General features: G+C 63.8%; 112 protein-coding genes and 1 tRNA gene (2 of these 113 running past the window's edge). 52 read left to right on the top strand and 61 right to left on the bottom strand.

Annotated features, from left to right (window positions below):
• Together AC1D05_RS18105 and AC1D05_RS18100 are read left to right on the top strand one after the other, a co-directional pair.
• Positions 1-250 carry the end of a pyridoxamine 5'-phosphate oxidase family protein gene (locus AC1D05_RS18105; RefSeq protein ID WP_477442600.1) on the top strand. Its footprint begins 371 nt before the window's first position, so 250 of the gene's 621 nt are visible here — the last part of the coding sequence; its start codon lies off the left edge, out of view; it ends in the stop codon at positions 248-250.
• A 39-nt stretch (positions 251-289) separates the two neighbouring features.
• Positions 290-823 carry an NADPH-dependent FMN reductase gene (locus AC1D05_RS18100; RefSeq protein WP_477442598.1) on the top strand — a complete coding sequence of 178 codons (534 nt, stop codon included), beginning with the start codon at positions 290-292 and terminating at the stop codon, positions 821-823.
• 163 nt (positions 824-986) lie between these two features.
• Here the strand turns inward: AC1D05_RS18100 and AC1D05_RS18095 are convergent, their stop codons facing one another.
• The gene (locus AC1D05_RS18095) at positions 987-1,193 is read right to left on the bottom strand and encodes a tautomerase family protein (RefSeq protein WP_010912352.1); all 207 of its coding nucleotides are present in this window, start codon (positions 1,191-1,193) and stop codon (positions 987-989) included.
• Between the two features lie 153 nt (positions 1,194-1,346).
• Positions 1,347-2,267, bottom strand: coding sequence for an SMP-30/gluconolactonase/LRE family protein (locus tag AC1D05_RS18090; RefSeq protein WP_477442596.1), 921 nt, complete (start codon positions 2,265-2,267; stop codon positions 1,347-1,349).
• Positions 2,268-2,541: 274 nt separating this feature from the next.
• Here AC1D05_RS18090 and AC1D05_RS18085 point away from each other — a divergent pair, with 274 nt between their 5' ends.
• Entirely contained in the window at positions 2,542-2,706 is a 165-nt protein-coding gene (locus tag AC1D05_RS18085) for a hypothetical protein (RefSeq protein ID WP_477224396.1), read from the top strand.
• A gap of 183 nt (positions 2,707-2,889) precedes the next feature.
• Here AC1D05_RS18085 and AC1D05_RS18080 read toward each other — a convergent pair whose 3' ends face one another.
• The 4 genes from AC1D05_RS18080 to ccmA all read right to left on the bottom strand — a co-directional run bounded on the left by AC1D05_RS18080 (position 2,890) and on the right by ccmA (position 5,115).
• Positions 2,890-3,468 (bottom strand): DsbE family thiol:disulfide interchange protein, encoded by a 579-nt coding sequence (locus AC1D05_RS18080; protein ID WP_477442594.1) that lies wholly within the window; start codon positions 3,466-3,468, stop codon positions 2,890-2,892.
• Positions 3,465-3,638 carry a heme exporter protein CcmD gene (gene ccmD, locus AC1D05_RS18075; RefSeq protein WP_477442593.1) on the bottom strand — a complete coding sequence of 58 codons (174 nt, stop codon included), beginning with the start codon at positions 3,636-3,638 and terminating at the stop codon, positions 3,465-3,467. The genes AC1D05_RS18080 and ccmD overlap by 4 nt, the downstream gene beginning before the upstream one ends.
• 161 nt (positions 3,639-3,799) lie before the next feature.
• Positions 3,800-4,465 carry a heme exporter protein CcmB gene (gene ccmB / locus AC1D05_RS18070; RefSeq protein WP_477442591.1) on the bottom strand — a complete coding sequence of 222 codons (666 nt, stop codon included), beginning with the start codon at positions 4,463-4,465 and terminating at the stop codon, positions 3,800-3,802.
• Positions 4,465-5,115 carry a heme ABC exporter ATP-binding protein CcmA gene (ccmA, locus tag AC1D05_RS18065; protein WP_477442589.1) on the bottom strand — a complete coding sequence of 217 codons (651 nt, stop codon included), beginning with the start codon at positions 5,113-5,115 and terminating at the stop codon, positions 4,465-4,467. Before ccmA ends, ccmB begins: the two co-directional genes overlap by 1 nt.
• Positions 5,116-5,401: 286 nt before the next feature.
• Here ccmA and acnA point away from each other — a divergent pair, with 286 nt between their 5' ends.
• Positions 5,402-8,092, top strand: coding sequence for an aconitate hydratase AcnA (gene acnA, locus AC1D05_RS18060; protein WP_477442587.1), 2,691 nt, complete (start codon positions 5,402-5,404; stop codon positions 8,090-8,092).
• Between the two features lie 93 nt (positions 8,093-8,185).
• Here acnA and AC1D05_RS18055 read toward each other — a convergent pair whose 3' ends face one another.
• Positions 8,186-8,857, bottom strand: a complete 672-nt coding sequence (locus AC1D05_RS18055) for a ceramidase domain-containing protein (protein ID WP_477442585.1) — start codon at positions 8,855-8,857, stop codon at positions 8,186-8,188.
• Between the two features lie 178 nt (positions 8,858-9,035).
• Here AC1D05_RS18055 and AC1D05_RS18050 point away from each other — a divergent pair, with 178 nt between their 5' ends.
• The 3 genes from AC1D05_RS18050 to AC1D05_RS18040 all read left to right on the top strand — a co-directional run bounded on the left by AC1D05_RS18050 (position 9,036) and on the right by AC1D05_RS18040 (position 11,187).
• Positions 9,036-9,821 carry a DUF1223 domain-containing protein gene (locus tag AC1D05_RS18050; RefSeq protein ID WP_477442583.1) on the top strand — a complete coding sequence of 262 codons (786 nt, stop codon included), beginning with the start codon at positions 9,036-9,038 and terminating at the stop codon, positions 9,819-9,821.
• 139 nt (positions 9,822-9,960) lie between these two features.
• On the top strand, positions 9,961-10,332 hold the full coding sequence (locus AC1D05_RS18045) for an endonuclease domain-containing protein (protein ID WP_477442582.1): 372 nt from the start codon (positions 9,961-9,963) through the stop codon (positions 10,330-10,332).
• Between the two features lie 468 nt (positions 10,333-10,800).
• Entirely contained in the window at positions 10,801-11,187 is a 387-nt protein-coding gene (locus tag AC1D05_RS18040) for a DUF2794 domain-containing protein (protein ID WP_477442580.1), read from the top strand.
• A 113-nt stretch (positions 11,188-11,300) separates the two neighbouring features.
• Here the strand turns inward: AC1D05_RS18040 and AC1D05_RS18035 are convergent, their stop codons facing one another.
• The 4 genes from AC1D05_RS18035 to AC1D05_RS18020 form a co-directional block, all read right to left on the bottom strand.
• The gene (locus AC1D05_RS18035) at positions 11,301-11,903 is read right to left on the bottom strand and encodes an N-acetyltransferase family protein (protein WP_477442578.1); all 603 of its coding nucleotides are present in this window, start codon (positions 11,901-11,903) and stop codon (positions 11,301-11,303) included.
• Between the two features lie 119 nt (positions 11,904-12,022).
• Positions 12,023-12,796 (bottom strand): Bax inhibitor-1/YccA family protein, encoded by a 774-nt coding sequence (locus AC1D05_RS18030; RefSeq protein ID WP_477442576.1) that lies wholly within the window; start codon positions 12,794-12,796, stop codon positions 12,023-12,025.
• A gap of 228 nt (positions 12,797-13,024) precedes the next feature.
• Entirely contained in the window at positions 13,025-15,574 is a 2,550-nt protein-coding gene (locus AC1D05_RS18025) for an ABC transporter permease (RefSeq protein WP_477442575.1), read from the bottom strand.
• Positions 15,574-16,269: an ABC transporter ATP-binding protein gene (locus tag AC1D05_RS18020; RefSeq protein WP_477442573.1), complete on the bottom strand. Its 696-nt coding sequence runs from the start codon at positions 16,267-16,269 to the stop codon at positions 15,574-15,576. Before AC1D05_RS18020 ends, AC1D05_RS18025 begins: the two co-directional genes overlap by 1 nt.
• Before the next feature lie 88 nt (positions 16,270-16,357).
• Here AC1D05_RS18020 and AC1D05_RS18015 point away from each other — a divergent pair, with 88 nt between their 5' ends.
• A complete protein-coding gene (locus tag AC1D05_RS18015) occupies positions 16,358-17,002 on the top strand; it encodes an arylesterase (protein ID WP_477442571.1) in 645 nt (214 codons plus the stop codon).
• Positions 17,003-17,130: 128 nt separating this feature from the next.
• A complete protein-coding gene (thpR, locus tag AC1D05_RS18010; RefSeq protein WP_477442570.1) occupies positions 17,131-17,727 on the top strand; it encodes an RNA 2',3'-cyclic phosphodiesterase in 597 nt (198 codons plus the stop codon).
• On the opposite strand, the gene AC1D05_RS18005 is transcribed toward thpR, so the two are convergent.
• Entirely contained in the window at positions 17,631-18,149 is a 519-nt protein-coding gene (locus AC1D05_RS18005) for a low molecular weight protein-tyrosine-phosphatase (RefSeq protein ID WP_477442568.1), read from the bottom strand. The two genes, thpR and AC1D05_RS18005, sit on opposite strands and share 97 nt — an antisense overlap.
• Before the next feature lie 104 nt (positions 18,150-18,253).
• Here AC1D05_RS18005 and AC1D05_RS18000 point away from each other — a divergent pair, with 104 nt between their 5' ends.
• The 3 genes from AC1D05_RS18000 to AC1D05_RS17990 all read left to right on the top strand — a co-directional run bounded on the left by AC1D05_RS18000 (position 18,254) and on the right by AC1D05_RS17990 (position 19,845).
• Positions 18,254-18,547, top strand: coding sequence for a 4a-hydroxytetrahydrobiopterin dehydratase (locus AC1D05_RS18000; protein WP_477442566.1), 294 nt, complete (start codon positions 18,254-18,256; stop codon positions 18,545-18,547).
• 157 nt (positions 18,548-18,704) lie between these two features.
• Positions 18,705-19,067: a YkvA family protein gene (locus AC1D05_RS17995; protein WP_095202663.1), complete on the top strand. Its 363-nt coding sequence runs from the start codon at positions 18,705-18,707 to the stop codon at positions 19,065-19,067.
• 274 nt (positions 19,068-19,341) lie between these two features.
• A complete protein-coding gene (locus tag AC1D05_RS17990) occupies positions 19,342-19,845 on the top strand; it encodes an invasion associated locus B family protein (RefSeq protein ID WP_475455703.1) in 504 nt (167 codons plus the stop codon).
• A 307-nt stretch (positions 19,846-20,152) separates the two neighbouring features.
• On the opposite strand, the gene AC1D05_RS17985 is transcribed toward AC1D05_RS17990, so the two are convergent.
• Positions 20,153-20,452, bottom strand: a complete 300-nt coding sequence (locus AC1D05_RS17985) for a hypothetical protein (RefSeq protein WP_477442564.1) — start codon at positions 20,450-20,452, stop codon at positions 20,153-20,155.
• Positions 20,453-20,812: 360 nt separating this feature from the next.
• Here AC1D05_RS17985 and rlmN point away from each other — a divergent pair, with 360 nt between their 5' ends.
• From rlmN to AC1D05_RS17970, 3 genes are read left to right on the top strand one after another with little or no spacing between them, the layout of a single operon-like run.
• A complete protein-coding gene (gene rlmN, locus AC1D05_RS17980; protein ID WP_477442562.1) occupies positions 20,813-22,045 on the top strand; it encodes a dual-specificity RNA methyltransferase RlmN in 1,233 nt (410 codons plus the stop codon).
• Complete coding sequence (locus tag AC1D05_RS17975; protein WP_477442560.1) at positions 22,042-22,488, top strand: hypothetical protein; 447 nt, start codon at positions 22,042-22,044, stop codon at positions 22,486-22,488. The genes rlmN and AC1D05_RS17975 overlap by 4 nt, the downstream gene beginning before the upstream one ends.
• Entirely contained in the window at positions 22,488-22,970 is a 483-nt protein-coding gene (locus AC1D05_RS17970; protein WP_477442559.1) for a hypothetical protein, read from the top strand. Before AC1D05_RS17975 ends, AC1D05_RS17970 begins: the two co-directional genes overlap by 1 nt.
• Here AC1D05_RS17970 and AC1D05_RS17965 read toward each other — a convergent pair.
• Positions 22,942-23,583 carry a LysE family translocator gene (locus AC1D05_RS17965; protein ID WP_477442557.1) on the bottom strand — a complete coding sequence of 214 codons (642 nt, stop codon included), beginning with the start codon at positions 23,581-23,583 and terminating at the stop codon, positions 22,942-22,944. The two genes, AC1D05_RS17970 and AC1D05_RS17965, sit on opposite strands and share 29 nt — an antisense overlap.
• Positions 23,584-23,772: 189 nt before the next feature.
• Positions 23,773-25,827 carry a putative bifunctional diguanylate cyclase/phosphodiesterase gene (locus AC1D05_RS17960; RefSeq protein WP_477442555.1) on the bottom strand — a complete coding sequence of 685 codons (2,055 nt, stop codon included), beginning with the start codon at positions 25,825-25,827 and terminating at the stop codon, positions 23,773-23,775.
• Positions 25,828-26,131: 304 nt separating this feature from the next.
• Between AC1D05_RS17960 and AC1D05_RS17955 the strand changes: the two genes are divergently transcribed.
• Positions 26,132-27,355, top strand: a complete 1,224-nt coding sequence (locus tag AC1D05_RS17955) for an argininosuccinate synthase (RefSeq protein ID WP_477442553.1) — start codon at positions 26,132-26,134, stop codon at positions 27,353-27,355.
• A gap of 5 nt (positions 27,356-27,360) precedes the next feature.
• Positions 27,361-27,885: a hypothetical protein gene (locus tag AC1D05_RS17950; protein WP_477442551.1), complete on the top strand. Its 525-nt coding sequence runs from the start codon at positions 27,361-27,363 to the stop codon at positions 27,883-27,885.
• A gap of 306 nt (positions 27,886-28,191) precedes the next feature.
• Here the strand turns inward: AC1D05_RS17950 and AC1D05_RS17945 are convergent, their stop codons facing one another.
• Positions 28,192-28,989: a lytic murein transglycosylase gene (locus AC1D05_RS17945; RefSeq protein WP_475455681.1), complete on the bottom strand. Its 798-nt coding sequence runs from the start codon at positions 28,987-28,989 to the stop codon at positions 28,192-28,194.
• 145 nt (positions 28,990-29,134) lie between these two features.
• On the opposite strand from AC1D05_RS17945, the gene AC1D05_RS17940 reads away from it, so the two are divergent.
• From AC1D05_RS17940 to AC1D05_RS17905, 8 genes are all read left to right on the top strand, one after another.
• Entirely contained in the window at positions 29,135-29,275 is a 141-nt protein-coding gene (locus AC1D05_RS17940) for a hypothetical protein (RefSeq protein WP_477442549.1), read from the top strand.
• A gap of 90 nt (positions 29,276-29,365) precedes the next feature.
• Positions 29,366-30,463, top strand: a complete 1,098-nt coding sequence (locus AC1D05_RS17935; RefSeq protein WP_477442548.1) for a zinc-binding metallopeptidase family protein — start codon at positions 29,366-29,368, stop codon at positions 30,461-30,463.
• A gap of 64 nt (positions 30,464-30,527) precedes the next feature.
• Positions 30,528-31,133 (top strand): DUF1236 domain-containing protein, encoded by a 606-nt coding sequence (locus AC1D05_RS17930; protein WP_477442546.1) that lies wholly within the window; start codon positions 30,528-30,530, stop codon positions 31,131-31,133.
• A 174-nt stretch (positions 31,134-31,307) separates the two neighbouring features.
• Positions 31,308-32,261, top strand: coding sequence for a lysostaphin resistance A-like protein (locus tag AC1D05_RS17925; protein WP_477442544.1), 954 nt, complete (start codon positions 31,308-31,310; stop codon positions 32,259-32,261).
• Positions 32,262-32,541: 280 nt separating this feature from the next.
• Positions 32,542-34,152 carry a signal recognition particle protein gene (gene ffh / locus AC1D05_RS17920; RefSeq protein WP_477442542.1) on the top strand — a complete coding sequence of 537 codons (1,611 nt, stop codon included), beginning with the start codon at positions 32,542-32,544 and terminating at the stop codon, positions 34,150-34,152.
• 25 nt (positions 34,153-34,177) lie between these two features.
• Positions 34,178-34,504, top strand: a complete 327-nt coding sequence (locus AC1D05_RS17915) for a chorismate mutase (protein ID WP_019862096.1) — start codon at positions 34,178-34,180, stop codon at positions 34,502-34,504.
• A gap of 52 nt (positions 34,505-34,556) precedes the next feature.
• On the top strand, positions 34,557-34,958 hold the full coding sequence (gene rpsP, locus AC1D05_RS17910) for a 30S ribosomal protein S16 (protein WP_091575968.1): 402 nt from the start codon (positions 34,557-34,559) through the stop codon (positions 34,956-34,958).
• A gap of 143 nt (positions 34,959-35,101) precedes the next feature.
• Positions 35,102-35,500 carry a hypothetical protein gene (locus AC1D05_RS17905; protein ID WP_477442540.1) on the top strand — a complete coding sequence of 133 codons (399 nt, stop codon included), beginning with the start codon at positions 35,102-35,104 and terminating at the stop codon, positions 35,498-35,500.
• Positions 35,501-35,663: 163 nt separating this feature from the next.
• Here the strand turns inward: AC1D05_RS17905 and AC1D05_RS17900 are convergent, their stop codons facing one another.
• From AC1D05_RS17900 to AC1D05_RS17885, 4 genes are all read right to left on the bottom strand, one after another.
• Positions 35,664-35,927 (bottom strand): glycine zipper domain-containing protein, encoded by a 264-nt coding sequence (locus AC1D05_RS17900; protein ID WP_027042802.1) that lies wholly within the window; start codon positions 35,925-35,927, stop codon positions 35,664-35,666.
• A 127-nt stretch (positions 35,928-36,054) separates the two neighbouring features.
• Positions 36,055-36,582 (bottom strand): SRPBCC family protein, encoded by a 528-nt coding sequence (locus AC1D05_RS17895; protein WP_477442538.1) that lies wholly within the window; start codon positions 36,580-36,582, stop codon positions 36,055-36,057.
• Positions 36,583-36,600: 18 nt separating this feature from the next.
• Entirely contained in the window at positions 36,601-37,011 is a 411-nt protein-coding gene (locus tag AC1D05_RS17890; protein ID WP_477442536.1) for a DoxX family protein, read from the bottom strand.
• 133 nt (positions 37,012-37,144) lie between these two features.
• On the bottom strand, positions 37,145-38,050 hold the full coding sequence (locus AC1D05_RS17885) for a bestrophin family protein (RefSeq protein ID WP_477442534.1): 906 nt from the start codon (positions 38,048-38,050) through the stop codon (positions 37,145-37,147).
• A 194-nt stretch (positions 38,051-38,244) separates the two neighbouring features.
• Between AC1D05_RS17885 and AC1D05_RS17880 the strand changes: the two genes are divergently transcribed.
• Positions 38,245-38,658: an ACT domain-containing protein gene (locus AC1D05_RS17880; RefSeq protein ID WP_477442532.1), complete on the top strand. Its 414-nt coding sequence runs from the start codon at positions 38,245-38,247 to the stop codon at positions 38,656-38,658.
• A gap of 4 nt (positions 38,659-38,662) precedes the next feature.
• Here AC1D05_RS17880 and AC1D05_RS17875 read toward each other — a convergent pair whose 3' ends face one another.
• Positions 38,663-39,115 (bottom strand): N-acetyltransferase family protein, encoded by a 453-nt coding sequence (locus tag AC1D05_RS17875; RefSeq protein ID WP_477442530.1) that lies wholly within the window; start codon positions 39,113-39,115, stop codon positions 38,663-38,665.
• A gap of 182 nt (positions 39,116-39,297) precedes the next feature.
• Entirely contained in the window at positions 39,298-40,332 is a 1,035-nt protein-coding gene (locus AC1D05_RS17870) for an aspartate-semialdehyde dehydrogenase (protein WP_027059343.1), read from the bottom strand.
• 444 nt (positions 40,333-40,776) lie between these two features.
• On the opposite strand from AC1D05_RS17870, the gene AC1D05_RS17865 reads away from it, so the two are divergent.
• Positions 40,777-42,645 carry a DEAD/DEAH box helicase gene (locus AC1D05_RS17865; RefSeq protein ID WP_477442528.1) on the top strand — a complete coding sequence of 623 codons (1,869 nt, stop codon included), beginning with the start codon at positions 40,777-40,779 and terminating at the stop codon, positions 42,643-42,645.
• A 3-nt stretch (positions 42,646-42,648) separates the two neighbouring features.
• Here AC1D05_RS17865 and AC1D05_RS17860 read toward each other — a convergent pair whose 3' ends face one another.
• Entirely contained in the window at positions 42,649-44,010 is a 1,362-nt protein-coding gene (locus AC1D05_RS17860) for a glycosyltransferase (RefSeq protein WP_477442526.1), read from the bottom strand.
• 226 nt (positions 44,011-44,236) lie between these two features.
• On the opposite strand from AC1D05_RS17860, the gene AC1D05_RS17855 reads away from it, so the two are divergent.
• Positions 44,237-44,935 (top strand): DUF805 domain-containing protein, encoded by a 699-nt coding sequence (locus AC1D05_RS17855; protein ID WP_477442524.1) that lies wholly within the window; start codon positions 44,237-44,239, stop codon positions 44,933-44,935.
• Between the two features lie 245 nt (positions 44,936-45,180).
• Here AC1D05_RS17855 and leuB read toward each other — a convergent pair whose 3' ends face one another.
• From leuB to leuD, 5 genes are all read right to left on the bottom strand, one after another.
• The gene (gene leuB / locus AC1D05_RS17850) at positions 45,181-46,284 is read right to left on the bottom strand and encodes a 3-isopropylmalate dehydrogenase (RefSeq protein ID WP_477442522.1); all 1,104 of its coding nucleotides are present in this window, start codon (positions 46,282-46,284) and stop codon (positions 45,181-45,183) included.
• A gap of 136 nt (positions 46,285-46,420) precedes the next feature.
• The gene (locus AC1D05_RS17845) at positions 46,421-46,771 is read right to left on the bottom strand and encodes a VOC family protein (protein ID WP_477442521.1); all 351 of its coding nucleotides are present in this window, start codon (positions 46,769-46,771) and stop codon (positions 46,421-46,423) included.
• A gap of 13 nt (positions 46,772-46,784) precedes the next feature.
• Entirely contained in the window at positions 46,785-47,168 is a 384-nt protein-coding gene (locus AC1D05_RS17840; protein ID WP_477442519.1) for a RidA family protein, read from the bottom strand.
• 296 nt (positions 47,169-47,464) lie between these two features.
• A complete protein-coding gene (locus tag AC1D05_RS17835) occupies positions 47,465-48,400 on the bottom strand; it encodes a hypothetical protein (RefSeq protein WP_477442517.1) in 936 nt (311 codons plus the stop codon).
• Positions 48,401-48,470: 70 nt separating this feature from the next.
• Positions 48,471-49,076 carry a 3-isopropylmalate dehydratase small subunit gene (leuD, locus tag AC1D05_RS17830; RefSeq protein WP_183464345.1) on the bottom strand — a complete coding sequence of 202 codons (606 nt, stop codon included), beginning with the start codon at positions 49,074-49,076 and terminating at the stop codon, positions 48,471-48,473.
• Positions 49,077-49,286: 210 nt separating this feature from the next.
• Between leuD and AC1D05_RS17825 the strand changes: the two genes are divergently transcribed.
• The 4 genes from AC1D05_RS17825 (at position 49,287) to AC1D05_RS17810 (ending at position 51,085) form a co-directional block, all read left to right on the top strand.
• Entirely contained in the window at positions 49,287-49,712 is a 426-nt protein-coding gene (locus AC1D05_RS17825) for a GNAT family N-acetyltransferase (RefSeq protein ID WP_477442515.1), read from the top strand.
• A 74-nt stretch (positions 49,713-49,786) separates the two neighbouring features.
• Positions 49,787-50,104, top strand: coding sequence for an ArsR/SmtB family transcription factor (locus AC1D05_RS17820; RefSeq protein WP_477442514.1), 318 nt, complete (start codon positions 49,787-49,789; stop codon positions 50,102-50,104).
• Positions 50,104-50,550: an SRPBCC family protein gene (locus tag AC1D05_RS17815; protein ID WP_477442512.1), complete on the top strand. Its 447-nt coding sequence runs from the start codon at positions 50,104-50,106 to the stop codon at positions 50,548-50,550. Before AC1D05_RS17820 ends, AC1D05_RS17815 begins: the two co-directional genes overlap by 1 nt.
• Before the next feature lie 43 nt (positions 50,551-50,593).
• Complete coding sequence (locus tag AC1D05_RS17810; protein ID WP_477442510.1) at positions 50,594-51,085, top strand: SRPBCC family protein; 492 nt, start codon at positions 50,594-50,596, stop codon at positions 51,083-51,085.
• A gap of 165 nt (positions 51,086-51,250) precedes the next feature.
• Here the strand turns inward: AC1D05_RS17810 and AC1D05_RS17805 are convergent, their stop codons facing one another.
• From AC1D05_RS17805 to AC1D05_RS17790, 4 genes are read right to left on the bottom strand one after another with little or no spacing between them, the layout of a single operon-like run.
• A complete protein-coding gene (locus AC1D05_RS17805) occupies positions 51,251-52,417 on the bottom strand; it encodes an NAD(P)/FAD-dependent oxidoreductase (RefSeq protein WP_477442508.1) in 1,167 nt (388 codons plus the stop codon).
• A 28-nt stretch (positions 52,418-52,445) separates the two neighbouring features.
• On the bottom strand, positions 52,446-54,041 hold the full coding sequence (locus AC1D05_RS17800) for an ATP-binding protein (protein ID WP_477442507.1): 1,596 nt from the start codon (positions 54,039-54,041) through the stop codon (positions 52,446-52,448).
• Positions 54,032-54,724 (bottom strand): response regulator, encoded by a 693-nt coding sequence (locus AC1D05_RS17795; protein WP_477442505.1) that lies wholly within the window; start codon positions 54,722-54,724, stop codon positions 54,032-54,034. Before AC1D05_RS17795 ends, AC1D05_RS17800 begins: the two co-directional genes overlap by 10 nt.
• 3 nt (positions 54,725-54,727) lie before the next feature.
• Entirely contained in the window at positions 54,728-56,269 is a 1,542-nt protein-coding gene (locus AC1D05_RS17790; protein ID WP_477442503.1) for a DUF4153 domain-containing protein, read from the bottom strand.
• A 307-nt stretch (positions 56,270-56,576) separates the two neighbouring features.
• Between AC1D05_RS17790 and AC1D05_RS17785 the strand changes: the two genes are divergently transcribed.
• Positions 56,577-57,452: an HpcH/HpaI aldolase/citrate lyase family protein gene (locus AC1D05_RS17785; protein ID WP_477442502.1), complete on the top strand. Its 876-nt coding sequence runs from the start codon at positions 56,577-56,579 to the stop codon at positions 57,450-57,452.
• Positions 57,453-57,536: 84 nt separating this feature from the next.
• Positions 57,537-57,743 (top strand): DUF1737 domain-containing protein, encoded by a 207-nt coding sequence (locus AC1D05_RS17780; protein ID WP_027145959.1) that lies wholly within the window; start codon positions 57,537-57,539, stop codon positions 57,741-57,743.
• 94 nt (positions 57,744-57,837) lie between these two features.
• Here the strand turns inward: AC1D05_RS17780 and AC1D05_RS17775 are convergent, their stop codons facing one another.
• A complete protein-coding gene (locus AC1D05_RS17775; protein WP_172221986.1) occupies positions 57,838-58,260 on the bottom strand; it encodes a metallopeptidase family protein in 423 nt (140 codons plus the stop codon).
• A gap of 135 nt (positions 58,261-58,395) precedes the next feature.
• Here AC1D05_RS17775 and AC1D05_RS17770 point away from each other — a divergent pair, with 135 nt between their 5' ends.
• The 4 genes from AC1D05_RS17770 to AC1D05_RS17755 all read left to right on the top strand — a co-directional run bounded on the left by AC1D05_RS17770 (position 58,396) and on the right by AC1D05_RS17755 (position 64,933).
• A complete protein-coding gene (locus AC1D05_RS17770; protein ID WP_477442499.1) occupies positions 58,396-59,028 on the top strand; it encodes a LysE family translocator in 633 nt (210 codons plus the stop codon).
• A gap of 112 nt (positions 59,029-59,140) precedes the next feature.
• Positions 59,141-60,172, top strand: a complete 1,032-nt coding sequence (locus tag AC1D05_RS17765; RefSeq protein ID WP_477442498.1) for an ImuA family protein — start codon at positions 59,141-59,143, stop codon at positions 60,170-60,172.
• Entirely contained in the window at positions 60,114-61,589 is a 1,476-nt protein-coding gene (locus tag AC1D05_RS17760) for a DUF6504 family protein (protein ID WP_477442496.1), read from the top strand. The genes AC1D05_RS17765 and AC1D05_RS17760 overlap by 59 nt, the downstream gene beginning before the upstream one ends.
• Positions 61,586-64,933 (top strand): error-prone DNA polymerase, encoded by a 3,348-nt coding sequence (locus tag AC1D05_RS17755; protein WP_477442494.1) that lies wholly within the window; start codon positions 61,586-61,588, stop codon positions 64,931-64,933. The genes AC1D05_RS17760 and AC1D05_RS17755 overlap by 4 nt, the downstream gene beginning before the upstream one ends.
• Positions 64,934-65,195: 262 nt before the next feature.
• On the opposite strand, the gene AC1D05_RS17750 is transcribed toward AC1D05_RS17755, so the two are convergent.
• From AC1D05_RS17750 to AC1D05_RS17735, 4 genes are all read right to left on the bottom strand, one after another.
• Positions 65,196-65,441: a Trm112 family protein gene (locus AC1D05_RS17750; RefSeq protein WP_202352161.1), complete on the bottom strand. Its 246-nt coding sequence runs from the start codon at positions 65,439-65,441 to the stop codon at positions 65,196-65,198.
• A 9-nt stretch (positions 65,442-65,450) separates the two neighbouring features.
• Entirely contained in the window at positions 65,451-66,122 is a 672-nt protein-coding gene (locus tag AC1D05_RS17745; RefSeq protein ID WP_477442492.1) for an LON peptidase substrate-binding domain-containing protein, read from the bottom strand.
• A gap of 123 nt (positions 66,123-66,245) precedes the next feature.
• Entirely contained in the window at positions 66,246-67,250 is a 1,005-nt protein-coding gene (trxA, locus tag AC1D05_RS17740; protein WP_477442491.1) for a thioredoxin, read from the bottom strand.
• An 81-nt stretch (positions 67,251-67,331) separates the two neighbouring features.
• Positions 67,332-67,829, bottom strand: a complete 498-nt coding sequence (locus AC1D05_RS17735; protein WP_477442490.1) for a prolyl-tRNA synthetase associated domain-containing protein — start codon at positions 67,827-67,829, stop codon at positions 67,332-67,334.
• A 212-nt stretch (positions 67,830-68,041) separates the two neighbouring features.
• Here AC1D05_RS17735 and AC1D05_RS17730 point away from each other — a divergent pair.
• A tRNA-Gly gene (locus AC1D05_RS17730) sits at positions 68,042-68,116 on the top strand.
• A 780-nt stretch (positions 68,117-68,896) separates the two neighbouring features.
• Here AC1D05_RS17730 and AC1D05_RS17725 read toward each other — a convergent pair.
• Positions 68,897-69,628: a class I SAM-dependent methyltransferase gene (locus AC1D05_RS17725; RefSeq protein ID WP_477442488.1), complete on the bottom strand. Its 732-nt coding sequence runs from the start codon at positions 69,626-69,628 to the stop codon at positions 68,897-68,899.
• A 124-nt stretch (positions 69,629-69,752) separates the two neighbouring features.
• Positions 69,753-70,541 (bottom strand): SapC family protein, encoded by a 789-nt coding sequence (locus AC1D05_RS17720; RefSeq protein ID WP_477442486.1) that lies wholly within the window; start codon positions 70,539-70,541, stop codon positions 69,753-69,755.
• 343 nt (positions 70,542-70,884) lie between these two features.
• Between AC1D05_RS17720 and AC1D05_RS17715 the strand changes: the two genes are divergently transcribed.
• Positions 70,885-71,016, top strand: coding sequence for a hypothetical protein (locus AC1D05_RS17715; protein ID WP_477442484.1), 132 nt, complete (start codon positions 70,885-70,887; stop codon positions 71,014-71,016).
• Positions 71,017-71,121: 105 nt separating this feature from the next.
• Positions 71,122-72,363, top strand: coding sequence for a M24 family metallopeptidase (locus tag AC1D05_RS17710; RefSeq protein WP_477442482.1), 1,242 nt, complete (start codon positions 71,122-71,124; stop codon positions 72,361-72,363).
• 43 nt (positions 72,364-72,406) lie between these two features.
• Here AC1D05_RS17710 and AC1D05_RS17705 read toward each other — a convergent pair whose 3' ends face one another.
• From AC1D05_RS17705 to AC1D05_RS17685, 5 genes are all read right to left on the bottom strand, one after another.
• The gene (locus tag AC1D05_RS17705; protein ID WP_477442480.1) at positions 72,407-73,849 is read right to left on the bottom strand and encodes an amidase; all 1,443 of its coding nucleotides are present in this window, start codon (positions 73,847-73,849) and stop codon (positions 72,407-72,409) included.
• Positions 73,850-74,169: 320 nt separating this feature from the next.
• Complete coding sequence (locus AC1D05_RS17700; protein ID WP_477442478.1) at positions 74,170-75,258, bottom strand: Gfo/Idh/MocA family protein; 1,089 nt, start codon at positions 75,256-75,258, stop codon at positions 74,170-74,172.
• Positions 75,259-75,385: 127 nt separating this feature from the next.
• Positions 75,386-76,549, bottom strand: coding sequence for an ABC transporter substrate-binding protein (locus AC1D05_RS17695; RefSeq protein ID WP_477442476.1), 1,164 nt, complete (start codon positions 76,547-76,549; stop codon positions 75,386-75,388).
• 64 nt (positions 76,550-76,613) lie between these two features.
• On the bottom strand, positions 76,614-77,468 hold the full coding sequence (locus AC1D05_RS17690) for an ABC transporter permease (RefSeq protein WP_475455550.1): 855 nt from the start codon (positions 77,466-77,468) through the stop codon (positions 76,614-76,616).
• Positions 77,465-78,292 (bottom strand): ABC transporter ATP-binding protein, encoded by an 828-nt coding sequence (locus AC1D05_RS17685; RefSeq protein ID WP_477442474.1) that lies wholly within the window; start codon positions 78,290-78,292, stop codon positions 77,465-77,467. The genes AC1D05_RS17690 and AC1D05_RS17685 overlap by 4 nt, the downstream gene beginning before the upstream one ends.
• Positions 78,293-78,602: 310 nt before the next feature.
• Between AC1D05_RS17685 and AC1D05_RS17680 the strand changes: the two genes are divergently transcribed.
• From AC1D05_RS17680 to AC1D05_RS17670, 3 genes are all read left to right on the top strand, one after another.
• Positions 78,603-79,544: a MurR/RpiR family transcriptional regulator gene (locus AC1D05_RS17680; RefSeq protein ID WP_477442472.1), complete on the top strand. Its 942-nt coding sequence runs from the start codon at positions 78,603-78,605 to the stop codon at positions 79,542-79,544.
• 197 nt (positions 79,545-79,741) lie between these two features.
• Entirely contained in the window at positions 79,742-81,526 is a 1,785-nt protein-coding gene (locus AC1D05_RS17675; RefSeq protein ID WP_477442470.1) for a flavin-containing monooxygenase, read from the top strand.
• Between the two features lie 107 nt (positions 81,527-81,633).
• The gene (locus tag AC1D05_RS17670; RefSeq protein WP_477442468.1) at positions 81,634-82,215 is read left to right on the top strand and encodes a CatB-related O-acetyltransferase; all 582 of its coding nucleotides are present in this window, start codon (positions 81,634-81,636) and stop codon (positions 82,213-82,215) included.
• 35 nt (positions 82,216-82,250) lie between these two features.
• Here the strand turns inward: AC1D05_RS17670 and AC1D05_RS17665 are convergent, their stop codons facing one another.
• Positions 82,251-83,486, bottom strand: a complete 1,236-nt coding sequence (locus tag AC1D05_RS17665) for an amidohydrolase/deacetylase family metallohydrolase (protein ID WP_477442467.1) — start codon at positions 83,484-83,486, stop codon at positions 82,251-82,253.
• 17 nt (positions 83,487-83,503) lie between these two features.
• Positions 83,504-83,869, bottom strand: coding sequence for a RidA family protein (locus tag AC1D05_RS17660; protein WP_477442465.1), 366 nt, complete (start codon positions 83,867-83,869; stop codon positions 83,504-83,506).
• 207 nt (positions 83,870-84,076) lie between these two features.
• On the opposite strand from AC1D05_RS17660, the gene AC1D05_RS17655 reads away from it, so the two are divergent.
• Positions 84,077-84,562 (top strand): hypothetical protein, encoded by a 486-nt coding sequence (locus AC1D05_RS17655; protein ID WP_477442463.1) that lies wholly within the window; start codon positions 84,077-84,079, stop codon positions 84,560-84,562.
• Between the two features lie 152 nt (positions 84,563-84,714).
• Here AC1D05_RS17655 and AC1D05_RS17650 read toward each other — a convergent pair whose 3' ends face one another.
• Both AC1D05_RS17650 and AC1D05_RS17645 read right to left on the bottom strand, forming a co-directional pair.
• Complete coding sequence (locus tag AC1D05_RS17650) at positions 84,715-85,764, bottom strand: peptidase C39 family protein (protein WP_477442461.1); 1,050 nt, start codon at positions 85,762-85,764, stop codon at positions 84,715-84,717.
• Positions 85,765-85,902: 138 nt separating this feature from the next.
• On the bottom strand, positions 85,903-86,538 hold the full coding sequence (locus AC1D05_RS17645) for a methyltransferase family protein (protein ID WP_477442459.1): 636 nt from the start codon (positions 86,536-86,538) through the stop codon (positions 85,903-85,905).
• Positions 86,539-86,798: 260 nt separating this feature from the next.
• On the opposite strand from AC1D05_RS17645, the gene AC1D05_RS17640 reads away from it, so the two are divergent.
• The 4 genes from AC1D05_RS17640 (at position 86,799) to AC1D05_RS17625 (ending at position 90,015) form a co-directional block, all read left to right on the top strand.
• The gene (locus AC1D05_RS17640) at positions 86,799-87,056 is read left to right on the top strand and encodes a hypothetical protein (protein WP_477442458.1); all 258 of its coding nucleotides are present in this window, start codon (positions 86,799-86,801) and stop codon (positions 87,054-87,056) included.
• A gap of 26 nt (positions 87,057-87,082) precedes the next feature.
• Positions 87,083-87,874 (top strand): COG4705 family protein, encoded by a 792-nt coding sequence (locus AC1D05_RS17635; protein ID WP_477442456.1) that lies wholly within the window; start codon positions 87,083-87,085, stop codon positions 87,872-87,874.
• A gap of 90 nt (positions 87,875-87,964) precedes the next feature.
• Positions 87,965-88,648: a winged helix-turn-helix domain-containing protein gene (locus AC1D05_RS17630; protein ID WP_477442454.1), complete on the top strand. Its 684-nt coding sequence runs from the start codon at positions 87,965-87,967 to the stop codon at positions 88,646-88,648.
• Positions 88,645-90,015, top strand: coding sequence for a sensor histidine kinase (locus AC1D05_RS17625; protein ID WP_477442452.1), 1,371 nt, complete (start codon positions 88,645-88,647; stop codon positions 90,013-90,015). The genes AC1D05_RS17630 and AC1D05_RS17625 overlap by 4 nt, the downstream gene beginning before the upstream one ends.
• A 21-nt stretch (positions 90,016-90,036) precedes the next feature.
• On the opposite strand, the gene AC1D05_RS17620 is transcribed toward AC1D05_RS17625, so the two are convergent.
• Positions 90,037-90,465, bottom strand: coding sequence for an Lrp/AsnC family transcriptional regulator (locus AC1D05_RS17620; protein ID WP_183464419.1), 429 nt, complete (start codon positions 90,463-90,465; stop codon positions 90,037-90,039).
• 123 nt (positions 90,466-90,588) lie between these two features.
• Between AC1D05_RS17620 and AC1D05_RS17615 the strand changes: the two genes are divergently transcribed.
• Positions 90,589-91,692, top strand: a complete 1,104-nt coding sequence (locus AC1D05_RS17615; protein WP_477442450.1) for a saccharopine dehydrogenase family protein — start codon at positions 90,589-90,591, stop codon at positions 91,690-91,692.
• 164 nt (positions 91,693-91,856) lie between these two features.
• Here the strand turns inward: AC1D05_RS17615 and lpdA are convergent, their stop codons facing one another.
• From lpdA to AC1D05_RS17595, 4 genes are all read right to left on the bottom strand, one after another.
• Entirely contained in the window at positions 91,857-93,254 is a 1,398-nt protein-coding gene (gene lpdA / locus AC1D05_RS17610) for a dihydrolipoyl dehydrogenase (protein WP_477442448.1), read from the bottom strand.
• A 244-nt stretch (positions 93,255-93,498) separates the two neighbouring features.
• The gene (locus AC1D05_RS17605; RefSeq protein ID WP_477442446.1) at positions 93,499-94,818 is read right to left on the bottom strand and encodes a dihydrolipoamide acetyltransferase family protein; all 1,320 of its coding nucleotides are present in this window, start codon (positions 94,816-94,818) and stop codon (positions 93,499-93,501) included.
• Between the two features lies 1 nt (position 94,819).
• A complete protein-coding gene (locus AC1D05_RS17600; RefSeq protein ID WP_477442444.1) occupies positions 94,820-95,833 on the bottom strand; it encodes an alpha-ketoacid dehydrogenase subunit beta in 1,014 nt (337 codons plus the stop codon).
• A gap of 3 nt (positions 95,834-95,836) precedes the next feature.
• Positions 95,837-97,069, bottom strand: a complete 1,233-nt coding sequence (locus tag AC1D05_RS17595) for a thiamine pyrophosphate-dependent enzyme (protein WP_477442443.1) — start codon at positions 97,067-97,069, stop codon at positions 95,837-95,839.
• 453 nt (positions 97,070-97,522) lie between these two features.
• On the opposite strand from AC1D05_RS17595, the gene holA reads away from it, so the two are divergent.
• The gene (gene holA, locus AC1D05_RS17590) at positions 97,523-98,569 is read left to right on the top strand and encodes a DNA polymerase III subunit delta (RefSeq protein ID WP_477442441.1); all 1,047 of its coding nucleotides are present in this window, start codon (positions 97,523-97,525) and stop codon (positions 98,567-98,569) included.
• 311 nt (positions 98,570-98,880) lie between these two features.
• Here holA and AC1D05_RS17585 read toward each other — a convergent pair whose 3' ends face one another.
• The 5 genes from AC1D05_RS17585 to mnmE all read right to left on the bottom strand — a co-directional run bounded on the left by AC1D05_RS17585 (position 98,881) and on the right by mnmE (position 104,978).
• Complete coding sequence (locus AC1D05_RS17585) at positions 98,881-99,768, bottom strand: ParB/RepB/Spo0J family partition protein (protein WP_477442439.1); 888 nt, start codon at positions 99,766-99,768, stop codon at positions 98,881-98,883.
• Positions 99,769-99,832: 64 nt separating this feature from the next.
• Entirely contained in the window at positions 99,833-100,633 is an 801-nt protein-coding gene (locus AC1D05_RS17580; protein WP_080680871.1) for a ParA family protein, read from the bottom strand.
• Between the two features lie 55 nt (positions 100,634-100,688).
• Positions 100,689-101,321, bottom strand: a complete 633-nt coding sequence (gene rsmG / locus AC1D05_RS17575) for a 16S rRNA (guanine(527)-N(7))-methyltransferase RsmG (RefSeq protein ID WP_477442437.1) — start codon at positions 101,319-101,321, stop codon at positions 100,689-100,691.
• Entirely contained in the window at positions 101,318-103,189 is a 1,872-nt protein-coding gene (mnmG, locus tag AC1D05_RS17570; RefSeq protein WP_477442436.1) for a tRNA uridine-5-carboxymethylaminomethyl(34) synthesis enzyme MnmG, read from the bottom strand. The genes rsmG and mnmG overlap by 4 nt, the downstream gene beginning before the upstream one ends.
• A gap of 457 nt (positions 103,190-103,646) precedes the next feature.
• Complete coding sequence (gene mnmE, locus AC1D05_RS17565) at positions 103,647-104,978, bottom strand: tRNA uridine-5-carboxymethylaminomethyl(34) synthesis GTPase MnmE (protein WP_477442434.1); 1,332 nt, start codon at positions 104,976-104,978, stop codon at positions 103,647-103,649.
• A gap of 61 nt (positions 104,979-105,039) precedes the next feature.
• Between mnmE and AC1D05_RS17560 the strand changes: the two genes are divergently transcribed.
• Positions 105,040-107,058: a thioredoxin domain-containing protein gene (locus tag AC1D05_RS17560; protein ID WP_477442432.1), complete on the top strand. Its 2,019-nt coding sequence runs from the start codon at positions 105,040-105,042 to the stop codon at positions 107,056-107,058.
• A gap of 170 nt (positions 107,059-107,228) precedes the next feature.
• Here the strand turns inward: AC1D05_RS17560 and rho are convergent, their stop codons facing one another.
• From rho to hemE, 3 genes are all read right to left on the bottom strand, one after another.
• Positions 107,229-108,494 carry a transcription termination factor Rho gene (rho, locus tag AC1D05_RS17555; protein ID WP_027041130.1) on the bottom strand — a complete coding sequence of 422 codons (1,266 nt, stop codon included), beginning with the start codon at positions 108,492-108,494 and terminating at the stop codon, positions 107,229-107,231.
• Between the two features lie 231 nt (positions 108,495-108,725).
• Positions 108,726-109,223, bottom strand: coding sequence for a protoporphyrinogen oxidase HemJ (hemJ, locus tag AC1D05_RS17550; protein ID WP_477442430.1), 498 nt, complete (start codon positions 109,221-109,223; stop codon positions 108,726-108,728).
• 56 nt (positions 109,224-109,279) lie between these two features.
• Positions 109,280-109,732, bottom strand: the 3' portion of a protein-coding gene (hemE, locus tag AC1D05_RS17545; protein ID WP_477442429.1) for a uroporphyrinogen decarboxylase. The gene runs 579 nt beyond the window's last position; only the last 453 of its 1,032 coding nucleotides appear in the window; its start codon lies beyond the right edge, outside the window; it ends in the stop codon at positions 109,280-109,282.

Raw genomic sequence — 109,732 nt, 5'->3', positions numbered from 1 at the left:
CAGTTTGCGCGAGCGCCTCGCCGTCGACGGCAAGGAGCCGCAAAGCGTCATCGTCGTCGCCGTCAAGTCCACCTACATGCATTGCGCCAAGGCCTTCATGCGCTCCGATTTGTGGAAGCCGGACAGCTGGTACGACCGCGCGACGTTGCCGACACTCGGCCAGATCCTGCGCGACCAGCTGGCGCTGGCCGATTCCGTCGAGGCGACCGACCGCTGGCTGGACGACGATTACAAGCAGACCATGTGGTAGGCTTTTGCGGACGCGATTCGTCCGAACTGGCTCCATACCTTGCTGAACATCCTCGCCATCTCCGGCAGCCTGCGGGCGGCCTCCACCAATTCGGCCCTGGTCGCGGCACTGGCGCGCAACGCGCCGACCGGCTGCTGCGTCACCATCTATGACGGGCTCGGCCGGCTGCCGATCTTCAATCCCGACGACGAGGGCGAGCGCACAGCGCGCGAAGCGGCCGACCTGATCGACGCCGTCACCGGCGCCGACGGCATCATCGTCTCCTGTCCCGAATATGCCCATGGCGTGCCGGGCGGGCTGAAGAACGCACTCGACTGGCTGGTCTCACGCGACGCCGCCGTCGCCAAGCCGGCCATGCTGGCCCACGCCTCGCCGCGCTCGCTGTTCGCCCGCGCCGCCCTGGCCGAGATTATGCGCACCATGTCGTTCGCGCTGTGTGAGGACGCGGTGCTGGAGATTGCCCTGCTGGGGAAGAAGCCGCCGGAGGTGGAGGCTATTTTGGCTGAGCCGGTGAATGTGCTGGCGATGCGCGATGCGCTCGCGGCCTTCGCGGATTTTATCCGCACGCGCTGACGTTGGCCCTTCCTTCTCCCCTTGTGGGAGAAGATGGCCTCGCGAAGCGAGGTCGGATGAGGGGTGCTCCAGCTTGGCAAGGACGGTGATCCGTCACCCACCCCTCATCCGTCTCGGCGCTGCGCGCCGATCCACCTTCTCCCACAAGGGGAGAAGGGAAGACCTACCCCTTCCGCAACGTCTCGACATCGGTTTTGCCGACATACCAGTCGCGGGCGTTGACCTCTTCGAAAACCACCCAGACATCGTCATTGCCGAGCCCGGTGGCCTCCATGATGGCCGCCGTGACTTTCTTGGCGATGTCAGCCTTCTTGCCTGCCGGATCGGCGGCGATCACTTCCTTGACGATGCGGATGTTGACGAATGGCATGACGTCCTCCCCTTGGATTATGCCTGATACCGGCAAGAGACTGCTTCGAGATCCTCTCAGGCGAACTGAATGGTGGCGGTGCCGGCAACCGTGGCACCACTGGCATGCGCAGAAACGCCATCAAGGTCCGCCAGAGAAAAGTTCGAAGCAGCCTCAAAAAGTCTTGGCCCCGTTCACCATCAGTCGCACTGAATAGAGCGAGGTGGTGCCGGCGATGTAGAGGCAGTTCAGCTTGGCGCCGCCGAACACGCAATTGGCGGTCACCTCCGGCACCTTGACCTTGCCGATCAGCGTCCCGTCCGGATCGTAGCAATGGATGCCATCGGCTGCACTCGTCCAGATGCGCCCGTCCGCGTCGAGCCTAAACCCGTCGAACAGGCCGGCGGTGCAGTCGGCGAACACCTTCTCGCCGGAGACCTTCTTGCCGTGCTTGCCGACGTTGAACACCCGCATATGCGCCGGATTCTGCGCACCGTGCGTGCGGCCGGTGTCGACGACATAGAGCAAGCTCTCGTCGAGCGAGAAGGCAAGCCCGTTGGGTCTCACCATGTCGGTGACGACGGCCTCGACCTCGCCGCTATCGGGATCGACGCGGTAGACATGGCAGGCGCCGATCTCGCTCTCGGCCTTGTCGCCCTCATAGTCGGTGTCGATGCCGTAGGTCGGATCGGTGAACCAGATAGAGCCGTCGGACTTCACCACCGCGTCGTTGGGCGAGTTCAGCCGCTTGCCCTTCCATTTGGCGGCAATCGTGGTGACGGAGCCATCATGCTCGGTGCGGCTGACGCGACGGCCCGAATGCTCGCAGGTGACCAGCCGGCCCTGCCGGTCGACGGTGTTGCCGTTGGAATTGCCCGAGGGCTGCCGGAAGACGCTGACGCTACCGTCGGTCTCGTCGAAGCGCAGCATGCGGTTGTTCGGAATGTCGGACCAGACGACGTAGCGGCCGGCGGCGAACCAAGCAGGCCCTTCCGCCCAGCGGCATCCGGTGAACAGCTTCTCCACCTGCGCGTTGCCGTTGAACAGGCGCGCGAAGCGCGGATCGAGAATTTCGTAATAGTCTTCGGCCGCCATGCATTTCCTCCCGGCATCACGTGACGCCGGATCAAGCCAGCCCGCGATCGATCTGGCAAGACGGGGCCTTCGCAATTTGTATGACAAAACGGGAGGAAACAGCCGCGCGACCAAGGCTGTCTCGCCTTAGGACTCGATTAACCGGCTATGCGCTGCGTGCAATGGTGCATTGCAACATCTTCTTTTTGCAATGCACCATTACTATGTCATGTTCCGTATTGACCAAGGGAGGAAGAACCGGCCGCGAGAATGCGGCACAGAAGGAACCCTTGCTATGATCTTCGATCTCATGACCCGCGCTCGCAGCAGCATTGCCAAGCGCAAGCACTACAACCGCCTCGTCGCCGAAATCGACAGCTTCTCCAGCCGCGATCTGGCCGACATGCGCGCCGACCGCTCGGAAATGCTCTACCAGATCCACAAGCAGATCTACGGCTAATCTCAAGTCTCGTGACACGCGCCGCCCAGGCGCGTTGAGATTCAGGTCAGGCCGAGTCGAAAACGGTGGATTCCGAGAACCGGAGCGGAGCGTACTTTTCGTACGTGAGCTCAGTTCTACTGCGACGCAGTAGAACAGGGAAGCGGAGGAAGCCGCCGTTCGCAGGCCGGCATCACCTGAATATCAATGCGCCGCCAATGCCTTGTCGATCTGCGGCAACAGCAGCGTCTGCGCCGATTCCGCCGTCAGCGGGCCGACATGCTTGTAGGCTATCTTGCCGTCCTTGCCGATGACGAAGGTCTCCGGCACGCCATAGACGCCCCAGTCGATCGCCGTGCGGCCGGCTTCGTCGACGCCGATCGCCTGGAACGGATTGCCGAGGTCGCCGAGGAATCGGCGGGCGTTTTCCGGCTGGTCCTTGTAGTTCAGCGCCGTCATCACGAAGCGCTTGTCCTGCGACAGCGCCAACAGCACCGGGTGCTCTTCCCGGCACGGCGCGCACCACGACGCAAACACGTTGACCAGCGTGACCTTGCCGGCAAACGCCCTGGAATCGAGACCCGGCAGGTTTGACCCCTCCAGCGCCGGCAGATTGGTCTGCGGCGCCGGCAGCCCAATTAGTGCCGAAGGCACTTCCGAGACATCGCGTCCCGACAAAAGCTGCGACAGGAACAGGCCGGCAAGGCCGAGAAAGACCAGCAGCGGCAACAGCACGAACAGGCGGCGGCTGGGTGGCGTCGGCGTTTCGGTTTCGCTGCTCACGGCCTCTCAGCCTCCACCTTGTCGGAACGCCGCCGCACGCCGGCTGCTTCCAGTCCGGCAAGATCCCGCTTGCGCCCCCTTTGGTCGAGCAGAATCCAGCCGATTAGCCCGGCCAGAACGACCGCCGTGATGCCATAGGCGGCAGTGACATAGAGTGCATGCGCACTCATGCCTGCCGCTCCATCGGCACGCCTCGTTCCAACCTTCCGCCTCGTTCGATCATTCTTTCCCTTAACGGCCTGCCTACTGCTGCGCAACGCACCGTGGTCTCAAACATACGTGGCCCCCGTGCCGCAGCCCTTGATGTCGCGCAAACCATGGCCAACCTCGCTCAGTCGGTTCCATGGCGAAGCGCCAGCGCGGCCGACACCGGCCCCAGTACCGCAAGAAACAACGTCAGCGCGGCAAGAATGAGGAAGGGCTGCAGGAAGGGATCGGGATTGGCCGTCGCGCCATAGCTCGCCGAAACACCGAAGATCAGCACCGGAATGGTCAGCGGCAGCACCAGCACCGAGATCAAGAGCCCGCCTCGCGGCAGCGCCACCGCCACGGCAGCACCCGCCGCGCCGATGAAGGTGATCGCCGGCGTGCCGACCAGCAGCGTCAGCGCGGTGGCGCCGATGGCGGGCGGCTCCATGTTCATGAACAGGCCAAGCAAGGGGGCGGCAACCACCAGCGGCAGCACGCTGCCCGCCCAATGCGCCAGGCATTTCACCAGCACCGTCACCGCCAGCATGTGCCGGTCGTTGCCGAGCACCAGCAGATCGAGCGAGCCGTCCTCGCGGTCGGCCTGGAACAGCCGGTCGAGCCCGAGCAGGCAGGCGAGCAGAGCGCCGATCCACAGAATCGCCGGGCCGATGCGGGAAAGCAGCTTCAGGTCCGGCCCGACGCCGAATGGAATCGTGGCGATGACCGCGAGGAAGAAGATGACGCCGGTCAGCGCCCCGCCGCCGGCGCGGATGTTGAGGCGGATGTCGCGGGCGAAGAGGGACCACATTACGATGTGGTCCCTTGTTGAGGCTGGCGTTCCTTCGCGCCCCCCTCTGCTTCCCCCATTCTCAATTCCGTCGCCCCCTCCAACCCCAGCGGCAGATGCGTCGCCGCGACGATCATCCCGCCGTCGGCGCAATGCCTCGTCATCAGCCGCGCAAATCGCGCCTCCGAAGCCTTGTCCAGTCCCGCCGTCGGTTCATCAAGTAGCCACAGCGGCCGGTCGCTGACCAAAAGCTTGGCGATCGCCGCCCGTCGCCTTTGCCCAGTCGAGAGATAGCCAAACGGCAGATGGCCGATGCCATCAAGCCCAACCGTCTCCAGCGCCTCGTCGACGCTCGAATCGCCACCGCCATTGAAATCGCGCCAGAAGCGCAAATTTTCCGTCACACTGAGCGCCGGCTTCATCGCATTCTGGTGACCAAGGTAATGGCAGGCCGAAGCGATCGACGGAAACGCCTCGCCGCCGCCTTCGAGCAGCACTCGGCCCTCCGCCACCGGCAGCAGCCCGGCCATGATCCTCAGCAAGGTCGATTTGCCTGATCCGTTCGGCCCGGTGACGACCAGCGCCTGGCCTTGATCGAGCTCAAAACCAATGCCGGAAAAAACCGGCTCGCCGCCGCGTTCGCCGCCCAGATTTTCGGCGATAAGCCGCATCCCTCGCCTGCCCTGAAAACAATGTTTCGCGAGCGCTGCCGCATCGCACAAATTTGCTCTCCGACTGTCTAGAACTATTCCAGAAAATTCTCTATATGCGGGTCATCCGTGCCAGCGGTCGGCACGGGAACAAGAATTTGCGCCGAACCAGCGCACGCGCCGCCTTGAACGGCTCGGGTTGCTTGGGAACGGACAGCGGAAATGGCCGTACCCGCACCTTTGCGCGTGATTGCATGCCATCGGCGTCCGTTCCCTTTCAGGCTGAACAGACAAGGACGGACCGCACGTGTCAAAATCCCTCGATAGTTTCAATTGCCGTCGCACGCTGACCGCGGGCGGCACCGAATATGCCTATTTCGACCTCATCGAGGCCGAGAAGAACGGGCTGACCGGCATCGCCCAGTTGCCCTATTCGATGAAGGTGCTGCTGGAGAACCTTTTGCGCAACGAGGACGGCCGCTCCGTCACCAAGGAATCGATCCAGGCGGTCGCCGGCTGGCTGACCGACAAGGGCACCGCCGGCGTCGAGATCGCCTATCGCCCGGCCCGCGTGCTGATGCAGGATTTCACCGGCGTTCCGGCCGTGGTCGACCTTGCCGCCATGCGTGACGCCATGGCCTCGCTCGGCGGTGATCCGCAGAAGATCAACCCGCTGGTTCCCGTCGACCTCGTCATCGACCACTCCGTCATCGTCGACGAGTTCGGCACGCCGATGGCCTTTGCCCGCAATGTCGAGCTCGAATATGAGCGCAACGAGGAACGCTACAAGTTCCTGAAATGGGGCCAGCAGGCGTTCCGCAACTTCCGCGTCGTGCCGCCCGGCACCGGCATCTGCCACCAGGTCAATCTCGAATATCTCGGCCAGGTCGTGTGGACCAACACCGAGGATGGCGAAACCACCGCCTATCCCGACACTTGCGTCGGCACCGATTCACACACCACCATGATCAACGGCCTTGGCGTGCTCGGCTGGGGCGTCGGCGGCATCGAGGCCGAGGCGGCCATGCTCGGCCAACCGGTCTCCATGCTTCTGCCCGAAGTCATCGGCTTCCGCCTCACCGGCAAGCTCAAGGAAGGCGTCACCGCCACCGACCTGGTGCTCACCGTCACTCAGATGCTGCGCAAGAAGGGCGTCGTCGGCAAGTTCGTCGAGTTCTTCGGCCCGGGCCTGTCCAACATGACGCTGGCCGACCGCGCCACCATCGGCAACATGGCGCCCGAATATGGCGCCACCTGCGGCTTCTTCCCGGTCGATTCGGAGACCATCCGCTACCTCACAATGTCCGGCCGCAGCGAGGACCGCATCGCGCTGGTCGAGGCTTATTCGAAGGCGCAAGGCCTGTGGCGCGACACCGGCTCCGCCGACCCGGTCTTCACCGACCTGCTCGAACTGGAACTCGGCAGCGTCGTGCCGTCGATGGCAGGCCCCAAGCGCCCCGAGGGCCGTGTCGCGCTGGAAGGCATTCCGGCGGGCTTCGCCAAGGCGATGGAGACCGAGTACAAGAAGGCCGCCGAGATCCACAAGCGCTACGCTGTCGAAGGCACCGACCATGACCTCGGCCATGGCGACGTCGTCATCGCCGCCATCACCTCCTGCACCAACACCTCCAACCCGAGCGTGCTGATCGGCGCCGGCCTCTTGGCCCGCAACGCCAACCGCCTCGGCCTCAAGCAGAAGCCATGGGTGAAGACCTCGCTGGCGCCCGGCAGCCAGGTGGTCGCCGAATATCTCGAAAAATCCGGCCTGCAGAAGGAGCTCGACCAGATCGGCTTCAACCTCGTCGGCTTCGGCTGCACCACCTGCATCGGCAATTCCGGCCCGCTGCCGGCGCCGATCTCGAAAACCATCAACGACAAGGGCCTGATTGCCGCCGCGGTGCTCTCCGGCAACCGCAACTTCGAAGGCCGCGTCTCGCCCGACGTGCAGGCGAATTACCTCGCGTCGCCGCCGCTGGTCGTGGCCCATGCGCTGGCTGGAACCGTCACCAAGGACCTCACCACCGAGCCGCTCGGCGAGGACAAGAACGGCAATCCGGTCTACCTCAAGGATATCTGGCCAAGCTCGGCCGAGATCCAGGAGTTCATCGAGAAGAACGTCACCCGCGAGCTGTTCGCCCGCAAATATGCCGACGTCTTCAAGGGTGACGAGCACTGGCAGAAGGTGCAGGCGCCGGAAGGCCAGACTTATGCCTGGGACGACAATTCGACCTATGTGCAGAACCCGCCCTATTTCGCCGGCATGACCGCTGGTTTCGGCAAGATCGGCGACATCAAGGGCGCCCGTGTGCTCGGCCTGTTCGGCGACAAGATCACCACCGACCACATCTCGCCGGCGGGTTCGATCAAGGCCGCCTCGCCGGCCGGCAAGTACCTGACTGACCATGGCGTCGGCGTCGCCGACTTCAACCAGTACGGCACGCGGCGTGGCAACCATGAGGTGATGATGCGCGGCACCTTCGCCAACATTCGCATCCGCAACCACATGCTGGGCGAGAATGGCCGCGAGGGCGGCTACACCATCCACTATCCGTCGAAGGAAGAGGAATCGATCTACGACGCGGCGATGGAGTACAAGAAGGAAGGCGTGCCGCTGGTCATCTTCGCCGGTGTCGAATACGGCAACGGCTCGTCGCGCGACTGGGCAGCCAAGGGAACCAATCTCCTTGGCGTCCGCGCCGTCATCGCCCAGTCCTTCGAGCGTATCCATCGCTCGAACCTTGTCGGCATGGGCGTCATCCCCTTCGTCTTCGAGGAAGGCACTTCGTGGGCCTCGCTCAATCTGAAGGGCGATGAGCTGGTCGAGATCGACGGGCTGAGCGCCATCAAGCCGCGCCAGACGATGACCGCCAAGGTCACCTATGGCGATGGCACGGTGAAGAACGTGCCGATCATCTGCCGCATCGATACACTGGACGAGCTCGACTACTTCAAGAACGGCGGCATTCTGCAATACGTGCTGCGCGATCTCGCCGCGTAACAAGGGAATAAGGCAGTAGGGCAGTAAGGCAGTAAGGGAGTAGGGCAAGGAAGTCATCTCCCTACTGCCCTACTGCCCTACTGCCCTACTGCCCTACTGCCCTACCTTCGGCGCTCCAAATCGCGCCGTCGCCGCCAGCAGCACCCCCAGCATCAGCCCGTTGAAGATGTGCCACAGGAAGTGCGTGCCGAGCGGAAAGCTGGCGCAGACCATCGGGTCGATCATGCGGCAGATGACGGACACCACGAAGATCGCCGACCCCGCCAGATTGTACCAGCCGGCGCGGTTGCCGCTGACTGTTACCCAGACACCGAAGAAGGCGAGCGCCAGGAACGGCGGCAGGTAGCTTGTCGTGCCGTTCGACGCCTGGCGCAGCCAGTCCGGCACGGCGAAGGTTATAGTGCCGGCCATCGCGTAGAAGACGACGAAGACCGCAATCGCCTTGCCCCAGTCCATGCCGAGGAAGCGGCGCAGATTGAGCAGCGTGTAGGCGAGCGTGAAGCCGGCGATCGGCAGGATATCGACCCAGATCGTGCCCTTGGTGGCAAAGGTATGGAAGATCGTCGAGCCGATGCCAATCGCCACCACCCACCAGGCCAGCACCTCGGCGAAGGTGCCGGCCTTGCATCGGCGTACTTCCCGCACGCCCCATAATCCCGCAGCAATGAAAGCAAGGTTGGTCAAAGCATTCGTCGGCTCGGACCAAAGTCCAGGCCCGGTCCGCTCGCAATAGAGATCGACAGGGGTCAGGAGAGTTTGCCACATGGTGATGATGCCAGCCCCGAATCGAACCACGTCGTGAAATGCAATGTCCCTCCTATTGCGGCCTTACCTCCAACTGCAATGGCAAAATTTCACCTCAACGTGACTTCCCGTTGACTTCCGCTTCTGCCACATATTTCAGACAATCAGAACAAAGCCGGCGCCACCGGCGGGAATTGGAATGGTCATGGCCTGGCGAAGATCACTTTGGCTGGCAGCCTTTGCGCTGGCCTTCTCGGCTTTTGCCGGTGCTGGCCATGCCGGCGAGGCCGAAAGAATCCAGGCGGACAAGCCCCAGCAGGACAAACCGCTCGGCGTGGTTGAACTGTTCACCAGCCAGGGCTGCAGCTCCTGCCCGCCGGCCGATGCCTTCTTCGCCGAACTTGCCACCAAGGAAGACATCGTCGCGCTTTCCTATCACGTCGACTATTGGGACTATCTCGGCTGGAAGGACACGCTGAGCCGTAAGGAAAACACCGAGCGGCAATATGATTACATGCGCGCCTTCGGCAGCCGCTCCGTCTATACGCCGCAAGCGGTCCTCAATGGCCGCGTGCACGTCAACGGCGCCAATCGCGGCGAGGTCGACGGCGCGCTCGCCCGCATGGCGAAATCCGGCGAAGGCATGCGCGTGCCCGTCAAGGTCAGCCGCACCAGCGACCGCGTTATCATCGATGCCGGCGATGCCGGCGCCGGTCCGAGCGACGCCCATGTCGTCATCGTCTATTTCGAGCAGCCGCAGACGGTCAAGATCGCCCAGGGCGAGAACTCCGGCCGCAAGATGACCTACTGGAACGCGGTCACCGGCATCCAGACCGCCGGCATGTGGCACGGCAAGGCGCAGCGCTATGAATTGCCGATGAGCGAGATCACCAAGAAGGGCGGCTGCGCCGTGCTTCTGCAATCGGTCGGCAAGGACGGCATGCCGGGGCCGATTTTGGGTGCCGCGTTCATTCACAAGCCGTAGCGCCTCTTCCTTCTCCCCTTGTGGGGTCCGAAGGACGGGGCGAGACCCGCGGCTCGCCCCCGGGCTGTGGATCGGCGCGATAGCGCCGAGACGGATGAGGGATGCTGGACGGATCGCGACGTCGAACTAATCTTGCGCAATGCCGCATCAGCCAGTTCCACCAGCCAAACGTCGCTTCGCTCGCTCCCTTCGGCGCGCCATGATGGAAGCGGAAGACAGGCTGTGGCAAGAGCTGCGTGACCGCAGGCTCGACGGGGTAAAATTCCGGCGCCAGATGCCGGTCGGAAAGTGCGTTGCCGATTTTGTCTGTGTCGAGGCGGGGCTGATTGTCGAGATCGACGGGGGCCAACACGCTGAACCATCTTACGACAACACACGTAGTGCGGAACTGAAAGCGAGAGGCTTTCGTGTGTTGCGCTTTTGGAACGACGACGTGCGGAAGGATTTGAACGGCGTTTGCGACACCATCATCGCCTACCTACAGGACTTGAACCTGCAACCGTGGCGGTGATCGAACGCCGGCGTCAAGCTGGAACACCCCTCATCCGTCTCGGCGCTGCGCGCCGATCCACCTTCTCCCACAGGGGGAGAAGGAAAAAGGACAACAAAAAACCGACGTCAGCTTGCTTCTGACGCCGGTCATTTAGGTTTTGGGATCGTCGCACCCGATTCTTCCGAGGAAAAACCGAGGTTGGTTCGATCCGACGCAGACCCGTGGGCGGGGGGCTTGGGGTTTACGAGCCGGTGCCGGACCGAACCGTCTCAGGCAACGCCGGTAAATTCGTCGGACATTGGGGCATGAGCGCGGATAAAAAATGGCGAGAATGTGGCGAAGCATCACCAATTCCAACATGCCGTTCGCAAACGTGACTGGACGTGACGGAAACGGCGCGCCGCCGCAGGCGCTTCGCCGCTCTTGCAATTGCCGCGCGAAGGGGCCAATTTTGGTTGGCAAAGATTCATTTTGAAGGATCGAGGCATGACTGATGACAGCGGCGGGACGGGGGATGGTGACGCATCCGCAATATTGATCCCGCTGCACGAGGCGCGACGAGAGCGCCTCGACCAGCCGGTGCGCTTCGACCGGCGTGAACTGGACCAGATCCTCAGACTCTACGGACGCATGGTCGCCGCCAATGAATGGCGCGACTACGCCATCGATCATCTCACCGACAGGGCCGTGTTTTCCGTCTTTCGCCGTGCCAGCGAAGTGCCGCTGTTCCAGATCGTCAAGGACCCGAAACTGGCCCGCAAGCAAGGCGCCTTCGCCGTCATCGCCGCCGGCGGCCGCATCCTCAAACGCGGCCAGGAGCTCGGCCGCGTGCTTGGTGTGTTCGACGGCAAGCTCAGGGTTGTAGAGGCTTGAGCTGAGAGGGGAATTGAGGAACTGGAGAATTGAGGTATTGAGGAAAAGGGCATTCGGCGCCTGATATGCCGGTCGCGTTCTTTTGTTCTTCAGTTCCTCAATTCTTCAATTCCTCAGTTCATTCTCCGATTTCCCAGTTCATTCCCTCTTAGCCCCTCACGAAATCTCCGTTCCGGCAGAGAAACCGGATCGGGCGGCAGCGTCGCCCCGCCATTCAGCGACAGCTGCATGAACACCGTGTCCAGCCAGCGCCCATGCTTGTAGCCGGAGCCTTCGAGCCGGCCCGAATGGCGAAAACCGAGCTTTTCGTGCAGCCTGACCGAGGCGCTGTCGGCATGGCCGTCGCCGATCACCGCGACGATCTGGCGGAAGCCCGCCGCCTCGGCCGCCGCGATCAAGGCCTGCATCAGCATGAGTCCCACGCCCTGGCCCTTGGCCTCAGGCGCGACATAGACCGAATCCTCGACGACGAAGCGATAGGCGGGGCGCGGCCGGAAAGCGCCGGCATAGGCATAGCCGAGCACGGCGCCGTCCTTTTCCGCCACCAGATAGGGAAAGCCGCCAGCCGTGAGCGTGGCGAATCGCGTGCCCATCTCGGCACGGCCTGGCGGCTCCAGCTCGTAGCTCGCCGTGCCATGTGTCACCGCGTCGGCGTAGATTTCGGTGATGGTGTCGAGGTCGGCCGCGCTGGCCGGCCGAATCACGATATTGCTCATTCTTTATGCAAGCCTTCTGTCTGCCTCGGATAACAGCAAACACCGGTGCAAAAGAAAAGGGCGGCCGTTGGGCCGCCCTTTCCAAACTCTATGGTCCAGTCAGACCATGACGCGAAGCCTCAGCGGCGGTCGCCCATGAACTGCAGCAGGAACATGAACAGGTTGATGAAGTCGAGATAGAGCCTCAGCGCGCCCATGATGGCCTTGCGGCCGGCGACATCCGAAGCGTCACCCTCGAAATACATCTCCTTGATCTTCTGCGTGTCATAGGCGGTGAGGCCGGCGAAGACCAGCACGCCGATCGCCGAAACGGCAAACGACAGCGCCGACGAGTGCAGGAAGATGTTGATCACCGACGCGATGATGATGCCGAACACGCCCATGATCAGGAACGAACCCATCGCCGTCAGGTCGCGCTTGGTCGTGTAACCGAACAGCGACAGCGCGCCGAAGGCGGCGGCGGTGGCAAAGAAGGTCTGCGAGATGCTGGCCGGCGTGTAGACCAGGAAGATCGACGACAGCGACAGGCCGACGAGGCCGGCATAGACCCAGAACGTCGTCTGCGCGGCAGCAACGCTCATTGACTGAACGCGGAACGATAGGAACATCACAGCAGCCAGCGGGGCAAAGATCACCACCCACTTAAGCGGCGAGCCGAAGATCGCAACGCCAAAGGACGTCAGCATCTCGCCGGTCGGCAGCGTTGCGACAGCCGAGGCCGGATCGGTGGTGGTGGCCAGCATGATCGTGCCGACGGCGGCAAGGCCGGTGATGAGGAGGCCAAGCCCCATCAGATTGTAGACCTTGATCATATAGGCGCGCAGACCCTGATCGATGTCGGCGCGGACGCCGGGCACTGCCGACGTCTGATAATTGCGAATGGGATCAGCCATTGGAATCCTCTATTGCTTCTGCCCCGTCCGGTGTCGGGCCTCTTGCGGACCCAGGCGCCGCTGGCGGGGCTCCAGCATGCCTGTGGCGAAATATGATGGTTATTCGCGTCAAGAACAAGACCGTAACCGGATGTAACGGTTCGTGAGAGACCGAAATGCCGATTCCCGGGCTTTCCGGACCTCATCCTTACCAAGATTTAATCCGGGATGGCGGCTCCGGCCCTGAAATTACAGCTCGCGCAGCACAGGTGCTGCCTTTTGACCGAGCACCCGCCAGGTGCCGGCAAGACCGATACCGACGGTGATGACGAGCGAAAACAGGATGGTCGCCACCGCCACCTCTGGCATGAAATGCGACGGCAGCGTCATGATGCGGGCGACAATGTACCAGGCCGCGATCCCACCAGCCGCCAGCGCGAAGATGGCGGTGGCCAGTCCGATCAGCATGTACTCGAGAGAGAAGGCCGTGATCAGCGTTCTCCTGGTGGCGCCGAGCGTCTTCAGCACCACCGCGTCATGGATGCGGGCGCGGTTGCCGGCGGCCAGCGCGCCGGCCAGCACCAGCACCGAGGCGATCAGCGCCACGCCGGCCGCCGCGCGGATCGCCGTGCCGAGCTGGCCGACCAGGCGGTTGACGACATCGAGCGCATCCTTGACCCGCACCGTCGTCACCGCCGGGAAAGCGCGGGTTACGGCATTGAGGATGCGCGTGTCATCGGCCGTCGTGGCGCTCCTTTCGGTCAATGTCGCCATCCAGCCATGCGGGGCCCCGGTGAATGTGTTGGGCGAGAACACCATGACGAAATTGATGCCCATCGTTTCCCATTGGACCTGGCGGAAATTGGCGATCCTGGCCGTCACGTTGCGGCCAAGCACGTTGACGGTGACGGTGTCGCCGAGCTTCAGTCCGATTTCCTTGCCTTCTTGCGCAGAGAACGACACCAGCGGCTCGCCGGCATAATTGTCCGGCCACCATTTACCCTCGGTCAGCGTCGCGTTTCCCGGCTGCCTGGCGTCATAGGTCAGGCCGCGATCGCCTTTCAGCACCCAGGCGCCTTCGGCCGGCACCTTGACCTTGTCGACATCGACGCCGTTGAGCGCCATCACCCGGCCGCGCAGCATCGGCACCTTGGCCAGTGTTCCCTGTGGCGCTTGCCTGTCGATCAACGCGGAGAACGCGTCGACATCGCTGCCCTGGATGTCGACGAAGAAGAAGTTCGGCGCCCGCTCCGGCAGGCTGCCGGAGATTTGCTGCCGCAGATTCCCATCGATCAGCGCCAGCGTCACCAGCAGCGTCAGCCCGAGCCCCAGCGACAGCACCACCGATGGCGTCAAGGCGCCGGGCCGATGGATGTTGCCGACAGCGAGCCTGAGCGCCACGAAGCGCACGCGCGGGCTCTTCCTTGCCGCCCATTGCACCAGCGCGCCGACGAGCCGCAGCACCAGGAAGGCGAAGATGGTGGCGCCGACGAAGATCGAGGCAATGCGCTGGTCGCCCGAGAACAGGATGGCCAAAGCCGCCAGCAGCAGCGCGATGCCGACGGCCGATGCGACATAGATCGGACGCGGCAAACCACGGCCTTCCAGACCCATCTCGCGAAACAGCGCGGTTGCCGGCACATCGCGGGCGCGGCCGAGCGGCAGCAGCGCGAAGGCCAGCGTTACCAGCAGGCCGAACAGCGCCGCCATGGCGAGCGCGCCGGGATAGAAGCCACCCTCCGCTGGCACCGGGATGACGGACTGCAGCGCGGCACTCGCGGCAAAGGGCATCAGCGCGCCGAGCACGAGACCGAGCACGATGCCGAGTGCCGCGATGATCAGGATCTGCACGAGGTAGACGGCAAAGACAAAGCCGCCGGAAGCGCCGAGGCTCTTGAAGGTGGCGATGACGCCGCGCTTGCCGTCGAGATAGGCGCGCACCGCGTTCGCGACGCCGACGCCGCCGACCACCAGCGCCGTCAGCCCGACCAGCGTCAGGAACTGCGAGAACCGTTCGATGTTGGAGGACAGCGCCGGCGCCGCATTGCTGCGCGTGCGGATGGACCAGCCGGCCTCGGGAAAATCTTTCGCCGCCTGATCCTGGATGGCCTTGAGCCGCGCCTCGTCGACGTCGGCCGGCAGCCGGACCTTGTAGGCATTTTCAACCAGGCTGCCCGGCTGCACCAGCCCGCTGGCGGCCAGACCTTGGGTCGAGATCATCAGCCTTGGCGCGAAACCGAAACCGTCGGACACGGCATCCGGCTCGGTGACCAGCCTGGCGCGCAGCTCGAAGGTCGCGGTGCCAAGCTTCAGCCGGTCACCGGGCTTGAGATGCAGCCGTTCGAACAGCAGATCCGGTGCCACCGCACCGAAGACGCCAAACTCTTCGCCGAACAGCTCCTGCTTCGACAGCTTCGGCTCGGTTTCCAGCGCACCATAGAGCGGATAGGCGTCGTCGACCGCCTTGGCCTCGACCAGCGCCTGGTCCGAACCATCGGCCAGGCGCGCCATCGAGCGCATGTTTGCGGTGCGCGAAACAGTGCCCAGCCCGTCGAGGAAGCCGCGCTCAGCCTGGCTGGCATCGCGCTGGTTGATCTGGAAGCGCAGATCGCCGCCGAGCAGCGTCTGGCCCTGGTCGGCGACGCCGGCACTGATCGAACGGGCAACCGAATTGACGCCGCCAATCGCCGCGACGCCGAGCGCGATGCAGGCGAGGAAGATCAGGAAGCCCGACAGGCCGCCGCGCATCTCGCGCAGCGAGAAGCGGACGGCAAGCTTCAGCGTCTGCGCCAGCGGCATCAGGCGGTAACCTTGACCGGCGCCGGCGCTTCGATCCGGCCGGATCGCATCGAGACCTGGCGCGAACAGCGCGCCGCAAGTGCGGGATCATGGGTGACCAGCACCAGCGTCATGCCGCGCTCGGCCGCCTTGGCGAACAGGAGGTCAGCAACCTGCCGCCCCGTCGCCTGGTCGAGATTGCCGGTCGGCTCGTCGGCGATGAGGATGCGCGGCGACGGCGCCAGCGCCCGGGCGATCGCCACACGCTGCTGTTCACCGCCCGAGAGCTCGCCGGGATAATGAGTGACGCGGTCGGAGAGGCCCACCGCCGCCAATTCGCGTGCCGCCACCGAAAACGGATCAGCATGGCCGGCGAGTTCCAGCGGCACCGCGACATTTTCGAGCGCCGTCATGTTGGGGATGAGGTGGAAGGACTGGAAGACGATGCCAATGTTTCGGCCGCGAAACGAAGCAATCTGGTCCTCGCTCTTGCCGTTGAGCAGTTCGCCGGCGATTCGTACCGTACCCGAATCGACCCGTTCCAGCCCTGCCAGAACCATCAGCAGTGTCGACTTGCCTGACCCCGAAGGCCCGACGATGCCGGTTGCCTCGCCGCGCGCCACTTCAAGGCTGACGCCCTTCAACACATGGACGGACGAAGCGCCCTCGCCGAGCGTCAGCGATACGTCTTTCAGCGCGATGACGGCTTCTGTCAAAATGAAAGTGTCCTATATGGAACGTGAAGGCTCTGCTTGCCGGAAGCCGTCGCCCGGAAGAATATTTTTGTCATATGGGGCCTGCCGCATGTCTTTCAAACGCCAGATAGCCGCAGGCTTGATCCTTTTCCTCGCCGTTTGCGGCGCCATTTCGTCGGCGCGGGCCGAGCCATTCAAGATCGTTGGCTTCGGTGACAGCCTGATGGCGGGCTTTGGCCTCGGGCCGGGCGAGGGTTTTACCGACAAGCTCCAGGCAGCTTTGCGCGCCAAAGGCCATGACGTAACCGTGGCCAATGCCGGGGTTTCCGGTGACACCACCAGCGGCGGCCTGGCGCGGCTCGACTGGTCGGTGCCGGACGGAACCCAGCTGGTCATCCTCGAACTCGGCGCCAACGACATGCTGCGCGGCGTCGCGCCCGATATCGCCGGGAAGAACCTGGACGAGATGATGGGCAAGCTCAAACAGCGCAACATCGCGGTGCTGCTTGCCGGCATGCGCGCCGCACCCAATCTCGGCGCCGACTACCTGACCGCCTTCGACGCCATCTTTCCAGACCTGGCCGCGAAGTACGGCGTCCCACTCTATCCGTTCTTCCTCGACGGCGTCGCCGGGCAGCCTGGCCTGCAGCTCGAGGATGGTTTGCATCCGAATGCCAGAGGTGTCGACCTGATGGTCGAGCGCATCCTGCCCACCGTCGAGAAGGCCATCGCGGCGGTGCCCGGAGGCAGATGAGGCCGATCTGGGCCTGTTCCGTTGGGGAAACTTTTTTGCGAGACCTGTGACCAACAAACCTCTTGCCCCGTTTGACTATCGATGATTCGCTAGGGATGACAGTTCGATTCGAGGAAGGGAGGCTCATCATGCCGCGTCTTTTCACCGCCCTCGAAATTCCGCGTGACGCCGCCCTTTCGCTGTCCCTGCTGCGGGGCGGCCTGCCAGGCGCCCGCTGGATCGACGTTGAAAACTACCATTTGACGCTGCGCTTCATCGGTGATGTCCCCGGTCACGTCGCCGATGAGATCGCCAATGCGCTCGACCGTGTCCACCGCCCGTCCTTCTCGCTGACACTGTCCGGTGTCGGCGCTTTCGGCCAGAAGAAGCCGCACGCCGTATGGGCCGGCGCCTCCGCTTCGCCCGATCTCGCCGCCCTTCAGGGCGAAATCGAACGCATCTGCCAGCGGCTCGGCATCCCCGCCGACCCACGCAAGTTCATGCCGCATGTGACGCTGGCGCGCCTGCGCAATTCGACCCCGCTGGATGTCGCCCAATATCTGTCGGCGCGCGGCAATTTCTCGACGCTGCCGTTCCGCATCGGCCGTTTCGTCTTGATGTCGTCGCGCGATTCGGTCGGCGGCGGTCCCTACATCGTCGAGGAGGCCTGGCCGCTGTCGGGCACCGATGCGCGTGCCGCCAGCCGCGTCGCCAACGCCTCCGACGCCTCGCGGATCATGCGGTAGACTTCGGCAAACGCCTCCGCCCCATCATAATAGGGATCCGGCACGTCGCGCGCCTGTCCGTGCGCGAACTCCAGGAAGAGCTGCACCCGGTCCCGCGCCGCCGTCGGCGCCAGCGCCTTGAGATCGGCGACATTCGAACGGTCCATGCCAAGGATCAGGTCGAAACGGGAGAAATCCTCCGGCCTGACCTTGCGTGCCCTCTGCCCGGAAATGTCGATGCCGTGGCGCATTGCAATCGCGATCGAGCGTGGATCAGGCGCCGAGCCGACCTCCCAGCCGCTGGTAGCGGCCGAATCGAGCTGGATATCCCGGCCCCAGCCATGCTCTGCCCAGACGGCGCGAAAGACGCCCTCGGCCAGCGGCGACCGGCAGATGTTGCCGAGACAAACGAAAAGAATGGAATTTATCGGCTTTATGCTCATTCGATATGCGCCGTTTGTGCATTTGGAACCCTAAAACCGCAAAGCACTTCTGGGCGAGTTGCATTATGGTGAGGGTCAAATTCGAGATAGCACGGGAAATCATCATGACGAGAGAAAAACTCAGCAAGGAGGCCATCACCGCCGCCCTTGCCGAACTCGGCGACTGGTCGCTGGCCACGGACGGCGCCTCGATCAAGCGCAGCTTCGTCTTCAAGAATTTCTCCGAAGCCTTCGCCTTCATGACCCGCGTCGCGCTGGCCGCCGAGAAGATGGATCATCACCCCGACTGGTCAAATGTCTACAAGACCGTGGACGTGACGCTGAACACCCATGACGCCGGCGGCGTCACGGCGCTCGACATAGCGCTGGCAAAGAAGATGAACGCATACGCTGGTTAGCATCGGGAGACTTGTCGGCGCAGCAATGCGGCAAGGATGGATTCCGATTTTCAGGCCAAGGAACCACCCCGCATCTTGTAGCTTGGTTCAGCTTTCACCACATTTTCCCTCGCGAGGCATGCGCCAGGATGCGCATGAGACCCGCAAGGAGTGATTGATGGCGCAACAACCCGGTTTTGATTTCTTTGGCTTTGGCGACAAGCTCGGCGGCGAAAGCGAGGTGCGCGAAAAATTCTGGCGCACGGCCAAGAAGGCCGCACGGCAGATCCCGTTCATGGAAGACGTCGTCGCCGCTTACTACTGCGCCATGGACAAGAACACACCGATGCGCGCCAAGGGCATATTGGTGGCGGCGCTCGGCTATTTCGTCCTGCCCTTTGACCTCATCCCCGACTTCATTTTCGGGCTCGGCTTCACCGACGACATCGCCGTGCTGACCGCCGCGATCACCGCCGTCAGCGCCCACATCACGCCGGCGCATCGCCAGGCCGCCAAGGACGCCATCGCCGACAAGGGCTGAGCGTCTTCAGCCGGCACGTATCCCCTGGATCCCAGGCGTTCAGCGGCCGGCGAAAAAGTCAAACTCTTGCCGCTTTCGTGGCCTCCAAGTCGCCGAAGGGACGTCGCGCCGGCCGCTGACAAGGCGGCGGCGCGGAAATGGCGGCGGTTTCCTGGGGTGAGCGTCCTTTTGTTGAAGGAAATTCACCGTTTGGTAACCCAGATTAAATCAAAATGAAGCGACGGCAGGACGCCAAGCGGCCCGCCTCCGCACCATTTGGAATACGGGAAAGACGATGCGCGGATTGATAGCACTGGTTTCGAGTCTGGTCCTGGTGGCTTCGGCAGCGCCTGTTCTGGCGCAGCAGGCGACCAAGATCGGCCAGCACAATGCCTGGGGCACCTACAGCTACCAGGCATCGGGCGGCAAGGTCTGTTACGTGCTCACCGTGCCGACCGACAAGCAACCGCCGACGCTCGACCATGGCGACATGTTCTTCTTCGTCAGCCAGCGGCCGGGACAGCAGGTGTCCTACGAGCCGCAGTTCATTGCCGGCTACACCTTCCAGGAAGGCTCCAAGGCCACCGTCACCATCGACAAGAAGTCATTCTCGATGTTCACGAAAGGCAAGTCGGCCTGGGTCGAGAACGCAGCCGAGGAACCGGTGCTGATCGCCGCCATGAAGACCGGTACCGACATGAAGGTGACGGCGAAGTCCGGCCGCGGCAATCCCACCTCCTATGTCTTCTCGCTGAAGGGCATTTCGGCGGCGCTGACGTCGATCGCCAAGTGCAAATAGGCAAAGCCTCATTTTGAAGCAAAAGGCCGGGCCGCGAAGCCGGGCCTTTTTTGCTTGCCCACCATCACCTGAGGACAGGATGTGGCTGCGATCGTCGTCGTTCGCGCAGGTGCCGGGCGGCGATCACTTGCGGACACGCGATCCCTTGAAAAAGGCGCCCCGGCCAAACGTCTCCGGTCGCGGCTGTTGGACATGTGCGGGCTGGTTTGGAGGGCTGTTCATGGACGCCCCGATGCCTGAGTGATCTGCGCGCAGGGTGCTCCCGCCGGCTCCTGCAGGCGGGAGCGATCCCTACGGAGAGAGGTCCTCACATAGCCATTTTTTCACATTCGGCCTGAGCCTTCTTTGTCGACGTATCGATCATGTAGGCTTTGCCCTTGGCGTCGGTGATCATCATCATGCAGTGCTTGATCGGCTTTGCCATCTTCATCATCTCGGCGCCCATCTTCGCGTCCGGCTTCATGGTGCCCATATGCCCGTCCGGCATGATCGCCGTCACCTCCCCGCCTTTCATCATGGTCATTGTGCCCATTGCGTCTTCGGCAAAAGCCTGCGGCGTGGAAAGGCCGACGAGACCGGCAATGACGGCGAGCTTGATCGAGTTCATTCTGCATACTCCCATTTTGCTAGGGCATGGTCGCCCCCCTCAGGCTTCGAAGGCGAGAGGGGAATCGTTACGTCAACACGACTATGTGATCGGCTCCCGCGTGGCGGGAAGATTGGGCACAAGGCTGCCAGTCAGTCGTAGCGGGCTGTTGCCGTGCGACAAACTGGTTGGTCCGATGAACTCTCGGTTCAAATGGCACAGACCGTCGGTCGATCAGAACATTCGCGATCGAAACGCTGCCGGCCAACTCGGGTTGTGTCCGCCACCGCATGACTCCGCCCTCAACCTGTGCTATGCGCCGCGCTTCAGTTCCGGCACGATGATGAAATCAGCCGCAAACCGCTTATATCAGTTGCAACCATGACCCTTTCCTTCGACCTCACCACTGAAGGTGCCCGTGACGCGTTGCGCGCCCGCGCCGCGCCCGAGAAGCCGTCGCTGATCGGCCTGACGCGTGCCGAGCTCGCAGAGGCGCTCGTCACGTCCGGCATCGTGCCTGAGCGCCAGGCAAAAATGCGCGCCCAGCAGCTCTGGCACTGGATGTATGTGCGCGGCGTCTCCGACTTCCCGGGCATGCTGAACATCTCGAAGGATCTGCGCGCCGAGCTCGACAAGCATTTTACGGTCGCGCGGCCCGAGATCGTCGAGGAACAGATTTCTTCCGACGGCACCCGTAAATGGCTGTTCCGTTTTCCGCCGCGCGGCGCCGGCCGGCCGGTCGAGATCGAAACCGTCTATATCCCCGAGGAAGGCCGCGGCACACTCTGCATCTCCTCGCAGGTCGGCTGCACGCTGACCTGCTCGTTCTGCCACACCGGCACGCAGAAGCTGGTGCGCAATTTGACCGCTGAGGAAATCCTCGCGCAATTGCTCACCGCGCGCGACCGGCTCGGCGACTTCCCCGACCGCGACACGCCGGACGGCGCCATCGTGCCGGCCGAGGGCCGCAAAGTGTCGAACATCGTCATGATGGGCATGGGCGAGCCGCTCTACAATTTCGAGGCGGTGAAGAAAGCGCTGCTGATCGCTTCCGACGGCGACGGCCTGTCTTTGTCGAAGCGCCGCATCACGCTGTCGACCTCCGGCGTCGTGCCGGAAATCTTCCGCACCGGCGAGGAGATCGGCGTCATGCTGGCGATCTCGCTGCATGCCACCAATGACGATCTGCGCGACCTTCTGGTCCCGATCAACAAGAAGTATCCGCTGAAAGAGCTGATCGCCGCCTGCCGCGCCTATCCCGGCCTGTCGAACGCCAAGCGCATCACCTTCGAATATGTGATGCTGAAGGACGTCAACGATTCCATCGAGGACGCCAAGGGCCTGATCAAGCTGCTCAAGGGCATTCCGGCCAAGATCAACCTGATCCCGTTCAACCCGTGGCCGGGCACCAACTACCAGTGCTCGGACTGGGAGACGATCGAGAAATTCGCCGACTACATCAACAATGCCGGCTATGCCTCGCCGATCCGCACGCCGCGCGGCCGTGACATCCTCGCTGCTTGCGGCCAGCTGAAGTCGGACTCCGAGCGCATGCGCAAGGTCGACCGGCTGGCGCTGGAAGCCATGATGATCGCGGGGCACGGCGAGGCGTGAGCCGTCTCGTCGCCGGGCTCAAGCGCTTCGCCATCATAGCCGTCGGCTATATCGCCGCTGTGCTGACCTCAATCCTGGTGCCTGTGCTGCTGATCACCCTTCTGGAAGGGATCGAGTATGGCAATTGGTCCCTGGTTTTCACCTTTGACTGGCTGGGCTCCTTCCCGCTCGCCGTATTGACCGTGGCGATCTGCGCCCTGCTGATCGTCGGCCCTGCCATCGTTTTCGCCGAATGGCGGTCGCTGCGAGGATGGTTCTACTTCGCAGCCACGGGTGCGATCACGTCCACCGCCTTTGGTGTTTTGGTCCCGGGCTCGGCCGGAGGATTTGTTTTCAATCCGGGCTTTCTCGGCTTCCTGGCCACGGCCGGCACCGCCGCCGGTTGGGTCTACTGGCTTCTGGCTGGGCGCGGGTCGGGTCGTCTTATGAAGCGAGAGCCGTGATGGGCCGCTTCGTCTCCTATCTCGTGCGCTTTGCCATGATCCTGTTCGGCTATGCCGTCGCCTCGCTGGCGGCGAGCGCCTTCCTCAACATCCTGTTCCTGGCCTCGCTCGGCTATACGCCTGAGCACGCGCACCCGACGGCAACGGCTTCGCTATATTTCTCGATCCCCTTCGTCGCTTTGTTCGTTGCCTATTTCGCCTTCATGCCGGCGGTAATCGTCATCCTGGCCGCCGAAATCCTCGGCCGGCGCGACTGGCTGTACTATGCGCTGGCGGGTGCGGTGGTGGCGGCGGTCTTCCTCGGCCTGGTCGACCACGCCCAAGAGTCCACCTTCGCGGTCACCGACACCAGCGCCATCATGGCGGTGATCGGCGGCGGCATGGTCGGCGGCATCTTCTACTGGCTGAGTGCCGGGCGCTGGGCCGGAAGCTGGTGGAAAGACGACAACGCTTCTATTTCGCCTGGGCCGTCAGGATCTTGAGCGCGAAGGCCGAGAACACGCCGGCGAAGAGATAGTCGACCACGCGCGTGACGCGCGGGCTGGCCTTCATTGCCGCCGAGAATTTCTCCGCCGCCAGCACCATCGGCGCCGTCACCGGGATCGACAGCACGATGAACATGGCGCCGAGGAAGAACAGCTTTCCCGGCGCGTGCGGATCATGCGCGGAGACGAACTGCGGCAGGAAGGTCATGAAGAACAGGATGATCTTCGGGTTGAGCAGATTGACGCCGAGCCCCGCCGCCCAGCTGCGCAACAGCGAGATCTGCGGACCTGTCTTCTTCTCCGGCGAAAAGGCCGAGCCCTTGGCGATCGCCTGCCAGGCCAGGAAGACGAGATAGCCGGCGCCGAAAATCTTCAGCGCGAAGAAGGCCATCGGCGAGGCGACGATCAGCGCCGAGACGCCGACCACCACCAGCGTGGTGTGGATCAACGTGCCGCACAGCGCACCCGCCATCGAGGCAAAGCCGGTGGCACGCCCTTGGCTCAGCGTGCGCGAGACGAACAAGGTCATGTCGGGACCAGGCGTGATCGCCAGGATGACCGTGGCGATGGCGAACTGGATCAGCGTGGTAGTGTCGGGAATGAAGGACATGGAAGGGACCCGGGAGACCCGGAGCCTATACAAGATGCGTCGCGCCGGCGCCAGATGCGAGGTTGGCGCCCGGCAGCAGCCCGGTTTCTAGAGCAATTCCAGGAAAAGTGTGAAACGGTTTTCCGTCCGGAATTGCGTTGAAACAAAGAGTTAGAGCGGTTTGCCGTTTCCGTGAAACGGTGAACTGCTCTAAGCCGCCGACTGATCGAGTTCGACCAGCACGACAGCCGCCGCTCCGGGCAACAGAATCTGATCGATCGGCTTGGGGCGGCCGAGGAAATAGCCTTGCGCCTCGTTGCAGCCTTCGACTTGCAGAATGGAGAGCTGGACGTGGGTCTCGACGCGTTCGGCAAGCACCGGAATGTCGAGGCTGCGCCCCAGCGTCAGCACGGCGCGGATGATCGCCTTGGCCTGCGGGCTGCGCTCGACGTCGGCCATGAAGGAGCGGTCGAGCTTGATCTTGTCGAACGGGAACGAGCGCAGCGTGTCGAGCGACGAATAGCCGGTGCCGAAATCGTCGATCGCGATCGTCACGCCCAGCGCCTTGATCTGGCGCAGCACGTGCAGCGTGCGCACCTTGTCGGCGACGATCGTCGATTCGGTGAGCTCGAGCTCGAGACGCTTCGGCGACAGGCCGGTCTCGATCAGGATCTGGTGGACGAGCTTGGCGAGATCGGCATGGGCGAACTGCACCGGCGACAGATTGACCGCGATCTTGTGGCCATTGTCCCAGGAGGCCGCCTGCCGGCATGCGGTGCGCAACACCCACTCGCCGATCGGCAGAATGGAGCCGTTCTCCTCGGCGATCGGAATGAATTCGACCGGCGGGACCATGCCGTGCACGGGATGGGTCCAGCGCAGCAACGCCTCGTAGCCGCAAGTGGCGCCGGTCGCAACCGAGGTCTGCACCTGATAGTGCAGCGAGAGCTCGCCGCGCTCGATCGCCAGGCGAAGGTCGGTGGCCAGCGCGCGGCGCGCCCGCGCCGTCTCGTCCATGGCCGATTCGTAGAAGCAGACGGCCCGCGTCACGTCATTCTTGGCCCGGTACATGGCCAGGTCCGCATTGCTGACCAGCCTCTCCCGGTCGGCGCCGTCGCGCGGATAGACGGCGACGCCGATGCTGGCGCCGGTGACGGTCTCGAAATCGTCGATCCGCAACGGCTGGAACAATGATTTTTCCAGCCGCGACACCAGGCCGAGCAGCTCGTTCTGGTCCTTGAAGCGCTTGATGGCGGCAAATTCGTCGCCGCCGAGCCGGGCGACGAACTCGCCGTCGCCGGTCAGCTTCGCCAGCCTGCGGGCAATGATCTTGAGCGCCTGGTCGCCGGCCGCGTGTCCCCTGAGGTCGTTGATTTCCTTGAAGCGGTCGAGATCGATGACGATGACGGCGGTCATCGTGTCCTGATCCTCGTGCGCCCGCTCGATCTCATGGTCGAGGCGGTCGTTGAAGGAGACCCGATTGGCAAGGCCAGTAAGCGAGTCATTGAGGGCAAGATGCTGCAGCCGCTCGAAACTCTCGAGCCGGCCGCGTTCGTCGATCAGGTAGCTGGCAAAGCCGGTGGCCGCGACGATCAGGCCGACCACGGCGACCGCGACGGCCATCGCCTCGAGGATATCGGGATTGGTGCCGGTGGTGATGAAGGAGAGCGGCGTCACCGCCACCGCCGCCATCGCCGTGAAATGGAGGCCGACGATCGCCAGCACGAGCAGTCCGATGCCGAGATAGTGCGACCAGCGATACGGCCTGCGCGCCGCCTGGCCGATCGCCGCGGCGGAGAATGCCATCGCGATCAGCACCGACGCGACGATATAGAAGGCGTCCCATTCGACGATCCCGGCCACGTGATAGGCCATCATGCCGGTATAATGCATGGCCGAGATCGCCAGCCCGACGACGCATCCGCCCCATTCCGGCGCCAGGCCGCGGCCTTTGTCCAGGGCAAGGCGGAAGCCCGCCCCGGTTCCAACCATGGCGATGACCAGCGAGATCATGGTGAGTGCCGGATCGAAGGTGATCGGCGCGCCGGGCTGATAGGCCAGCATGGCGATGAAATGCGTGCACCAGATCGAGGACCCAGCGGCGACAGCGGTCAGGAACAGCCATCCCCGCATCTGCACGCCGACAGTTTTCCTGGCGCGGTCGAGGAGACCGATCGTCACCCAGCAGCCGGTGACGCACACCAGCGCCGCCAGCAGGACGAGCCACAGATTATGCTCCGTGACGATGCATGATATAACGCGCATCAGGAATGGTCCAAGCCCGAGGACACCCGCAATGAACGGGCAAAAGCCGCCTCGGCACTCGCGTGGCCAGTGCAGCTCTGTCCCGCTGATTTAGCGGCAGGACATGAAAACTTGCTTAAATCCTGGGCATAAATGCAGCCCATGATTGTACCGGGTTGTTTCCGCAGGGGCGTGATCCCGCCGTCGCAGGCTGGATCAGCAGTCTGGGGCCCCGCGCGCTTGCTCGCTTTGCCGTTCCTGCTAAAAGGCGCTCCGACAATCCGTGACGCCCAAGCCCCAAGCGTCCGCCATCGACGGAGCAGAAATGTCCAAGACCAAAGACGTCAAGAAAGTCGTGCTTGCCTATTCCGGCGGTCTCGACACATCCATCATCCTGAAATGGCTGCAGACCGAACTCGGCGCCGAGGTCGTCACCTTCACCGCCGATCTCGGTCAGGGCGGCGAGCTGGAGCCGGCGCGCCAGAAAGCCGAGATGATGGGCATCAAGGACATCCGCGTCGTCGATGTGCGCGAGGAATTCGTCACCGACTTCGTCTTCCCGATGTTCCGCGCCAATACCGTCTACGAAGGCACTTATCTGCTGGGAACCTCGATCGCACGGCCATTGATTTCAAAGCACCTCGTCGAGATCGCCAGGGAGACCGGCGCCGATGCGATCGCGCACGGCGCTACCGGCAAGGGGAACGACCAGGTGCGTTTCGAGCTTTCCGCCTATGCGCTGAACCCCGACATCAAAGTCATCGCGCCGTGGCGCGACTGGTCGTTCAAGTCGCGCACCGACCTGATCAACTTCGCCGAGCAGCACCAGATTCCGGTGGCCAAGGACAAGCGCGGCGAGGCACCGTTCTCTGTCGACGCCAACCTGCTGCACTCGTCTTCCGAGGGCAAGGTTCTCGAAGATCCGTGGAGCGAGCCGCCGGAATTCGTCCACCAGCGCACCGTTTCGCCGATGGATGCACCCGACAAGGTCACCGAGATCGAAATCGAATTCCTGAAGGGCGACCCGATCGCGCTCAACGGCAAGAAGCTGTCGCCGGCGACCATGCTGGCCGCACTCAACGATCTCGGCCGCGACAATGGCATCGGCCGGCTCGACCTGGTCGAGAACCGCTTCGTCGGGATGAAGTCGCGCGGCGTCTATGAGACGCCCGGCGGCGCCATCCTCATCGTGGCCCACCGCGCCATCGAATCGATCACGCTCGACCGGGGGGCCGGCCACCTCAAGGACGAGTTCATGCCGCGCTACGCCGAGCTCATCTACAACGGTTTCTGGTTCTCGCCCGAGCGCCTGATGCTGCAGGCGATGATCGACAAGAGCCAGGAAGACGTCGAAGGCACGGTGCGGCTGAAGCTCTACAAGGGCAATGTCATCGTCACCGGCCGCAAGTCGAAGAAGACGCTCTATTCCGATGCGCTGGTCACCTTCGAGGACGACCGCGGCGCCTACGACCAGAAGGATGCCGCCGGCTTCATCCGCCTCAATGCGCTCAGGCTGCGCACGCTTGCCGCGCGCAACCGCGCGAAGTAGCACGGATGCATGGCCTTGGTCGCCACCTGGCGCTGCTGGTTTTTCTGGCAACGCCGGCCGTGGCCGAGGATTTCGATCCCGCCTCTCTCGACCTCGCCGCGCTGATTGAATGCAGGGCGGACGTGCCGGCCTATAACGGCTTTGCCCTGTGGCTGGCCGGCGGACCCGGTGCGGCGGAGACGCTGGGATGGAAAGACGTTGCATCAGGCAATCCCTTCCTCGCGCAATATCAGCTGCCCGCCCCGGTCCATGTCTTCGGGCGCGAGACGGGAACAATCGTCTTTACCGCGACAGGGCCGATGGCCGTGCTTGACGGCATCGCCGCGCCCGACCTCGCTCGGCAGCTCGGGGTCCTGGCGATGGTCTCGACGCCGGATAAATTCCTTGGCGAGAAGGTGGTGACCGAAAGCACCGAGGACACCGGCGGCGTCAGTCTGTCCACGCGCATCACGCTCAATGTCTCGACCGTCGGCACCCACCCCGGCAAGACGCTGGCCGGCTGCTCCTACCTGATTGACGTTGGTGATTAGCCGGGAAACATCCTTCGTCATCCACGGGCGGAGCAAGGAGCGTAGCGAGGCAGCGCAGACCCGAGGATCCATGCCGGGACTCTGGAACGCCGCAATGGTGCAGAATTTCACTCCGCTGCACTCCGTGGCAAAGGTCACGGCATGGATCCCAGGGTCTCCGCGACGGAGCTGCGCTCCTGCTTCGCCCTGGGATGACGACATTGGGGAGGCTGCGGCCAATCCCCAATGTCCGTGGCAGTTCCATCAACAAAAAAAGCCCGGCGCGTGGCCGGGCTCTTGTCACAATAGAAGGTATAGAGATTTCAATCAGTCGCCATCGATCGCCGTGGCGATCTGCACGATGGCCTGCTGGTAGACGTTTGCGTCATTCCAGCCGGCAATTGCGCCGATATTGGCCGCAGCGCTGGCACCCCGCCGCCAGCCATGGGCCTTGAGGAAATTGGCGGTAGAAGCCAACGCGGTGGCTTTGTCGCGCAGGTTTCCGCTGCCCACGCCATATTTCAGGACATTCCCGGGCAGGAACTGCGTATGGCCGATCTCGCCATGCGCGGCGCCGACCGACGAGGCGCTCAAAGCCCCGCGATCAACCAGCTTCAGGGCCGCAATCGCATGTGGGTGGAAAAACGCCGGACGGCGGCAATCATAGGCAAGCGTCAGAATGGCGGAAACAGTATTCTGGTTGCCCATGGACGAACCGAAGCCGGTCTCCATGCCCCAGATGGCCAGCAACACACCCGGCGACACGCCGTAGTTGCTTTCGATCTGGCTGAACAGCGCCGCGTTCGATTTTTTCAGCGAACGGCCCTTGGAAATGATCGCCGCCCCGCCACGGCGCTTCATGAAGGCTTCCACCGAGCCGCTGAAAGCCTTGTGGATGCCGCGATCGACGGAGATCGTCTTTGTCGCGTAAGTGGCGCCAGCCAGCGCGGCCAGACCCCTGGCGCCGACACCTTCGGACTTGGCCTCCGCGGCGAATCCCGGTTTCCAAGCATCGAAGCCGGCACCGGTGCTGCCACAACTGGCCGCCGCCTGCGCCCCCGTCGCCAACCCAAGCACCGCCACCACCGCGGCCGCAAAAATCCTACCCTTGGCAAGAAATGCCATGTTGTTCTCCTGGTTGCCTGATTCACGTCCCATCTGCGAATTTGCCAGCGAAACGCGCACTTGTCACGGTCTGCGGCACAATGCTGGCGAATGCCGGGGAATTTGCCTACGATCAAGTGATTATTGTGGCGGGGTCGAAATAGCCATGGAAGACGTTGATGTCGTCGGCGCCGGCTCGGCGGCCGGCGAGCATCTCGCCGGTCCGCTGATCCAGGCCTGCGGCCGTGCGCGCCTGTCGGGCGAAGCGGTGGCCAGACAGGTCGCTGCCCAGCTTGCGGCGAAATAGTCTCGATGCAATGCGGAACGCCGGCCGGCGGTTCGCGTTTGGGCACGGGCCGCATGGACGCTGTGCCTCTTCTGATGAATTGAGACCGACATGAAACTGTTCGACTGCCCGCATTGCGGCCACCGTCTCTACTTCGAGAACGCGCAGTGTCTGAACTGCTCCAGCCTTGTGCTCTACGATCCCGAGCATGCCCGCTTTGCCTTGGCGGGCACGGACGGCATCTTCCAGTGCACCAATGCCGATGAATGCGCCTGCAACTGGATGGCCGAGCCGGGACAGGGTTTTTGCCGCGCTTGCGTGCTGAACCAGCTGATCCCCGATCTCTCCGTCGACGGCAACCGCCGCCGCTGGATCCGCGTCGAGGCGGCGAAGAAGCGTGCCATCTATTCGCTGCTCGCCTTCGGCCTGCCGGTAGCGCCCAAGCAGAGCCCGACGGACGAGATCGGCCTTGCCTTCGACTTCCTCGCCGATCCGATCGGCGGCGGGCCTGGCGGCGAACGCATCCTCACCGGCCATGACAATGGCCTGATCACGCTCAACGTCGCCGAGGCCGATTCAGCCGAGCGCGAGAAGCGGCGCGTCCAGATGGGTGAGAATTATCGGACGCTGCTCGGCCATTTCCGCCACGAACTCGGCCATTATTACTGGGACCGCCTGATCCGCGACGATCCGCAAAGGCTGGACGCCTTTCGCGCTCTGTTTGGCGACGATCGCGCCGATTACGAACAGGCGCTCAAGACCTATTATACCAACGGTGCGCCACCCGACTGGCAGCAAAACCACATCTCGGCCTATGCCACCTCGCATCCCTGGGAGGATTGGGCCGAAACCTGGGCCCACCATTTGCACATCACCGACACGCTGGAGATGGTCCATGCGCTGAACTTCCCTCTCGGTCGGCTGGAGACGGTGGAAGCCAACGATTTGCCGCAAGGCGACACCGGCGGTGAGCTGCAGGCCGCCCCTTCGGAACCTGCCAACACGCCCGAGCCCTTCGAAAAGATCCTTGCCCGCTGGCTGGTGCTGTCGGAAGCCTCCAATTCGATCAACCGCTGCATGGGCCTGCCCGACCTCTATCCCTTCGTCATTTCGGACGTGACGGCGCGAAAACTGGCTTTCGTTCACGACCTTTTGACCGGTCTGCCGAAAGAGGCGGGAACAAATCGTGAGGTGGCGCCGGCATTTTAGCCGGAACGCATGCGCCGCTGCCCCGTTTTCAAACCCGAGGGACCATGAAAACGGAGAGAAACCCATGAAATCCGTATTGTTTCCCGCAATCGCCGGGATGATGACCGTGATGTCGGGCGCCGCCTTTGCCGACACCGCCGTCTCGGCCGTCACCGATCTCAACGTGCGCGCCGGCCCGGGTCCGCAATATCCGGTCATCGGCGTGCTCGCCGCCGGCCAGTCGGCGACGCTCAATGGCTGCATCGAAAACAGCAAATGGTGCACCATCGCCGAAGCCGGCGGCCAGGGCTGGGTCTATTCCGACTATGTGACGGCCGATTTCAGCGGCAGCCGGGTGGTGCTGACGCAGCGTCCGCACGGCTCCGCCGTTGCCGTCGTCTCACCGCCGGAAGACATCGGCAATTATTCCACCGACTATACCGGGGCGATCGTCGCCGGCGAGCCGGCCGAGGACGGCTTTCCACCACCTCCGGCCGAAGTCCGCACCTATGTCGACACGCATCGCCTCGACCCCGTCTATCTCGACGGCGAGGTGGTGACGGGCGCGACCTTGCCCGACACGGTCGAACTGCGTGAAATTCCCGACTACAACTACCGCTATGTCTATGTGAACGGTCAGCCGGCGCTGATCGATCCGCAGACGCGGCGCATCATGTACGTGGTGCGTTGACGGAGACCAGCGGTCGCGGTCGCGACCGCTGGCGACAACTGGGACAGCCCGCGGCACCCGAGCAACGCCTGGGTGCTGTGTCTGTTTGCGCATTGATCCCTGACGAATAGCGATTCCGATTCCCGAAGCCATCGGCTAGATCAAAAGGCGATGGATTCGGGCGAAGGACTCTGCGTGACGATCGACGACACTGCCTTCGAGCGCTATCGGCAGTCGCCGAACGCCAGGACGACCTTGCCGCGTCTGTCGCTGGGAACGCTGATCGTCGTCGTGTTGTGGGGCGCCACCACCGCGGCCGTTCTGCTCGGCGGCACCCGCCTCTTCTTTGCCTGGCAGGCATCGGCGGCTTCATCCGGCATGGAGGGTTTCCTTGCCTCGCCGATCGGCATCCTCAGCGCGCTCGCCTCTTTCGCCGGCATCTGGATCGGTCTGTGGATCGCCATGCGCTGGGTGCATGGCGAACCGCTGTCGGCGCTGCTCGGCGCCAGCCGCCGCGTATCGTGGCCGGACTTCCTCAAGGGGCTGGTCGCGGTGCTGATCACCTCGGCTCTGTCAGAGATCCTGCTCTACCTCCTGCAGCCGGGGATCGCGCGTGGCACGATCAGCCTGTCGTCCTGGCTGCTGTTCCTGGTCCCGATCGTCGCGCTGACCTTGCTGCAGACGTCCTCGGAAGAGGTGCTTTTTCGCGGCTATCTGCTGCGCGGCCTGGCCAGCCGGTTCAGGAGCCCGCTGATCTGGGCGCTGCTGCCCGGCCTGCTGTTCACCTCACTGCACTGGAGCAGCGCGTCATCGCCCGCCATCAACGCCTGCGTGCTGGTCTCGATCGCCGCTTTCGCGCTGCTGCTGACGCTCGTGGTCTACGCCACCGGCAATCTCGGCGCGGCGCTGGGCGCCCATCTCGGCAACAATTTGACCGGCTTCCTGCTGATCTCGCACCAGGAGAGCTACAACTCCTTCGCCCTGTTCACCGCCAGACCCCTCGAAGGCCCGGGCTGGATGATGTCGGATGCCATTCTCATCGCGCTTATCGGCATCGCCTGCAGCCTGCTGACGATCGCGCTGCTGCTGCATCCGCCCTCGCCGCTGAGGGTTGGGGCCAAGCTTTCGGACGCCAAGAGCACGGCCTGATTGCGACGCAAAGGACGGCCAGACCGGCCCTTGTCTTGACTCCGCGGCTGATTTCCTGTCTACACGCCCCGAATTCCGCGACGAGTATCCCTCCGAGCAAGCCGACCAGGACGCCGAAGCCTCTTTGAGGCCAAGTGCTGTAAATCGATCCTGGAGGCCAACACCCGGCAGCGCTGAGCGCCCCCGGGTGCTTTTTGGTTTTGGGCTTTGCTTTTGCTTGGACAGTTGGCGCGAACGCATTACCTCTCGGGTCGAATGAACCGAGATCGAAGGACGCAAGATGTTTGAATCGCTGCAGGAGCGCCTTGGCTCCATCCTGAACGGCCTGACCGGCCGCGGCGCGCTGTCGGAGGCTGATGTCTCGGCGGCGCTGCGCGAGGTGCGCCGTGCGCTGCTCGAGGCCGACGTGGCGCTCGAAGTGGTGCGCTCCTTCACCGACAAGGTGCGCGACAAGGCCGTCGGCGCCGCGGTGCTGAAGTCGATCAAGCCCGGGCAGATGGTCGTCAAGATCGTCCATGACGAGCTGGTCGACATGCTCGGCGCCGAGGGCGTTGCCATCGACCTCAATGCGCCGGCGCCCGTCGTCATCATGATGGTCGGCCTGCAGGGCTCCGGCAAGACGACCACTTCGGCCAAGATCGCCAAGCGGCTGACCGAGCGTCAGAACAAGAAGGTCCTGATGGCCTCGCTCGACACGCGGCGTCCAGCCGCGCAGGAGCAGCTGCGCCAGCTCGGTGAGCAGGTCAAGGTCGCGACGCTGCCGATCATTGCGGGCCAGAACCCGGTCGATATCGCCAAGCGCGCCGTGCAGGCGGCCAAGCTCGGCGGCCATGACGTCGTCATCCTCGACACCGCCGGCCGCACCCATATCGACGAGCCGCTGATGGTCGAGATGGCCGACATCAAGAAGGTGTCGAGCCCGCACGAAATCCTGCTGGTCGCCGATTCGCTGACCGGCCAGGACGCCGTCAACCTGGCGAAGAGCTTCGACGAACGCGTCGGCATCACCGGCCTGGTGCTGACCCGCATGGACGGCGACGGCCGTGGCGGTGCCGCGCTTTCCATGCGCGCTGTCACCGGCAAGCCGATCAAGCTGATAGGCACCGGCGAAAAGATGGACGGGCTGGAGGAATTCCACCCCAAACGCATCGCCGACCGCATCCTCGGCATGGGCGATATTGTCTCGCTGGTCGAGAAGGCCGCCGAGAACATCGACGCCGAGCAGGCGGCGGCGATGGCCAAGAAAATGCAGTCGGGCAAGTTCGACCTGAACGACCTCGCCCAGCAGCTTCAGCAGATGTCGAAAATGGGCGGCATGGGCGGCATCATGGGCATGATGCCCGGCATGGGCAAGATGAAGGACCAGATGGCCGCCGCCGGCCTCGACGACAAGATGTTCGGCCGCCAGCTCGCCATCATCTCGTCGATGACCAAGGCAGAGCGCGCCAACCCGGACGTGCTGAAACATTCGCGCAAGAAGCGCATCGCCGCCGGCTCCGGCACGGACGCGGCCGAGATCAACAAGCTGCTCAAGATGCATCGCGGCATGGCCGACATGATGAAGGCGATGGGCGGCAAGGGCAAAGGGGGCGGCCTGATGCGCGGCATGATGGGCGGCCTTGCCTCCAAGATGGGCCTCGGCGGCATGATGCCCGGCGGCATGGGCGGCCCAGGGGGTATGATGGGCGGCGGCATGCCTGACCTCTCCAAGATGGATCCCAAGCAGCTCGAAGCCTTGCAGAAGCAGGCGCAGGCTGCCGGCCTCGGCGGCATGAAGGGCCTACCCACCCCCGGCGGCGGTGGCCTGCCCGGCCTGCCGGGCGGCATGAAACTTCCGGGGCTTCCCGGCCTCGGCGGCGGCGGACTGCCGGGCCTTGGCAAGAAGAAGTGATGGGGCAAGAAGAAGTGAGGACACCATGAACGAAGAAAAGGACATGGCGGACGCCCGCACCATCCTGGCCGGCTACCGCGCCTCGATCGACAACATCGATGCCGCCCTCATCCATATGCTGGCCGAGCGCTTCCGCTGCACCAAGGCGGTCGGCGTGCTGAAGGCCGAGCACGGCCTGCCGCCGGCCGACCCGGCGCGCGAGCAGCAGCAGATCGCCCGTCTTCGCCAGTTAGCGAAAGACGCGCATCTCGACCCCGATTTCGCGGAGAAATTCCTCAACTTCGTCGTCCGCGAAGTGATCCGCCACCACGAACAGATCGCCGCAGCCAACGGCGTGACGAAAACCGGCTGAAGAACCAGCCTTAATCCCTATCAACGAAATCAGAGCTTTTAGGAGAAAAGAAATGGCACTGAAGATCAGACTGGCCCGTGCGGGCTCGAAGAAGCGTCCTTACTACCACGTCGTCGTTGCCGACGCCCGTTCGCCGCGCGACGGCCGGTTCATCGAGTCGCTCGGCTCGTGGAACCCGCTGCTGCCCAAGGACGGCGAGCGCGTCAAGGTCGACGCCGACCGCGTCAAGCATTGGCTGTCGCACGGCGCCCAGCCGACCGACCGCGTGCTGCGCTTCCTCGACGAGGCCGGCATTGCCAAGCGCGACGCCCGCTCCAATCCGAAGAAGGCCGAGCCGGGCAAGAAGGCCCAGGAACGCGCCGCTCTGCTGAAGAAGGCGCAGGAAGACGCTGCCGCCGCTGTTGCAGCCGCAACTGCCGCACCGGCCGAGGCGGAAGCCGCCACCGCCGAATAAAGAGTGCTTCATCGCATCGACAAAACGGCGGGCCTGGTGCCCGCCGTTTTGCTGTTCAGCCCTATTCGGACATCGCCTGCATTCCACTTGACGAGGGTCCCCGACGTTGATCTCCTGCCGATGCGGTCTAGGGAGTGTGCGTCTTGAAATCAGTTCTGGTTCTGGCAATGGCCGCTTTTGCGGCGTTAACCCTTGGCATGCCGGCCCACGCGGCCGGTTTCGACAACATCGTACTGTCCGCAACGAAAGGGGGCGAACCCCAGAATGCATTCCCTGCCGACACGCCGGTCATCTATTTATCGGCCGACTTGGTGGATATCCCGGCCACGTCGACGATCACTTTTTCGTGGATTTCGATCGATTCGCATGGCGTAGCGCCAGCCAACTATACGATCGACAAGGTTGACCTCCATGTCGGAGAGAACACCGAGGCGGATTCGCAACTCAGCAAACCCACAGCGGGGTGGCCGGTTGGCACCTACCGTGTCGATCTGATTATCGACGGAACGGTTTCGGACTCGGCACCCTTCAGCATCCCATGATTTGGCCAGCCACCAGAGCAATTCCAGGAAAAGTGTGAAACGGTTTTCCCGGCGCGTAGCGTTTCCCTTGGGAATTGCGGTTAGGGCGCTTCTCTGCTTATCCATCACACGAAAACGGCGGGCCTGTTGCCCGCCGTTTTGCTGTTTCAGTCTTGAGCGCCGCTCAATAGCCGTCCGGGCAGCGGTCGACGTAGACCCGCCCATGGCGGTCGCGGTACCGGCATTGGCCGCTTTCGCTGGCATGGCCGATCAGAGCGCCCGCCACGGCACCGACAGCGCCACCGACGACCGCGCCCTGCACCGGATCTCCGGCCACAGCCGCGCCAATCGCAGCGCCGCCAAGGCCGCCCACGGCAGCGCCTTTTTCCGTCTGCGAACATGCACCGAGCGCGGTGGTAAGCAGCAGAATGGTCAAGATTTTCTTCATTTTTGTTCCTCTCACAGGGGGATCGCCATCGCTCCGCCGAGTGCTTAACTCCCGGACGGCTAATTTGATCCCGCAGAGGATGAAGATCGCGACGCCCGCTTAAACAAGCACCGGCATCCGCACCGGATCATACCTCGGTGTTGCGCTTCAGATTGGCGAGGCCGACCTCGAAATCCCGGCCGATCAGCGTGTCGAAGTTCATGAACAGGCCCATCAGCTTGGCAATGAAGGGCCGGCTACCGCGCATGGCCCAGGTGACCGCAGTGCTGTCACCCGAGGGCGTCAGGGTGAAGTCGACCGTATTGTTGGCCCGGAACGGCTTTTCGAAATCGAGCTTGAGCGCGACCAGCGAGGATGGCACCGAATTGACGATCTCCATGCGCCCCTTGCCAGCTTTGCCATTGCCTTCCCAGGCATAGACGGCGCCCTTGCCGCTTGCCACGCCCGAGAGTGTCCGTTTCATGTTGGGGTCGAGCTTTTCGTAAGGCGACCATGTCGGCCAGCGGCTGAAATCGTTGATCAGCGGGAAGATCGCCTCCGGCGGCGCCTTGATGGTGGTTGTGCGGGTGGTGACGAAATCATTCGGCCGTGTCGCGGCATAGATGAGGACGGCGGCGATGATGACGACCAGGATAATGAGGATGGTGCTGAACATTTTTTCCCTCCTTGAAAGCTATCGGCCGAACGGGATCAGCGCGCGCACCTTGGGGTCGCGCAGGTAGAGGCCGCCCCACAGGATGATGCCGAGATAGACGCCGAACAGCGTGTGCGAGAACAACGGATTGCCGATCCGCGCATAGGTGGCGATGGCGCCGCCCATATAGGCGGTGAGCAGGATGGCGCCGAGCACCGAGGTGCGCGGCAGTGCATAGAGCGCCGTCGCGATCAGGCCGATGACGCCGAGCATACGCGCGACATTGGCATCGGCCGGCCAGCCGAGCGGAACCATGGTTTGCGTGACGACATCGAGCGGCGGCAGCTTGATGGCGCCGTCGAAGATCATGAACAGGATGATGAGACCGCTGAGCACACGGCCGGTCCACAGGGCGCCGGACGAGACGGGCGCGGTTTGAGAAATGCTCATGGGTGTTCCCTCTCCTGATGGTTCGATCCCTTTTCGGCGGGGTCGAACCAAGGACGCGGCATAAGGCAGCAATCCTACAGGGGGGCTGGGTTTTTCGATTCGTTCCTGGCCGGCAGTCAAGCCAGACCGGATTCTAGGAGAAGTAAAACCTCTCCGCCGCGATCATCTTCGGCGGCGTTTCACCCAGCGCCTCGAACACGGAGATCTCGCAGACACGGCACAGACCGTCCAGCGCCAGATCGTTGGCCTCGGTGCCGAACGGATCCTCGAGCTCTTCCGAAAGCGCGTCGAGGCCGAAGAAAGTGTAGGCAATCAGTGCGGTGAACAATGGCGTTGCCCAACCGGTGGTCGAGATCAGCCCGATCGGCAGCAGCAGGCAGACGATGTAGGCGGTGCGATGCACCAGCAGCGTGTAGGCGAATGGCAGTGGCGTGCCGGCGATCCGCTCGCAGCCTGCCTGAATGGCCGTGATCGATGCCAGCCTCTCATCCAGGATGCGAAAGCCGATCATGTCGACCTCGCCGGCCCGGCGCTGCGCATTGGCGCGGCGGCCCATGCGCCTGACCATCTCGTCGGCCGGATTGGAGAAGTTTGCCGCCGTGTCGGCCTCGGCGTCGATGAAGGCGCGGGCGTCTTTCACACTGTCGGTCTTGCGCAATTGCCCGCGCAGGAAATGGCAGAAGGCAAGCGCCTCCATCAGCAAGGCGCGCTGCTCGGTCGGATCGGCGATCAGGCTGGTCGTGGCCCGCGCCAGATTGCGGATCTCGAAGACCAGGGCGCCCCACAGCTTGCGCGCCTCCCACCAGCGATCATAGGCGGCGTTGTTGCGGAACGAGAGGTAGATCGACAGGGTCACGCCGACCAGTCCGAACGGCGTGATGTTGAAAACGCCAAGATCCAGCTGAAACCTGCGTGCGAGAGCGACGATGATCGCCGAATAGAGTGCGAAGCCAAAAATCTGCGGCAGGATACGTGGCACCACGGAGCCGCGCATGATGAAGAACAGCTGCAGGAACCCCGGGCGCGGGCGAACGATCATCGAAGAGCCTTTCACGGACCGGCGCTGGTCCTCAGCTCCTTTATTGTGCGATGCGACAGCTTCGCAAGCCCAGCCGCCAGCGACATCGCCATGTCGTCCGTGCGGTGCGCGCTGGCGCGGACTATCGGCATTCATCGGTCGCGGATATTGAAGGTATGTGGGCTGCCCGCCCCGCATCCATTGAGAGAAAAAGAATGACCGGTGAGACCGATCTGAAGACATTGCTGGCATCGATGACCCCGGAATTGCTCGACGGCATTTATGTCTTCGCCACGCTGGCAACTGAGGTCGCTCCGCCAGAGGGCCTGGAGCCGGTCATGGTGTTCCGCGAGCGCGAAGGCACGACGCTGATCGTGACCGAGGAAGCGGCAAAGGCAGCCGGACTGACCGCCTCATTCCGTTGCCGGATGATCACGCTGAACATCCACTCGTCCCTGGAAGCAGTCGGCTTCCTCGCCGCCATCACCACACGGCTGGCCAGCGCCGGCATGGGCGTCAATCCGGTCTCGGCGTTCTATCATGACCATCTGTTCGTGCCGGCGGAGCGAGCGGAGCAGGCAATGGTCTTATTGCGTGGACTGGCGGTAGAGAACGGACGGGTTGAGTAAGGCGTCAACGCCTGCGGACGTACAGAATATCCGGCAGGCCTTCCTCGTTGGTCGTGCCATCGCCAAGCGACTCAGCGCGGAACCCATGGCGCTCATAGAAGCGCCGGGCGCCGGTGTTCGCCTGGAAGCAATGCAGTTTCACGACCGGCAAGGCAGCGGTCGCGTCCATCAGCAGCCGGCTGCCGATGCCTTGCCCCGTCCATGCCGGGTCGAGATAAAGCTGTTCCACCCAATCGCCGCTGACGGCGATGAAGCCGACAATCTCTTCGCCGGCCTCGGCGACCGTCACCTGCTGCCGAGGCAGCACGAGACCCCTGATGAAGGCAAGGTCCTCGGCCGGCGTGTGGATGACCGGCATCCAGTCGAACGAAGCAAGTGCTGCCCGCATGAGTTTTGCGATAGCAGCGGCGTCAGAACCGATGGCCGGGCGTAGCGTGACTTTGGCGGGATCGCTCATAGACGTTTCTCTCAACGCAGGCCGGCGCTGCCCCTCATCCGCCCTTCGGGCACCTTCTCCCCGTTGAACGGGGAGAAGGAAGAAGCGCCCCGGCCGAAGGCCGAGCCCGCGACCGCGGGCCGCCCCGGCGCCCTCGCGGAGGGCCCGCCGCGGCAGCGGCGATACGGCCCGTGAGCGATAAGTTACGCCGCCTTCTTCTTCGGCTGGATCAGGCCGCGCTCGACCAGCAGCTCGGCGATCTGCACCGCGTTGAGCGCCGCGCCCTTGCGCAGGTTGTCGGAGACGATCCACATCGACAGGCCGTTGTCGATGGTCGAATCCTCGCGGATGCGCGAGATGAAGGTGGCGTCCTCGCCGGCCGATTCCAGCGGGGTGATGTAGCCGCCGTCCTCGCGCTTGTCCAAGACCTGGCAGCCCGGCGCCTCGCGCAGGATATCGCGCGCCTCGTCGGCGGTGATCGGCTTCTCGAACTCGATGTTGACCGCTTCCGAATGGCCGATGAACACCGGCACGCGCACGCAGGTCGCCGTCAGCTTGATCTTGGGATCGAGCATCTTCTTGGTCTCGGCGACCATCTTCCATTCTTCCTTGGTCGAGCCGTCATCGAGGAAGACGTCGATATGCGGGATGACGTTGAAGGCGATGCGCTTGGTGAACTTCTTGACCTCGACGCCGTCGGCGACGAACACGGCTCGCGTCTGCGTGAACAGCTCGTCCATGCCTTCCTTGCCGGCGCCCGACACCGACTGGTAGGTGGCGACGACGACGCGCTTGATGGTGGCGAAATCGTGCAGCGGCTTCAGCGCCACGACCAGCTGCGCTGTCGAGCAGTTCGGATTGGCGATGATGTTCTTGCGCGTGAACAGCGAGATCGCGTCCGGGTTCACTTCCGGCACGATCAGCGGCACGTCCTGGTCGTAGCGGAAGGCCGACGAATTATCGATGACGACGCAGCCCTGCTTGCCGATCTTCGGCGACCATTCCTTGGAGACGTTGCCGCCGGCCGACATGATGCAGATGTCGGTGTCGGAAAAATCGTACTGATCCAGCGTCCGGACCTTCAGCGTGCGGTCGCCGAACGACACTTCCGTGCCCTGGCTGCGCCGCGAGGCCAGCGCCACGACTTCGCTTACCGGAAAGCCGCGCTCTTCCAGTATGTTGAGCATTTCCCGGCCCACATTGCCCGTGGCGCCGACGACTGCAACCTTGAAACTCATAAAGATCTCCTGTCCCTCTCCGCTTGGTTTTTGGAGAAAACCCGCTGGCCGATGCGGGTTTCGTCCCCCGGGCCGGACCCGGGAGAGGGTGGTTAGGCCAAGGGAATCACACCGTTTTGGTGGTGGTTTTTTTGGCCGTAGTTTTGGTGGAACGAGGGGACGCGCCGATACGCCCGGCCCAATGATGTGCATTGAGGCTGGGGGCGTCGAATGCAAGAAGAGCCATCAAAAGGCCGCGCATCGAAAAACGATCCCGTTCGAGCGGGCTTTTACGCGGTTTGCGGCAAGAGTCAATTGGCGACGCATCGCCTGGCTTTCAAGGCGCGCCCTGTACAAGAGCGGCGGCAGGAAGTACGAACGGCCAAGATTGTTTGGCTGGCGCGGCGCCGGCCCCGGCCTTGTGCTCCATGATGAGCGCAGAACCCTGAATTCCGAAAGAGTGAGATGTCCAACTTCGAAGCTATTGTTCCGGCGCTGGCAAAAGCGCTGGAAAAACGCGGCTATTCCGAACTGACGCCGGTGCAGAAGGCGGTGCTGGAACTCGGCCAGGCCGATGCGCTGGTGTCGGCTCAGACCGGCTCCGGCAAGACCGTCGCTTTCGGCCTGGCGCTGGCGCCGACCCTTCTGGGCGATGCGGAGCGCTTTGCTCATGCCGCGGCGCCGCTGGCGCTCGCAGTGGCGCCGACGCGCGAACTGGCGCTGCAGGTGACGCGCGAACTGGAATGGCTCTACGAAATGACCGGCGCCACGGTGGCGTCCTGTGTCGGCGGCATGGACATGCGCACGGAGCGGCGCGCGCTGGAACGTGGCGCCCACATCGTCGTCGGCACGCCCGGCCGCCTGCGCGATCACATCACGCGCAACTCGCTCGACATGTCGGCGCTGAAGGCCGTGGTGCTGGACGAGGCCGACGAGATGCTCGATCTCGGCTTTCGCGAGGATCTCGAATTCATCCTCGACGCCGCCCCGGCCGAACGCCGCACGCTGATGTTCTCGGCCACCGTGCCACGCTCGATCGCCACGTTGGCCCAGGGCTACCAGCGCGATGCCATACGCATCTCCGCCGCCGGCGAGGAAAAGCAGCATCTCGACATCGAATACCGGGCGCTCAGCGTCGCCCAGGCCGACCGCGAGAACGCCATCATCAATGTGCTGCGTTTCTATGAGGCGAAGAACGCGCTGGTGTTCTGCAACACGCGTGCCGCCGTCAATCATCTGACCGCACGCTTCAACAACCGCAATTTTTCCGTGGTGGCGCTGTCGGGCGAGCTCAGCCAGAACGAACGCAGCCATGCGCTGCAGGCGATGCGCGATGGCCGCGCAAAAGTCTGCATTGCCACCGACGTCGCGGCGCGCGGCATCGACCTGCCCAACCTCGAACTGGTCATCCACGCCGATTTACCGACCAATCCGGAAACGCTGCTGCACCGCAGCGGCCGCACCGGGCGCGCCGGGCGCAAGGGTGTCAGCGCGCTGATCGTGCCCAACAGCGCCCGCAAGCGCACCGAGCGGCTGCTGCAGAACGCCGGGCTGAAGGCGACCTGGGCAAGCCCACCTTCCGCCGACGACGTGATCCGGCGCGACGATGAGCGCATCCTTGCCGATCCGGTCTTCGACGAACCGGTGAAGGACGACGAGCGCGGCTTTATCGATGCGCTTCTCGCCAAGCATGGCGCCGAACGGATCGCGGCCGCCTTCGTGCGCCAGTGCCGCGCCAGCCGCTCGGCGCCCGAGGATCTCATGGATGTCGCGCCGTTCACGCCTTCGCGTGAAAGACCGGCGGGCGAAAACTTCGCGCGCCGTGACGAGGCGCCCAGCCGCCGCGATGATTTCGGCGACAGCGTCTGGTTCTCGCTGTCGATCGGACGCCGGCAGAATGCCGAGCCGCGCTGGCTGATCCCGATGTTGTGCCGCACCGGCAGCATCACCAAGCGCGAGATCGGCGCCATCAAGATGCAGCCGGAAGAGACCTATGTGCAGATATCGGCGGATTGGGCCGACCGTTTTCTCGCCGCGATCGGGCCCGACCGCAAATTGCAGGGCAACATCCTGGTGAAGCGGCTTGAGGGCACGCCGGACCTGTCGCGGGCCGGCTACCAGCCGCCGAGCCCGGACAAGAAGCCGCATCGCGGCAAGGCGCCTTTCGACCCGAACGCGCCGAAGCGCAAATTCGAGAAGCGTGCTCCTGCATCCGCCGATCAGCGCCCGGCAGCCGCGCATGAGGCAAAGCCATGGGCGAAAAAGCCGGGCAAGCCGAAATTCGACAATGCCGGCCCGCCGAAGCACAAGAAAGCGAAGAACCGGCCTTCGTAAAACCTAGCGCCGACCGGCCGCGCTGGCCTGCAGCCCGGCCTTGATGGCGGCCCAGCTTGCGGCCGCCGGCGTAGGTCGGTGGTTTTGGGCAATGCGCTCCGCCAGCGACGAGCGCCAGGCATGGTCCTCCGCCATCCTGCGGATAGCGGCGTACCAGCCGGCCTGATCGTTGGAATCGATCGCCGGCATCAGCCCGCCGGTCGCCTCGATCAGCGATGGCGTTGTCGAGACGATCACCGGAACGCCGAAGTCGAGACATTCCGAGGCGCCGTAACCCCACCCCTCAATATGCGAGGGAAAGACGCCGAAGGTGGCGCTGCGATAATATTGGATGAGCTGCTCGTCGCTGACCAGCCCAGTGAAAGTGACCGACTGCAGCAGTTCGGGATGCGCCTTGAGATAGGCGCGCAGCGGCTCGATCATCCAGCCCCAGCGCCCGGCGCAGACAAGCCTCGGCAGCTTGACGCCCTCTTCGCGTGCCTGCTGCCAGATCCGCGCCAGGAGGATGTGGTTCTTGCGCACTTCGATGGTCGAGCAGTAGAGCACGAACGGCTCGCCAGCCTCGATGCGCGAGGTCGTGCCCATGCGCGATGCGTTTGCGTGCAGGATCGAGGGCATCGGAAACCGGTACACCACCGGCGCCGCGATGCCGGCCTTGCGCATATGCTCGGTCAGCGTCGCGCCGACCTCGTCGGAGGCGCAGAATGCCGGAGCGCCGGAGCGCACGAGCTGTTCGAGATAGGAGCCGAAGCGGCGCTCGCTGGTGCCCGAGCCGAGCAGATCGGGGCGCAAGGCCGGGATGATGTCGTGGCAGAGGAAGGCAAGCTTGCCGGCGGGCCCCGAGACGGCGGACCGGTCCTCCTGGGTCAGGATGTGATGGCTGATCAGCACAAGGCCGGGTTCCGTCTCGGGGACCTGGCTCGCAGCGTCCTGGCGCAAACCAAACCGGATGCTCGCCCGTTGGTACAGTCGATAGGCGCGGACCAACAGCCTCGTTGCCTGGTAGGCGATCCCCTTGCGGCCGTTGGTCACCGTACTGGCCAGATGGCGGTCCGCCTCGCGCTTGTCCCAGGGCTGCTTGCGCACCGCCTCGAAAGCCTGCGCCAGCGCCGTCCGTCTCCCCGGCCATCGCTTGACACGGTGCGGTGAAATCTCGCCCGCCGCGACATGGTCCTGTTCGTAAGCTGCGAGCGGCCGGAACCGGCCTTCTCCTGGCCTGAACGCCACCACCTCCACGCTGGGGTCGGGATCCGCCAGGGCCGCGTTGACGAGAAAACTTTCCACCCTCGGAATACCCGCCAGGCCCTTGCCCGGCGGCCAGAGCATCAGCCCGGTGGCATCGATGGCCAGTCTCGGAGGCTTCATAACCTCGGTTGCGGCGCTGGCTTCAGAATGCTCGGCTGTCATGGTCTGCTTTGGCGACGAGGCTGCACGTAAAGCCTTATGCTTGATTTGCCGCTAATATGGTAGCCACGTCGCATGGCCCCATTTCGCACGGCCCATTTCGCACGGCCCATGTCGCACGGTCTTGCCCGCGGGCTTGGCCCTGTGCCACACCTTGGCAGGGACGTGGTGATAATGGGGGTGGGTGATGCGTGGCGAAGTGCTCCACTATGACGAGGACCAAGGCTTCGGCTTCATCACCGGGGCCGACGGCAACCGCTACACATTCACCCGCGAGAACCTTCGCCGGCAAACCGCGATGCCCAAGGGAACGGCGGTCGAATTCCAGCCGGGCGGCGGCCAGGCGCGTGACGTTTTCTCGATCGCCACCGCAAGCCCGGCCGCCGGCGCAAGCGCCGCGCCGCCTCAAGCCAATCCCGCACCTGCGGCCAGCGCAGCGCAGACGCAGCCTTTCGGCCGATCGTCCGAGCCGGCCGAGCCCACCGATCTCTGGGGCTATTTCTGGAGCGGCGTGACCCGGAACTACTTCAATTTCGCCGGCCGCGCCCGGCGCAAGGAATATTGGAGCTATTGCCTGTTCTGGACGGTTTGCCTGCTGATCATCTTCGGCATCGGCATCTTCGCCGACATCGAAATGGGCAATTTCGACAACGCCGAGGTGCCCGCAATGACGGTCGGGCTTTTGGGCATGTTCCTGCTGGCCACCTTCCTGCCCAGCCTCGGCATGATCGTGCGCCGCCTGCACGATCTCGGCCTGACCGGCTGGCTCTGCCTGCTCATCCTGATCCCGACCTTCGGCAGCCTGATCATCCTGGTCTTCGCCCTGATCCCGACACAGGGGCGCGAAAACCAGTGGGGGCCTGTGCCGGCGGGCGTCAGGATTTAAGGGACGGCGATCGAGCTTCAGCTCTTCCTGTCAACGTCGCGCCGCCCCTCACCTGCCTGCCGGCATCCTCTCCCCGTAAACGGGGCGAGGGACGCTGTCATGGCCGATTTCGCCATTCGCCAGCGTTGCAGGAAGGAGGCCGGCGTTGCGACTGCCTCTTTCTCCCCGTTTACGGGGAGAAATGCCCGGCAGGGCAATGAGGGGCGGCGGCAGCGTTGGGGATTGGCTACCCAGAACGCGCGAAATCACCCCAGAAACTTGGCGATGATCGCGTCGCCCATCGCAACCGTGCCGACCTCGGTCATGCCGGCGGCCAAAATATCCTTGGTGCGCAGGCCCTGATCGAGCACGGCGGCGATCGCGCCTTCGAGCTTGTCAGCTTCATCGACCATGCCGAAGGAATAGCGCAGGCACATGGCGAAGGAGGCGATCATGGCGATCGGGTTGGCGATGCCCTTGCCGGCAATGTCGGGCGCCGAACCATGCACCGGCTCGTACAGCGCCTTGCGCTTCTTGGTCTTCACGTCAGGCGCGCCGAGCGAGGCTGACGGCAGCATGCCGATCGAGCCGGTCAGCATGGCGGCGATGTCGGACAGCATGTCGCCGAACAGATTGTCGGTGACGATGACGTCGAACTGCTTGGGCCAGCGCACCAGCTGCATGCCGCCGGCATCGGCCAGCATGTGGTCGAGCTTGACGTCGGAGTAGCGCGCCTTGTGGGTCTGGGTGACGACCTCGTTCCACAGCACGCCCGATTTCATCACGTTGCGCTTTTCCATCGAGGTGACGTGGTTCTTGCGGGTCCGCGCCAGTTCGAAGGCGACACCGGAAATGCGCTCGATCTCGAACGTGTCGTAGACCTGGGTGTCGATGCCACGCTTCTGGCCGTTACCGAGATCGATGATCTGCTTGGGCTCGCCGAAATAGACGCCGCCGGTCAACTCACGCACGATGAGGATGTCGAGGCCTTCGACCACCTCCTGCTTGAGCGAAGAGGACGCCGCCAGCGCCGGGTAGCAGATGGCGGGGCGCAGATTGGCGAACAGCTCCATGTCCTTGCGCAGCCGCAGCAGGCCGGCTTCGGGGCGCACCTCATAGGGCACCGCATCCCATTTCGGCCCGCCGACCGCGCCGAACAGCACCGCGTCCGCCGCCATCGCCTTTGCCATGTCGGCATCGGAGATCGCAGCGCCATGCGCATCGTAGGCGCAGCCGCCGACCAAGCCCTCATCGGTGACGAAGCCGCTGCCGAGCTTTTCGTTCATCGCAGCGATCAGTTTCTTGACCTCGGCCATTGCCTCGGGACCGATGCCGTCGCCGGGGAGCAGGAAAAGATGCTTCGTTGCCATGGAGAAAACCGTCCCAGAAAGAATGCGTTTCGATTTACAGCGTCCTTTGCGCGCCAAGAGGCGCGCGGCGCTGTGCGACCGCGGCCTTGCTAACCGCCAACCGGCCTGCGCGCAAGCCTGCGCTTGAGAAGCGCCATCACCGATGCGAGAGAATGTTGACCAGCCGGCCCATGGGATCGCGCACATAGAAGCGCCGCACGCCCCAGGGCTCGTCGGCCGGCCCGTATTCGATGGCAAAGCCTGCGGCCTTCATGGCGGCCAGCGCCGCGTCGACATCGTCGACCTCGATCGACAGATCCGGCACCGGCGTGCCGGAGCCGCCTTGCGTCATGAAGGAGACCTGCACCTGCATCTGTTCGTCGGAGCCGTAGGTGGCGATCCAGCCCTGGTCCATCAGCACGTCAAGGCCGAGCACGTCATGGTAGAAACGTCTGGCGGCGGCCGCGTCCTTTGCCTCGATATTGGCTACGATGCGCCGGACGGTCACGGCTTTGGCCCCCTCATACCGTCCGCCGCAGCGCCGTCACTTCGATCTCGATCTTCATTTCCGGCTTGTTGAGCTGGCAGACGATCATCGTCGCCGCCGGCCTGATGTCGCCGAACGTCTCACCGAGGATTGGGAAGACCACGTCCACGAAGGCCTGGTCGGTGATGTAGTAATGCGCCCGCACCACATCGGCCATGTCGAAGCCGCCGTCGGCAAGCGCCTTGCCGATCGTCGCCAGGCAATTGCGCGTCTGCGCCTCGACCGTCTCCGGCATCGTCATCGTCGCATAATCATAGCCGGTCGTCCCGGACACGAAACACCAGTCGCCCTGCACCACCGCGCGCGAATAGCCGGCGGTCTTTTCGAAAGGCGAACCGGTGGAGATGAGTGTGCGCATGAGGGCCTCGTTGGGTTGTGGCGGCCATTCTAAAACGCGCGAGCGATCCAGTCGTGAGCCAGGGAACGTAGACTGGCGGTGCAAAACTTTGATGTTGGCGGGACAGCGCCCCCCTCTGGCCTGCCGGCCATCTCCCCCACTTGGGGGGAGATCGAACATCCCGCCGGCTTTCGCCAATCTTATATGTTGAGGAATGTGCGGAGCCCCGAAACAGCCAATCTCCCCCCTCGTGGGGGAGATGTCCGGCAGGACAGAGGGGGGCGCGAAGGATCGCGGCCCCACAGAAGGGGCTTGAGCTAGTTCGCCGACCCCTGCGCGTCATCGAGGGCCTTCTTGATGTCGTCCGGCCAGGTCTTCAGCGGCGGCCAGGCCGCCGGCTCGCCATTGTCGCCGCGCCGCGAGAAATAGACCTTGTGCTTGACCGGGTCGACCGCCATGAAACCGTCATTGCCGCCGCAATCATGCGGAACGCAGCCGGTGGCGTAGAAGGCGCCGGAGGCCGTCCTTTCAGTGCCACCGCCGACCAGCAGGCTGGTCGCCATGTCGGGCATGGTGTCGCCGAGCAGCGCCTTGGCCGCCTTGTAGACAGCCTCGTTGTGGAAGGCATCGATGATGTTGTCGTACTTCGCAGGATCGACATCCTTCCAGTCGGTGCCGGGTTCCGGCGTATAGGCAAGATTGCCGGAGGTCGTCAGGCCTTCGGTCGGCGACCATTGAAGTGCCGCCTTTATGTCGCCGGGCAGCAGGTAAGGCACGAAATAGATGGCGTCGTCGGCGATGGCGGCCGGCGGCGCGCCGCATTCGTCCTGTTCGACCGTCGCGGTTTTGATCTCGCCGTCCTTCGGCTTCCAGACGATCACCTTGGCCGGACCGCATTGATTGCCGCCGTCGCCGACATCGACCAGCGCGACATTGACGTCGCCGATCTTGACGATCTTGTCGAAGAATACATCGTAGTTGCTGGCCAGCTGCTTGCCGTCATAGGCGAGCACCTTCTCGCCATCCTGCTCCGGCTGCGTGATGGTCAGCTGGCCGCCTTCGAACGGTATCGGCGCCTGCTTGTCATCGTCGGCGGGCGCCGCGTCGCTGCTGCTCGGCGCTCCCTGGTCGGTCGCCGGCTGGTCGGCTGGCTTCTGGGCTGCCGCGGGCGTCTGTGTCTGCGCGAAGGCGCTTACGGCGGGCACCAGCAATAGCGCCAGCCCGCAAACGCCGGCAAGAAGCGAACGTGCCATGACTGTCCCTCCCATTCAGTCGCCGCCAACCCGGTCTGAAGGGCCGGGCCTATATCTCGGATGGTGCCGCTCAGGCCCAGGGGCGCTGTTCGGCGTTGCGCTTTTCGAACGAGGCGATGGCGCCGGCCTTCTCCATGGTCAGGCCGATATCGTCGAGGCCGTTGAGCATGCAGTGCCGCTTGAAGTCGTCGAGGTCGAAGGTGACGACGCCGCCATCGGGGCCACGGATTTCCTTGGCTTCGAGGTCGATCGACAAAGTGGCATTGGAGCCGCGCGAGGCGTCATCCATCAGCTTCTCGAGATCCTCTGGGCTGACAGTGATCGGCAGCACGCCGTTCTTGAAGCAATTGTTATAGAAAATGTCGGCAAACGAGGTTGAGATGATGCAACGGATGCCGAAATCGAGCAGCGCCCACGGTGCGTGCTCGCGGCTTGAGCCGCAGCCGAAATTGTCGCCGGCAACGAGGATCTGCGCCTTGCGGTAGGCCGGCTTGTTGAGCACGAAATCCGGATTTTCCGAACCGTCGTCCTTGTAGCGCATTTCGGCGAACAGACCGGTACCGAGCCCGGTGCGCTTGATCGTCTTGAGATAATCCTTCGGGATGATCATGTCGGTGTCGACATTGACGATCGGCATCGGAGCGGCGACGCCGGTGAGCTTGGTGAATTTTTCCATGGCTTTGGCCCGTGTTTTCGTTGCGGGGGATTTGCTGAAGCTCCGTTTACACAAAGCCGAGGGCAAATAAAAGGCAACTGTTCGTGCGCGACGCATCAGGGCCAATGCATGTCGCCCAAACTGGTCCCGGTTTTGGGAGAACGATCTGCGTAAAGGCGATAGGCACAAAACGACTTCGAAATCGCGGGGCGATGGTGCAGTCTGGCCGGCATGGCTGAAAACTCCCATGTCCTCTATAACAGCGAGCCCGCGCTCGACATCGCCGAATTCCGCCGCGTGCTGGTCGAATCCGGGCTTGGCAAGACACGGCCCGTCGATGATCCTGCCAGGCTGCAGGCGATGCTGTTGGGCGCCAATCTGGTGCTGACCGCGCGTCTCGACATCGAGGGCAAGCCGCTGATCGGCGTCATCAGGGCGATGACCGATTTTGCCTGGGTCTGCTACATCTCCGAGCTCGCTGTTTCCCAATCAGCGCAAGGGCTCGGCATCGGCAAGGGCCTGATGGACGAGGCCCGCCGGCAGCTCGGCCCCTCGCTCGCCATCAGCCTGATCTCCATGCCTGATGCCGTCGGCTTCTACGAGCGCATCGGCATGACGCGCATGGCCGACGCCTTCTGGTTCTCCCGCAAGCGCTGATTTTTTCTCTTGGCCGCGTCAGGTCGCGCGGTCTTGCTGCTTGACATGCAACCAAATGGTTGCATATTAATGCCATGAGCATGGATGCAGTCTTTCGCGCCCTGGCCGACCCGACACGCCGGCAATTGCTGGACAGCCTCCATGCCCGGAACGGGCAGACGTTGAACGCGCTGTGCGCGGAGATGGCCATGACGCGCCAGGCGGTGACCAAGCATTTGGCGATCCTGGAGGAAGCAAACCTCGTCTCCACGCTCCGCCGGGGCCGGGAGAAGGAGCACTACCTCAACCCGGTTCCGATCAACGAGATCGCCGAGCGCTGGATCGGCAAATTCGAGCGCCATCGGCTGGATGCATTGAGCGATCTGAAGAAACGCCTCGAAAGGGAAGACTGATGAGCAACAGTTTTGTTTACGTGACCTACATCCGCACCACGGCCGAAAAGCTCTGGGAGGCGCTGACCGACCCGGAGTTCAACCGGCAGTTCTTCCTCTGCTCCTATCAGGAGAGCGAGTGGAAGGTGGGCTCCAGCTGGAAGCTGATCTTCCCCGACGGCCGCGTGGCCGACAGCGGTGAAATCCTCGAGATCGACCCGCCGCGACGCCTGGTCATCAAATGGCGCAATGAATGGATGCCGGAGATCAAGGAGGACGGCTACACGCGCTGCACCTTCGCAATAGAACAGGACGGCGAATTGATGAAGCTTGCCGTGACCCACGAAGCGGACGGGCCGCACCGGCTGATCGGCAACGTCGCCAAGGGTTGGCCGCTGGTGCTGGCCAGCCTGAAAAGCCTGCTCGAGACCGGCAAGGGTTTCGAGCGCCCGCCATCGAAGGGATGAAGGCTCGTTTCGGTATCGAAACAAACTTTGGTTGGAGGCATCGATGATGCACGTTCGCAAGGTGCAGAGCATGACCAATGGCGAGACGATCATGGCATGCGCCGAGATCGAAGCGCCTGTAGAGCGCGTCTTCACGGCGTTGGTCACGAAAGAAGTCGAGCAATGGTGGGGGTCCGCCGACACCTGCCGGATGGCCGACTGGTCGGCCGACCTTCGCGTCGGCGGCCGCTGGACAGTCACTGTCCGGACGGCTGACGGCAGCGACCTGCCGGCCAGCGGCGAATTCCTCGAGATCGAAGCGCCGCGCCGGATCGTACAGACGCGGGCCTATGGCTGGGATCACCCGAAGCTTGGCCGGCGGCAAACCACGGTCGCCTGGCTGCTGGAGCCGATCGCCGGGGGTACGCGTCTCACCATCTGCCATGGCGGTTTTGCCGGACTGAGCGGTGCAGCGGTTGAACATGCCGAGGGCTGGGGCCGGGTGCTGGCCTGGCTGCAGGACTATGTCGCGGCTGGGAAGCTGGCGGCGGCTTGAGCGGTTTTCCCTTCTCCCCTTGTGGGAGAAGGTGGATCGCCGCGTAGCGGCGAGACGGTTGAGGGGTGTTCCAGCAGAGTGAGGCGTTGGTTTTCCCTGGAGCACCCCTCATCCGTCGCCTTCGGCGACACCTTCTCCCACAAGGGGAGAAGGAAGAAGCACCCTTCAAATCACATTCAATTCGCGAAACGCCCGTCCCTCAGCCACGCGCCCATAGCCAAACGCCGAGCAGTCGATCGTCCGATACCTCCCATGCACGATCAGCTCGGCCAGCGCCTTGCCCACCGCCGGCGCCTGCTGCAGGCCGTGGCCGGAAAAGCCGTTGGCGAACAGGAAATTGCCGACCTCGGGATGCGGGCCGATCACCGCGTTCTGGTCGAGCGTGTTGTAGTCATAGTGCCCGGCCCAGGCGCGGGTCGCCTTGATCGCCTCGAAGGCCGGAATGCGGGTCGCCAGCACCGGCCAGATCACCTCTTCGAACAATGGCCAGTCGACGTCGAAATCCTTGGGATCGGCCGGGCCATCGCCCTCTTCCGGTTCGGCGCCACCGGTGAGGTAGACCGAGCCTTCCGGCCGCACATAGATGCCCGAGGGATCGACCAGCAGCGGCATGTCGGCATATTTCTCGCGCGCCTCGAAGACGAAGACGTTGCGCTTGCGCGGCTCGACCGGCAGCACCAGCCCGGCAAGGGCCGCGACCTTACCGGCATTCGGCCCGGCAGCGTTGACGACGATGCCGGCCTCCAAGGTCTGACCATTGTCGAGGGAAATGCCGGTAACGCGGCTGCCGTCGCGCGCGATGCCGGTGACAGAGGCGGCGATGAAATCGATCTTCTTGTCGCGCAGCGCCTTGCGGAACAGCGTCAGCATCGCATGCGCGTCGAACCAGCCCTCGCCGGTCCGGCCATAGGCGCCGGCGGAAATGCCTTCGCTCGACAGCCACGCGAAGCGCCGCGTCAGCTGCTCGGCATCCTCGAGCACGATGTCGGCGCCCTCGGCGATCTGCGCCGCGTGATTGGCCTTGAGGATCGGCAGCCCGGCTTCTCCGGCGAGGATCAGATAGCCGCCCTCGCGGAACCCGATATCGGCATCGGTGCCGAATTCTTCCTTCAGCCGCCGGAACAGCTTCAGCGTGAACTGCGACAGGCGGATGTTTTCCGGAATGGAGAATTGCTGGCGGATCGAGGCCATCGACAGCGTCGTTGCCGCGTGCGCGAATTGCGGATCACGCTCGATCAGCGCGATCGAGCCGGAAAACCCTTCCTCGCGCAGATAGTAAGCGATGGAGGACCCGACGATGGCCCCGCCGATGATGACGATGTCGTAGCGCATTTTTTCTCCGATCCGGTCGGCGGCGTGTCTATGCCGCCGGCAGTGTGATCTCGAAGCGCGTGCCGCGCTCGCTGTCAACCAGCCGGATCATACCATCATGCGCTTTCAGGAGGGCCAGCACGATGCCGAGGCCCATGCCGGTGCCGCCGGTAGCGCGCCGCGTGGTGAAGAATGGCTCGAAGATGCGTGCCCGGTTGCTCGGCGAAATGCCGGCGCCATCGTCGCTGACCAGCACTGTCGCCTTGCCGCCGGCGCTTGTCGTCGTGATCGAAACCAGCGTCGCGCCGTGCCTGGCGGAATTGTCGATGAGATTGGCAAGCACGATTGCAGCGTTCTCGGCCGATATACGCAGGGCGAGATCACCGCCCGCCTCGACGCGAACCGCCAGCCTGGTGTCGACGGGCAGCAACGCCAGCACAGCAGCGATCGAGGTGCTTTCGCCGCTGGGTGCAAGATTTTCGGCCTTCGCCAGGTCGAGCAGACGCCGGACCAGCAGATTGAGCCGCCCGGCGTCGGTGACGATGTTGTTGGAAAAGCGCCGCCGCTCGTCGTCGTCCATTGCCGAACCGGAATCGCGCAGCAGTTCCGCCGCGCCCTGGATCGCCGTCAGCGGCGATTTAAGCTCGTGCGAGACATGGGTGGCAAAGGTCTGGATCGAGTCGGAACGTGCCTGCAGTTTTTCGGCCATGTCGAGGAAGGCGGCGGACAGCTCGGCCATTTCATAGGTGCCGTGATGGTCGAGCGGCCGGATCGCGTCGCGCTCGCCGGCGGCGATGCGCTGCGTCCGGTCGATCAGCGCGTAGATCGGCCGACTGACGGTGCGCAGGAAGACGAGGCCGATGAGCAGCGTGCCGCCGAGAATGGCGATCGCCGCCAACGTCACCTTGCCTCGCTCGCCATAGAGATGCTTGATGATGTTGTTAGGTGTTCGCGAGACATAGACCACACCAGCGACCTTGCCATCGACGGCCACCGGCAAGGCGACGAAGACCCGCACCTTGGTGCCGCGGCTGACCGAATAGAGCGGTGGCGTCGGCTGGTCCGGAATGCGCAGCCTGAGCGCACTGGCATAGCGGCCGGCAAGTGCGTCGCGCACCTCCTCGACCTCGCCAAGCGACTGCCCGACCTCGCCACGCCCGGCAATGACGACGCCGCGGGGATCAAGCAGCCGGAAGCCGGCCAGCGTGGTTTTCTGCGTCGCGTCGAGAATGCCCGACAGCCGCGTGCCGATCGCGGCGAAGGCGGGATCAGCGATGGCTGATATCGCCGCCGGCCGGGTCGGCAGTACGTAGTCGGAGGCGAGATCGAGCTGCGGCTCGATCGGCCGGTACGGCCCGTCGGGATTGGCGGCTCGGCTGGCACTGCCATTGGCCTGCGGCATCGGCGCACCGAGTTTTTCCAAGGGAATGCCGGCGTCGCGTACCTCCTGCTCATAGATGGCGGCGATGGCCGCGCCTTGCGCGATCAGCTCGGCCTCGGTCTGGCGGATCAGCTGGTTCTCGTAGAGCCGGAAGAAGAACAGGCCGACCAGCGGCAAGGCCATCACCAGGATCAGGATGGCGACGACGACCGTGGCAAGCCGTGGCCGCCATTTGCGGCCGATCCATTTGTTGCTCAGCCGCATCGGCCGAGCCGGAAGCCGACGCCGTGCACGGTCTCGATGACTTCAGGGCAACCCACCGCCGCCAGCTTGGCGCGAATGTTTCTGATGTGGCTGTCGACGGTGCGGTCGGCGACGTGGATTTTTCCCGCATAGGCATTGGCCATCACCGCATCGCGGTCGAGCACATAAGTCGGCCGCGCCAGAAACCCTCTCAGGATCGAGAACTCGATCCCCGTCAGCGCAAGCGGCTTGCCGTCGAAGCTGGCCGCGTGGCTGGCCGGCGCCAGTGTGAGCTTGCCGTGCGCGAACTGCCGGTCGTCGATCGGTTCGGCCACCGCCGGGCGGGCGCGGCGCAGGATGACGTTGACGCGGGCGACCAGCTCGCGCGGGCTGAACGGCTTCGTCACATAGTCGTCGCCGCCCATTTCCAGCCCGAGAATGCGGTCGATCTCTTCGTCGCGCGCGGACAGGAACAGCACCGGCACATCCGAGGTGTGGCGCAGCCGCCGGCAGACCTCCAGCCCGTCCATCTCCGGCATGCCGATGTCGAGCACGACCAGATCCGGCGCCCGGCGTCCGATCTCCTGCAGGGCGGCGGCGCCGTCGGCCACCCCAAGCGTTTTCATGCCGGCCTTTTCCAGCGCAAAGCAGATCACTTCGCGGATGTGCGGGTCATCGTCGGCGACGAGGATGTGATGCGGCATCGGTCAGCGGCCCGGCAAGGAGGGTTGCAAAGGCTCAGGAAGCACGAGCGACCCCTTGCTGTCGAGATATCGAAGCAGGCGCCAGTCACGAAAGCTCCATGCGCGCCAATTCCGCTGGACGGTGCGATACCAATCTTCGTCGCTGGCCCGCAATCCTTCAAGTTCGCGCACAGCGCCGGCGGCAGGCGTCTTGCCCTGATGATCGAAGAAACGATCGAGCGCCGGAAACGCGCCCGGGCCGAGCGAGCGCAGATACCAGGCGTCGAGGGGAGTGCCCTGGCCGGTCATCTCGAGGGAATGGTCGACATTGTAGTTGGCGATCGTTGCTGCAAAATTGATGAAGCAGCAGGCATAAAGCGTCAGCGATAACGTCAGAAGATTGGCGGAGGAGAGCCATTCATTGGATTTTCCCATCGCGATGCGGGCGATGATCAGCGCCAGGCCTGACGCCACCAGCCCCATCCAGACGAAAGCCGCGATGCGCCAGTAGGTCAGCGCGTAGACGCCGATATAGAGGTCGAGCCGCAGGATTGACGAGATGACCAGCATGATGTTCTGCGCCACCCAGGCATAGACCAGCCGGCGGATGAGCGGATCGGCTGAGGTCTCGCTTCCAGGCCTGAGCGCCGCCAGGACAAAACCGGCGGCAAGCAGCGCGGTGGCAACAAGCGGATAGGCGCCGCGATGCGCATAGGCGGCGTAGCTCAAGCCGTCTGGGAGCGCTGCCCCACCCCAGAGATAGGTGGCGTCGAGCCCGGTCTGCAGCGCAAACAGCACGTTGAAGACAATTAGCGCGCGCAGGATGGCTGCCTTGCCGAACAGGATGTCCTCAACGACGTGCCTTTGCGAATTGGTCGCCGGTTGAGCAGCGGCAAGGGATGGCCGAGGGATGCGCCGCTGAAACCGCGGCAGGCGTGGCCGTAAAAAGGCCCAGACACCGGCGAGCACGAACAGCCAGAAGGCGATCCGCGCCAGCTGGATGAGATCGAGCAGCTTCATCAGGTCGATCAACGACAGCCAGTAGTCGATGACCGGATTGGCGGCGCCGAACAGCGCCAGGAAGACGGCGCCCAGCGTCAGCGGCATCACCCAGACGGCGATCGCCGCCAGCCGCACGCGGCGCCGGCCGAAGCGCCGCGCCGTCTTGCGCCAGCGGATGAAATCTCTGATGAACCGGAACGGCGCCGCGAGCCCGAACAACGCGATCTGGCCGGGAATGCGGGCGATGCTGTGCCGTAGGCGCCCGCTCAGCGAAAGCGCGAAGACGACCAGCGCCGCCAGCGCGATCGACACCGAAAGAACACTGACATTTTCGGCAAGCGGCAGCAGCGCGACAAGCAAAGCCGCGGGCTTGAGCCAGACCCTGATGTCGCTGAAGGCTGTCGGATGCACGGCCACCACGGCGGCGGCGATCAGGATGGCGAACAGGAAGACCGTGATGCCGGCAGGCTGACCGTAGAACAGGAAATCCGCCAGCACGACCAGCAGCACGGCAACGCCGAAGCGGCTGCAATAGCTTGGCGCCGCTGTGAGAAACGATGTCATGATCTGGCCTTCCTGACCACGTCCGATCGCCTTAGCGGCCTCTTGCGAACAAAGGGAATGAGGATCGCCACAGGCTTCGCGCGCGGCGGATCGACCAGCCACCAGCCTTCGCTGCGCAGCCGGTAGGGGAGAGACCAACGGGGTTTCGCTCGCTTGTGCATGCCGCCTGTGTCGCAGGCCCGCGGGGAGACGGCAGGGCGGATCCGAGGAGGTTTTCCGCAGGCGTGTGCAGTTTTCGTGCAGAGGCCAGTTTTCGAGCGGGTTTGGGCGGCTTGCCTCCACCAACCACACGCGGCATAGATCAGGCATGGAACCCTACCGCCCGCGCCGCTCGGTGCTCTACGTCCCGGCCTCCAACGACAAGGCATTGGCCAAGATCGCGCAGCTGTCCTGCGATGCCGTCATCATCGACCTTGAGGATGCCGTCGCCCCTGCCGACAAGATTGCCGCCCGCGACAAGCTGGCCGGAATTTTCGCCAACCGCCCTGCTAGGCGCTGCGAGATGGTGGTGCGCGTCAATGCGCTGGCCAGCGAATGGGGCGCCGACGATCTGCTGGCCGCCTCAAAATTCGAACCCGATGGCATCCTGTTGTCCAAGGTCGCCACGCCGCGCGATATCCTCGAAGTCGGCGATATGCTCGACGACAATTTTGCCCCCGACAGCGTGAAGCTCTGGGCGATGATCGAGACCCCAAAGGCGCTGCTCAACATCGGCGCCATTGCCGAACTGGGTCGCGACCCGGCCTCACGCCTCAATTGTTTCGTTGCCGGAACGAATGATCTGGCCAAGGACACCGGTGTGCTGGCGACGCCTGACCGGCGCTACCTCGTGCCATGGCTGATGCAGATGGTGCTGGCCGCGCGCGCCGGCGGCCTCGACATGCTCGACGGCGTTGCCAATGATTTTCGCGACCTCGATGCCTTTGCCCGTGAGTGCGCGGAAGGTGCCGCCATGGGCTTCGATGGCAAGACCCTCATCCATCCGGCCCAGATCGAAGCGGCCAACCGCGCCTTCGCGCCGTCCCCGGAAGCGCTGACAGAGGCGCGTCTGGTTAAGGACGCCTTTTCCGTTGCGGAGAATGCCGGCAAAGGCGTGATCGCGCTGAACGGCAAGATGGTCGAACGGCTGCACCTGGCGCAGGCCGAAAAACTGCTGGCGAAAGCCGCCGCCATCGGCGCATGATCCGGCTGGAGCATGATCCCGAAAAGTGGATGCCGGTTTTCGGAAGAGATCATGCTCTAAGGACGTTCACGACAGGACTGAAAAATGAAACTCTACCGCTTTCTGACCGCCCCGGACGATGCCAGCTTCTGCCACAAGGTGACGGCGGCGCTGAACAAGGGCTGGCACCTGTTCGGCTCGCCGACCTACGCCTATGACAAGAAAGCCAAGACCATGCGCTGCGGCCAAGCCGTGGTGAAGGACGTCGACGGCCAGGAATATGGGCCGGACACCAAGCTCAGCGACTGGTAGCCGCTGGCGCTAAGGCCCTCCCTCTCTTCGTCATCCTAGGGTCTGCGCGCGTCGCTTCGCTTCTTGCTCCGCCCTAGGATAACGAAGGGATAGGTTATTCGGCCGCCTCTTCGAGCTTCTCCATATCATCATCCGACAGGCCGAAATGGTGGCCGATCTCGTGGATCAGCACATGGGTGACGATGTCGCCCAGCGTTTCTTCGTTTTCGGCCCAGTAGTCGAGCATGGCGCGGCGGTAGAGCGTGATGCGGTTCGGGCCTTCGCCGGTCTGCGGGTTCCAGCGTTCGGCGATGCCGCGGCCCTCGAACAGGCCGAGCAGGTCGAACGGCGTTTCCAGCGACAGGTCGTCCATGATCTCGTCGGTCGGGAATTCGGCGATCTGGATGACGATCTCGCCGGTCAGCTTGCGAAAATCCTCCGGCAGATGGGCGTAGGCCTCCAGTGCCAGGAACTCGAACTCCTCCATCGAGGGCGCGAGTTCGCTATGCCAGGTGCGGGTTTTGTAGATGCGGGCCATGCTTCGTCCTTTGAACCCGGCATATAGGCTTTCGCACCGGTCGAGGCAAATGAAGCGGCAATTCTTGCCGCCGCGCCTTTGCCGCGGCCGGGGAATCGCGTAGGGGTCGGTTCCGGCCATCTCTCAGGAGTTCTCATGCCGGACCTTTCCACCATCGGACTTTTTGCCATTGCCTGCCTAGCGCTGACCGCAACGCCGGGGCCGGACATGCTGTTGATCGCGTCCCGCAGCGCCAGCCAGGGACGCGCTTCGGGCCTGGCGACCTATGCCGGCATCGCCGCCGGCACCTATTGCCACGCGCTGGCTGCCGCCTTGGGCCTGTCGCAACTGTTCCTGGCAGCGCCCATCGCCTACGACATCGTGCGCTATGCCGGCGCGGCCTACCTCGCCTGGCTCGCCTGGAAGGCGTTCCGTTCCGACGGAACGGCATTTGTCCCTATCGCCGGCCTGCCGTGCTATTCGCGGACGCGAATTTTCTGGCAAGGCCTGCTGACCAATCTGCTCAACCCGAAAATGGCGCTGTTCGTGCTGGCGCTGTTCCCGCAATTCGTGCGTCCCGAGGCCGGTTCCGTCGCCGGCCAGATCCTGCTGCTGGCGACCGTGCTCAACCTGATCGGGCTGGTGGTCAACGGCCTGGTCATCCTGACCGCCAGCCGGATCGGAGCTGCGTTGTCTAAGCGCACGCGGTTCCGCCGGGCGCCGCAGATCCTGCTCGGAACCGTGTTCGCGGGTCTGGCCGCACGGCTGGCTCTTGGCGGCCAGCGCTGAAGGACGCGCGCTTCCAAGGAATAAATTCCTTATGACTCTGCTTGACTCTTCCCTCACCCTCTGGAATCTATAGGAACATAACAGGAACAATTGTGAGTGGACACTGACCGTCATGGCGATATCAGCCGTGGCGCGGGAGACTGTTTTTGCCCTGCGCCGCCAGATCGCGAAAATCGAGGGAACGCTGCCCGAGCGCCTGCAGGCGCCGGCTGGCGTGCCGCTTGATGCCGACGCCAGCGCCGATCTCACGATCATCCGGCGCGGCATTGCAGCGGCCTTGCCGGATGCCTTCCTGCCCATCGGCGTCGAGCAGCTCGATGCCGCTTTGAGCGGCGGCTTGCCGAAAGCCGCGCTCAGCGAAATCCATGGCCTGGAAACCCGCGATGCCGGAGCGGTCGCCGGCTTTGCCCTGTCGCTCACCAGCCTGATCCTCAAGCAGGCGCAAGGATTACCGGTGCTCTGGATCGGCACGTCAGAGATCTTCCGCGAAGCCGGCTTTCCCTATGCCCGGGGGTTGCAGGCCTCGTTCGGCATCGAGCCCGGGCAATTGCTGTTTTCCGAGGCGCCAAAACTCGTCGATGCGCTGTGGGTCGCCGAGGAAGCCGCCAGGATGACGGCGCTCGCCGCCGTCATCCTGGAAATCCGCGGCAACCCGCAGCGGCTGGACCTGACCGCGACGCGCCGGCTGCATGCCAGGGCGCAAAGTGCCGGCCGGCCGGTGTTCCTGCTGCGGCAGGCGGCCGCGCCCGAGCCGACGGCGGCGCCCGTCCGGCTCATCGTCGCGTCGGCGCCGGCAGCGCCACGCGACACCATCGCCGGGCCGCTCGCCGGTTCGATCGGCCGCCCCGCCATCACCATCACCATCGGCAAGAGCCGCACGGCCCTGCCTGGACAATTCACACTGGAGTGGAACCCCGATGAACGCGCATTCGACGAGAGAAGAGGCGAGGAAAAACGGGACCGGGCAAAGGATCCTGTCGCTGTGGTTTCCCTACCTGGCGGCCGAAAGGATCCTGCGGCAGCGTCTGGGGCGGTCGTGGCGTTCCCGGCCCCAAGATCATCCGACGTCGGCTCATCCGCCACTGGTGGTCAGCCACCGCCAGGGCAACGCGCAGCGCATTTCGGCCCTCGACGAGCGGGCTGAGGCGCTGCACCTGAAGCGCGACATGGGCATTGCCGATGCGCGCGCCATGCATCCCTCGATCGACATCGTCGAGGCCGATCCGGAGGCCGACCGGCGCCTGCTCGAAGGCCTTGCCGACTGGTGCGACCGCTACACCCCGCTGGTGGCGCTGGACGGTGCGGACGGCCTGTTTCTCGACGTCACCGGCTGTACCCATCTGTTCGGCGGCGAACGTGCCATGCTGGACGACATCCTGTCACGCTTCTTCCATCAGGGTTTCGATGTCCGCGCCGGCCTTGCCCCGACACCAGGCTCGGCGTGGGCGGCGGCGCGCTTTTGCGGCGACCGCATCGTCGATGGCGGCGACGAGGAAGCCCTGCTGGCACCCTTGCCGCTCGCCGCACTGCGCATCGACCCGGCGACCCGCGCCAGCCTGGAAAGTGTCGGCCTGCGCACGGCGGGCGCCGTCATGGCCGCACCCCGCGCGCCGCTCGCCCGCCGCTTCGGCGCCACCTTGCTGCTGCGTCTCGACCAGGCACTTGGCCGTCTCGACGAGGCGGTCTCGCCGCGCCTTCCCGTGGCACCGCTTTCGGTCGAGCGGCATCTTGCCGAGCCCGTCACCTTGACCGAGGACATCGAACGGCTGGTCGGCCTGCTGGCGACGACCTTGAAGACCGATCTCGAGCGCCGTGGCGAAGGCGCCCGGACGCTGGCGCTGCTGCTCTTCCGTGTCGACGGCGCCGTCAGCCGCATTGCGCTCGGCACCTCGCGGCCGCTGCGCGATCCCCGGCTGATCCAGAAACTGTTCCATGAGAGGCTGGCAGCGCTCGAGCAGGACATCGATGCCGGCTACGGCTTCGATCTGGTGCGGCTGTCGGTGCTGGCCGCCGCTGCCTTCGACATGGCGCAGGCCGATCTGACCGGCGACGTGACCGATGATGGCGCCGACATCGCGCTGTTCGCCGACCGCATCCGCGCCCGGCTCGGCGACGGTGCCGTGCTGCAGCCGGTCCTCGTCGAGAGCCATCTGCCGGAACGCGCCGTCGCCATCATCCCCTTCACGGAGGCACCGCGCCGCACCACACCGCCGAAGAAGCCGGGCAGACTGCAGGCGCCCAAAACCATCTTCCCGCCGGAACGGCCGATCCGGCTGTTCCGCGCGCCCGAGCCCATCGAGGTGCCGGCGACCGAAATGCCCGAGGGTCCGCCGCTCAATTTCCGCTGGCGGCGCGCGCTCTACCGCGTCACCCGTGCCGAGGGTCCCGAACGTCTCGCCGCCGAATGGTGGCGTGAAGCGTCAAGCGATCCGCTCACATCGACCCGCGACTATTTCCGCATCGAGGATGTCGACGGCCGCCGCTACTGGCTCTACCGGCAAGGCCTTTACGGCAACCCGCAGGTGCCGCCGCGCTGGTTCATGCATGGGGTCTTCGCATGAACGCACTGACCGTCATCCCCTATGCCGAGTTCGGCATCCAGTCGAATTTCTCCTTCCTGCGCGGCGCCTCCAAGCCGGAGGAACTGGTGGTCGCGGCCAAGCTGATGGGCTTCTCCGCGATCGGCCTTGCCGACCGCAACACGGTAGCCGGCGTGGTGCGCGCCTGGCAGCAGGCCAAGGTCGAAAAGCTCGCCTATCACCCCGGCTGCCGGCTGGTTTTTGGCGACGGCACGCCGGATATTCTCGCCTATCCCAGGAACCGCGCGGGCTGGGGCCATCTGTGCCGCATGCTGACCCAGGCCAACCTGCGCGAAGAGACCGAAAAGGGCGCCACCCTTCTTCAGCGCAGCGACCTGCTCGAATGGGGGGATTTGATGTCGCTGGCCGCCCTGCCTGATCTGGCGGCGGACGCTGAAGACAGTCTCGCTTTGCTCCGCCAGCTCAAGGACCGTTTTGGCAAGGCCCTGCGGCTTGGCGTCTCGCCCTGTTATGCCGGCAATGACCGTTTCCGGATCGAGCAGGCGGCGGCGCTGGCCGAAATTGCCGGCATCCCACTGATGGCGACCAACGATGTCCTCTACCACACGGCCGAACGGCGCCCGCTGCAGGACGTGCTGACCGCGATCCGCCTCAACACACCCGTCGCCGAGGTCGGGCTGGAACTCACCGCCAATGCCGAACGCCATCTGAAGCCGCCGCTGGAAATGGCCCGCCTGTTCCGCCGCCATCCCTGGGCGCTGGCCGAGACGCTGCGATTCGCGGAAGAATTGACCTTCTCGCTTAGCGACCTCCAGTACAATTACCCCGACGAACCGACGGAATCGGGCCTTGGCCCGCAGGCCGAACTGGAAAGACTAGCGCGGGAAGGTGCGGCCAGACGGTTCCCGGGCGGTGTCCCGGCCAGCGTCATAAAACGCATCGAGGAAGAGCTCGCCCTGATCGAGCGCCTGAACTACGCGCGCTACTTCCTGACTGTCTACGACATCATCAAATTCGCCCGCAGCCAGAACATCCTCTGCCAGGGCCGCGGCTCGGCCGCCAATTCGATCATCTGCTTCTGCATCGGCATCACCGAGGTCGGGCCGGACAAGATCGACACGCTGTTCGAGCGCTTCATTTCCGAGGAGAGGAACGAGCCCCCGGATATCGACGTCGACTTCGAGCATGAGCGGCGCGAAGAGGTCATGCAGTACATCTATACGAAATACAGTTCCAAACGCACCGCGCTGGCTGCCGCCGTCATCAGCTATCGCGGCCGCTCGGCGCTGCGCGAGGTGTCCAAGGCGATGGGCCTTTCGGAGGATGTCCGGGCGTCCCTGTCCGGCTCGATCTGGGGCTGGTCGACCTCCGAGCTCGGCGAGAAGGAGGCCCGCGCCGGCGGCCTCGACCGCAGCGACCCCACATCGCGGCATGTGATGGAACGGGCCAACGAGATCATGGGCTTTCCTCGCCACCTTTCCCAGCATGTCGGCGGTTTCGTCATCACCCGGGACCGGCTCGACGAGATCGTGCCCATCGTCAAGACGGCGATGGACGAGCGCAAGATGGTCGAATGGGACAAGGACGATCTCGACTCGGTGAAGATCCTGAAAGTGGACATCCTGGCGCTCGGCATGCTGACCTGCCTCCAGCGCGCCTTCACCTTGCTCACCGACCACTATCCGAAGGCACGGGACCCATACGGGCAACCCTATGTGCTGGCCACTCTCCCGGCAGAGGACCAACGCGTCTATGACATGATCTGCCGCGCCGACACGCTCGGCGTCTTCCAGATCGAATCGCGCGCGCAGATGTCTATGCTGCCTCGGCTCCAGCCGCGTGATTTTTATGACCTTGTCATCGAGGTTGCGATCGTTCGGCCTGGCCCGATCCAGGGCGATATGGTCCATCCTTATCTGCGCCGCCGGCAAGGCAAGGAGAAGGCCGAATATCAGAAGGCTGAATTGAAAGAGATCCTCGGCAAAACGCTTGGTGTGCCGCTGTTCCAGGAGCAGGCGATGAAGATCGCTATCGTCGCCGGTGGCTTCAAGCCGGGCGAGGCCGATGAACTGCGCCGCGCCATGGCCACCTTCAAGCGCACCGGCACCATCGGCAATTACCGCGACCGTATGATCAATGGCATGGTCGGCAAGGGCTACACCAAGGACTTCGCCGAGCGCTGCTTCAAGCAGATCGAGGGTTTTGGCGAGTACGGCTTTCCCGAAAGCCACGCCGCCTCCTTCGCCTTGCTCGTCTATGCCTCGTGCTGGTTCAAGACCTTCTATCCCGACGTGTTCTGCGCCGCGATCCTGAACGCGCAGCCGATGGGATTCTACCAGCCGGCGCAATTGGTGCGCGACGCGCGCGACCATGGCGTCGACATCCGCGACGTCGACGTCAATTTCTCCGTCTGGGACTGCACTTTGGAAAAAGCGCCTTTCGACCCGGCCCGCATCCTGCCGCGCCATGCCGAGATGCGCGGTGTCATCGAGACGTCCCATGCGCTGCGGCTCGGCTTCCGGCAGATCAAGGGTCTTTCCAAGGAACGCATGGAGGCTTTCGTCACGCGGCGCGGTGCAGGCTACGAAACCGTCCGGGATGTCTGGCTGCGCTCCGGCCTCGATGTCGACGAGATCGAGCGGCTGGCGCAGGCCGATGCCTTCCGCTCGATCGGCCTCGACCGCCGTGCCGCACTTTGGGACGTGCGCGCACTGGGCGCCAAGAGTGCGGCCGAAAAGCTGCCGCTGTTCGACCAGCCGGCGCTGCGCCTGCGCGAACTGGAGCCCGAGACGAAGCTGCCGAAAATGCCGCTCGGCGAGCATGTCATCCACGACTACCGCTCGCTCGGCCTGTCGCTGAAGGCACATCCCGTCGCCTTCCTGCGCGAGCGGCTCGACCGCGCCGGCGTCACGCCCAACGCCAACCTGCCATCGGTACGCGACGGCAGGCGGGTTTCCGTCGCCGGCCTCGTGCTGGTGCGGCAGCGCCCCGGCAAGGGCAATGCGATCTTCCTGACGCTGGAGGACGACAAGGCCGTCGCCAACGTCATCTTCTGGGAGAGAACTTTTACCCGCTTCCGGCCCATCGTCATGGGCGCGCGGTTCGTCAAGGTCAGCGGCAAATTGCAGTCGGAATCGGGTGTGGTCCATATCGTCGCCGAAAATGTCGAGGATCTGACACCCTGGCTGACCGTGCTTCTGGAGAAGGTCAGCGGGGCTGGAGCGCCGGTTACGCGCCACGCCTCCAGCGAGGGGCTGGAGCGCTCCAGCCAACCCGCGACACAAAACGCGCCGGTCAGGCAAGATCTCGCAACGCTGTCGGAAGAGGCCGAAAGGGTCATGCCCAAGGGACGGAATTTTCAGTAGAGGCAGGCCATCCCAACGGCGCAACGAAGGGAGGCGACGGCGATCCTTCGCGCCCCCCTCTGCCCTGCCGGGCATCTCCCCCACTTGGGGGGAGATCGGCAGCTTCGCCGTCCGGCCTGTCTTTCAACGTTGGAGATTGGCGAAAGCGGAGACAACAGCCAATCTCCCTCCTTGTGGGGGAGATGTCCGGCAGGACAGAGGGGGGCGCTGTCCCGCCAGCCTCTCATAGACTTCTGCACCGCAGTCGCTGCTTGAACGCCGCTTACGACGGCCCACTCAGCCTCGGCGGCGGTGCCAGCACATCCTCCGCCGACAACGTCCGCGCTTCGGAAGGCAGCATGATCGGAATACCGTCGCGCACCGGATAGGCGAGCTTGGCGACCCGCGAGACCAGCTCACCTCGCTCCGGATCCCAGGCCAGCGGCCCCTTGGTCAGCGGGCAGGCCAAGAGCTCCAGCAGCTTGGGGTCGACATTGATCTTCTTTCCGTCACGCCCGTCCGCCGCCATCGCGCCCTCTTATTGCAAGCTCGAGCCAAAATCCTCATTCTCGCGCGCCAACGCCATTTCGGTGATGGCGATCAGCGTTTCGGCCCGCGTCTTCAAATCCGCCGCTTCGAGCAGCGCCTGTTTCTCGGCTGGCCCGTAGGGCGCCATCATCGACAGCGCGTTGACCAGCATGGCATTTTCGGCGCGGCTGACGCTTTCCCAGTCGGCTTCCAGATCATTGGCCTGCAGATAGGCGCGAAATGCCTTCAGCAGCGCCGGCCGATCGATCTCGTTCGCCGCCGGATCGTCATCGAGATCGGCGAGGAAGGGCGACGGCTTGGCCTGGCGAAACGGCGTCTTGACCGTCAGCTCATGGGCGATGCGGAAGCGGAACACGCCTTGCAGCGAAATCAGGTAACGGCCGTCGCCGGTTTCGGAAAAAGCGATGATGCGGCCGGCGCAGCCGACATTGCAGAGCTCCGGCTCGCCATCGTCGCGCAGCCCGCCGTCGAGACGGGGCTGGATGACGCCAATCAGCCGCGAGCCGGCGACCGCTTCATCCACCATCTGCAAATAGCGCGGCTCGAAGATGTTGAGCGGCATGCGGCCGCCCGGCAACAGCAGCGCCCCCTCGAGCGGAAAGATCGGGATCGTCGACGGCAGATCCTTGGCGAGCCGGTAATGCGCGTTTCCCGCTTGCACTTTAGTCCTCCGATCGACTTCTTCCGCCGCCCGCCGCCGGGATGATCGGCCCGCCGAAGTCAGGTACCTAATCTGGCGCGGCCACCGCCGACGCCAAGCCCGTGCGACGAAACAGCCGCCGGCTCAGGAAAACAGCAGCGCCGACAATTTGCGCCGGGCAGCCAGCGTCGCCTCGTCGGTCATGCCCCAGGCCTCGAACAGCTGCAGCAATTGCGCCCTCGCGCCATCCTCGTTCCAGGCGCGGTCGGCCTTGATGATGGCCAGCAGATTGTCGGCTGCCGCCGTGCGCTCGCCCCTGGCGTTCTGGATCATGGCCAGATCGAAACGCGCCTGATGGTCTTTGGGATTTTCCGCCAGGCGCCGCTCGAACTCGGCCGGATTGCCAAGCGCTGCCGCTTGCGCAGCCAGCGCCATCTTGGCGCGCAAGGCGGCGAGAACAGGCGCGTCCTTCTTGGCCTCCGGTGCCGTTGCCAGCAACGCCTCGGCGCCTTCCGTGTCGCCGGCCTCGAACAACAGGTCGCCCAACCCGGCGATTGCCTCGATCGTCTCCGGCGCTTGCGCCAGGACGGCGTCAAAAATGTCGGCAGCGGTCTGCATGTCGCCGGCATCACGCGCTTCCGCCGCTGCCGCCAGTGCGTCGGCCACAGCTGGGGCGCCATTGCCCTTGCCGCCGACCTTGGTGATGAATTCGTTGATCTGGCTCTCGGGGATTGCCCCCATGAAGCCGTCGACCGGCTGGCCATCCTTGAAGGCGATGACCGCCGGAATGGACTGGATGCCGAGCTGGCCGGCGATCGAGGGGTGATCGTCGATGTTCATCTTGACCAGCTTGACCTTGCCGCCGGCGGCCTTGACCGCCTTTTCCAACTGCGGGGTCAATTGTTTGCAAGGCCCGCACCACGGCGCCCAGAAATCGACCAGCACCGGCTGGCGGCGCGATTCCTGGATGACGTCGGCGGCAAAAGCGGCGGTCGTGGTGTCCTTGATGACATCGCCACTGGCAAGAGCCGGCGCATCGCCAAGCGCGACCTTTGCCGGCGCAGGCGCGGTTCCGCCATACTGCACGGTGGTCGCATACTGGCCGCCATTGCTGCCGAATGACCCGCCAAACGGCTTGTTGTCGCTCATCTCGTCACCCTTTCGGTCGCGCCGCCGGCCCGCGGGTCGGCGCCATGTCATTGGAAGTCGGTTTCGCCATGCATGTGGCGATCATGCCGAGACTTTCAAGATAGCAGCATCATGCCCGGTTGCCTCGACGAATCTGATGAGGTCGGCCGCGGCGATCGATGTCGTCGCCTCATTGGTCAGCGGATGCGCGTTGATGACGGCATGTTCCATCAAATCCTTGTCGAGCACCAGCTTCACACGCTTTGCCGTGTCGTTGATGACGCCGAAGACGGTGACCGCGCCCGGCGAAACGCCCAAAAGCTCCATCAGCATCTCCGGCTTGCCGAAGGAAACACGGCCGGCGGCGCCGATCAGCTGGTGGATCTGCTTGAGATCGACGACCGCATCCTCACCGACGGTGACCAGGAAGAAATTGTCCTTCTTGTCCTTCAGGAACAGGTTCTTGGTGTGACCACCGGCGATTTCACCGCGCAGCGCCTGCGAATCGGCCACCGTGTAGAGCGGCGGATGGCGTATCGTCGAAACGGCAATGCCAAGTTCGGCAAGAAAGGCAAAAAGTTCGGCTTCGCTCTTCGGCATTGATCTGCTTCTTCGTCCAATTCCTGCCTTGCCGTTTACGGCCAATGCGGTGGCCGACACAAGACCATCGAGCAGCGGCGTGGCAAAATCCGCGCGGCGCGGGCGGTTTGCCGGCATTGCTTGGGACGTTGCAAAAAGGCTGCGATTTCCCTGTTGCAATCGCCGCGCTCTTCAGCCATATAGGCCCGGCTTGCGGCCAAGACGCCGTGTGAGCGGGTGTAGCTCAGGGGTAGAGCACAACCTTGCCAAGGTTGGGGTCGAGCGTTCGAATCGCTTCACCCGCTCCAATTTCCTCAAGGGAAATCAGGCATCGAAAAGCCGCGGGACTCCGCGGCTTTTTCGTTTTCTAGGCGGGTGGAACCCCGGCGGCAAAAGCCGGTCGTCACTTATGGGACTGCTGGAAGCCGGCAACGTCGTACTGAGACACGCTCTTCGGATTCTTGGAGTTCTGCGGCTGGGTCCCTGCGTAATGTGTTCCTGCGTTCCCGTCTGGGTTGAAGGCGGAACCCGGGGCGGTGCTGGCGTTGCCCGGTGTAACACTTCCTGTCTGAAGGGTGCCAATCGTTTGGCTGGGCTGACCTTTCGTCCCCGTTACCGAGTGGACATTGGCGGCCAAAGCCAGGCCTGTGGACGTCATGAGCAAGCCCAGCACTATGGGAATGAGGCGATGTTTCATCGTTATTCTCCCAAAAGCGGTTTGATTTTAGGGCGCTCGCGGTCTTGGAGCACCCGGCGAACTAGGACTGAAACGCTTTTCAGGCCGCCGTTCATCCCGAGAATCGCGAAACTGTGATGTCGTGGCCTGTTGCATGGGCCAACCCGTGCCTTCCGGTGGGTGCACGGGACATCCGGAATTCCTGCGGCGACTTGAAATTCGCGCTGCTGAGGCCGCCACGCAACCGACTTTCAGACTACATGGCGTTGTGTTGGCCTGTCGGCGCCAAACCAGATCGGTCGCGCTGACATCGCTCCAGTTTCCTTCAGGGCATCGAAAACGGTCGTCTTGGGCGGCCGTTTTGCTTTTGGAGGTTACAATCTGGTCGTCCCCCAGCCACCGATACCATTGCTCAGCGTTTGATCCGAATGCCGATACCCATGACTCTGTCGGAACTGGAGTGATACAGAAATTCATGGAAATCGGCGCGTCCCAACTCCTTGATCTTTAGCTCCTTCCAGAATTTCGGGACCGTATCGTCTCCACAAAATCGATCATTGATATCGTGAAACATGCAGAGGCGCGCCTGCCGGCCGACATTTTGATAGTCGCGGGAAACCCATTCGTAAGAGTGATTTCCATCGATAAGAACGAGATCAAACACTTCTTCGGCGAACGCGTCCGACGTCATGCCGGCGAGAAATTCGACGGGTCCCTTGAAGACGATACGCGCTGAAGCCGGAAGAGAGGAAGCGATATCGATCGTCGTCGCTTTCAGGCCGGGATTGAGTCTCGACAGACATGCCGTCATGAAGGAAAATGTGAAGCCGTCGCAAGTGCCCACCTCAAGAAAGCTGGCGATCCGTTGGCTGGCCAACAGCGCCATGGCCTCCGCCAGTTGCCTCGGAATCTGCCACAGACCGGGCGCGTGGAAATTCATATCATTGACATCCACTCCATACAGCCCACGCCCGTCGTGGCGCAGGCCGATCTGACGGATTTTCGTTTCGAGAAAAGTGCCATGCGAGAGCTCTTCCACTTTCGCATTTTCAATTTCCCGAACCACGCGTTCCAGCCTGCTGGTCGCGAAACGCGAACTGAGTCCATAGATCGGCTTTTTCATAAGTTGCTTGAGTGAAGGCATTTGCAGATCGCAATCCCTGGGAGCCTCGAATGCATAACACCGCTCGAGGATCAGGCGGCCTTTGCTTCGCCGCTTGAGCCTGTGAAATCACCGCTTCCCGATCGACATCACGCGGCCGGCCGCCTTACCCCGCCTTGCGCAGCGATGCCTGATGCACCAGCGACGTCCAGCTGTTGGTCGAGGCGAGGTGGCAGTAGAGCAGGCCGAGCGCGCCGGATTTCCTGAGGTCGAGGAAGGCCGCGTCGCTCAGTTTGTTGAAGGCCGGCTCGTCGATCACCTGGAAATCGGTGAGATTGAGCACTTCGCCGCCTTCCAGCGTCACCTTGCTCTGGCGTGGCGCGAACAGGCCATGCGCGTCGATCTTGTCGATCATCTCGCGGGTGGCGCGGAAGTCGATCTGGAACTGGTTGCAGAAGGCGAGCGCCTGCTTGGTTGCTTCGGTCGGCTCAGTGCCGCTGAAGAACGGCGCGACTTTGTCTTCGCGAAACGGCGCCATGAGCTGGTCGATGACCCGCTCGCTCGCCCTGTCCACGCACAGCGTCAACCGGCCGGATGTGGTCGGGTCCTCGGCAAGGATGAAGGGATAGCGGCGGACATAGGCGGGAATGTAGTGGGGTGCCGTCCACCGGCCGTCGGCATCGACGAACAGGTTCTCGCCTTGGCGCACGCCGGTGATGATGACGGGTGATTTGGCCGGGCCGATGAAGACGATCGGGTAGGAGCGCATCGCCGCCGGCATTTCCGACGCCACCACCGGGATGGCATGCGCTGATCGCGCGAAGGCAAAGTCGCCGCGTGCGGTCAGGCCGAGCGAGCCGTGCCGCGCCGGGTTGAGCGCTTCGGGCTTCGAATAGAACAGCGGCATTGCCTCGGCGGCCGGCGCTGCTTCCGTCGTTGCCCCGGTGTCAGCCATGGTCCGTCCCTTTCTCCCGCCAGCCAATCGGGCCGGCCCTTCGGCATCAGACCCCGAAGACGGGAATCTGCTCTTGTTGCACTGATCTTGGTTGGGCCAAGAATCCGACGCCGGAACAAAGTACTACAGTGTCCGTGGCGCGCGTAAAAGCACGACCGTTGCGGTATTTTGCGGTTTGCCCCGGCGAATTGTCTCGGCCAATGCCCAGGCTGGCTTCCGGGCCTCTTGACGTCTATCGTGAAGCGGCGAGATTGCCGCCACCAGAGCACATGCGGGAAGAATGCGTGGCGGCTTTCCCGCCTGCAATTGCAGGAAATAAAGCAGGCGGTTTAAGGCACACGGCATGATTGCGGCGGATTTCGAACAGGCGATCGGGCAGGCCTTCACCATCGAAACCGGAAGCGGGCAAATCGCCCTCGAACTGAACGCGGTCAACCGCATCGCGGCAATCGCCAAGCTGGAGACGATCAAGTAGCGGATTTCGCCGTTGAGGCGCCCGCAGACCGTCATCAGCCATCAACTGGCTTGATTGTCGCTCTGTGCAATGCTCCGTTGCCGCTCCGGACATCAGGAGAAACCCATGACGGGCTTTGTCGACCGCCAGCGCGCCGCGCAATTGATGCAACGCGCCGGCATCGAATCACTGGTGCTCTCGGCGCCCGAGGCCTTCCACTATGCGACCGGCGCGTGGATCGGTCCGGCCGGACTGTTCCGGCGCGCCGGCGGCGGCTTCGTCGTCATCCCGGCCCGGCAGGATTTGCCGATCGGCGTCGTCGTCGCCGACTTCAACGCGGCGCAGTTGCGGAGCGCCGCGCCCGAAGCAGTCGTGCGGTCGCACCCGATCTGGATCGAATCCGCGCCGGTCGATACATCTCACGGACTTCCCCTGGCCGAGCGCATCGAGGCCGGCTTAGCCTCGCTTGGCCGCACGCCGGACTTCTCCCGTCCCGCCACTTTCGATCTCGCCGCTTCGGTGCACCAGTTGCGGGCCTTGCTGAAAGAATTCGGGCTGGCGCGCGCAACACTCGGCATCGACCTCGACTTTGTTCCAGCCGCCGATTTCGCGGCCATCGAGGCGCTGCTGCCGGATTGCCCGATGGTCGATGGCTCACCGGTCCTGGACAGGCTGCGGGCCGTTAAATCGCAGCGCGAGATCGATCTCCTGCAGCAAGGCATTTTTCTCTCGGAAGCCGGGCTGGAGCGGCTGCAGGTGGACGCGATGGCCGGCATGCGCCAGGCCGATCTCGTCGCGCTCTACCGCAAGGGCGTCGCCGATGCGGCCGCAGGGCTCTCGCATCCGGTCGTGACGGCGGAATATGTGACGCTGGGCGCCCGGGCCAAAGGCGCCGATGCCAGGGCCGTGGCCGGCGATCCCTTGAAATGCGATATGGTCTGCACGGTCGGCGGCTACGCCTCCGACATGTCGCGCAATTTCATCTTCGGGCCGCCTTCCGCCGATCAGGCCGAGTTGCACGCGATCGCCGAGCGCGCCTTCGAGGACGGGCTGGCGGCGCTGATCCCCGGAAACACGCTCGCTTATGTGCACCGCGTCACCACCGACAGCCTGGCCCGGCAAGGCCTGCGCTCCTACCGCCGCGGCCATTTTGGCCACAGCGTCGGCCAGTCAGTGTTTTCCGAGCAGTGGCCATTCGTTGCGGCCGACAGCGAAGTCGTGATCGAGACCGGCATGGTGCTGGCCTTCGAAATCCCCCTCTACATAGAGGGCCTCGCCAGCTTCAACCTCGAAGACCAGTTCCTGATCACGGCGGATGGGCCTGTTGCGATGAACCGGCTGCCGAGGCGGCTGGAGACGATTGGGTAAAGTAGCGCTCTCTCCGCTCCGCCCCCTCACCGTTCCACGCCACTTAACCACTCACCGCCGGCCTCTTATCCTTCCAAGGCATCTCCTGCTCCAGCTGCGCCGACGCCGCCAGCACCGTCGCCTCGTCGCCATAGCGGCCGATCAGCTGCACGCCGATCGGCACGCCGTCTTTCGACCAGCCGAGCGGCAGCGAGATCGCCGGTTGGCCGGAAATGTTGAAGGGGAAGGCAAACACCGAATCCGACCATTTGGCGTTGTAGCGGTCGAGGTCCGTTTCCGACATGTCGTAATAGCCGAACGGACGCGGCAGCTGGGTCAGCGTCGGCGTGATGAAAAGATCATAGGCATTGAGATCGCCGACAATGTCGCGGCCGATCTGCCGGAGCTGCTCGACATCGGAGATATGCCTGACGCCGCTGGTCGCGCGGCCGCGCTCGATGATCGCCCAGGTCACCGCCTCGACATCGCCTGGGGTTACCGGTCGGCCGATCACCGTTTCAAGGTAATCGAAGGTCGCCGCCGTCTGCACGCAGGTCATGTTGGTGTAGGTCGCCCAGACGCCATTGGCGTCGAGCGGCAGGTCGTGCTCTTCGACATGGTGTCCCAGCCGATCGAGTGCCGCCACTGTCGCCAGCACCGCCGCCTTCACCTCTGGGTCGATGGCGGTGCCGTTTGGCGGCGTGACGGTGAAGCCAATGCGCAACCTCTTCGGCGCCCGTGCCGACAGGCTGAGCCAAGAGCTGTCGGGCACCGGCGGCGTGTAGGGGTCACCCGGCAGCGCACCCGCCACGGCATCGAGATAGGCCGCCGTGTCGCGTACCGTGCGCGAGCAACAGAGAAAATAGGCGCCGCCATACCAATAGTCGCCAAACGGCGCGAGGCTGACGCGGCCGCGTGACGGCTTCAACCCGACAATGCCGCAGCACGAGGCCGGAATGCGGATCGAGCCGGCGCCGTCGCTGGCTTCCGCGATCGGCACCATGCGCGATGCGATGGCAGCGGCAGCGCCGCCGCTCGAGCCGCCCGGCGTGATGCCTTCCTTCCACGGATTCTTTGTTACGCCGTAGAGTTTCGGCTCGGTCGTGATCGACCAGCCATTTTCGGGTGCGTTCGACTTGCCGACCAGCACCAGCCCCGCCGCCTTCATGCGGCGCACGACTTCGGTGTCGAAGTCGGCGACGACGTCCTTCAGGTAAAAAGACGAATTGGTGTTGGGCGCGCCGGTCCAGGACGAAGCCAATTCCTTGAGCAGGAACGGCACGCCGGCGAAGGGAGCGTTTTTGTCGACCGTCTCGGCCTGGGCACGCGCCATGTCGTACAGGCGATGGACAACCGCATTCAGCGTCGGATTGAGCCGCTCGACCAGCGTGATCGCCGCCTCGACCAGTTCGGCCGGCGAAACCTGGCCGCCGCGCACCAGCGCGGCGAGGTCGAGTGCGTCGGACTCCGCATAGGTTTTCAACAGACTGTCGGTGACAGCGGCCATGTATTACTCCTTTTATATCTGATCTGAGTGACTCTCCCTCACCCAGCCTCCGCTTCGACTGGCGTGACTGACCGGCCCGCGGCTTGATTGCCACGTGGTTCCCCCAATCCGTCGCTGCTTCGCAGCGCCACCTTTCCCCCCTCCGGAGGGAAAGGAAGGGAGCGTTGCTGGACGAGCGTTGACGGCAAAAAGCTTGGCGTTTTTCCTCTACCCCGTCGATCGGGGGAGAGGTGGCTCGGCGAAGCCGAGACGGAGTGGGGGTCGACCAGTGCAGCATAGGACAATGCATGCGAGAAGCGGCCGGATGAGGGGGCGCGACTTCAGGCCAGCTCGACAGTGCGCCCCAGTTCGATGCTCTGTTCGGCGGCGAGCACGATACGCAGGCTGTTGACCGCCGCGTCCATCTGCTCTGTCAAATCGAGATCCTCGCGGATGGCGCGCAGGAAGAAGGCCTGCTCGCGGTCGCACAGCTCCTGGTGGCCGGGTTCGTCCTCCATGCTGACGATCTCGTCGGGCTTGGAGAAATTCTTGTCGCCGTCGACCGCCGCATAATGGATCTTCAGCGCATCGGTCTTGGTGTGGCGGTCGATGTCGGCCGAATTGGAAACCTCGGCGTCCGAGGCCGTGCTCGCAGCCTGGCCGGCGACAATCGATACCGCGCCCTTCGGGCCGACCACATCCTTCACGAAATAGGCCGTCTCGCTCATCATCGGCCCCCAGCCGGCCTCGTACCAGCCGACCGAGCCGTCATCGAAGGTGACGTGCAGATGGCCGTAATTCTGCTTGTCGGCCTCCGCCCAGAGCTTGGCGCCGATGCCATGCACCCGCACCGGCTTGGCGCCGGTCAACTGGCACATGACGTCGACATAGTGCACGCCGCAATCGACGATCGGGATCAGCGAATCGATCAGATTCTTGTGCCAATGCCAGGCGCTGCCGCTGCTCTGCTGGTTGAGGTTGAGGCGCATCACCAGCGGCTTGCCGAGTGTCTTGCCGACCTCGATGAACTTGATCCAGGAGGGATGGACGCGCAGGATATAGCCAAGCACCAGCTTGCGGTTCTTGGCGCGTGCCGCCGCCACGACCTTTTCGGCATCCTCGATATTGGTGGCGAGCGGCTTTTCCATGAACACATGGCAATTGGCCGCGATCGCCTTCAGCGCGTATTCGGCATGCGTGTTCGGCCAGCTGTTGATCGACACGGCGTCAGGCTTCGTCTCCCTCAGCGCCAGGTCGAAATCCTCGTAGAGCGGATAGCCGGCTAATTCCGCCGGGATCTTGGTGTTGCTCTTGATCGAGCGGCTCATGATGCCGACGATCTCAAACCCCTCGGAGCGGTGATAGGCGCTGGCATGCGACGCACCCATATTGCCGAGACCCACCACCAGCACTTTTATCTTGTCGGCCATGTCAGCCCTCCCACATTCTTGATTGGATCTTGGGCGGCGATCGATCGCCGCTCGGCCCTTTCCTCTCCGTCCGGAAGGGGGAGAGGAAAGGAGCCAAGGGGCAGCGCCGACATAGCCGTTTGCAGCCCTACTTCACCGCCGAATCGAACAGATGCGCCTTGATCTTCTCGACATCGAGCGCGGCAAAGCCTTCCGACAATTTGACGCCGTCGGCATCGGCCTTGACCTTCGCCTTGTCGAAGGTGTTGGCCGCCGGGATCAGGTCGTTGGTGCAGACATCCTCGGCCTTCACCGGATTGGTGATCTGGCCGATCTTGTGGATCTCGTCGAAGAAGCCCTGCCAGCTCGCCATGTCGTGCGAGCCCCAGCCGCCGCGCTTGTCCATGTCGCCACGGAAAACGTTGATCTGCTGCAGGATCGAGGTGGTGCCGAGTTCCGGCCCGAGATTCTTGGCCAGCGTCGGGAACTGCTCGAACACGGCTTCGACGGCCGCGCGTGGATTCTGGTAGCCGAATTCGAGACCCATCGCCCAGCCGCGCAGGTATTTTTCCAAAAACGCCTTCTTGTCGGCGTCCTCAAGATCGGCGGCGCGCACGACAAAGGTGTTGGCCGGCAGCTTGGAGTTCTTCACGCCGAGCCAGTATTCGAAGTCGAGGCCCTTGGCGATCCATTCGGCGCGCAGGCCTTCCCAGGATAGGGCCGCGTCGCCCTGGCCGCCTGCGAGGGCCGTGCCCCAGGTCGGCCATCCGGCCTCGACATATTTGACCTTCTTGATGTCGACGCCTTGCGCGGCGAGCAGCGGATCGGTGATCGACTGCCATGCGGCCGAACCGAGCAAGATGGTCTTGCCTTCGAGCTTCTTCAGATCGTTCGATCCCTCGCCCTTGCGGAAGGCGATGCTGAACGTGTCGCGCGCGCCCATGTGGAACACCGACTTCAGCTTCATGCCGTTCTGAATGGCGAAGGAGAAGACGCCGGGCGAAGGGAAACCCATATCGGCCTGGCCGACATCGACGAACTTAACCGTCGCCGTGCCATCCGAAGGGCCCGGCTGCATGTCGGTATCGAGCCCGTCGAAATAGCCGGCCTTCTTGGCTGCCCAGTAGGGATAGTCGTCGAGCACTTCCAGGGTGCCACGCGGCGAGATCCAGGTGAACTTGCCGTAGGCCTCGGCCCTGGCCTTGAGACCAGAAGCGCCGAGCGCGGTTGCCGTCACCAGGCCGGCGCCGGTCACCTGCAGGAAGTAGCGGCGGGAGATCCCCGCCTGGTGGACGAAATTGTCTTTGGTCATCGCTTTCCCCTTTTTGTTTGACGTCAGTCCACCGCCCGCCTCCCGGGCGTCTTGCTTCAAATCTTCAAGCCTCCCAGCTCGCCCATTTCTTGCCGATGAGGAAGAACAGCACGTAGATCAGGATGCCGAGCGTCGACAGGATCAGCACCACGGCGAAGAACTGCGGCATCTGGATCATCGACGAATAGGTGGTCAGCCGGTTGCCGAGGCCGAAGCCGCCGCCGACCATCTCGGCGCCGACCGCGGTCAGCAGGCCGAAAATGGCGCCGATCATCAGCCCGACCAGGATCATCGGCAGCGCCATCGGCGCGCGGATCTTCCAGAAGATCTGCAAGGTGCTGGCGCCATAGGAACGCGCCAGCGCGATCTTGGCGCTGTCGACGCGGCGAAAGCCGGTGGCGGCGTTGATCATCACCATCGGCCCGGCGGCCAGCGCCACCGCGATGATGCGCGGCGTGTAGCCGAAGCCGAAGCGCAGGATGAGCAGCGGCACCAGCGCCAGCATCGGCGTGGTGACCAGCAGCAATATATACGGCGCGACGATCTTTTCGGCGAAGGGGAACTGGGTGATGACGGCGGCCAGCACCAGGCCGACGACTGCGCCAATGGCGAAACCCGACACCAGCTCGACCAGCGTGTAGCCGAGATGCGGCGCGATCAGCGGGAATTCGTCGAACAGCGCATAGGCGATCGAGCTTGGCGGCGGCATGATGTAGAGCGGCACGTGGAACAGCCGCAAGGCCAGCTCGATGCCGCCGATGATGACCACGGCGACGGCGATGATCGCCGCCACCTCCTTGCCCGACTTGATGCCTGGACCGCTGGCGAAGGCCGACAGGTTGGTCAGGCTGACATCCTTGCCGTCGCCGGACTTGGCAGCCGATTTGGATTTGGAAAATTCGGGGATGGCGTCGCTCACGGCCTGATCCTCACGATCTCGGCGCTCGTGCGCTCCGGCGCCGTCGGTCTGCTACGCTCGCCGACAATGTCCATCTTGATCCTGTTGGTGAGGTCGAAGACTTCCTTTGTCGCCATGATCTCCAGCGAACGCGGCCGTGGAAACGGCACGCGGTATTCCTTGGCGACGCGGCCCGGCCGGGCGCTCAGCACCACCACGCGGTCCGAGAGAAAAATCGCTTCCTCGATGCTGTGGGTGATGAAGACGATGGTGGTCTTGGTGTCGAGCCAGATCTCCTCGACCAGCCGGTTCATTTCCTCCCGCGTAAAGCTGTCCAGCGCGCCGAACGGCTCGTCCATCAGCAGCACCGACGGTTTCAGCGCCAGCGCCCGCACGATCGCCGCGCGCTGCTGCATGCCGCCCGACAGCTCGCGCGGGAACTTGCCGCCGAAACCGTCGAGGCCGACGCGGTTCAAGAGATGCGCGATCCAGGCACGATCCGGCTTCTCGCCCTTGATCTCGAAGGGAAAGCGGATGTTGGCGTCGAGATTGCGCCAGGGCAGGAGGTTGGCCTCCTGGAAAACAATGCCGATATCGGGATGCGGGCCGGTGATGGCCTTGCCGTCGAGCCTTATCTCGCCGCTGGTCAGGCTGTGCAGCCCCGACATCGACCACAACAGCGTGGTCTTGCCGCAACCTGACGGGCCGACAATGGAGACGATTTCATTGGCTCTGACATCGAGGCTGCAGCGGTCCAGCGCCAGCAGGTCGCCGGACACCGTGTGATAGATCTTGGTCGCTGCCTGCACGCCAAGCTTCGGCGTTGTTGTCTCGCCCGCGTTCATCCGCCCCTCGGAGATTGCGTGATGATCCAGTAGGTCATCAGACTGCCAGAAATCAGTCTGTAACTATCCTACTTTGCTGTCAAGCGCTCGCGGTGGTACCCTTATCACCAAAATCCTGGATTGGGATTATCGCGTTGTTTTTATGAGATTTTCTCTGCCTTGAAATGCGTGTTGCTTTCCTACATACTCTGGAAAGAAACGTGAGCATGCCCTTGCGACACGCAGTGGTTGCAGCGTGGCCGGGCGCATGGAACGACAGCGTGCAAACATGATAAGAGGTCAGGTCAAAAGGACAGGGAAGACCGACTTCATGACCGAAGCTGAGAACCAGACAGGCAGCGCCTTGAACAACGATCCGGAGGGGCGCGACCTCAGGCGCATCCCGGACATCATCTCGCTGGTCAAGGATTCCTACGCGGAATTGCGCCCGGCCGAACGCCGCGTCGCCGACGTCGTGCTCGACGATGTCAAATACGCCGTCGACGCCTCCAATGCGGCGATTGCCGAACGCGCGGGGGTCAGCGAGCCGACGGTGACCCGGTTCTGCCGCGCCATCGGCTGCGAGGGCGTGCGCGATTTCAAGCTGAAGCTGGCGCAGAGCCTCGTGGTCGGTGCGCTCTATCTGGCCAAGCCGCCTGCCGTCAGCAACGACAATGGCATGCCGTTCTGGAACGCCGTCTTCGGCGAGGCGCGCCGGGCGCTGCAGGAGGCCGAACGGCAGCTCGATCCGGGCGAGCTGCAGAAGGCGGCCGAACTGATCGCCAAGGCGCGGCAGGTTACCGTCTTCGGTCTCGGCGGCAGTTCCTCGGCACTGGCGCAGGAGACCCAATACCGGCTGTTTCGCTACGGCATCACCGTCAGCGCCCAATGCGACCCCTATCTGATGCGCATGACCGCCTCGACCTTGAAGCCCGGCGACCTGGTGATCGCCATTTCAGCGACCGGGCGCACGCGCGAGGTGATCGAGGCCGTCGAACTCGCCAAGCACTACCGAGCCAACGCCATCGCCGTAACCGCGCCCGACACCGACCTTGCCCGCGCCTGCGATGTCCGCCTGACGGTGGCGGTGCCCGAATATCCCGACACGCTGAAGCCGACGGCCTCGCGCTATGCCTTCCTGGCCGCGATCGACCTGTTGGCGGTGGCCTCAGCCTACAAGCTCGACGGCTCGGCGCGCGAGACGGTGCGCCGCATCAAATACAACGCCCAGATACACCGCACCGGCAAGGAAATGGAGCCGCTCGGGGACTGAGGCGCGTTTTTCCTTCTCCCCTTGTGGGAGAAGGTGGATCGGCGCGGAGCGCCGAGACGGTTGAGGGGTGGGTGACGGAGTACCGTCGCTGCCAAGCTGGAGCACCCCTCATCCGACCTCGCTTCGCGAGGCCACCTTCTCCCGCAAGGGGAGAAGGGAAGACCCGGACAGCGCCAACGCGAAGAAAGAGGGAAAGAATGCTCGAGATCGCACCGACGAAACAGGCCACCGCATGGCTCGAATCCCTGGCGCAGGCGCTCGCAGCCGGCGACATGGCCGCGGCAAGCAACCTGTTCGTCGATGACTGCTACTGGCGCGATCTTCTGACCTTCACCTGGAACGTCACGACGATGGAAGGCCGCGCGGCCATCACCGACATGCTCGGCGCAACGCTGGCCACCACCAAGCCGGAGGCATGGCAGATCACCGGCGAGGCGACCTCGGACGAAGGCACCATCGAAGCCTGGTTCACATTCGAGACCGCGGTGGCCTCAGGCCAAGGCATCATGCGGCTGCGCGACGGCCGCTGCCGCACCCTGTTCACGGCGATGACCGACCTCACGGGGTTCGAGGAGCGCAAGGGCGCCGAGCGGCCGCTCGGTGTGCGCCACAAGGCCGATCCCGAGCGCGAGACCTGGTCGGAAGCACGGGCGCGCGAAACGCGTGATCTCGGCGCTTCGGAACAGCCCTATTGCCTGGTCATCGGCGGCGGCCAGGGCGGCATCATGCTGGGCGCGCGGCTCAGGCAACTCGGCGTGCCGACCATCGTCATCGAGAAGAATGCGAGGCCCGGCGATTCCTGGCGCAACCGCTACCGCACGCTCGTGTTGCACGACCCTGTCTGGTACGACCATCTGCCCTACATTCCGTTTCCGGAAAACTGGCCGGTCTTCACGCCCAAGGACAAGATGGGCGACTGGCTGGAAATGTACACGCGCGTCATGGAGCTCAATTACTGGGTCGCCACCAAGTGCCTCAGCGCTTCCTATGACGACGCCGAGAAGGAATGGACCGTCGTGGTCGACCGTGTCGGCCGCCACATCACGCTGAAGCCGAAGCACATCGTCTTCGCCACCGGCGCCTATGGGCCGCCGCGAAAGATCGACCTGGCCGGCGCCGGTGAATTCAAGGGCGAATTGCTGCATTCCAGCCAGTATGCCAGCGGCGACAAATTCCGTGGCAAGAAGGTTGCCGTCATCGGCGCGGCCAGCTCGGGGCATGACGTCTGCGTCGACCTCTGGGAAAGCGGCGCTGACGTCACCATGATCCAGCGCTCGCCGACCACCGTGGTCAAGTCGGACACGCTGATGGAGGTCGGCTTCGAGATCTTCTCGGAGACCGCGCTGGCGCGCGGCATCACCACCGAAAAGGCCGACATGATCGTCGCCTCGACACCCTTCGCACTGGTGCCCAAGGGCCAGCGCGCGCTCTACGACGTCATCCGGGCACGCGACGCAGCCTTTTACGATCGCCTGCGCGCCTCGGGCTTCGCCATCGATTTCGGCGACGACGAGACCGGCCTGTTGATGAAGGCCTATCGCACCGGCTCGGGCTACTATATCGATGTCGGCGCCTCGGACCTGATCATCGACGGCAAGATCGGCGTCCGCAGCGGCGTCGCCATCAAATCGCTGACGGCAAAAGGCATATTGTTCGAGGACGGCACCGAGCTCGAGGCCGACGCCATCATCGCCTGCACCGGCTACCAGTCGATGAACGAGAATGTCGCGGCACTCGTCTCGCGCGAGGTCGCCGACAAGGTCGGTCCCTGCTGGGGCCTCGGCTCCGGCGTCAAGGGCGACCCCGGTCCTTGGCAAGGCGAATTGCGCAACATGTGGAAGCCGACGGCGCAGGAAGCGCTGTGGTTCCACGGCGGCAATTTGGCGCTGTCGCGGTTTTACTCGAAATATGTGGCGCTACAGATCAAGGCGCGGATGGAAGGTATCGCGACGCCGGTTTACGGGAAGCCCAGCAACGCCTGATCCGTAACGCAAGTAGCGGTGGGCCAGTACTCGAAATTGCTTGCGAACTTTTCAGATACGGTGAGTAGTCCTTCCCTGTATGCCTGGCATTCTGGGGAGGGAAGCCGATGGGACTGTTGAGAGAACTTCGCATAAAACTGGGGCTGAAGAAGAGCCCTTTGCCGCCGTTGCCAGGCGTCGAGATTGGTCGCAACACCTATGGCCTTGGGAAGAGCTCGTTTTGGGGTCCGCACAAGAAATCGCCAATACGCATAGGTTCGTTCTGTTCGATTGGCCCGGACGTGCTCTTTATCGGCGCGGCTGAGCACCGCGTCGACACGGCAACCACTTATCCGCTACGAATCATCGACGGGAAGGTTCGCAATGGCGCTGAAACCTTCAGCAAAGGGCCGACTACAGTCGGCCACGACGTATGGTTCGGTGCCCGCTGCATTGTCCTTAGCGGTGTCACGATCGGTAACGGCGCGGTCATCGGCGCCGGCAGCATCGTCACCAGGGACATCCCGCCCTATGCGATCGCGGTCGGCAATCCCGCTCGTATCATCCGATACAGATTCACGCCGGATATCATCGAGCGTTTGCAGTCGTCAGAATGGTGGAACTGGAGTGACGATCTGATCCGTGAGCGTGTTGAGCTTTTGACGACTGTGGATGCCGAGCATTTCCTGAACACGATGGATCCGGGATAACTGCGCCGACAATCCTTCTCAGCCCGCCTCGCGATTTAATCGTGGCTATGTCCAAAGTGCCTGGCGGCAACCTCGACATGCGTGTGCCGCTCATGCGCCTCGAAGCGCTCGGTCTCGCCGAGATCGCTCACCGCCTCGTTCGGCCACCAGGTGCCGCCGATGACGATTCCTTCCGACACCAGCCGCTGATCAGTAACCAGCGAAGCGCCGACCGCGTCGACGAAGGTGAAGCGCCCCGACCGCTGCCGGAGCACCGCGACATCGCCGACGGTACCGACCGCCAGCGTGCCGAGATCAGGCCTTGCGATCGCCTGTGCCGGCCCTTGTGTCGCCGCGCGCAAAACCTCGACCAGCGGCATGCCGAGCGCCATCAGCTTCGACATGCAAACAAGGATATCGAAAGCCGGCCCGTCGACGCAGTAGAGATGCACGTCGCTCGAGATCACATCGGGCGCCAGCCCCTCGGCCAGCATGGCGCGGGCGACTTCGAAGTCGAACGAACCCATGCCGTGGCCGAGATCGAAGATGACGCCGCGCTCGCGTGCCAGCCGCATGTCCGGGCGCACCGCGCCGGAAGCGAAGACCGGCGCATTGGGAAACGGCCGGAAGCAATGGGTGAGGATATCGCCCCGGCGCAGGCGCGGCAGCACTTCCGAGCGGCCGGGCGGCGGCTCGTCTATATGCGCCATCAGTGGCAGGCCGGCTTTGTCGGCGGCCTCCAGCGCCAGATCGACAGGGGCGATGCCGCTGCTGCCGCCGGCATGCTTGCCGGAGCGCACTTTCACGCCGACGACGACATCGGCGTGCTCGCGCGCCGCGGCAACCACCTCGCGCGGCTCGCAGAGCCGGAGATCGCTGCACTCGCCGACCGACACCGTCTGCGAGAAGCCGAAAATGCCGGCAAAGGAAATGTTGACATAGGCCAGGATGCGCACCTTCGAGCGCTCCATGACATGGCGGCGGAAGCCGAGGAAATTGCCGGCCCCCGCACTGCCCGCATCGATGAAGGTGGTGGTGCCGCTTTTGGCCGCCAGCCGGTCGGCATCGACGCCGAGCGAGGTGCCGCCCCAATAGACGTGACTGTGCAGATCGACGAGGCCGGGCGCGACGATGCAACCCGTCGCGTCGACAATTTTGGCGGCGCTGGTCACGGGAATATCGGCGTCGATCGCTGCAACCCGGCCATTGGCGATGGCGACATCGCGCGGCGCGTCGATGCCGGACGCCGGATCGATCAGACGTCCACCCTTCAGCAGGAGGTCGAATTGCATTTTTTTGGGAACCTCCGTTAGGCGGGCCTGTACGCGACCGCCTCGACCTCGATCTTGATGTCGATCATCAGCCGCGATTCAACCGTGGTGCGGGCCGGCGGGTTCTTCGGGAAGTGCCTGGCGTAGACGGCGTTGAAGGCGCCGAAATCGCGCGCGTCCTCCAGCCAGACCGTGGTCTTGACCACATCGTCCAGGGTGCAGCCGGCGAGCGCCAGTGCCGCCTTCACATTGGCAAGCACCTGCTCGGTCTGTTCCGTAATGCCGCCCTTGACCACGATGCCGTCGCTGCCGACCGGAACCTGGCCCGAGACAAAGACGAAGTCGCCGGCGCGCACGGCGGGTGACAGCGGCACATGGGATGTTCCAAAAGTCTGCTTGGGCAAGGCATGCCTCCTCTGATCGCACGGGCAGGGCCCGCTTCGGCGCAGATTTACCGCGATCGGAGCGGTCCCGATAGGGCCCTTGTTGGAAAGCAACATTCTTCGAAATCCGTGTTGCTTTATTACAAGAGCGCTTGCATCGTGCACGCCTGTCGGACGGCTTTCAAGCCGCCGCGGACCGATGGCTATGCGAGAGCGGAGAAACCGAGAATGACCTTCGACAAGAACCCATTTCCTTCAGGCGACGCCGATCGCCACGCGCTGTGGGAGATGCTGGTACGCCGCGACATCGACGCTTTCATCAGTCAGGACTGGTCGATGGTCGAGAATGATTTCATCGCAGAAAGCTTCTTCGGCATGCATGCGCATTTCCTCGCCAACGCCGATGCTTGGCGGCTGCAATTCCCACGGCTGGAAATCTATCGCGACGAATGGCTGCGCCAGGCCAAGGAGACGGCCGCGACCAAATTCGCCGAGCCGCTGCGAGAGGCGATTTTTCGCGTCACCAATCTGCGCGACATCGAGGTCGGCGGCGACCGCGCCGTGCTGCACAAGAAGTTCGACGGCATCATTGCCAAGGCGGATGGCAGCGTCGACCGGCTGAAATGGCAGACACTGTATTTCTGCAGGAAGGTCGAAGGCAGCTGGAAGATAGCCGGCTTCGTCGGCTACATGCCGTATCCGCTGGGAAGCTAGGAGCGCCGTAGCAGGGACGGCTGGATGGCCTTTGGTAGCCGGTATTCTGTCGCTCCTCTCGTTGGATCATTATAACGGTCGGGAGTAGCCGAGACCCCTCCCGACTTCGTCATCCACGGGCGGAGCAGGGAGCGAAGCTAATCCCCTAGACGCTATCGCCCAACCAGCACCGCGGCCCTGTAGGCCGGGTTGCCGTACCAGGCCATCCGGTCGAGCTCCGCCGCCATCACCGGCAGGTCGACAACGTCCATCATCAGTTCTCGCCGGTCCGGCTCGATCCAGGGATCGTTGACGAAATAGACCCCGCCGCCATGGCCATGGACGAGCACCCAGTGCGGGCAGGTGTAGCCCATCATCGGTGCCTGATCGATCAGCACCAGCGCCGAGAAGCCGCGATCGAGCGCCTGGGCGATTTCTTCGACGGCAAAGGCGCGGGGCTCGATCCGCACTGACGCGGCTTCGACGTCGCGCTTGAAGCCAGCCTGCACAAAGCTCATCAGGCCGCGCCTTTCCTCCGAGGCGGCACGGTCGAGGAAGATCGGCTCGGCGCTGCTCAAGAACACTTCTGCCCGCAGCCCGCGCCGGTGTGCCGCCAGCGCCAGGCCATAGGGATCGCAGCCGCCCGGCCCGCTGGGGCCGATGATGGTGGTGGCCTCGCGCCAGAGTTCGATCTCCAGCGCTCGGTCCGGCCGCAAGGCCGGGTCGAGGCCGGCCATCGCCATGGCGAGCGCCGACGGCCCGCAGGTGAAGCCCGCCGTCTGCGGCCAGGACGGCGGAACGCGCTCCTGGCGGCGGGTCGGTTCGATGCCGATCCAGCGTTGCAGAAAACCGTCGCGGCACTCCCACTGGCCGCCGATGTGCTGCACCGTGTCCTCGTCGGCGCGCAGGCACAGCACATCTTGCGCAAGCGCCTCCTTCTCCAGCGCCTCCAGCAGGCGCGGGCCGCTGATGAAGCTGGCGGCGGACCAGAACAAGGCGATGCGCATCATTGCTGCCGCTGGCCGGCGCTGGCCGATCACGATCGCCTTGGCGCGGCCGTCGCGGTATTGCGCCACGCCGATGACGCCAACGATTTTTTGCAAGGCGGCCAGACGATCGCCGATCTCGGCCGGCACCGCCGCCATCAGGTCCGCCCAGGCGGATGCATCTTCAGCTGCGAAGACCGTCACACTGGCCCTGCCGGTCGGCAGCGAAGCTGGCATGGGGTCATCTCCGTCTGGGACCGGCCTGGTTGTTTCGCGGTAGCGTCATCCTACCGGCAGCAGAGCCTTCCGTCACCCGTCAGGCAGCGCGGCGTCGAGCGCGGCGCGTTGGCAAATCCTGCAGCGGATAATGGCTGATCAGTAGAGCGTGACGAGGGCCGGGAACAGCATGCCGGTTTCCCGCAAATACTCGACCAGCTCGATGGCCGGGAAAATGGCCAGGAAATAGAGCCCGTCATAGAAGGTGCGCTTGAGCGCCCGCGTCGAGAACTGCAGCTCATCATTGTCGCGGTAGAGCAGCGGGTTCGGCCAGAACCTTGGCGTTCTCTTGATATAGGCAAGATAGACCGGGCCGAACTTGCCCAGCAGATATTCGGCTTCCTTGCGCGCCGTAACGCGGAAGATCAAGAAGCTGGCGAGGCCGAGCGCCAGGGCGGCGAAAGCCGAGCCGTAGAGCAGACCGATGCCGACCGCCCCGACCGTCGAAAAGAAATAGAGCGGGTTCTGGCTCATCGAGAACGGCCCCGTCGAAACCAGCTCCTCATTCTTCTTGCCGCCGACATAGAGGATGCTCCAGAGCCGGCCGGCCACGCAGGCGAGCACCAGGCAGAAGCCGAAGAATTCGAGCGTTTCGTGACCGTTCGAGCCCTCGGCGAGCGCCGGCTTGGTGAGGAACAGCAGCAGCACCGCCAGCACCGCCGCGACCCGCACGAAGATCAGCCGCTTGCGCTGCACGAAGGCCTTTGAAACCGGCTTGAGCGAAGCGTAGGTCATTCGTGTTTCCCTGGAGCTTGCGGGTTTCGGCACTGAGGCACGCCATTAATGTCGGATACAAGGCGGCCGCTTTCTATCAGCGCAGCGCGCGGCGTTCGTAAAGGCCTTTTGCGTCAACCAAGGCCATCCTTACGAATTTGTATGCTTCGGGACAGGCTGCAGTGAAGTCGCTTGCCTATTGTCGGGATGCCGGCCCGCCAATTTTGGACCGGCTTCAATTGCCGCAGCCGGACCATCGGCATCAGATAGGGAATTCTTCCATGAAAAGATTTGCACTTGCCGTCGCAGGCGGCACCCTCGCCGTCTTGGCCTCGATGTCCTCCGTTTATGCAGCCACCGCGCCTTGCGAAGAGACGCTGAAAACCCTTCGCGCGGCGGAGGCCACGGCCACGCTCAGCGCCGCCGACAAGGCCAAGGTCTCCGAGCTGGAGGCCAAGGGCATCGAACGCTGCAATGCCGACGACGACAAGCGCGCCGACGAGTTCTTCGCCCAGGCGATGAAGGTCATGGGCAAGTAGATCCACGAACCACGAGGACGGCCGTCATGCTCTCTCCCAACAAAACCGCTGGACCGAGCCAGAACAGGGTTCCGGAGGTCACCCTCGACTTCTGGCTGATCAAGCTGATGGCGGTCACCATGGGCGAGACGGCGGCCGACTATCTCGCCGTCAATCTCGGGCTCGGGCTGACCGTCACCTCGCTGATCATGACCGGCGTGCTGATCGTCGCCCTCATCCTGCAGTTCGCGCAGAAACGCTACGTGCCCTGGGCCTACTGGCTGGCGGTGGTACTGATCAGCGTCGTCGGCACGCTGATCACCGACAATCTCGTCGACAATTTCGGCGTGCGCCTGCAGACGACGACGATCGCCTTCACGGTCGCGCTCGCGGCAACGTTCACGGTCTGGTACGCCAGCGAGCGGACGCTGTCGATCCACACCATCTTCACGACGAGGCGCGAGATCTTCTACTGGCTGGCGATCCTGTTCACCTTCTCGCTCGGCACCGCCGCCGGCGATCTCGTCGCCGAGAGCTTCGACATGGGCTATCTCACCACAGGCCTCATGTTCGGCGGCGTCATCGTGCTGATCGCGCTCGCCTACTGGCTGCTGCATCTCGACGCCATCCTGGCCTTCTGGCTCGCCTATATCCTGACGCGGCCGCTCGGCGCCTCCTTCGGCGATCTGCTGTCGCAGCCATCCGAATATGGCGGCCTCGGCTTCGGCACCACCTTCACCAGCCTGATCTTCCTCGGCTGCATTGCTGCGCTGGTTCTCTACATGACGCTGAAGAAAACCGCCGACGATGCCGACGAGATCCTGCTGGAGTCCGACTAGGCTTCGGCGTTTGACGGTCAGTGCCATCCTAGGAACAGTCCCATGCCGGTGATAGCCTGTCCCCAATATCGGCAATCAACCGGAACAGCGATGCGACTTCTTCTCGTCGAGGACGACCACAGGACGGCGGACTATATCGTCAAGGGACTGACCGAGGCCGGTCATGTCTGCGATCTCCTGCGCAACGGCCACGACGCGCTTTTCGCCGCCACCAGCGGCACCTATGACGTGATCGTGGCCGACCGCATGATCCCGGGTCTCGATGGCCTGTCGATGGTCAAGGCGGTGCGCGCGGCGGGCGTGCGCACGCCGGCGATCTTTCTTACCTCCATCGGCGGCATCGACGACCGCGTCGAGGGGCTGGAGGCCGGCGGCGACGACTATCTGGTCAAGCCCTTCGCTTTTTCCGAGCTGCTTGCCCGCATCCATGCGCTCGGCCGCCGGCCGGCGACGCAGGAGCAGAAGACGGTTCTGCGGGTCGGCGACCTCGAAATGGACCTCATCATGCGGCGCGTTACGCGGGAGGGCCAGCCGATCGACCTGCAGCCGCGCGAATTCAGCCTGCTCGAGGTGCTGATGCGCGGCGAGGGCCGCGTGATCACCCGCACCATGCTTCTGGAGCGCGTCTGGGACTTCCATTTCGATCCCAAGACCAGCGTCGTCGAGACCCATATCAGCCGTCTGCGGGCCAAGATCGACAAGCCGTTCGAAACCCAGCTCATCCACACCGTCCGCAACACCGGCTACAGCCTGCACGCACCGCTCGCGCCATGACCGGAACCTCGGCTCGCCTGTTGCGCAGCACGCCGTTTCGGCTCGCGCTGACATTCGGCTTCCTGTTCATGCTGGCCTTCGTCCTGTCGGGCGCCATCGTCTACGAGATGATGAGCGCCGATCTTGCCGAGCGGCTCGACGACACCATCAAGGAAACCTACGCCGTCGTCGCCGCGACCTACGCCGAGAACGACCTGGAAGACCTTGTCGCCACGATCGAAAGCCACGCAAAGCTCAGCCCGAAGAAAGAACAGCTGTTTTCGCTGACCGACCCGGCCGGAAATCGTCTGGCCGGCAACTTCACCGCCGCCGGGCTTCCCGACGGGTTCTCGGCGTTCGACGCTGTGTTGCCGGGCGTGCCGCCGGATACTGAATACCGGGCCTATTCCGGCTCCATCGGCCGCAACAACCTCACTGTCGCCTTCAGTCTTTCCGAAACGGAGGAGCTGGAAACGGTGGCAATGATGAGCTTCGGCTGGGCGACCCTGATCATCACCGGGTTGGCGGTCGCCGGCGGCGCCCTGCTAGCCTCGCGTGTCCAGCGCCGTCTCGACGGCATCGCCGCCACCATGGTCGATGTCTCGCATGGCCGGCTCGATGCCCGCATTCCGTTGACCGGCAATGGCGACGACATCGACATCGTCTCCAGCCAGGTCAATGCGGCGCTCGACCGCCTGTCGGGCCTGGTCGACGGCATGAAGCAGGTCAGCGCCAACATCGCGCATGATTTGAAGACGCCGCTCAACCGGCTGCAGATGATCCTGGAGGGGGCGGCCGACAAGGCCGCGCAGGATCGCGACGTTTCCGGCGATCTGGCCGATGCGCGCGCCGAGGGCCATCAGATCAACGAGACGTTCGATGCGCTGCTGCGCATCGCGCAAATCGAGGCCGGCGCGCGCAAGGCGCGCTTCACCGATGTCGACCTGGGCGAGATCCTGCAGACCATCGCCGAGATCTACGCCGACGTGGCCGAGGATGACGGCAAGTCGCTGTCGTCGGTCGAGCTGCATCAGAGCGCCGACCGCATCCATGGCGATCCGGAACTGCTGACGCAGATGTTCGCCAATCTGGTCGAGAATGCGCTACGCCATTGCCCGCCCGGCACGACGATCAACCTGTCGGTGGCGCGCCAGGGCGATCGTATGCTTGCCGGCGTCGCCGACAATGGGCCGGGCATTCCCGCCGACGAACGTGAAAACGTCTTCCAGCGGCTCTACCGGCTCGACCACAGCCGCTCGACACCGGGAAGCGGCCTCGGGCTGAGTCTGGTCAGGGCCATCGCCGATCTGCACGGAGCATCGATTGAATTGGAGGACTGTGAGCCTGGCATCGCGGTGATGGTGGGCTTTCCGCTGGCGACGGATTAGCCGGCGAATTTTCTACGTGGCTCAGCGATCGATTCGCGTCGACAAGATGATCGATGACGACGTCCGCTCGACCCCGTCCATGGCGCCGATCTGGTCGAGCAGCGCGTCGAGGTCGCGGATCGACGGCGCGTCGACGATGACGATCATGTCGAAATTGCCGCTCACCGAGTGCAGCGTCCTGACTGGCGGCAGCGCCTGCAAAGCCCGCACCACCTTGTCGGCTAGCTTGGGCGTGACGGTGAGCAGCACATGTGCCTTGACCAGCCCCTGTTCATAGTCCGCGGAGAGCTTGACGCCATAGCCCGATATGATGCCGCGCTGTTCCAGCCGCTCGATCCGGCTCTGCACCGTCGTGCGCGAGACGCCGAGCTGCCGCGCCAGTTCGGCCGTCGAGGCGCGTGCGTTGGAACGCAGCAGGGAAAGCAGCGCCTGTTCGGCTTCACTGAGCATTTCGACGAATCCTTTCGGCAGATCAGCTAAAGATAGGGTTCATTCTGCCAGATTTCACGCTTCCTTTCGACAGGCAAGCTGCGATGATTCCCGGCAATTCAAAATTGGCAGGGGTATTTGACCATGAACAACATCGTTATCGTCGGCGCCGGCAAGATCGGCTCGACCATCGCCGGGATGCTCGCCGCAACGGGCGACTATCGCGTTACCCTCGTCGACCGCTCGGCGGCGCAGCTCGTCGCGGCCGAAGTGCCCGCCGGCGTCGAGACGCTCGAACTCGACATCGCAGCCGTCGGCACCCTTGAGGCAGCGCTCGCCGGCAAGTTCGCCGTGCTCAGCGCCGCCCCCTTCCATCTCACCACGCGCATCGCCGAGGCAGCGGCCAGCGCCGGCGTGCACTATCTCGACCTCACCGAGGACGTCGTCTCGACCCGCCGCGTCAAGGAGCTGGCGCGTTCCGGCAAGAGCGCCTTCATTCCGCAATGCGGGCTGGCGCCGGGCTTCATCTCGATCGTCGCCAATGATCTCGCCAGCCGCTTCGACTCGCTGGAAAGCGTGCGCATGCGCGTCGGCGCGCTGCCGCAATACCCGTCCAATGCGCTGAACTACAATCTGACCTGGAGCACCGACGGCGTCATCAACGAATATTGCGAGCCGTGCGAGGCGATCGTCGAGGGTGAGCTGATCGAAGTGCCGCCGCTGGAGGAGCGCGAGGAATTCTCGCTCGACGGCGTCACCTATGAGGCGTTCAACACCTCAGGTGGGCTCGGCACACTGGCCGAGACGCTGAAGGGCAAGGTACGCACGCTGAACTATCGCACCATCCGCTATCCCGGCCACGCCGCGATCATGAAGGCGCTGCTCAACGATCTCGGCCTGCGCCACCGCCGCGACGTGCTGAAGGACATTTTTGAAAGCGCCCTGCCGGCAACGCTGCAGGATGTCGTCATCGTCTTCGTCACCGTCTCCGGCCGCCGCAACGGCCGCCTGCTGCAGGAAACCTACGCCAACAAGATCTATTCGCAGCGCATCGGCCAGACGGTACGCAGCGCCATCCAGATCACCACCGCATCGGGCATCTGCGCCGTGCTCGACATGCTGGCCGACGGCAGCCTGCCGGCCACCGGCTTCGTCAAGCAGGAAGACATCGCGCTGGATGCGTTTCTCGCCAACCGCTTTGGTCGGGCCTATGCCCAGCATGAGATGGTGAGCCGGCTGGCGAGCTGAGCGCCTAATCTCCCCCCTCGAGGGGGAGATGTCGCCGAAGGCGACAGAGGGGGTCGCCGCACGTGTAGCGCCAGCTTCCTTCTGGCGCAAGAAGGTCGTGTCCAGTCGAACCGACCCCCTCTGGCCTGCCGGCCATCTCCCCCTCGAGGGGGGAGATCACACCCTCAGATATGCAGCGCGTGCCCGAGCGCCTTCAGCGCCGCTTCCTGGAATCCCTCGCCTTGCGTCGGATGGGCATGGATGGTCCCGGCGATATCCTCCAACCTTGCGCCCATTTCCAGCGCCAGGCCGAACGCCGCCGACAGTTCCGACACGCCTTGCCCGACCGCCTGGATGCCGAGCACCAGATGGTTGTCCGCACGCGCCACGACGCGAACGAACCCATCCTCGCCCAACTTGGTCATCGCCCGCCCGTTGGCGGCAAACGGGAACAGGCCGATCTTGATCTCACCGCCAAGCGCCTTGGCCTCCTCCGGCGACAGACCGGCCGTCACCAGTTCGGGATCGGTAAAACAGACGGCGGGAATGGAGCGCTTGTCCCAGCTGCGCTTGTGGCCGGCGACGATCTCGGCGACCATTTCGCCTTGCGCCATCGCGCGGTGCGCCAGCATCGGCTCGCCGGTGACGTCGCCGATGGCGAAGATGCCGCGCATCGAGGTGCGGCACTGATCGTCGACCTTGATGAATTTGCCCGCCATATCGAGGTCGATCTGGTCGAGGCCCCAGCCTTCGGTCACCGGCTTGCGGCCGACCGTCACCAGAATCTTGTCGGCGGCAACCTTGGCGCTCCTGCCGTCCACTGTCTCGACCAGCAGCGCATCACCCTTCGTCGACAGACCCTTGGCCTTGGCGCCCAGCATCACCTCGATGCCGAGTGTGGCGAGCCGCTTGACCACCGGCCGGGTGAGCTCGGCATCATACTGCGCCAGCACGCGCGGCAAGGCCTCGACCACGGTCACTTTAGCGCCCATTTTCGCGAAGGCCATGCCGAGTTCCAACCCGATATAACCGCCACCGACAACCGCAAGCTTCTTGGGCACATCACTTAACGCCAGCGCATCCGTGGACGAGATCACTGGCCCGCCAAAGGGCAGGAACGACAATTCGACCGGCGCCGAGCCTGTCGCGATGACGATCGTCTCGGCCCGGATCACCTGGCTTCCCGTCTCGGTCTCGACCTCCACCGTCTTGCCGTCGCGGAACGTCGCCCAGCCATGAACCGTCTTCACGCCGGCCTTCTTCAACAGGCCGGCGACGCCGCTGTTGAGCCGGCTGACAATGCCGTCCTTCCAGGCGACGGTTTTGCCGAGGTCGAGCACGGGTGCCGAGACCGAAATGCCAAGCGGGCTCTTGCCGCCGGCCATGTGCGACACCTTCTCGAACTCCTCCGCCGCATGGATCAGCGCCTTGGATGGGATGCAGCCGACATTGAGGCAGGTGCCGCCGGGCTTGCCGGCTTCGACGATCACCGTATCGACGCCGAGCTGGCCGGCACGGATGGCGCAGACATAGCCGCCGGGACCGGCGCCGATGACGAGCAGCTTGCAGGAGATTTCTTTCATGTCGGCTGCTTCCTTTCGGCGATGGCCGCAGCGCGCCTTGTCCTTCTCCCCTTGTGGGAGAAGGTGGATCGGCGCGCAGCGCCGAGACGGATGAGGGGTGCGCCAAGGATCGCCGTCGGTGCCAAGCTGGAACACCCCTCATCCGTCGCCTGCGGCGACACCTTCTCCCACAAGGGGAGAAGGGGGAGCCCACACACCAGCCCCGGCAACTTCCGACAAACCGCCTTGATCAACCGCATCACCCTCAATCCACAAAAATCAGCGCCGGCGTTTCCAGCAGCGCCTTGATCCGCTGCACGAACACCGCCGCGTCCCAGCCATCGATCACCCGATGGTCGAAGCTCGACGACAAATTCATCATCTTGCGCGGGATGAACTGCGTGCCGTCCCACACCGGCCGCACCATCATCTTGTTGACGCCGATGATCGCCACTTCCGGGTGGTTGATGACCGGCGTCGTCGCGATGCCGCCCATGGCGCCGAGCGAGGTGATGGTGATGGTCGAGCCGGACAGTTCGTCGCGTGTCGCCGTGCCGGATTTGGCCGCTTCGGCCAGCCTGTTGACCTCGGCGCCGCAATCCCAGATGTCGCGCGCCTCGGCATGCTTGACCACAGGCACCACCAGCCCCGACGGCGTCTGCGCGGCGATGCCGATATGGATGCCGCCATGCTGGTGGATGATGCCGGCCTCGTCGTCGAACAGCGAATTGAGCTGGGGTTGATCGGCGATCGCCTTGACCATCGCCCGCATCAGGAACGGCAGCAGCGTCAGCTTGGGCCTGTCCGCGCGCTTCTCCTTGTTGAGCGCGGCGCGCAGCTCCTCCAGCGCGGTGACGTCGATCTCTTCGACATAGGTGATGTGCGGGATGCGCGACTTGGACAGCGTCATCTTCTCGGCGATCTTGCGCCGCAAGCCCACCACCTTGATGTCCTCGACCGCGTCGTTGCGGGCGAGACCCGACACTTTGGCGACCTGCGGCCCGCGCGCCAGGAACGCTTCGATATCCTCATGGCCGATGCGGCCGGCCGGGCCGCTTCCCGCAACTTGTCTCAGATCAATGCCGGCCTCTTTCGCCCGCAGGCGTACGGCCGGCGACGCCAGCGGTTTTTCGCCTTCGGGGCGCGGCGCGCCGGACGTCTGCCCAGTGCTTTTCGAAACGTCAGCGCTTTTCGAAGCGGCCGGAGCGGGTTTCACCTCCGCCACGGCGGCCTTTGCCGGCGTCTTCGCGGCTGGCGCGGCGGTCTCGGGTTTCGGCGTCGGCAGCTTGGCCGGAGGCTCAGCCGTCGCCTCGACCTTGGCGCCGCCCCTCACATTGCCCTCGCCCGCCACCTTCAGCCGCACGATCGGCGAACCGATCGCCACCGTGTCGCCGATCTCGGCGCCCAGCCACAGGATCTCGCCATCGACGGGTGATGGGATCTCGACCGTCGCCTTGTCGGTCATCACGGCGGCAAGCACCGTGTCCTCGCGCACGATGTCGCCGATCTTGACGTGCCATTCGACGAGCTCGGCCTCGGCGACGCCCTCGCCGACATCGGGCAGCTTGATGATGTGCTCGCCCATGTCAGGCCTCCATGGTTTCGATGAGGGCGCGGCCAACGCGGGCGGGACCGGGGAAATAGTCCCACTCCTGCGCATGCGGATAGGGCGTGTCCCAGCCCGCGACCCGCGCCACCGGGGCTTCCAGATGGTAAAAACAGTTTTCCTGCACCAGCGCCGACAGTTCGGCGCCAAAGCCGGAGGTCAGCGTCGCCTCATGCACGACGACGCAGCGCCCGGTCTTCTTGACCGACGCCACGATTGTGTCGAGGTCGAGCGGCAAAAGCGTCCTCAAATCGATGATCTCGGCATCGATGCCGGTCTCCTCGGCAGCCGCCTGCGCGACATAGACCATGGTGCCGTAGGCGAGCACGGTGACAGCCGAACCCGCCCTGCGGATCGCCGCCTTGCCGAGCGGCACGGTGTAATGGCCGTCCGCGACCTCGCCGAGTTCATGCTTCGACCACGGCGTCACCGGCCGGTCGTGATGGCCGTCGAACGGGCCGTTGTAGAGCCGCTTCGGCTCGAGAAAAATCACCGGATCCGGATCCTCGATCGCGGCGATCAAAAGCCCTTTGGCGTCGTGCGGGTTGGATGGCACTACGGTCTTCAGGCCGGACACATGGGTGAACAAAGCTTCCGGGCTCTGGCTGTGCGTCTGGCCGCCAAAAATGCCGCCGCCGGTCGGCATGCGCACAACGATCGGGCAGGTGAAATCGCCATTCGAGCGGTAGCGCAGCCTTGCCGCTTCCTGCGTCAGCTGGTCGTAGGCAGGGTACATGTAGTCGGCAAACTGAATCTCCACACAGGGCCTCAGGCCATAGGCGGCCATGCCGATGGCCGAGCCGACAATGCCGGACTCGTTGATCGGTGCATCGAAGCAGCGGCTCTTGCCGTATTTGGCCTGCAGGCCATGGGTTACGCGAAAGACGCCGCCGAAGAAACCGACATCCTCGCCGAACACGACGACCTTGTCGTCACGCCCCATCGACACGTCCATGGCGTCGCGAATGGCCTCTATCATGGTCCGTCTTGGCATGGCTCAGACTCCCGCCTGCTGGCGCTGGCGCCTGAGATGCGGCGGCATCTCGGCATAGAGGCCCTCGAACATGTCGCGCGTCGACGGCTTGCCGCCGGCGTGCAGCGTGCCGTGGCTCTCCGCCTCCTTTTGCGCCGCGATCACCGTGTCGAGGATTTCCGCCTCGGCCTGCGCATGCCGCTCGTCCGACCAGACGCCGAGCCCGATCAGATGGTTCTTCAGCCGCACGACCGGGTCGCCGAGCGGCCAGGCGTCGGATTCGGTCTTCGGCCGATAGGCGGAAGGATCATCCGAGCTCGAATGCGCCCCGGCGCGGTAGGTGACATATTCGACCAGCGTCGGCCCAAGATTGCTGCGGGCTCGCTCGGCAGCCCATTTCGCCACCGCATGCACAGCGAGATAATCATTGCCGTCGACGCGCAGCGACGGAATGCCGAAACCGAGGCCCCGCGCGGCGAAAGTGCCGGAGCCGCCGCGCGCAATGCCCTGGAAGGTCGAGATCGCCCACTGGTTGTTGACGACATTGAGCACGACCGGCGCCTTGTAGGTGGAGGCGAACACCAGCGCCGAATGGAAATCGGATTCCGCCGTCGAGCCGTCGCCGATCCAGGCCGCCGCGATCTTGGAATCGTTCGAGATCGCCGAGGCCATCGCCCAGCCGACCGCCTGGATGTACTGCGTCGCCAGATTGCCGGAGATCGAGAAGAAGCCGTGCTCCTTCGAGGAGTACATGATCGGCAGCTGCCGGCCCTTCAGCGGATCGGCCTCGTTGGAATAGATCTGGTTCATCATCGTGACCATCGGATAGCCGTCGGCGATGAGCAGGCCCGCCTGCCGGTAGGTCGGGAAATTCATGTCGCCCGGCGCGAGCGCCTTGCGGAAGGCGCAGCTCACCGCCTCTTCGCCGAGATGCTGCATGTAAAACGAGGTCTTGCCCTGGCGCTGCGCCATCTGCATGCGGGCATCGAAGGTTCTGAGCGTCATCATGTGGCGCAGGCCTTCCAGCAGTTCCTCGCTGGACAGCAGCCCGGCCCAGGGGCCGACGGCTTCCCCATTGCGGTTCAGCACCCGGATGATCGAGAACGCCATGTCGCGGATGGTGCGCGGATCGACATCGATGTCCGGGCGCGGCACCGAGCCGGCTGGCGCAAGGGTCACATTGGAGAAATCAGGCGCCCCGCCCGGCCGCACTTCCGGCTCCGGAACGTGGAAACGCAACATCCCAGCATCGGCCATGAACCTTTGTCCTCCAATGTTGCCTGGCTGGGGATATTTGCACATCCGCGCGTCCAGTGCGAATTCGTCGGGCAAGGCCGCACGCATCAAACCGGCCGCGCCGGCCGATCCAGCCTCCCTTGCACAAGATGTAGATATGTCCGCGAAATTTCTTGTCGATGTTGAGGGGAAGCGCGCAATTTGGCGCAAGATTGGGCAAGGTTTCCGGCCAGATAAGGCGATTGGGCTGAAGACCTTGGTTCCTCGCTCTCACTTTCACACCTCCAGATGGGAGGGGGAACGCGGGTTCGCCGACCTTGGCGCCTTTCCTCTCCTCCGGAGGGGGAGAGGTGGCGAGCGAAGCTCGACGGAGTGGGGGAAGGCGGTCCTCGAATGCGTCGCCGCTGACAACTCACCACAGCGCTTCAATCAAGGCGAGTTCACCTCGTCCTCTCTCCATGCTAACCACGCCCCATGGCACAGAAGAAAGCTTTCGAGGTCGATTCGTGGCTCGCGAAGCCTGACCCGCGCGTCTCGATCGTCCTGCTTTACGGCCCCGATCGCGGCCTCGTCTCCGAGCGCGCAAAGGCCTTTGCCGAAAAGACCGGCCTGCCGCTCGACGATCCGTTCTCCGTGGTTCGGCTCGAGGGCTCGGAGGTCGACCGTGACGAAGGCCGGCTGCTCGACGAGGCCCGCACCGTGCCGATGTTTTCAGACCGGCGCCTGCTCTGGGTGCGCAATGCCACCGGCCAGAAGGCGCTGGCCGACGACGTCAAGGCACTGACAGCGGAGCCGGCGCGGGATGCCATCATCTTGATCGAGGCCGGCGATCTCAAGAAAGGCGTCGGGCTGCGCGCCGTGGTCGAGGCGGCGGACCGTGCCATGGCGCTGCCCTGCTACGCCGATGAAGCCCGCGACATCGACACGGTCATCGACGACGAGCTGCGCAAGGCCGGCATGTCGATGACCATGGAAGCCAGACAGGCGCTGCGCCGCAATCTCGGCGGCGACCGGCTGGCCTCGCGCGGCGAGATCGAAAAGCTCATCCTCTACGCCCACGGCCAGAAGGACATCGGGCTGGAAGAGGTCCGGGCCATGTCGGGTGACGTCTCCGGCGCTTCGTTCGACGACGCCGTCGATGCGTTGCTCGAGGGCAAAGTCGGCGACTTCGATACCGCCTTCACCCGCCACTGCCAGTCCGGCGGCCCGCCCTTCCTCGTTCTGTCCTCAGCCATGCGGCAATTGCAGCAGATCCAGATCATGCGCGGCCAGATGGATACAGGCGGCCGCAATGCAGCGTCGGTCGTTGCGGGCGCCCGCCCACCGGTTTTCTTCTCGCGGCGCAAGCTGGTGGAGAAGGCGCTGGATCGCTGGAGCAGCGACGCGCTCAGCCGCGCACTGACCCGGCTGCAGACCGCCGTGCTGCAAACGCGGCGGCGGCCCGATCTGGCTGTGGCGCTGGCGCGGCAGGCGCTGCTGGGGATTGCGGTGGAGAGCGCGAGGCTGGGGCAACGCGGGTAATCTCCCCCCCTTGGGGGGGAGATGTCGCCGAAGGCGACAGAGGGGGTCGCCACACGTAGGCGCCGATCTTTTCTTCGTCTCGGCAGCACGCCGACGCTTGATGGAGGCGACCCCCTCTGGCCCGCCGGCCATCTCCCCCTCAAGGAGGGAGATCAGCAGTTTCAGCGATTTCGCCAATCATCAGCGCTGAAGAGGGCCAGCGTAGCGCTTAGCCCCTGCGTTCCACATTTTCTGTCAGGACTCGGCTCAGAGGTTATATATCACCGATATATCAGCTACAAACCTGACCTTAACCCAAGCCGCTCAACGCCCTACCGCTCCTGCTTCAACCGCCGGCACAGCTCGTCCAGCTGCTCCAGCGACCGGTACGCCACCCGCAGCTCGCCGCCTTTGCCCTTGTGGTCGATGGCTACGATCATACCGAGCGTATCGGTCATCAGCTTTTCCAGCGCCAGCGTGTCGGTGTCCTTTTCCGGCGCGGCTTGTGCCTGCTTCGGCTTGGCCGGCGTGGGGCCGGCCGGCATCTGCGCCAGCGCTTCGGCCTGGCGCACCGAAAGGCCCTCTTCGACGATGCGCTTGGCAAGGCCGGCCGGGTCCTCCGCCGTTACCAGCGTGCGGGCATGACCGGCCGACAGAGCGCCGTCGACCAGCATGTCGCGGATCACGTCCGGCAGCTTCAACAGCCTGAGCGTGTTGGCGACATGGCTGCGGCTCTTGCCGATAACATTGCCGAGGTCCGCCTGGGTGTAGCCGTGATCGTCGATCAGCTGCTGGTAGCCCAGCGCTTCCTCGACCGCGTTGAGATCGGTGCGCTGGACATTCTCGATGATCGCCAGTTCGAGCGCGGTGCGGTCGTTGACCTCGCGGATGATGACCGGGATCTCGGTCAGCCCGGCGCGCTGCGCCGCCCGCCAGCGCCGCTCGCCGGCGATGATCTCGTAGCGCCCCGCCTGCGTCGGCGACGACCGTGCCACCACCGGCTGGACCACGCCATGTTCGCGGATCGACTGGGCAAGGTCGGTCAATTCGGCATCGCCAAAATGCCGGCGCGGATTTTTCGGGTTCGGGCTGAGAAACTCGATCGGCACCTTGCCGTCAGCGCTCATGCCGGGCTTTTCCGGTGCCGCCGGGCGATCGATCTCGCCGATCAGTGCGGCCAGCCCACGGCCCAGTCTTTTTCTCGAAAGGTCTTCGCTCATTTTTATTCCAGGTCTTTGGATCGTTTCGGTATCGAATCGGCTGTTAATTATGCATCCGATCTAATCAAGCGGCGCGCAATTTGCGCTCGCGGCGGATCACTTCCGAGGCCAGTTGCAAATAAGCCTGGCTGCCCGAGCACTTCAAATCGTAAAGGATCGCCGGCTTGCCATAGGACGGCGCCTCGGACACCCGCACATTGCGCGGAATGATGGTCTCGTAGACCTTGTCGCCCATATGCGCCCGTACATCCTGCACCACCTGGTTGGCGAGGTTGTTGCGGCCGTCATACATGGTCAGCACGATGCCCTGGATAATGAGGTCCGGATTGATCGACCGGCGCACCTGCTCGACGGTCTCCAGCAACTGGCTGAGGCCTTCGAGCGCGAAGAACTCGCATTGCAGCGGCACAAGGACGGAATCCGCTGCGGCCATTGAATTCAAAGTCAAAAGGTTGAGCGAAGGCGGGCAATCGATCAGCACATAATTAAAGGGCGCCCCGCGCTCGGTCGCGGCGCGCAGCGCATTGCGCAGCTTGAGCACGCGGTCAGGCGCCGAGGCGATCTCCATTTCGATGCCGAGCAGATCGAGCGTCGACGGCACGATCGACAGACCGGGCACGGCGGTTGGAATGGCCGCGGCTTCCAGATCCAACTCCCCCGTCAGCACATCGTAGGATGAGACCGTGCGGTCCTTTCGATCGATGCCGAGACCGGTGCTGGCATTGCCTTGCGGGTCGAGATCGACGATCAGCACCTTTTCGCCGATTGCGGCGAGCGCGGTGGCCAGATTGATGGCGGTGGTTGTCTTGCCGACACCACCCTTCTGGTTGGCTACGGTGATGATTCGGGGGCCGTTCTTCATCATGGATCTATGCCAGAAATTCATGTTTGGGTCGCCAAATAACCCGACAAGTCGAAGCTCAGACAGGCCTGATGTCGGACAGTTCGAGGATGACACCATGAGGGTCGGTCACACTGGGATGTTCTACCAGATCGAAGGCCCATCGGTTAATGCTTTCTTGCACTTCGGCGCGATAATCCCGGCCTTTGTGGAACAGCCCGCGCGCGCCTGACGTCAGCCAGGGCGCCGACAGATCGAGCAGCACCGAAAGCGAGGCCAGAGCCCGCGCCGTGACGATTTGTGGCGCGGAAACAAGTGCATGGCTGTCCTCGATGCGGCGCGCCACCACCCGCGCCGGCAGGTTGAACTGGCCAATGACGGTCTGCAGGAATGAGGCCTTCTTACGGTTGCTTTCCACCAGGTCGATGCTGGCTCCCGCACGCTCGGCGAGCAGGAAGGCCATGACCAGGCCCGGAAATCCGCCGCCCGAGCCAATGTCGACCCAACGCGTGGCACTGGGTTCTATGCGTGCCAGCTGCGCGCTGTCCAATATGTGGCGCTGCCAGACATCGCCCGCCGTCGACTGCGCCACGAGGTTGATGCTGCGATTCCATTTCTGGAACATCTCTTCGAACGCCACCAGGCGATCGAATGTTTCACGTGAAACCGGGCCGGCCGCATCCTGCAGGCTCTCGAGGGAGAAAGAACTCACGCAACGTCTCTCTGCGCGACTTCATGGTGACGGACATGCGCGACAATGATCGCCAGCGCCGCCGGCGTCATGCCTTCCATGCGCTGCGCGTCCGCAACTGAACGCGGCCGCCGCACCGCCATCTTCTGCTTCAACTCATTGGACAGGCCGGGCACGCCGCCGAAATCGACGTTTTCCGGGATCAACCGGCCCTCCTCATGGCGGATCTGGGCCACATCGCTCTTCTGGCGATCGAGGTAGACAGAATATTTCGCTTCCGTTTCGAGCCGCTCGGCGGTCTTGGCATCGACGGCAGCAAATTTCGGCTCGACCCTGGCCAGCCAGGCGACGTCGACATCGGGATAAGCCAGCAGCTCATAGCCGGACCGGCGCACGCCATCTCTGTTGATCTCCAGCCCATGCCGCGCCGCCTCATTGGGCGTCATCGCCACCGACTTCGCCAGGTCGCGCGCTGCGTCGAGCCGTTGCACGACATCGCCATAGCGCTGCATCCGTTGCGCAGAAGCGATCCCGAGCCTCTCCGCCAGCGGCGTCAGCCGTTCATCCGCATTGTCGGCGCGCAGCGACAGCCGGAATTCGGCGCGCGAGGTGAACATGCGGTAGGGTTCGCTGATGCCGCGGCTGGTCAGATCGTCGACCATCACGCCGATATAGGCCTCGGTGCGGCTGAGCACGATCTGTTCGCCGCCCGCCGCCCGCCGCGCCGCGTTGAGCCCCGCGAGCAAGCCTTGGCCAGCGGCTTCTTCGTACCCGGTCGTGCCGTTGATCTGCCCGGCGAGGAACAGGCCTCCAACGCGCTTGGTCTCCAGCGTCTGATGCAGTTCGCGCGGATCGACGTGATCGTACTCGATGGCATAGCCGGGCTGCAGCATGATCGCGCGCTCCAGCCCCGGGATGGTTTTCAGGATGTCCAACTGCACATCTTCGGGCAGCGAGGTCGAAATCCCGTTGGGATAGACGGTGTCGTCGTCGAGCCCTTCCGGCTCCAGAAAGATCTGGTGGCCGTCCCGGTCGCCGAACTTGACGATCTTGTCTTCGATCGACGGGCAATAGCGCGGCCCGACACCTTCGATCGAGCCGGAGTACATGGCGGACCGGCCAAGATTGGCGCGGATCAGCTCGTGCGTGGCTGTGGTCGTGCGGGTGATGCCGCACTCGATCTGCAGCGTTTCGATGCGGTCGGTCATCAGCGAGAACGGCACGGGATCTTCGTCCGCAGCCTGGCTTTCGAGCGAGGCCCAGTCGATGGTCTTTCCATCCAGCCGCGGCGGCGTGCCGGTTTTCAACCGTCCGAGCTTGAAGCCCGCACGGTCCATCGTTGCCGACAGGCCAAGGCTCGCCTGCTCGTTCATGCGGCCGGCGACGATCTTTTTTTCGCCAATATGAATGAGCCCGCGCAGGAAGGTCCCGGTCGTCAAAACCACGGCGCCGCAGGCCAGCCTGCGGCCGTCGGCCAGCAGAACGGCGGTGATGCGCCCCTCGACGATCTCGAAATCCAGAACCTCGGCCTCGACGACGTCGAGATCGTTCTGCTGCCGAATCGCTTCCTGCATGGCAAGGCGATAGAGTTTCCGATCGGCCTGCGTGCGCGGTCCGCGCACCGCCGGGCCCTTGCGGCGGTTGAGCAGGCGAAACTGAATGCCGGCCGCATCCGCCACCCGGCCCATCAAACCGTCCATGGCGTCGATCTCGCGGACCAGATGGCCCTTGCCGAGGCCGCCGATCGCCGGATTGCACGACATCACGCCAATCGTGTCGAAGCGCAGCGTCACCAGCGCGGTTTTGGCGCCGGCGCGCGCGGCGGCGCTGGCCGCCTCGCAACCAGCATGGCCGCCGCCCACCACAACCACATCATAGTGATCGGTCATTTCCAAATCCTGGACTCAGTAGAGATTGAGGGACACATGTCCCCGCGGGGCCAAGCTGTCAAGAAAACTTCGCTGCAAGTTTCACGTGAAACAGGGTCAGGGCCCTGTTCGGCCATGTTTCACGTGAGTCAAGGAGCACCACTTATGTTTCACGTGAGTCACGGCCAGGGATTGCCGAAGCGTCCCCCCCAACCTCTTCATCCACGGGCGGAGCAGAGGCGCAGCGGCGTCGCGGAGACCCGAGGATCCATGCCTCGATCTAAGCCGTGGAGTGCAGCGGTGCAGAATTCTGGACCGTAGCAACCCTTTGGAGTCCCAGCATGGATCCTCGGGTCTGCGCTGCGTCGCTACGCTCCTTGCTCCGCCCGTGGATGACGAACAAACGGGCGTTCCCGCAAAATGCTTCACCGCCACCGAGACCAAGCTCATATTCGGCCAAGCAATTGTTTCACGTGAGTCATTTCCCGATGCAGAACTGCCCGAAGATCACGTCCAGCATGTCCTCGACATCGATCGCCCCGACGATCCGACCCAGGCGGTCCGCGGCCAGCCGCAACTCCTCGGCCCGCAGCTCCTGGCCAGTGCCGTGGCCGTCAATCGCTCGAAGCAGATGGCGATTCGCATCGCTGAGCAATTCGACATGGCGCAGGCGCGAAGGCAGGACATCGCCAACGTCACCCGCCGCATCCGCCGCGCGACGGCCGATCTCAGCCAACAGCGCTTCCACACCAGTCCCGTTAAGAACTGAAATGCCGAGGTCATATCGACTGGACACCTCCCCAGCCGTCTGCTCATCCAACAGGTCGAGCTTGGTGCCGACGCGCAACAAGGTCGCCGTATCCGGCAACGCCGCGACGTCCGTGGGAGACAAAATGTCTTCCAGCAGCAGCAAGAGATCGGCGCGGTCCGCCTTGGCCCGGGCCTTCTCGATGCCGATCGCCTCGACCTTGCCCGGCGCCTCGCGCAATCCGGCCGTATCGGTCAGCCTGACCCGCAGCCCGCCGAGATCCAGCGTCACCTCGAGCAAGTCACGAGTCGTGCCCGGCTCATCCGTTACAATAGCAGCATCCCGCCGCGCCAGGGCGTTGAACAGACTCGATTTCCCGGCATTCGGCGCGCCGAGAATGACGACCTCGAACCCGTCCCTGATGATTTCTGCGGAACGAAATCCGGCAATGTGGCGATCAATTTCCCCGACCATTAATCGCACATCCGACCAAACCGTATCCGAAACGGATCCGGGCACATCGTCTTCATCGGCAAAGTCGATCTCCGCCTCGATCATCGCGCGCGCATGGATCAGCCGGCGACGCCAGCCGAGATAGAGTTCGCTCTGGACGCCCTCGGCATTCTGGATGGCGAAACGCCGCTGCGCCTCGGTTTCGGCATTGACCAGATCAGCCAGCGCCTCCGTCTCGACGAGGTCGATTTTGCCGTTGAGAAAGGCGCGGCGAGTGAATTCACCCGGCTCAGCATGCCTGACGTCTTCAAAACCACCGATCGTCTCCAGCATCCGGGCCACCACGGCGCGCCCGCCATGGACGTGGAACTCGGCGACATCCTCGCCGGTAAAGCTCGCGGGGCCGGGGAAGAAGACAACCAGGCCGTTGTCGAGCACGCCTCCATCCGGCGCCCGCAGCTGGCGCAGGGTTGCAACCCGGTCCTTAACCAAGCCGCCCGCGATTGTTTCGACTACGAATCGAGTCTGCGGGCCGGAAATGCGGATGACGGCGACGCCGGCGGGAAGCCGGCCACTCGACAACGCAACGATGGAACCGCCTGAATTCATTTGCCCGCTCAACCGAACCGCCCTAGCTTCCGCCAACACTGTGAACCGAGTTTTTCCGATTGTGACATTGCCCGCGCAAAACCTGCTTGCCGACGAAGCCAGCCCCTATCTGCAGCAGCACAGCGGCAATCCCGTCCATTGGCGGGCCTGGTCGCCAGCTTCCCTGGACGAAGCAAAGACTCTCGATCGCCCGATCCTGCTTTCCGTCGGCTATGCCGCCTGCCACTGGTGCCATGTCATGGCGCATGAAAGCTTCGAGAATGACGACGTCGCGGCCGTCATGAACCGTCTGTTCGTCAATATCAAGGTCGACCGTGAGGAGCGTCCCGACATCGACCAGATCTATATGGCCGCCCTGTCATCGATGGGCGAGCAAGGCGGCTGGCCGCTGACCATGTTCCTGACGCCGGATGGCAAGCCATTCTGGGGCGGCACCTATTTGCCGCGCGAGCCGCGCTATGGCCGCCCGGGCTTCATCCAGGTCATGGAAGCCGTCGACAAGGCCTGGCGGGAAAAGCGCGCCAGCCTGCATCAAAGCGCTGACGGCCTGACATCCCATGTCGAAGCGCGGCTGTCCGGCACGCATGCCAAGGAAAACCTAGACCGCGGCACGCTGTCTGATCTCGCCGGCCGTATTGACGGCATGGTCGACCGTGACCTTGGGGGCTTAAAAGGCGCGCCGAAATTCCCCAACGCGCCGTTCATGCTCACGCTCTGGCTGTCCTGGCTGCGCGACGGCAATGCTTCGCACCGCGACGACGTGCTCGTCAGCCTCGAACAGATACTGAGCGGCGGCATCTATGACCATATTGGCGGCGGACTCAGCCGCTATTCGACCGATGCCGAATGGCTGGTGCCGCATTTCGAAAAGATGCTCTACGACAATGCCGAGCTGATCCGCTTCTGCACCTGGGCTTTTTCGGCGAGCGGCAATGATTTGTTCCGGGTACGAATCGAAGAGACGGTCGAGTGGCTGCTGCGCGAAATGCGCGTCGACGGCGGTGCTTTCGCCGCCAGCCTCGACGCGGACAGCGATGGAGAGGAAGGGCTGTTCTACACCTGGAGCAGGCAAGAGATCGAGGCCGTCCTCGGTGACGATTCTGCCTTGTTTTTCAAATACTTCACGCTCTCCAGCCCGCATGGCTGGGAAGGCAAGCCGGTTGTCCACCAGACCCGCGCCCAGCAAGCCCTAAGCGTGGCCGATCGCGAACTGCTGATCCCGCTAAAAGCCAGGCTTCTCGCTGTCCGGGAAGAGCGCGTTCGGCCAGGTCTCGATGCAAAGGCCCTCACTGACTGGAACGGCCTGATGATTGCAGCACTCGCAGAGGCTGGCCGCTCGCTGCGGCGGCCCGACTGGATCGCGGCCGCGGCCAAGGCCTTTGCCCATATCTGCGGAGCCAGCCGCGACAACCGCTTGCCGCATTCCATGCTCGGCGCCAGGAAACTGTTTCCCGCTTTGTCGATTGACTACGCCGCGATGGCCAATGCGGCGATCTCGCTGTTCGAGGCCTCGGGCGAGTGGACCTATATCGACCAGGGAAAGCGCTTCATCGAGCAACTCGACCAATGGCACGTCGACACCGCGGGCACAGGCTATTATCTCACCGCTTCGGACAGCACCGACGTCCCGATCCGCATCCGCGGCGATGTCGATGAGGCCATTTCGTCGGCCACCAGCCAGATCATCTCGGCGCTGGTGCGGCTCGCTTCCGTTACCGGCGACCTCGACCTGCAGGAAAAGGCCTGGAAGGTCGCCGAGCATGCGGCCGGCCGCGCGGCGCACCAAGCCTATGGCCAGGCCGGCATCGTCAATGCCTGCGCGTTTGCCATCGAGCCGTTGAAACTGGTCCTGATAGACGAACTGGCCAATCCCAAGCTTGTTCCGGTTGCGAATCGATGCCCCGACCCGCGCCGCGTCGACATTGTCGTCGCGATCGGTTCGGAGACGAATCGACCTCTGCTGCCCGGGGGTGTTCTGCCGCCGACGGAGAAGATGGGTGCCTGGCTGTGCACCCGGCAGGTCTGTTTGCCGGTGGTGACGGATGCGGGGGAGTTGGAGCGGCTGTTACGACGAAGCTAGAAGAGCCGGACGACTACGCCGACGGCCCCTTGCCTCACCTATCAAGCGTCAGCGCTGCCCCTCACCTGCTTGCCGCCACGGTAAAGCAGACCTAACCCCACGTAATGAAAAACCCCATCCCGGTTTCCCGGAACGGGGTTCCAATTCGCAGGCCGGAAAGTTCCGGACAGTTACGTGTTCATCGAATCGAAGAAATCGCCATTGGTCTTGGTCTGCTTCAGCTTGTCGATGAGGAACTCGATCGCGTCGGTGGTTCCCATCGGCGCCAGGATGCGGCGCAGCACGAAGATCTTCTGCAGGTCCGAGCGCGGAACCAGCAGGTCCTCCTTGCGGGTGCCGGACTTCAATATGTCCATGGCCGGATAGATGCGCTTGTCGGCGACCTTGCGGTCGAGTACGATTTCCGAGTTACCCGTACCCTTGAACTCTTCGAAGATGACTTCGTCCATGCGGCTGCCGGTGTCGATCAGCGCGGTGGCGATGATGGTCAGCGAGCCGCCTTCCTCGATGTTGCGGGCGGCACCGAAGAAACGCTTCGGCCGCTGCAGCGCGTTGGCGTCGACACCGCCGGTCAGCACCTTGCCGGATGACGGCACCACGGTGTTGTAGGCGCGGCCGAGGCGGGTGATCGAATCGAGCAGGATGACGACGTCGCGGCCATGTTCGACCAGGCGCTTGGCCTTCTCGATGACCATCTCGGCGACCTGCACGTGGCGCACCGCCGGTTCGTCGAAGGTCGAGGAGACGACCTCGCCCTTCACCGAGCGCTGCATGTCGGTCACTTCTTCCGGACGCTCGTCGATCAGAAGCACGATCAAATAGCATTCCGGATGGTTGGTGGTGATGGAGTGGGCGATGTTCTGCAGCAGAACTGTTTTACCCGTGCGCGGCTGCGCCACGATCAAAGCGCGCTGGCCTTTGCCGAGCGGCGCCACCAAATCGATGACGCGCGCCGAGATGTCCTTGGAGGTCGGAACCTCCATTTCCATCTTCAGCCGCGAGGTCGGGTAAAGCGGCGTCAGATTGTCGAAATGGATCTTGTGACGGATCTTTTCGGGATCGTCGAAATTGATGGTGTTGACCTTGAGCAGCGCGAAATAGCGCTCGCCCTCTTTCGGGCTGCGGATCGGTCCTTCGACCGTATCGCCGGTCTTCAGCGAAAAGCGCCGGATCTGCGACGGCGAGATGTAGATGTCGTCGGGACCTGGCAGATAGTTGGCATTGGCCGAGCGCAGGAAGCCGAACCCGTCCTGAAGCACTTCGACCACACCGTCGCCGATGATCTCGACGTCCTGGGCGGCCAGCTTCTTCAGGATCGCGAACATCAGCTCCTGCTTGCGCATGACGCTGGCATTCTCGACCTCGAGCGATTCGGCATAAGCGATCAGCTCTGGCGGTTTCTTGTTCTTGAACTCGGCGAGTTTCATTTCTTGCATAACGGACCTTGAATAGATGGAGTCTGGGCGGGCTTTGGGAGGATATCGACGGGATGCGACAAATGCCGGGCGCGGCCGAAAGCAATGAGGGGCGGCGCATGACGGGAAGGAAGACCCGTCTTTTATCGTCGGTCGGGTGAAAGAGCAAGCCGCGTTTTGCGGGAGTGTCTCTTAGTTCCGCATCGTACTTTCCGAAAAACCATTCCGGTTTTAGGTCGATGCGGCGAGCCCTTAGAACGGCTTGACGACAACCAGGATCACGATTGCGATCATCAGCAATGTGGGGATCTCATTGACGATCCGCCAGTGCCGAGCCGGTTTTTCATTGCGGTCCTCGGCGAATTTCCGCACCGCGCCGGCGAGATAGCCATGAACGGCGGACAACAAAAGCACCAGGGCGATCTTGGCGTGCAGCCATCCGCCCTGGAATCCAAACACTTTCCAGGCGAGCCACAACCCGAACACCCAGGTAACGATCATTGCCGGATTGATGATGCCGCGCAGCAGGCGCCGCTCCATCACCTTGAAGGTCTCGGACTGCACCGAGCCTTTCTCGGCATCGACGTGATAGACGAACAGCCGCGGCAGATAGAGCATGCCGGCCATCCACGAAATGACGGCAAGGATATGGATCGCCTTCGCCCAGGGATAGAAACTCTCCGGCGCGAAGACAAACAAAAGCGCGGTGAGAACCACCAGCACGATGATGCCAACGGTCATGCGTATCATCGCCTGGCCCGTGCTGTTCGTGTTGCCAGTGTCTTTCGTATTGTTTGACTGAGCCATCAGCGTGTCGCGCTCCGAACCTGTTTCACCATCGCCTCGACATGGGCGATCGGCGTCTCCGGCGTGATGCCGTGGCCGAGATTGAAGATCAGCGGTCCATCACCAAGCGCTCTCAGGATTGTCTCGACGCCATCGGACAGGGCCTTGCCGCCAGCCACGAGGCGCAAAGGATCGAGATTGCCCTGGACGGCACCCGAGCGCTGCAAGTCCTTCGCTGCTGCCAGCGGCACCGTCCAGTCGATCCCCAGACCCGTTACACCAGTCTTCTGCCGATAGGTGCGGTAGCGAGCGCCGGCACCCTTGGGAAAACCGATGATCGGAACATCGGGATGAACGGCGCGAACCTGCCTGACGATCTCGGCCACCGGCCAAACGCAGAACTGGTCGAACGACGCATCGTCGAGCACGCCGGACCAGGAATCGAAGATTTGCACCACATCCGCGCCAGCCTC

This window comes from Mesorhizobium sp. P2_E9, from assembly GCF_056403815.1.
This window is presented reverse-complemented; position numbering and strand designations above follow the sequence as displayed.

Excerpts from the sequence above, each read along its gene's own strand:
- AC1D05_RS17755 (WP_477442494.1), top strand. The coding sequence starts at position 61,586 with ATGAACGCACTGACCGTCATCCCCTATGCCGAGTTCGGCATCCAGTCG.
- AC1D05_RS17995 (WP_095202663.1), top strand. The coding sequence starts at position 18,705 with ATGGCGCAACAACCCGGTTTTGATTTCTTTGGCTTTGGCGACAAGCTC.
- AC1D05_RS17605 (WP_477442446.1), bottom strand. The coding sequence starts at position 94,818 with ATGGGCGAGCACATCATCAAGCTGCCCGATGTCGGCGAGGGCGTCGCC.
- leuB (WP_477442522.1), bottom strand. The coding sequence starts at position 46,284 with ATGGCAACGAAGCATCTTTTCCTGCTCCCCGGCGACGGCATCGGTCCC.
- AC1D05_RS17710 (WP_477442482.1), top strand. The coding sequence starts at position 71,122 with ATGACGGGCTTTGTCGACCGCCAGCGCGCCGCGCAATTGATGCAACGC.
- AC1D05_RS17770 (WP_477442499.1), top strand. The coding sequence starts at position 58,396 with ATGCCGGACCTTTCCACCATCGGACTTTTTGCCATTGCCTGCCTAGCG.
- AC1D05_RS17665 (WP_477442467.1), bottom strand. The coding sequence starts at position 83,486 with ATGCAATTCGACCTCCTGCTGAAGGGTGGACGTCTGATCGATCCGGCG.
- AC1D05_RS17870 (WP_027059343.1), bottom strand. The coding sequence starts at position 40,332 with ATGAGTTTCAAGGTTGCAGTCGTCGGCGCCACGGGCAATGTGGGCCGG.
- AC1D05_RS17680 (WP_477442472.1), top strand. The coding sequence starts at position 78,603 with ATGACCGAAGCTGAGAACCAGACAGGCAGCGCCTTGAACAACGATCCG.
- AC1D05_RS17825 (WP_477442515.1), top strand. The coding sequence starts at position 49,287 with ATGGCTGAAAACTCCCATGTCCTCTATAACAGCGAGCCCGCGCTCGAC.
- AC1D05_RS17735 (WP_477442490.1), bottom strand. The coding sequence starts at position 67,829 with ATGCCGAAGAGCGAAGCCGAACTTTTTGCCTTTCTTGCCGAACTTGGC.
- ccmB (WP_477442591.1), bottom strand. The coding sequence starts at position 4,465 with ATGTGGTCCCTCTTCGCCCGCGACATCCGCCTCAACATCCGCGCCGGC.
- AC1D05_RS17780 (WP_027145959.1), top strand. The coding sequence starts at position 57,537 with ATGAAACTCTACCGCTTTCTGACCGCCCCGGACGATGCCAGCTTCTGC.
- AC1D05_RS17765 (WP_477442498.1), top strand. The coding sequence starts at position 59,141 with ATGGCGATATCAGCCGTGGCGCGGGAGACTGTTTTTGCCCTGCGCCGC.
- leuD (WP_183464345.1), bottom strand. The coding sequence starts at position 49,076 with ATGGAAAAATTCACCAAGCTCACCGGCGTCGCCGCTCCGATGCCGATC.
- AC1D05_RS18000 (WP_477442566.1), top strand. The coding sequence starts at position 18,254 with ATGACGAGAGAAAAACTCAGCAAGGAGGCCATCACCGCCGCCCTTGCC.
- AC1D05_RS17615 (WP_477442450.1), top strand. The coding sequence starts at position 90,589 with ATGAACAACATCGTTATCGTCGGCGCCGGCAAGATCGGCTCGACCATC.
- holA (WP_477442441.1), top strand. The coding sequence starts at position 97,523 with ATGGCACAGAAGAAAGCTTTCGAGGTCGATTCGTGGCTCGCGAAGCCT.
- AC1D05_RS17580 (WP_080680871.1), bottom strand. The coding sequence starts at position 100,633 with ATGATGAAGAACGGCCCCCGAATCATCACCGTAGCCAACCAGAAGGGT.
- AC1D05_RS17675 (WP_477442470.1), top strand. The coding sequence starts at position 79,742 with ATGCTCGAGATCGCACCGACGAAACAGGCCACCGCATGGCTCGAATCC.
- AC1D05_RS17635 (WP_477442456.1), top strand. The coding sequence starts at position 87,083 with ATGCTCTCTCCCAACAAAACCGCTGGACCGAGCCAGAACAGGGTTCCG.
- mnmG (WP_477442436.1), bottom strand. The coding sequence starts at position 103,189 with ATGACCGATCACTATGATGTGGTTGTGGTGGGCGGCGGCCATGCTGGT.
- AC1D05_RS17955 (WP_477442553.1), top strand. The coding sequence starts at position 26,132 with ATGTCCAAGACCAAAGACGTCAAGAAAGTCGTGCTTGCCTATTCCGGC.
- AC1D05_RS17695 (WP_477442476.1), bottom strand. The coding sequence starts at position 76,549 with ATGACCAAAGACAATTTCGTCCACCAGGCGGGGATCTCCCGCCGCTAC.
- AC1D05_RS17835 (WP_477442517.1), bottom strand. The coding sequence starts at position 48,400 with ATGGCACGTTCGCTTCTTGCCGGCGTTTGCGGGCTGGCGCTATTGCTG.
- mnmE (WP_477442434.1), bottom strand. The coding sequence starts at position 104,978 with ATGAATTCAGGCGGTTCCATCGTTGCGTTGTCGAGTGGCCGGCTTCCC.
- AC1D05_RS17785 (WP_477442502.1), top strand. The coding sequence starts at position 56,577 with ATGGAACCCTACCGCCCGCGCCGCTCGGTGCTCTACGTCCCGGCCTCC.
- AC1D05_RS17620 (WP_183464419.1), bottom strand. The coding sequence starts at position 90,465 with ATGCTCAGTGAAGCCGAACAGGCGCTGCTTTCCCTGCTGCGTTCCAAC.
- AC1D05_RS17600 (WP_477442444.1), bottom strand. The coding sequence starts at position 95,833 with ATGCCAAGACGGACCATGATAGAGGCCATTCGCGACGCCATGGACGTG.
- AC1D05_RS17775 (WP_172221986.1), bottom strand. The coding sequence starts at position 58,260 with ATGGCCCGCATCTACAAAACCCGCACCTGGCATAGCGAACTCGCGCCC.
- AC1D05_RS17700 (WP_477442478.1), bottom strand. The coding sequence starts at position 75,258 with ATGGCCGACAAGATAAAAGTGCTGGTGGTGGGTCTCGGCAATATGGGT.
- AC1D05_RS17585 (WP_477442439.1), bottom strand. The coding sequence starts at position 99,768 with ATGAGCGAAGACCTTTCGAGAAAAAGACTGGGCCGTGGGCTGGCCGCA.
- AC1D05_RS17805 (WP_477442508.1), bottom strand. The coding sequence starts at position 52,417 with ATGCGCTACGACATCGTCATCATCGGCGGGGCCATCGTCGGGTCCTCC.
- AC1D05_RS17645 (WP_477442459.1), bottom strand. The coding sequence starts at position 86,538 with ATGACCTACGCTTCGCTCAAGCCGGTTTCAAAGGCCTTCGTGCAGCGC.
- AC1D05_RS18005 (WP_477442568.1), bottom strand. The coding sequence starts at position 18,149 with ATGAGCATAAAGCCGATAAATTCCATTCTTTTCGTTTGTCTCGGCAAC.
- ffh (WP_477442542.1), top strand. The coding sequence starts at position 32,542 with ATGTTTGAATCGCTGCAGGAGCGCCTTGGCTCCATCCTGAACGGCCTG.
- AC1D05_RS18055 (WP_477442585.1), bottom strand. The coding sequence starts at position 8,857 with ATGTGGCAAACTCTCCTGACCCCTGTCGATCTCTATTGCGAGCGGACC.
- AC1D05_RS17930 (WP_477442546.1), top strand. The coding sequence starts at position 30,528 with ATGAAATCCGTATTGTTTCCCGCAATCGCCGGGATGATGACCGTGATG.
- AC1D05_RS17880 (WP_477442532.1), top strand. The coding sequence starts at position 38,245 with ATGACCGGTGAGACCGATCTGAAGACATTGCTGGCATCGATGACCCCG.
- AC1D05_RS17630 (WP_477442454.1), top strand. The coding sequence starts at position 87,965 with ATGCGACTTCTTCTCGTCGAGGACGACCACAGGACGGCGGACTATATC.
- rho (WP_027041130.1), bottom strand. The coding sequence starts at position 108,494 with ATGCAAGAAATGAAACTCGCCGAGTTCAAGAACAAGAAACCGCCAGAG.
- AC1D05_RS17840 (WP_477442519.1), bottom strand. The coding sequence starts at position 47,168 with ATGCGCACACTCATCTCCACCGGTTCGCCTTTCGAAAAGACCGCCGGC.
- AC1D05_RS17865 (WP_477442528.1), top strand. The coding sequence starts at position 40,777 with ATGTCCAACTTCGAAGCTATTGTTCCGGCGCTGGCAAAAGCGCTGGAA.
- AC1D05_RS17960 (WP_477442555.1), bottom strand. The coding sequence starts at position 25,827 with ATGCGCGTTATATCATGCATCGTCACGGAGCATAATCTGTGGCTCGTC.
- AC1D05_RS18095 (WP_010912352.1), bottom strand. The coding sequence starts at position 1,193 with ATGCCATTCGTCAACATCCGCATCGTCAAGGAAGTGATCGCCGCCGAT.
- AC1D05_RS17890 (WP_477442536.1), bottom strand. The coding sequence starts at position 37,011 with ATGAGCATTTCTCAAACCGCGCCCGTCTCGTCCGGCGCCCTGTGGACC.
- hemJ (WP_477442430.1), bottom strand. The coding sequence starts at position 109,223 with ATGATACGCATGACCGTTGGCATCATCGTGCTGGTGGTTCTCACCGCG.
- AC1D05_RS17800 (WP_477442507.1), bottom strand. The coding sequence starts at position 54,041 with ATGCGGCTGAGCAACAAATGGATCGGCCGCAAATGGCGGCCACGGCTT.
- AC1D05_RS18085 (WP_477224396.1), top strand. The coding sequence starts at position 2,542 with ATGATCTTCGATCTCATGACCCGCGCTCGCAGCAGCATTGCCAAGCGC.
- ccmD (WP_477442593.1), bottom strand. The coding sequence starts at position 3,638 with ATGAGTGCGCATGCACTCTATGTCACTGCCGCCTATGGCATCACGGCG.
- AC1D05_RS17945 (WP_475455681.1), bottom strand. The coding sequence starts at position 28,989 with ATGGCATTTCTTGCCAAGGGTAGGATTTTTGCGGCCGCGGTGGTGGCG.
- AC1D05_RS17950 (WP_477442551.1), top strand. The coding sequence starts at position 27,361 with ATGCATGGCCTTGGTCGCCACCTGGCGCTGCTGGTTTTTCTGGCAACG.
- rlmN (WP_477442562.1), top strand. The coding sequence starts at position 20,813 with ATGACCCTTTCCTTCGACCTCACCACTGAAGGTGCCCGTGACGCGTTG.
- trxA (WP_477442491.1), bottom strand. The coding sequence starts at position 67,250 with ATGAGCGACAACAAGCCGTTTGGCGGGTCATTCGGCAGCAATGGCGGC.
- AC1D05_RS18040 (WP_477442580.1), top strand. The coding sequence starts at position 10,801 with ATGACTGATGACAGCGGCGGGACGGGGGATGGTGACGCATCCGCAATA.
- AC1D05_RS17895 (WP_477442538.1), bottom strand. The coding sequence starts at position 36,582 with ATGTTCAGCACCATCCTCATTATCCTGGTCGTCATCATCGCCGCCGTC.
- AC1D05_RS17750 (WP_202352161.1), bottom strand. The coding sequence starts at position 65,441 with ATGGCGGCGGACGGGCGTGACGGAAAGAAGATCAATGTCGACCCCAAG.
- AC1D05_RS17720 (WP_477442486.1), bottom strand. The coding sequence starts at position 70,541 with ATGGCTGACACCGGGGCAACGACGGAAGCAGCGCCGGCCGCCGAGGCA.
- AC1D05_RS17935 (WP_477442548.1), top strand. The coding sequence starts at position 29,366 with ATGAAACTGTTCGACTGCCCGCATTGCGGCCACCGTCTCTACTTCGAG.
- AC1D05_RS17790 (WP_477442503.1), bottom strand. The coding sequence starts at position 56,269 with ATGACATCGTTTCTCACAGCGGCGCCAAGCTATTGCAGCCGCTTCGGC.
- AC1D05_RS17820 (WP_477442514.1), top strand. The coding sequence starts at position 49,787 with ATGAGCATGGATGCAGTCTTTCGCGCCCTGGCCGACCCGACACGCCGG.
- AC1D05_RS17655 (WP_477442463.1), top strand. The coding sequence starts at position 84,077 with ATGACCTTCGACAAGAACCCATTTCCTTCAGGCGACGCCGATCGCCAC.
- AC1D05_RS17990 (WP_475455703.1), top strand. The coding sequence starts at position 19,342 with ATGCGCGGATTGATAGCACTGGTTTCGAGTCTGGTCCTGGTGGCTTCG.
- AC1D05_RS17595 (WP_477442443.1), bottom strand. The coding sequence starts at position 97,069 with ATGGCCGATGCTGGGATGTTGCGTTTCCACGTTCCGGAGCCGGAAGTG.
- AC1D05_RS17965 (WP_477442557.1), bottom strand. The coding sequence starts at position 23,583 with ATGTCCTTCATTCCCGACACTACCACGCTGATCCAGTTCGCCATCGCC.
- AC1D05_RS17940 (WP_477442549.1), top strand. The coding sequence starts at position 29,135 with ATGGAAGACGTTGATGTCGTCGGCGCCGGCTCGGCGGCCGGCGAGCAT.
- AC1D05_RS17670 (WP_477442468.1), top strand. The coding sequence starts at position 81,634 with ATGGGACTGTTGAGAGAACTTCGCATAAAACTGGGGCTGAAGAAGAGC.
- AC1D05_RS18035 (WP_477442578.1), bottom strand. The coding sequence starts at position 11,903 with ATGAGCAATATCGTGATTCGGCCGGCCAGCGCGGCCGACCTCGACACC.
- AC1D05_RS17985 (WP_477442564.1), bottom strand. The coding sequence starts at position 20,452 with ATGAACTCGATCAAGCTCGCCGTCATTGCCGGTCTCGTCGGCCTTTCC.
- AC1D05_RS17685 (WP_477442474.1), bottom strand. The coding sequence starts at position 78,292 with ATGAACGCGGGCGAGACAACAACGCCGAAGCTTGGCGTGCAGGCAGCG.
- AC1D05_RS17715 (WP_477442484.1), top strand. The coding sequence starts at position 70,885 with ATGATTGCGGCGGATTTCGAACAGGCGATCGGGCAGGCCTTCACCATC.
- AC1D05_RS17650 (WP_477442461.1), bottom strand. The coding sequence starts at position 85,764 with ATGCCAGCTTCGCTGCCGACCGGCAGGGCCAGTGTGACGGTCTTCGCA.
- AC1D05_RS17810 (WP_477442510.1), top strand. The coding sequence starts at position 50,594 with ATGATGCACGTTCGCAAGGTGCAGAGCATGACCAATGGCGAGACGATC.
- AC1D05_RS17860 (WP_477442526.1), bottom strand. The coding sequence starts at position 44,010 with ATGAAGCCTCCGAGACTGGCCATCGATGCCACCGGGCTGATGCTCTGG.
- AC1D05_RS17885 (WP_477442534.1), bottom strand. The coding sequence starts at position 38,050 with ATGATCGTTCGCCCGCGCCCGGGGTTCCTGCAGCTGTTCTTCATCATG.
- AC1D05_RS18030 (WP_477442576.1), bottom strand. The coding sequence starts at position 12,796 with ATGGCTGATCCCATTCGCAATTATCAGACGTCGGCAGTGCCCGGCGTC.
- thpR (WP_477442570.1), top strand. The coding sequence starts at position 17,131 with ATGCCGCGTCTTTTCACCGCCCTCGAAATTCCGCGTGACGCCGCCCTT.
- rpsP (WP_091575968.1), top strand. The coding sequence starts at position 34,557 with ATGGCACTGAAGATCAGACTGGCCCGTGCGGGCTCGAAGAAGCGTCCT.
- lpdA (WP_477442448.1), bottom strand. The coding sequence starts at position 93,254 with ATGAAAGAAATCTCCTGCAAGCTGCTCGTCATCGGCGCCGGTCCCGGC.
- AC1D05_RS17640 (WP_477442458.1), top strand. The coding sequence starts at position 86,799 with ATGAAAAGATTTGCACTTGCCGTCGCAGGCGGCACCCTCGCCGTCTTG.
- AC1D05_RS17625 (WP_477442452.1), top strand. The coding sequence starts at position 88,645 with ATGACCGGAACCTCGGCTCGCCTGTTGCGCAGCACGCCGTTTCGGCTC.
- AC1D05_RS17875 (WP_477442530.1), bottom strand. The coding sequence starts at position 39,115 with ATGAGCGATCCCGCCAAAGTCACGCTACGCCCGGCCATCGGTTCTGAC.
- AC1D05_RS17900 (WP_027042802.1), bottom strand. The coding sequence starts at position 35,927 with ATGAAGAAAATCTTGACCATTCTGCTGCTTACCACCGCGCTCGGTGCA.
- ccmA (WP_477442589.1), bottom strand. The coding sequence starts at position 5,115 with ATGCGGCTTATCGCCGAAAATCTGGGCGGCGAACGCGGCGGCGAGCCG.
- AC1D05_RS18045 (WP_477442582.1), top strand. The coding sequence starts at position 9,961 with ATGCCGCATCAGCCAGTTCCACCAGCCAAACGTCGCTTCGCTCGCTCC.
- AC1D05_RS17815 (WP_477442512.1), top strand. The coding sequence starts at position 50,104 with ATGAGCAACAGTTTTGTTTACGTGACCTACATCCGCACCACGGCCGAA.
- AC1D05_RS17915 (WP_019862096.1), top strand. The coding sequence starts at position 34,178 with ATGAACGAAGAAAAGGACATGGCGGACGCCCGCACCATCCTGGCCGGC.
- AC1D05_RS18015 (WP_477442571.1), top strand. The coding sequence starts at position 16,358 with ATGTCTTTCAAACGCCAGATAGCCGCAGGCTTGATCCTTTTCCTCGCC.
- AC1D05_RS17705 (WP_477442480.1), bottom strand. The coding sequence starts at position 73,849 with ATGGCCGCTGTCACCGACAGTCTGTTGAAAACCTATGCGGAGTCCGAC.
- AC1D05_RS17795 (WP_477442505.1), bottom strand. The coding sequence starts at position 54,724 with ATGCCGCATCACATCCTCGTCGCCGACGATGACCCGCACATCCGCGAA.
- AC1D05_RS17970 (WP_477442559.1), top strand. The coding sequence starts at position 22,488 with ATGGGCCGCTTCGTCTCCTATCTCGTGCGCTTTGCCATGATCCTGTTC.
- AC1D05_RS17725 (WP_477442488.1), bottom strand. The coding sequence starts at position 69,628 with ATGCCTTCACTCAAGCAACTTATGAAAAAGCCGATCTATGGACTCAGT.
- AC1D05_RS17855 (WP_477442524.1), top strand. The coding sequence starts at position 44,237 with ATGCGTGGCGAAGTGCTCCACTATGACGAGGACCAAGGCTTCGGCTTC.
- AC1D05_RS18090 (WP_477442596.1), bottom strand. The coding sequence starts at position 2,267 with ATGGCGGCCGAAGACTATTACGAAATTCTCGATCCGCGCTTCGCGCGC.
- AC1D05_RS18050 (WP_477442583.1), top strand. The coding sequence starts at position 9,036 with ATGGTCATGGCCTGGCGAAGATCACTTTGGCTGGCAGCCTTTGCGCTG.
- AC1D05_RS18025 (WP_477442575.1), bottom strand. The coding sequence starts at position 15,574 with ATGCCGCTGGCGCAGACGCTGAAGCTTGCCGTCCGCTTCTCGCTGCGC.